The organism is Thiorhodococcus minor (genome assembly GCF_010820565.1).
GTDB classification, from domain to species: Bacteria; Pseudomonadota; Gammaproteobacteria; order Chromatiales; family Chromatiaceae; genus Thiorhodococcus; species Thiorhodococcus minor.
On the sequence record NZ_JAAIJQ010000005.1, the window covers coordinates 1 to 113066 of the forward strand.

Annotated in this window: 105 protein-coding genes and 1 pseudogene (1 of these 106 running past the window's edge); 50 read left to right on the forward strand and 56 right to left on the reverse strand. The window is 65.8% G+C overall.

The features are described 5' to 3' along the window. Positions 1-248 precede the first annotated feature (248 nt). From G3446_RS02490 to G3446_RS02515, 7 genes and pseudogenes are all read left to right on the forward strand, one after another. On the forward strand, positions 249-461 hold the full coding sequence (locus G3446_RS02490) for a hypothetical protein (RefSeq protein ID WP_245232258.1): 213 nt from the start codon (positions 249-251) through the stop codon (positions 459-461). A 49-nt stretch (positions 462-510) separates the two neighbouring features. Next, positions 511-3876: a DEAD/DEAH box helicase gene (locus G3446_RS02495; RefSeq protein ID WP_164450825.1), complete on the forward strand. Its 3366-nt coding sequence runs from the start codon at positions 511-513 to the stop codon at positions 3874-3876. A 23-nt stretch (positions 3877-3899) separates the two neighbouring features. Then, the gene (locus tag G3446_RS02500) at positions 3900-5093 is read left to right on the forward strand and encodes a hypothetical protein (protein WP_164450826.1); all 1194 of its coding nucleotides are present in this window, start codon (positions 3900-3902) and stop codon (positions 5091-5093) included. A 421-nt stretch (positions 5094-5514) separates the two neighbouring features. Then, positions 5515-7716 (forward strand): DNA helicase RecQ, encoded by a 2202-nt coding sequence (gene recQ / locus G3446_RS02505; RefSeq protein ID WP_164450827.1) that lies wholly within the window; start codon positions 5515-5517, stop codon positions 7714-7716. 389 nt (positions 7717-8105) lie between these two features. Continuing rightward, a pseudogene (locus G3446_RS29420) lies at positions 8106-8747 on the forward strand (iron-containing alcohol dehydrogenase); the annotation flags it as partial. A 77-nt stretch (positions 8748-8824) separates the two neighbouring features. Next, positions 8825-9247: a dehydroquinate synthase/iron-containing alcohol dehydrogenase family protein gene (locus G3446_RS29425; RefSeq protein WP_280818766.1), complete on the forward strand. Its 423-nt coding sequence runs from the start codon at positions 8825-8827 to the stop codon at positions 9245-9247. Next, positions 9231-11420 (forward strand): putative bifunctional diguanylate cyclase/phosphodiesterase, encoded by a 2190-nt coding sequence (locus G3446_RS02515; protein ID WP_164450828.1) that lies wholly within the window; start codon positions 9231-9233, stop codon positions 11418-11420. The genes G3446_RS29425 and G3446_RS02515 overlap by 17 nt, the downstream gene beginning before the upstream one ends. A gap of 607 nt (positions 11421-12027) precedes the next feature. Here the strand turns inward: G3446_RS02515 and G3446_RS02520 are convergent. After that, on the reverse strand, positions 12028-12918 hold the full coding sequence (locus tag G3446_RS02520) for a phosphoribulokinase (RefSeq protein ID WP_164450829.1): 891 nt from the start codon (positions 12916-12918) through the stop codon (positions 12028-12030). 218 nt (positions 12919-13136) lie between these two features. Here G3446_RS02520 and G3446_RS02525 point away from each other — a divergent pair, with 218 nt between their 5' ends. Further along, on the forward strand, positions 13137-15182 hold the full coding sequence (locus G3446_RS02525; RefSeq protein WP_164450830.1) for an ATP-binding protein: 2046 nt from the start codon (positions 13137-13139) through the stop codon (positions 15180-15182). A 1-nt stretch (position 15183) separates the two neighbouring features. On the opposite strand, the gene G3446_RS02530 is transcribed toward G3446_RS02525, so the two are convergent. The 7 genes from G3446_RS02530 to metG form a co-directional block, all read right to left on the reverse strand. Continuing rightward, positions 15184-15894, reverse strand: a complete 711-nt coding sequence (locus G3446_RS02530; RefSeq protein WP_164450831.1) for an electron transport complex subunit E — start codon at positions 15892-15894, stop codon at positions 15184-15186. Continuing rightward, positions 15894-16541: an electron transport complex subunit RsxG gene (rsxG, locus tag G3446_RS02535; protein ID WP_164450832.1), complete on the reverse strand. Its 648-nt coding sequence runs from the start codon at positions 16539-16541 to the stop codon at positions 15894-15896. The genes G3446_RS02530 and rsxG overlap by 1 nt, the downstream gene beginning before the upstream one ends. After that, positions 16538-17578: an electron transport complex subunit RsxD gene (rsxD, locus tag G3446_RS02540; RefSeq protein ID WP_164450833.1), complete on the reverse strand. Its 1041-nt coding sequence runs from the start codon at positions 17576-17578 to the stop codon at positions 16538-16540. The genes rsxG and rsxD overlap by 4 nt, the downstream gene beginning before the upstream one ends. Before the next feature lie 262 nt (positions 17579-17840). Beyond that, positions 17841-19427: an electron transport complex subunit RsxC gene (gene rsxC / locus G3446_RS02545; protein WP_164450834.1), complete on the reverse strand. Its 1587-nt coding sequence runs from the start codon at positions 19425-19427 to the stop codon at positions 17841-17843. Between the two features lie 13 nt (positions 19428-19440). Further along, positions 19441-20001, reverse strand: coding sequence for an electron transport complex subunit RsxB (gene rsxB / locus G3446_RS02550; protein ID WP_164450835.1), 561 nt, complete (start codon positions 19999-20001; stop codon positions 19441-19443). A gap of 12 nt (positions 20002-20013) precedes the next feature. Then, the gene (rsxA, locus tag G3446_RS02555; protein ID WP_164450836.1) at positions 20014-20595 is read right to left on the reverse strand and encodes an electron transport complex subunit RsxA; all 582 of its coding nucleotides are present in this window, start codon (positions 20593-20595) and stop codon (positions 20014-20016) included. 187 nt (positions 20596-20782) lie between these two features. Beyond that, positions 20783-22828 (reverse strand): methionine--tRNA ligase, encoded by a 2046-nt coding sequence (metG, locus tag G3446_RS02560; RefSeq protein ID WP_164450837.1) that lies wholly within the window; start codon positions 22826-22828, stop codon positions 20783-20785. A 497-nt stretch (positions 22829-23325) separates the two neighbouring features. On the opposite strand from metG, the gene G3446_RS02565 reads away from it, so the two are divergent. Continuing rightward, positions 23326-25170: an AMP-dependent synthetase/ligase gene (locus G3446_RS02565; RefSeq protein WP_164450838.1), complete on the forward strand. Its 1845-nt coding sequence runs from the start codon at positions 23326-23328 to the stop codon at positions 25168-25170. 88 nt (positions 25171-25258) lie between these two features. Here the strand turns inward: G3446_RS02565 and G3446_RS27920 are convergent, their stop codons facing one another. The 11 genes from G3446_RS27920 to G3446_RS02620 form a co-directional block, all read right to left on the reverse strand. Then, positions 25259-25630: a hypothetical protein gene (locus G3446_RS27920; RefSeq protein WP_245232259.1), complete on the reverse strand. Its 372-nt coding sequence runs from the start codon at positions 25628-25630 to the stop codon at positions 25259-25261. A 580-nt stretch (positions 25631-26210) separates the two neighbouring features. Continuing rightward, on the reverse strand, positions 26211-26597 hold the full coding sequence (locus G3446_RS02575; protein WP_164450839.1) for a type II toxin-antitoxin system VapC family toxin: 387 nt from the start codon (positions 26595-26597) through the stop codon (positions 26211-26213). Continuing rightward, the gene (locus G3446_RS02580) at positions 26594-26830 is read right to left on the reverse strand and encodes a type II toxin-antitoxin system Phd/YefM family antitoxin (RefSeq protein WP_164450923.1); all 237 of its coding nucleotides are present in this window, start codon (positions 26828-26830) and stop codon (positions 26594-26596) included. The genes G3446_RS02575 and G3446_RS02580 overlap by 4 nt, the downstream gene beginning before the upstream one ends. Before the next feature lie 394 nt (positions 26831-27224). After that, on the reverse strand, positions 27225-27479 hold the full coding sequence (locus G3446_RS02585; protein ID WP_164450840.1) for a GlsB/YeaQ/YmgE family stress response membrane protein: 255 nt from the start codon (positions 27477-27479) through the stop codon (positions 27225-27227). Between the two features lie 242 nt (positions 27480-27721). Then, positions 27722-27976 carry an acyl carrier protein gene (locus G3446_RS02590; RefSeq protein ID WP_209262231.1) on the reverse strand — a complete coding sequence of 85 codons (255 nt, stop codon included), beginning with the start codon at positions 27974-27976 and terminating at the stop codon, positions 27722-27724. Beyond that, positions 27973-29106 carry a dihydrolipoamide acetyltransferase family protein gene (locus G3446_RS02595; RefSeq protein ID WP_164450841.1) on the reverse strand — a complete coding sequence of 378 codons (1134 nt, stop codon included), beginning with the start codon at positions 29104-29106 and terminating at the stop codon, positions 27973-27975. Before G3446_RS02595 ends, G3446_RS02590 begins: the two co-directional genes overlap by 4 nt. Further along, complete coding sequence (locus G3446_RS02600; protein WP_209262232.1) at positions 29103-30092, reverse strand: alpha-ketoacid dehydrogenase subunit beta; 990 nt, start codon at positions 30090-30092, stop codon at positions 29103-29105. The genes G3446_RS02595 and G3446_RS02600 overlap by 4 nt, the downstream gene beginning before the upstream one ends. Then, positions 30089-31093 carry a pyruvate dehydrogenase (acetyl-transferring) E1 component subunit alpha gene (pdhA, locus tag G3446_RS02605; protein ID WP_164450842.1) on the reverse strand — a complete coding sequence of 335 codons (1005 nt, stop codon included), beginning with the start codon at positions 31091-31093 and terminating at the stop codon, positions 30089-30091. The genes G3446_RS02600 and pdhA overlap by 4 nt, the downstream gene beginning before the upstream one ends. Continuing rightward, positions 31090-32868 (reverse strand): acetate--CoA ligase, encoded by a 1779-nt coding sequence (gene acsA / locus G3446_RS02610; RefSeq protein ID WP_164450843.1) that lies wholly within the window; start codon positions 32866-32868, stop codon positions 31090-31092. Before acsA ends, pdhA begins: the two co-directional genes overlap by 4 nt. 167 nt (positions 32869-33035) lie before the next feature. Then, positions 33036-33302, reverse strand: coding sequence for a hypothetical protein (locus G3446_RS02615; RefSeq protein ID WP_164450844.1), 267 nt, complete (start codon positions 33300-33302; stop codon positions 33036-33038). A gap of 40 nt (positions 33303-33342) precedes the next feature. After that, positions 33343-33777, reverse strand: a complete 435-nt coding sequence (locus G3446_RS02620) for a host attachment protein (RefSeq protein WP_164450845.1) — start codon at positions 33775-33777, stop codon at positions 33343-33345. 1027 nt (positions 33778-34804) lie between these two features. Here G3446_RS02620 and G3446_RS02625 point away from each other — a divergent pair. The 6 genes from G3446_RS02625 (at position 34805) to G3446_RS02650 (ending at position 44440) form a co-directional block, all read left to right on the forward strand. Beyond that, positions 34805-39505: a PAS domain S-box protein gene (locus G3446_RS02625; RefSeq protein ID WP_164450846.1), complete on the forward strand. Its 4701-nt coding sequence runs from the start codon at positions 34805-34807 to the stop codon at positions 39503-39505. Between the two features lie 16 nt (positions 39506-39521). After that, entirely contained in the window at positions 39522-40559 is a 1038-nt protein-coding gene (locus G3446_RS02630; RefSeq protein ID WP_164450847.1) for a response regulator, read from the forward strand. 109 nt (positions 40560-40668) lie between these two features. Next, complete coding sequence (locus tag G3446_RS02635; protein WP_164450848.1) at positions 40669-42186, forward strand: AbgT family transporter; 1518 nt, start codon at positions 40669-40671, stop codon at positions 42184-42186. Positions 42187-42199: 13 nt separating this feature from the next. Then, positions 42200-43390: a DNA polymerase IV gene (gene dinB / locus G3446_RS02640; protein WP_245232260.1), complete on the forward strand. Its 1191-nt coding sequence runs from the start codon at positions 42200-42202 to the stop codon at positions 43388-43390. Between the two features lie 129 nt (positions 43391-43519). Then, on the forward strand, positions 43520-43921 hold the full coding sequence (locus G3446_RS02645) for a cupin domain-containing protein (protein ID WP_164450849.1): 402 nt from the start codon (positions 43520-43522) through the stop codon (positions 43919-43921). A gap of 93 nt (positions 43922-44014) precedes the next feature. Next, positions 44015-44440 (forward strand): hypothetical protein, encoded by a 426-nt coding sequence (locus G3446_RS02650; RefSeq protein ID WP_245232261.1) that lies wholly within the window; start codon positions 44015-44017, stop codon positions 44438-44440. Positions 44441-44814: 374 nt separating this feature from the next. Here the strand turns inward: G3446_RS02650 and G3446_RS02655 are convergent, their stop codons facing one another. Together G3446_RS02655 and G3446_RS02660 are read right to left on the reverse strand one after the other, a co-directional pair. Further along, the gene (locus G3446_RS02655; protein WP_164450850.1) at positions 44815-46197 is read right to left on the reverse strand and encodes an MBL fold metallo-hydrolase RNA specificity domain-containing protein; all 1383 of its coding nucleotides are present in this window, start codon (positions 46195-46197) and stop codon (positions 44815-44817) included. Next, positions 46194-47177, reverse strand: coding sequence for an LOG family protein (locus tag G3446_RS02660; RefSeq protein WP_164450851.1), 984 nt, complete (start codon positions 47175-47177; stop codon positions 46194-46196). Before G3446_RS02660 ends, G3446_RS02655 begins: the two co-directional genes overlap by 4 nt. A gap of 203 nt (positions 47178-47380) precedes the next feature. On the opposite strand from G3446_RS02660, the gene pgsA reads away from it, so the two are divergent. The 4 genes from pgsA (at position 47381) to gloA (ending at position 50094) form a co-directional block, all read left to right on the forward strand. Next, a complete protein-coding gene (gene pgsA, locus G3446_RS02665) occupies positions 47381-47956 on the forward strand; it encodes a CDP-diacylglycerol--glycerol-3-phosphate 3-phosphatidyltransferase (protein ID WP_164450852.1) in 576 nt (191 codons plus the stop codon). 225 nt (positions 47957-48181) lie between these two features. Continuing rightward, positions 48182-48661 (forward strand): Hsp20 family protein, encoded by a 480-nt coding sequence (locus tag G3446_RS02670; RefSeq protein ID WP_164450853.1) that lies wholly within the window; start codon positions 48182-48184, stop codon positions 48659-48661. 166 nt (positions 48662-48827) lie between these two features. Beyond that, positions 48828-49622: a phosphodiester glycosidase family protein gene (locus G3446_RS02675; protein WP_164450854.1), complete on the forward strand. Its 795-nt coding sequence runs from the start codon at positions 48828-48830 to the stop codon at positions 49620-49622. Positions 49623-49689: 67 nt separating this feature from the next. Then, positions 49690-50094, forward strand: coding sequence for a lactoylglutathione lyase (gene gloA / locus G3446_RS02680; RefSeq protein WP_164450855.1), 405 nt, complete (start codon positions 49690-49692; stop codon positions 50092-50094). 32 nt (positions 50095-50126) lie between these two features. Here gloA and G3446_RS02685 read toward each other — a convergent pair whose 3' ends face one another. Next, positions 50127-50798 carry a MarC family protein gene (locus G3446_RS02685; protein ID WP_164450856.1) on the reverse strand — a complete coding sequence of 224 codons (672 nt, stop codon included), beginning with the start codon at positions 50796-50798 and terminating at the stop codon, positions 50127-50129. A gap of 826 nt (positions 50799-51624) precedes the next feature. Here G3446_RS02685 and G3446_RS02690 point away from each other — a divergent pair. Then, positions 51625-51960: a 4a-hydroxytetrahydrobiopterin dehydratase gene (locus G3446_RS02690; protein WP_164450857.1), complete on the forward strand. Its 336-nt coding sequence runs from the start codon at positions 51625-51627 to the stop codon at positions 51958-51960. A gap of 155 nt (positions 51961-52115) precedes the next feature. Further along, positions 52116-52871: an aminodeoxychorismate lyase gene (locus G3446_RS02695; RefSeq protein WP_164450858.1), complete on the forward strand. Its 756-nt coding sequence runs from the start codon at positions 52116-52118 to the stop codon at positions 52869-52871. Positions 52872-52928: 57 nt separating this feature from the next. On the opposite strand, the gene G3446_RS02700 is transcribed toward G3446_RS02695, so the two are convergent. Further along, positions 52929-53321 (reverse strand): DUF302 domain-containing protein, encoded by a 393-nt coding sequence (locus tag G3446_RS02700; RefSeq protein ID WP_164450859.1) that lies wholly within the window; start codon positions 53319-53321, stop codon positions 52929-52931. Between the two features lie 367 nt (positions 53322-53688). Then, positions 53689-54930 (reverse strand): cytochrome-c peroxidase, encoded by a 1242-nt coding sequence (locus tag G3446_RS02705; RefSeq protein ID WP_164450860.1) that lies wholly within the window; start codon positions 54928-54930, stop codon positions 53689-53691. A gap of 298 nt (positions 54931-55228) precedes the next feature. On the opposite strand from G3446_RS02705, the gene G3446_RS02710 reads away from it, so the two are divergent. From G3446_RS02710 to G3446_RS02740, 7 genes are all read left to right on the forward strand, one after another. Then, entirely contained in the window at positions 55229-55537 is a 309-nt protein-coding gene (locus tag G3446_RS02710) for a PepSY domain-containing protein (protein ID WP_164450861.1), read from the forward strand. Between the two features lie 9 nt (positions 55538-55546). Then, a complete protein-coding gene (locus G3446_RS02715; protein WP_164450862.1) occupies positions 55547-56206 on the forward strand; it encodes a response regulator transcription factor in 660 nt (219 codons plus the stop codon). Continuing rightward, positions 56203-57543 carry an ATP-binding protein gene (locus G3446_RS02720; protein ID WP_164450863.1) on the forward strand — a complete coding sequence of 447 codons (1341 nt, stop codon included), beginning with the start codon at positions 56203-56205 and terminating at the stop codon, positions 57541-57543. The genes G3446_RS02715 and G3446_RS02720 overlap by 4 nt, the downstream gene beginning before the upstream one ends. 87 nt (positions 57544-57630) lie before the next feature. Further along, on the forward strand, positions 57631-58881 hold the full coding sequence (locus G3446_RS02725; protein ID WP_164450864.1) for a TolC family protein: 1251 nt from the start codon (positions 57631-57633) through the stop codon (positions 58879-58881). Between the two features lie 197 nt (positions 58882-59078). Beyond that, positions 59079-60155, forward strand: a complete 1077-nt coding sequence (locus G3446_RS02730; protein ID WP_245232262.1) for an efflux RND transporter periplasmic adaptor subunit — start codon at positions 59079-59081, stop codon at positions 60153-60155. Beyond that, the gene (locus G3446_RS02735; protein WP_164450866.1) at positions 60155-63217 is read left to right on the forward strand and encodes an efflux RND transporter permease subunit; all 3063 of its coding nucleotides are present in this window, start codon (positions 60155-60157) and stop codon (positions 63215-63217) included. Before G3446_RS02730 ends, G3446_RS02735 begins: the two co-directional genes overlap by 1 nt. A 186-nt stretch (positions 63218-63403) precedes the next feature. Then, complete coding sequence (locus G3446_RS02740; protein WP_164450867.1) at positions 63404-63706, forward strand: DUF3240 family protein; 303 nt, start codon at positions 63404-63406, stop codon at positions 63704-63706. An 809-nt stretch (positions 63707-64515) separates the two neighbouring features. Here G3446_RS02740 and G3446_RS02745 read toward each other — a convergent pair. Continuing rightward, positions 64516-66111, reverse strand: coding sequence for a hypothetical protein (locus G3446_RS02745; protein ID WP_164450868.1), 1596 nt, complete (start codon positions 66109-66111; stop codon positions 64516-64518). 864 nt (positions 66112-66975) lie between these two features. Here G3446_RS02745 and G3446_RS02750 point away from each other — a divergent pair. Further along, positions 66976-67851, forward strand: coding sequence for a hypothetical protein (locus G3446_RS02750; protein ID WP_164450869.1), 876 nt, complete (start codon positions 66976-66978; stop codon positions 67849-67851). 503 nt (positions 67852-68354) lie between these two features. On the opposite strand, the gene G3446_RS02755 is transcribed toward G3446_RS02750, so the two are convergent. Continuing rightward, positions 68355-68936 (reverse strand): beta-class carbonic anhydrase, encoded by a 582-nt coding sequence (locus G3446_RS02755; protein WP_164450870.1) that lies wholly within the window; start codon positions 68934-68936, stop codon positions 68355-68357. Between the two features lie 209 nt (positions 68937-69145). Continuing rightward, complete coding sequence (locus G3446_RS02760) at positions 69146-69787, reverse strand: TusE/DsrC/DsvC family sulfur relay protein (protein WP_164450871.1); 642 nt, start codon at positions 69785-69787, stop codon at positions 69146-69148. Positions 69788-69975: 188 nt separating this feature from the next. Here G3446_RS02760 and G3446_RS02765 point away from each other — a divergent pair, with 188 nt between their 5' ends. Continuing rightward, positions 69976-70890 carry a LysR family transcriptional regulator gene (locus tag G3446_RS02765; protein WP_164450872.1) on the forward strand — a complete coding sequence of 305 codons (915 nt, stop codon included), beginning with the start codon at positions 69976-69978 and terminating at the stop codon, positions 70888-70890. Between the two features lie 223 nt (positions 70891-71113). Further along, on the forward strand, positions 71114-72154 hold the full coding sequence (gene moaA / locus G3446_RS02770; RefSeq protein WP_245232263.1) for a GTP 3',8-cyclase MoaA: 1041 nt from the start codon (positions 71114-71116) through the stop codon (positions 72152-72154). A 213-nt stretch (positions 72155-72367) separates the two neighbouring features. On the opposite strand, the gene G3446_RS02775 is transcribed toward moaA, so the two are convergent. Further along, on the reverse strand, positions 72368-72535 hold the full coding sequence (locus tag G3446_RS02775) for a hypothetical protein (protein ID WP_164450873.1): 168 nt from the start codon (positions 72533-72535) through the stop codon (positions 72368-72370). A 783-nt stretch (positions 72536-73318) separates the two neighbouring features. On the opposite strand from G3446_RS02775, the gene G3446_RS02780 reads away from it, so the two are divergent. Beyond that, a complete protein-coding gene (locus G3446_RS02780; protein ID WP_164450874.1) occupies positions 73319-74368 on the forward strand; it encodes a DUF2333 family protein in 1050 nt (349 codons plus the stop codon). Between the two features lie 611 nt (positions 74369-74979). On the opposite strand, the gene lpxD is transcribed toward G3446_RS02780, so the two are convergent. Then, positions 74980-76044: a UDP-3-O-(3-hydroxymyristoyl)glucosamine N-acyltransferase gene (gene lpxD, locus G3446_RS02785; RefSeq protein WP_164450875.1), complete on the reverse strand. Its 1065-nt coding sequence runs from the start codon at positions 76042-76044 to the stop codon at positions 74980-74982. 390 nt (positions 76045-76434) lie between these two features. Here lpxD and G3446_RS02790 point away from each other — a divergent pair, with 390 nt between their 5' ends. Continuing rightward, on the forward strand, positions 76435-77046 hold the full coding sequence (locus G3446_RS02790; protein WP_164450876.1) for an NAD(P)-dependent oxidoreductase: 612 nt from the start codon (positions 76435-76437) through the stop codon (positions 77044-77046). Between the two features lie 30 nt (positions 77047-77076). On the opposite strand, the gene msrA is transcribed toward G3446_RS02790, so the two are convergent. The 5 genes from msrA to G3446_RS02815 all read right to left on the reverse strand — a co-directional run bounded on the left by msrA (position 77077) and on the right by G3446_RS02815 (position 80331). Continuing rightward, positions 77077-77739 carry a peptide-methionine (S)-S-oxide reductase MsrA gene (msrA, locus tag G3446_RS02795; RefSeq protein ID WP_164450877.1) on the reverse strand — a complete coding sequence of 221 codons (663 nt, stop codon included), beginning with the start codon at positions 77737-77739 and terminating at the stop codon, positions 77077-77079. Positions 77740-77820: 81 nt separating this feature from the next. Beyond that, positions 77821-78093, reverse strand: coding sequence for a pentapeptide MXKDX repeat protein (locus tag G3446_RS02800; RefSeq protein WP_164450878.1), 273 nt, complete (start codon positions 78091-78093; stop codon positions 77821-77823). A 90-nt stretch (positions 78094-78183) separates the two neighbouring features. Further along, positions 78184-78954: a molybdopterin-dependent oxidoreductase gene (locus G3446_RS02805; RefSeq protein ID WP_164450879.1), complete on the reverse strand. Its 771-nt coding sequence runs from the start codon at positions 78952-78954 to the stop codon at positions 78184-78186. A gap of 10 nt (positions 78955-78964) precedes the next feature. Further along, positions 78965-79573, reverse strand: a complete 609-nt coding sequence (locus tag G3446_RS02810; protein WP_342450017.1) for a cytochrome b/b6 domain-containing protein — start codon at positions 79571-79573, stop codon at positions 78965-78967. Further along, positions 79570-80331: a DUF1223 domain-containing protein gene (locus tag G3446_RS02815; RefSeq protein ID WP_164450880.1), complete on the reverse strand. Its 762-nt coding sequence runs from the start codon at positions 80329-80331 to the stop codon at positions 79570-79572. Before G3446_RS02815 ends, G3446_RS02810 begins: the two co-directional genes overlap by 4 nt. A 196-nt stretch (positions 80332-80527) precedes the next feature. On the opposite strand from G3446_RS02815, the gene G3446_RS02820 reads away from it, so the two are divergent. The 4 genes from G3446_RS02820 to G3446_RS02835 all read left to right on the forward strand — a co-directional run bounded on the left by G3446_RS02820 (position 80528) and on the right by G3446_RS02835 (position 83517). Beyond that, complete coding sequence (locus tag G3446_RS02820) at positions 80528-81103, forward strand: sigma-70 family RNA polymerase sigma factor (RefSeq protein WP_164450881.1); 576 nt, start codon at positions 80528-80530, stop codon at positions 81101-81103. Next, positions 81100-81741: a DUF1109 domain-containing protein gene (locus G3446_RS02825; RefSeq protein WP_164450882.1), complete on the forward strand. Its 642-nt coding sequence runs from the start codon at positions 81100-81102 to the stop codon at positions 81739-81741. The genes G3446_RS02820 and G3446_RS02825 overlap by 4 nt, the downstream gene beginning before the upstream one ends. 292 nt (positions 81742-82033) lie before the next feature. After that, on the forward strand, positions 82034-82459 hold the full coding sequence (locus tag G3446_RS02830) for a rhodanese-like domain-containing protein (RefSeq protein WP_164450883.1): 426 nt from the start codon (positions 82034-82036) through the stop codon (positions 82457-82459). A gap of 125 nt (positions 82460-82584) precedes the next feature. After that, positions 82585-83517 carry a ZIP family metal transporter gene (locus tag G3446_RS02835; RefSeq protein WP_164450884.1) on the forward strand — a complete coding sequence of 311 codons (933 nt, stop codon included), beginning with the start codon at positions 82585-82587 and terminating at the stop codon, positions 83515-83517. 40 nt (positions 83518-83557) lie between these two features. On the opposite strand, the gene G3446_RS02840 is transcribed toward G3446_RS02835, so the two are convergent. From G3446_RS02840 to G3446_RS02865, 6 genes are all read right to left on the reverse strand, one after another. Beyond that, entirely contained in the window at positions 83558-83989 is a 432-nt protein-coding gene (locus tag G3446_RS02840) for a hypothetical protein (RefSeq protein WP_164450885.1), read from the reverse strand. A 6-nt stretch (positions 83990-83995) separates the two neighbouring features. Continuing rightward, the gene (locus G3446_RS02845; RefSeq protein ID WP_164450886.1) at positions 83996-85414 is read right to left on the reverse strand and encodes a PhoH family protein; all 1419 of its coding nucleotides are present in this window, start codon (positions 85412-85414) and stop codon (positions 83996-83998) included. A 93-nt stretch (positions 85415-85507) separates the two neighbouring features. Continuing rightward, on the reverse strand, positions 85508-85981 hold the full coding sequence (locus tag G3446_RS02850; RefSeq protein WP_164450887.1) for a peroxiredoxin: 474 nt from the start codon (positions 85979-85981) through the stop codon (positions 85508-85510). A gap of 127 nt (positions 85982-86108) precedes the next feature. Continuing rightward, a complete protein-coding gene (locus tag G3446_RS02855) occupies positions 86109-86648 on the reverse strand; it encodes a glycine cleavage system transcriptional repressor (RefSeq protein ID WP_164450888.1) in 540 nt (179 codons plus the stop codon). Positions 86649-86759: 111 nt separating this feature from the next. Beyond that, a complete protein-coding gene (locus tag G3446_RS02860; protein WP_164450889.1) occupies positions 86760-87320 on the reverse strand; it encodes an FmdB family zinc ribbon protein in 561 nt (186 codons plus the stop codon). 97 nt (positions 87321-87417) lie between these two features. Then, positions 87418-88092, reverse strand: coding sequence for a Fe2+-dependent dioxygenase (locus tag G3446_RS02865; RefSeq protein WP_164450890.1), 675 nt, complete (start codon positions 88090-88092; stop codon positions 87418-87420). Positions 88093-88436: 344 nt separating this feature from the next. On the opposite strand from G3446_RS02865, the gene G3446_RS02870 reads away from it, so the two are divergent. Next, positions 88437-89015 carry a hypothetical protein gene (locus tag G3446_RS02870; protein ID WP_164450891.1) on the forward strand — a complete coding sequence of 193 codons (579 nt, stop codon included), beginning with the start codon at positions 88437-88439 and terminating at the stop codon, positions 89013-89015. Positions 89016-89091: 76 nt separating this feature from the next. Here the strand turns inward: G3446_RS02870 and G3446_RS02875 are convergent, their stop codons facing one another. Continuing rightward, positions 89092-89304, reverse strand: a complete 213-nt coding sequence (locus G3446_RS02875; protein WP_164450892.1) for a YgaP family membrane protein — start codon at positions 89302-89304, stop codon at positions 89092-89094. Between the two features lie 207 nt (positions 89305-89511). Here G3446_RS02875 and G3446_RS02880 point away from each other — a divergent pair, with 207 nt between their 5' ends. Next, positions 89512-90024 (forward strand): hypothetical protein, encoded by a 513-nt coding sequence (locus tag G3446_RS02880; protein WP_245232264.1) that lies wholly within the window; start codon positions 89512-89514, stop codon positions 90022-90024. Positions 90025-90117: 93 nt separating this feature from the next. Here G3446_RS02880 and G3446_RS02885 read toward each other — a convergent pair whose 3' ends face one another. After that, on the reverse strand, positions 90118-90603 hold the full coding sequence (locus G3446_RS02885) for a cyclic nucleotide-binding domain-containing protein (RefSeq protein WP_164450893.1): 486 nt from the start codon (positions 90601-90603) through the stop codon (positions 90118-90120). A 213-nt stretch (positions 90604-90816) separates the two neighbouring features. On the opposite strand from G3446_RS02885, the gene rpsF reads away from it, so the two are divergent. The 5 genes from rpsF to dnaB all read left to right on the forward strand — a co-directional run bounded on the left by rpsF (position 90817) and on the right by dnaB (position 94672). Then, a complete protein-coding gene (gene rpsF, locus G3446_RS02890) occupies positions 90817-91212 on the forward strand; it encodes a 30S ribosomal protein S6 (RefSeq protein ID WP_164450894.1) in 396 nt (131 codons plus the stop codon). A 49-nt stretch (positions 91213-91261) separates the two neighbouring features. Next, positions 91262-91486, forward strand: coding sequence for a 30S ribosomal protein S18 (rpsR, locus tag G3446_RS02895; RefSeq protein ID WP_164450895.1), 225 nt, complete (start codon positions 91262-91264; stop codon positions 91484-91486). A 74-nt stretch (positions 91487-91560) separates the two neighbouring features. Beyond that, entirely contained in the window at positions 91561-92472 is a 912-nt protein-coding gene (locus G3446_RS02900; RefSeq protein ID WP_164450896.1) for a hypothetical protein, read from the forward strand. Positions 92473-92517: 45 nt separating this feature from the next. After that, a complete protein-coding gene (gene rplI, locus G3446_RS02905; RefSeq protein ID WP_164450897.1) occupies positions 92518-92967 on the forward strand; it encodes a 50S ribosomal protein L9 in 450 nt (149 codons plus the stop codon). Between the two features lie 298 nt (positions 92968-93265). Continuing rightward, on the forward strand, positions 93266-94672 hold the full coding sequence (dnaB, locus tag G3446_RS02910; RefSeq protein ID WP_164450898.1) for a replicative DNA helicase: 1407 nt from the start codon (positions 93266-93268) through the stop codon (positions 94670-94672). Between the two features lie 3 nt (positions 94673-94675). Here dnaB and G3446_RS02915 read toward each other — a convergent pair whose 3' ends face one another. After that, complete coding sequence (locus G3446_RS02915; RefSeq protein WP_164450899.1) at positions 94676-95830, reverse strand: hypothetical protein; 1155 nt, start codon at positions 95828-95830, stop codon at positions 94676-94678. A 194-nt stretch (positions 95831-96024) separates the two neighbouring features. Further along, positions 96025-96216, reverse strand: a complete 192-nt coding sequence (hemP, locus tag G3446_RS02920; protein WP_164450900.1) for a hemin uptake protein HemP — start codon at positions 96214-96216, stop codon at positions 96025-96027. Between the two features lie 501 nt (positions 96217-96717). On the opposite strand from hemP, the gene G3446_RS02925 reads away from it, so the two are divergent. Genes G3446_RS02925 through G3446_RS02935 form a run of 3 tightly spaced genes read left to right on the forward strand, consistent with a single transcriptional unit; the run spans position 96718 to position 100059 of the window. Continuing rightward, on the forward strand, positions 96718-98190 hold the full coding sequence (locus G3446_RS02925) for a circularly permuted type 2 ATP-grasp protein (protein WP_164450901.1): 1473 nt from the start codon (positions 96718-96720) through the stop codon (positions 98188-98190). Between the two features lie 19 nt (positions 98191-98209). Then, on the forward strand, positions 98210-99172 hold the full coding sequence (locus G3446_RS02930; RefSeq protein ID WP_164450902.1) for an alpha-E domain-containing protein: 963 nt from the start codon (positions 98210-98212) through the stop codon (positions 99170-99172). Continuing rightward, positions 99169-100059: a transglutaminase family protein gene (locus tag G3446_RS02935; protein WP_164450903.1), complete on the forward strand. Its 891-nt coding sequence runs from the start codon at positions 99169-99171 to the stop codon at positions 100057-100059. The genes G3446_RS02930 and G3446_RS02935 overlap by 4 nt, the downstream gene beginning before the upstream one ends. Before the next feature lie 145 nt (positions 100060-100204). Here G3446_RS02935 and nikR read toward each other — a convergent pair whose 3' ends face one another. Both nikR and G3446_RS27430 read right to left on the reverse strand, forming a co-directional pair. Continuing rightward, positions 100205-100627, reverse strand: a complete 423-nt coding sequence (gene nikR, locus G3446_RS02940; protein WP_164450904.1) for a nickel-responsive transcriptional regulator NikR — start codon at positions 100625-100627, stop codon at positions 100205-100207. Between the two features lie 97 nt (positions 100628-100724). After that, positions 100725-100898, reverse strand: a complete 174-nt coding sequence (locus G3446_RS27430; RefSeq protein WP_167757061.1) for a hypothetical protein — start codon at positions 100896-100898, stop codon at positions 100725-100727. 341 nt (positions 100899-101239) lie between these two features. Here G3446_RS27430 and G3446_RS02945 point away from each other — a divergent pair, with 341 nt between their 5' ends. Both G3446_RS02945 and G3446_RS02950 read left to right on the forward strand, forming a co-directional pair. Next, complete coding sequence (locus G3446_RS02945) at positions 101240-102928, forward strand: ATP-binding protein (protein ID WP_164450905.1); 1689 nt, start codon at positions 101240-101242, stop codon at positions 102926-102928. 181 nt (positions 102929-103109) lie between these two features. Then, positions 103110-103601: a hypothetical protein gene (locus G3446_RS02950; protein ID WP_164450906.1), complete on the forward strand. Its 492-nt coding sequence runs from the start codon at positions 103110-103112 to the stop codon at positions 103599-103601. A 25-nt stretch (positions 103602-103626) separates the two neighbouring features. Here G3446_RS02950 and G3446_RS02955 read toward each other — a convergent pair whose 3' ends face one another. The 6 genes from G3446_RS02955 to G3446_RS02980 all read right to left on the reverse strand — a co-directional run bounded on the left by G3446_RS02955 (position 103627) and on the right by G3446_RS02980 (position 108643). Further along, positions 103627-104400 (reverse strand): energy-coupling factor ABC transporter ATP-binding protein, encoded by a 774-nt coding sequence (locus G3446_RS02955; RefSeq protein WP_164450907.1) that lies wholly within the window; start codon positions 104398-104400, stop codon positions 103627-103629. Next, positions 104397-105143 (reverse strand): cobalt ECF transporter T component CbiQ, encoded by a 747-nt coding sequence (gene cbiQ, locus G3446_RS02960; protein ID WP_245232266.1) that lies wholly within the window; start codon positions 105141-105143, stop codon positions 104397-104399. The genes G3446_RS02955 and cbiQ overlap by 4 nt, the downstream gene beginning before the upstream one ends. A gap of 8 nt (positions 105144-105151) precedes the next feature. Beyond that, positions 105152-105826 carry a hypothetical protein gene (locus G3446_RS02965; protein WP_245232267.1) on the reverse strand — a complete coding sequence of 225 codons (675 nt, stop codon included), beginning with the start codon at positions 105824-105826 and terminating at the stop codon, positions 105152-105154. A gap of 120 nt (positions 105827-105946) precedes the next feature. Then, positions 105947-106576, reverse strand: coding sequence for a cobalt transporter CbiM (gene cbiM, locus G3446_RS02970; RefSeq protein ID WP_164450909.1), 630 nt, complete (start codon positions 106574-106576; stop codon positions 105947-105949). Between the two features lie 18 nt (positions 106577-106594). Further along, positions 106595-107377 carry a DUF4198 domain-containing protein gene (locus G3446_RS02975; RefSeq protein ID WP_164450910.1) on the reverse strand — a complete coding sequence of 261 codons (783 nt, stop codon included), beginning with the start codon at positions 107375-107377 and terminating at the stop codon, positions 106595-106597. Positions 107378-108316: 939 nt separating this feature from the next. Next, positions 108317-108643 carry a DUF5320 domain-containing protein gene (locus G3446_RS02980; protein ID WP_164450911.1) on the reverse strand — a complete coding sequence of 109 codons (327 nt, stop codon included), beginning with the start codon at positions 108641-108643 and terminating at the stop codon, positions 108317-108319. 160 nt (positions 108644-108803) lie between these two features. Here G3446_RS02980 and G3446_RS02985 point away from each other — a divergent pair, with 160 nt between their 5' ends. Continuing rightward, positions 108804-109517 carry an SDR family oxidoreductase gene (locus tag G3446_RS02985; protein ID WP_164450912.1) on the forward strand — a complete coding sequence of 238 codons (714 nt, stop codon included), beginning with the start codon at positions 108804-108806 and terminating at the stop codon, positions 109515-109517. 34 nt (positions 109518-109551) lie between these two features. Here the strand turns inward: G3446_RS02985 and G3446_RS02990 are convergent, their stop codons facing one another. From G3446_RS02990 to G3446_RS03005, 4 genes are all read right to left on the reverse strand, one after another. Beyond that, entirely contained in the window at positions 109552-110934 is a 1383-nt protein-coding gene (locus G3446_RS02990; protein WP_164450913.1) for an SPOR domain-containing protein, read from the reverse strand. A gap of 135 nt (positions 110935-111069) precedes the next feature. Continuing rightward, entirely contained in the window at positions 111070-111498 is a 429-nt protein-coding gene (locus tag G3446_RS02995) for an FKBP-type peptidyl-prolyl cis-trans isomerase (RefSeq protein WP_164450914.1), read from the reverse strand. 281 nt (positions 111499-111779) lie between these two features. Continuing rightward, entirely contained in the window at positions 111780-112574 is a 795-nt protein-coding gene (locus G3446_RS03000) for a trypsin-like peptidase domain-containing protein (protein WP_164450915.1), read from the reverse strand. 400 nt (positions 112575-112974) lie between these two features. Then, a protein-coding gene (locus G3446_RS03005; protein WP_164450916.1) for a D-alanyl-D-alanine carboxypeptidase/D-alanyl-D-alanine-endopeptidase crosses the window boundary here: on the reverse strand, positions 112975-113066 show its 3' end. 1123 nt of this gene lie beyond the right edge of the window; only the last 92 of its 1215 coding nucleotides appear in the window; its start codon lies beyond the right edge, outside the window — the gene reads right to left on this strand; it ends in the stop codon at positions 112975-112977.

Here is a 113066-nt window from a genome sequence, read left to right on the forward strand (position 1 = left end):
ACCGCCGGGAAACCAGGCGGCAAACAGAGAACACCAACTTCGGCCTAAACGGCGGCAAGGACCCGGCTTACTCTCCGCGAGAACGGGTAGAGTAGAGAGCAGGCGTCCCGTAGCGGTAGGACCGGCCTATCTGTTGCCGCCTCTTTCGTTTGGCGGTACCTCACTAGCCGAACCATGGTCACGGTAGCCAGCCCTTTCTCATCAAACCGTGCGTACAGTTTTCCGCATCTTATGTGCTGCAGCACGTAATGTACGTGAATCCCGGTGAGTACGGGCGCATCGTGCGCATCAAGCTCGACGAGCAGGATCGGCGCATCTTCGTGCCCACCCCGCACGGCTCTCCGAGCTGGCAGCGCGGCTACAACCGCCGCGGTGCGCTCGAGCGCATCAACAACCGTATCGAGCGCCACTTCGGCTTCGAGCAGCACTTCATCCGCGGCATCGCAAAGATGACCCACTGACATCCGCTTCCCCCGTCGCCCCATCCCTTTATCCTTCAAGATTTTGCCCATGCCCCCTCTCCCCCCCATCTCGCTCCCCCAGCTCACGGACCTGGAAACCATCGAACGAGCGGTCGATCCACGCTCCCTGGAGCGCGGCCGGCGCTATGCCCGCAACGGTCACGTGCTGTCCGTCGATCTCGACCAGGCCGGCCAGACTGCAGCCGGTCGGGTGCTCGGCTCGGCCGGGCGCGTCTACCAATGCGTCGTGCAGGGCGTACCCACGGAGGCTGGCGCGCCCGATCTGGTTGGGCACTGCTCCTGTCCCGTGGGCTACAACTGCAAGCATGTGGCGGCCTTGCTGCTGGTGCTCGCCGAGCGGGATCCTCGACCCGTCCCGCCCGACCAGGGGGCACAGCCCCTGCCGAGGCCGCTCGAGGGCTGGCTCAACCGGGCTCAGCGCCTCACGGGCGAGGTCGCTCGCGAAGACAGCCACTACCGACTCCTCTATCTCATCCGACCCAGTGAGAAGTACGGGCTGCGCACGACCAGCGTCCAGGGCATCAAGGCGCGGGCCCTGAAGGAGGGCGGCTGGGGTAAGCCGTACGCCTTCAACATCCTCGGCGGCTCGCGGGCCGACTTCATCACCCGGGAAGACCACCGCATCATGGCGCTGCTGCAAGCCAGCGAGGAGAGCCGCTACGAGCCCAGGCAGGGTCATCTCGAGGGCGACATGGGCGGGGATGTGATGGAGGCCATCGTGCGCAGCGGCCGCGGGTACTACGTCGACCAGGATGGCCTGGCCCCGGATGGGCCTGCATTGCGCTTCGCGGGTCCCTTGCCGGGCAAGCTGATCTGGCGTCTGCAGGAGGATGCGAAGCTGCGCGTGACCCTGGAGGCGGAGCGCCCCGGCCTCGCGCTGCTGGCACTCAGGCCGCCTTGGTATCTGGACCCGTCGAGCGGCGACTGCGGACCTCTGGAGACCGGCCTGGACGACCGCGAGGCCGCCCTGCTGGCGGCGGCCCCGGCCGTGCCCGCCGAGATGGCCGAGGCTTTCGGGCAGGCCGCGGAGCTGCGCATCCCGGATCTGCGTCTGCCCATCCCCGGGCCGCCGGCGCGCGAGACGGTGCCGAGCGAGCCGCCGACGCCCTGTCTCAATCTGCGCAGCGAGGACCTGGCTCAGTCCGAGGCCGCCCGTCACTGGGGTCTGACTCGCGACCCGCAGTGGGTCCATGCCGCTTTTCTGACCTTCGACTACGGCGGGCTGATGGCGGATCCGCGCGACGGTCAGGCGCGTATTCAACGTGTTGAAGGCGGCAGGCTGCTGGTCGCGGAGCGGGACCGGGCCGCCGAGCGCGCGGCGATTCAGCGCCTCGAGCACCTCGGCTTCACCAAGCCGCTCGAGCCGAGCGAGCAGCCCGGGCTCTGCCTCGAGCTGCCCGACGACGCGGCCTGGATGCATCTGGTGGTGCGCGAGCTTCCGCTCCTGGGGGCCGAGGGCTGGCGGATCCAGATCGACGAGAGCTTCCGCTTCCGTCTGGCCGAGACCGGAGACTGGGAGCTGGACATCGACCCGTCCGAGGGCGGGCGCTGGCTGGACGTCGGGCTCGGCATCGAGGTCGACGGCACCCGCATCGACCTGCTGCCCGTCTTGGTGAGGATGATCCAGGCCCAAGCGGGCCGCTTTTCGGCGCAGAATCTCGCGGCGATGGACGAGGAGGCGGAGCTCCCTCTGCGCTTGGACGACGGACGCCTGCTCATGATGCCCGCGCAGCGGCTGCGGCCCATCCTGGCGACCCTGGTCGAGCTCTATGATCCCGAGCGGCCGCTGTCCGCGAACGGCCGTGTGCGGCTGTCTCATCTACAGAGCGCCCAGCTCGCCGAGCTGGAGGACGCGGACCCAGAGCTGCGCTGGCGCGGCGGTGAGTCGGCGCGTGACTGGGGACGGCGGCTCAAGTCCTTCCAAGGGCTGGCCGAGGTCGCGCCGCCCGAGGTCGCGCCGCCCGAGGCGCTGGAGGCCGAGCTGCGCCCCTATCAGCGCGAGGGCCTGGACTGGCTGCAATTTCTGCGCGAATACGGTCTCGGCGGCGTGCTGGCCGATGACATGGGGCTGGGCAAGACGGTGCAGACGCTCGCCCACCTGCTGGCCGAAAAGGCCGGCGGGCGCGCGGACCGCCCCAGTCTCGTGGTCGCGCCCACCAGTCTCATGTTCAATTGGCGCCGCGAGGCCCAGCGCTTCGCGCCCTCCCTCAAGGTCCTGCTGCTGCATGGCGCCGACAGGCGCAAGCGGTTCGAGGCCGCGGCCGAGCAAGACCTGGTGCTCACCACCTATCCGCTGCTCCCGCGCGATGTCGACGCCCTGGCCAGGCAGGAGTGGCACCTCCTGATCCTGGACGAGGCGCAGGCGATCAAGAACCCGCGCAGCAAGGCCGCCCAGGCGGCGCGCCAGCTCCAGGCGCGGCATCGGCTCTGCCTCACGGGCACGCCGCTCGAGAACCACCTGGGCGAGCTCTGGTCATTGCTCGACTTTCTGATGCCGGACGTCCTCGGCGACGAGCGCCGCTTCCGCCGGCTCTTTCGGACCCCCATCGAGCGTCACGGGGACGTCGAGCGCAGCGAGCAGCTGCGCCGCCGCATCGCGCCCTTCCTGCTGCGCCGGACCAAGGACGCCGTGGCCTCCGACCTGCCGCCCAAGACCGAGATCCTGCGCGAGGTGCCCTTGGCGCAGGATCAGCGCGATCTCTACGAGACGCTGCGTCTGGCGCTGCACGAGAAGGTGCGTGCGGAGGTGAAGCGCAAGGGGCTGTCGCAAAGCGGCATCATCATCCTGGATGCCCTGCTCAAACTGCGTCAGGTCTGTTGCGACCCGCGTCTGGTCAGCCTGGAGAGCGCGCGCGCGGTGAAGGGCTCGGCCAAGCTCGAGCTGCTGCTGGCCTTGCTGCCTGAGCTGCTGGACGAGGGGCGGCGCATCCTGCTCTTCTCGCAGTTCACCAGTATGCTGGATCTCATCCAGGGCGCCTTGATGGAGTTGGGGATGCGTGAGAACCGCGACTTCGTCAAGCTCACCGGCCGCACCCGCAACCGCGCGCTGCCGGTCGATCGTTTCCAGGCCGGCGAGGTCCCGCTCTTCCTCATCAGCCTCAAGGCCGGGGGCAGCGGGCTCAACCTCACCGCGGCGGACACCGTCATCCACTATGACCCCTGGTGGAATCCGGCGGCTGAGCGTCAGGCCACGGACCGTGCCCATCGGATCGGCCAGGACAAGCCGGTGTTCGTCTACAAGCTGCTCACCGAGGGGACGGTCGAGCAGCGCGTCGCCGAGCTCCAGGCGCGCAAGCAGGCCCTGGCCGACGCCATGCTCGCCGGCGGAGGCGCGGCTGCGGGCAGCCTGAGCGCGGACGATCTCGATCTCCTGTTCGCCCCCATCGTCGACTAGCGGCTTTCCAGGACCTGCCAGCCATGACCACCATTCCATCGCACAAGGAGATTCAGGCCCTGGTCGACCGGCTGCTGCTGGAGCAGGGCCGGCTCGACCCCTTCGAGCTGCTGCTCGCCGCCGATCTGCTGGCCTATGAGGACTACGAAGCCTGGCGCACGGGCGCGCGCCCGGATCTCGAGTCCGTCCTGCATGGCAGCCCCGCGGAGATCGCCGAGCTGCTCGAGCAGGCGGCGGACTATGCGCGGCGGCAGAAACTGGAGCCGACGCCGCTCGCGCATGGCGCCTGGGGCGGGGCCAGCACGCGGCTATCGGTCGGCCCCAGCCGCAAACTGGAGAAGGCCTGCGCGGAATCCTGGGCGCCGGCCGCGGAGCGGATGCAGCTGGATCTCTTCCACGACTCGAGCGAGCGCCTGCTCGAGGAGGCCATCCGCCTCGCGCTGGCCGAGCGCAGGCTGGACGCGGCGCGTGCGCAGGTCAGCCAGCTGGCGCGCGAGCACCCACGCCATCCGGACTTGCGAGGCTACCTGCGGCTGATCCAGTGTCTCGACGACAGCGCGGTCGCGAGTCCGGGTATGCGCGCCGCCGACCGGATCGCCGAGCTGGAGGGGATCGAGCCCCTGGCGCGGCAGCTCCTGGGCCATCGCGCCAGAGACCTCCTCGCCGTCCTCTGGGCGGCGCTTGCCGAGCGTCTGGACGACCGGGATTTCGACCCGGCTGACCCTCGTCTGCACCCAAGTCATGCCTGGGCGCGCGCCGGCCGCTGGGAGGCCGTTCGGGCCTCCATCGAGTGCGTCGAGCATTGGGCCGACTGGGCCCTTCTGCTGGAGCGCCACGCCGAGGCCGCATGGCGCCGCCGTGACATCGCCGCTGCGCGTCAGGACTGGCTGCGGCTCTGCTGGGAGTACCCGCCCGAGGCCGAGCGCCTCCTGCGCGGCGCCAATTTTCCCGACCCCTGGCTCGCTCGGCTGTGGCGCGACTTCGAGGACCTGGAAGCGCTGCTCGAGACGGAGGATTTTCCCGCCTGGCTGCTCCTTCAGGAGTCCGTTGGCGCGCCACCGCCTCCACCTGAGCGCGCCCCGGCCGACGAGCGCGGCGACCCCTACCGCCTTCTGCACCTCATGGTCAGCGGCGACGACGACATCGCGCTGCGCCGTCAGCTCGACGAGATTCATCCGGAGCTGCTGCGCCAGTACCTTCGTCGGCGCGCTCGGTGATTGATCCGCAAGAGAGCTGTTGAACCGCAAAGCGCAGGAAGCGCGCAAAGGATTTCAATGCGTTGCGTTGCGTTGCGGGGCTTGCTAAGGCGATTTCTCGAACTCTTCCGACCAGCCTTTCACGCTCAGGAAATGAGTGAAGGGATGAGGGCAGGATGCGCTCCGCCGGTCATTTTTCCCGCCTACGCCCCAGGATCGCCCGCAAGCGGGCTCGTACGGCGCCGTCTTCGTAGGAGCCCGCTTGCGGGCGATTGGTATGAGGATTCTCGGAAATCGCCTTAAGCAGTGGCCTCTCGTTTTCTTGTGTCCCCTGCGCCTTTGGGGAGCCAGAGGTTCGCCCGAGGCTCGCGGATGGGTATCCTTTCAGGGCAAGCCCGCGCCAATGGCTGTCGCGAGCCGCAAATCGCCTGGAAGTCGAGTAATGGACGAAACCCCACTGCAGATTTTGACCCGCGTCTTCGGCTACGACGCCTTCCGGGGTGCTCAGGCCGAGATCATCGATCAGGTGGTCGGCGGCGGAGATGCCCTGGTCCTGATGCCGACCGGTGGCGGCAAGTCGCTGTGCTATCAGATCCCGGCCATGGTGCGGCCGGGCACGGCGGTGATCGTCTCGCCGCTGATCGCGCTCATGCAGGATCAGGTGGACGCGCTCCGGCAGCTCGGCGCGCGCGCGGCCTTCCTGAACTCCTCGCTGACGCCGGACGAGGCCCGGGGGGTGGAGCAGGGGATGCTGGAGGGGCAGCTGGACCTGGTCTATGTCGCGCCCGAACGGCTGCTGACGGACCGCTTTCTGTCCCTGCTGGACCGGATTCAGGTCGCCCTCTTCGCCATCGACGAGGCGCACTGCGTCTCTCAGTGGGGGCATGATTTCCGGCCCGAGTACATCGAGCTCAGCCGCTTGCACGAGCGCTGGCCGCAGGTCCCGCGCATCGCCTTGACGGCGACGGCCGACGCGCCCACCCGCAACGAGATCGTCAAACGGCTACGGCTCGAAGAGGCCAAGCAGTTCGTCTCCAGCTTCGATCGGCCGAACATCCGCTATCGCATCGTCGAGAAGGCCAATCCCCGTCAGCAGCTCCTGAGCTTCCTGCGCCGCGAGCACCCGAAGGATGCAGGCATCGTCTACTGTCTGTCGCGCCGCCGGGTCGAGGAGACGGCATCCTATCTCCAATCCCAGGGCTTCTCGGCCTTGCCTTATCACGCCGGCTTGTCCGCCGACATGCGGCGCGAGCACCAGGCCCGCTTCCTCCGCGAGGAGGGCCTGGTTATGGTCGCGACCATTGCCTTCGGCATGGGGATCGACAAGCCGGACGTGCGCTTCGTGGTCCACTTGGATCTGCCCAAGAGCCTGGAGTCCTACTATCAGGAGACCGGCCGCGCCGGCCGCGACGGTCTGCCCGCGGATGCCTGGATGACCTATGGCCTGGGCGACGTCGTCATGCTCAGGCGCATCATCGACGGCTCCGAGGCCAACGCGCACTTCAAGCGGCTCGAGATGCAGAAGCTCGACGGCATGCTGGGCTACTGCGAGACCACCCAGTGCCGCCGTCAGGTCATGCTCAATTACTTCGGCGAGACCCTGGCCGAGCCCTGCGGCAACTGCGACATCTGCCTGGAGCCCGTGGAGACCTGGGACGGGACGGTCGCGGCGCAGAAGGCGCTCTCCTGCATCTACCGCACTGGCCAGCGCTTCGGCAGCGCCTATCTGACCGACGTGCTGCTGGGCAAGGACCTGGAGCGGATTCGCCGCTTCGGCCACGACAAGCTCAGCACCTATGGCATCGGCAAGGAGCTGTCCGCGGATCAATGGAAATCGGTCTATCGGCAGCTGGTGGCCGCCGGACTGGTCGCGGTGGACATGGAGGGCCATGGCGCGCTGCGGCTGACCGAGCGCAGCCGCCCCATCCTGCGCGGCGAGCAGAGCATCCAGCTCAGGCGCGATCCGGACCGCAAGCAGACGGCCGCCGCGAGCCGCGCTCGCCCCGTCGTGGCCCCCTCCGACCCGGAGGCCGCGGCACTCTGGGAGGCCCTGCGCACCTACAGGCGCGAGCTGGCGCAGGAGCAGAACGTGCCCGCCTATGTCATCTTCACGGATGCGACCCTGCAGGAGCTGGTGGCCTACCGCCCGCGCGACCTGGACGAGCTGAGCCGCATCAGTGGTGTCGGACAGGCCAAGCTGGAGCGGTTCGGGGCGGGTTTTCTCGCCGTGCTCGAGGAGCACGCGGCGGAGCACGGGCGCCCGGGCGACCTGCCAGCCCTGCCGCCGGAGCCCCTTCAGCGCCCGCAGGCGCCGCAGGCTAAGGAGGTCGGTCTCTCCGAAACGGTGCTCGCGACCCTGGACCTCTTCCGGGAGGGGCTGGACCCCGATGCCATCGCGGCCCGACGCGCCCTCAAGCGGACGACCGTCTTCACCCATCTGTCGCGCTGCATCGAGGAGGGCGAGCTCGCCGTCACGGATGTCGTGAGGCTGGACCCGGAGACGCGCCAGCGCATCGAGCAGGCGTTCGAGCAGCTCACGGATACCACGGGCATCGTGCTCAAGCCCGTCTACGACGCCTTCGAAGGCCGCTACGACTACGGCCTCTTGCGCTGCGTCCGTGCTGGCATGGGCAAGTCCGCCTGAGCCGGCTGTCTTTTCCAGGGTGCTGGCGCGACTCGGACTCTATTCCAGCGTCTCTTGCGGGGACGGGTGACGCTGGGACTGTTGGCCGGCAGGTCAACAGGTGTCGGTCTGGAGGCCGACACTCCCAGCACTGACGGCGCCTAAATCGAAACGGGGATCTCAGCTCGGCGTGAAAGGGGAGACGCGCCGCCGTCCTGGAGCCCCGCGTGACTGAGTTTGCAGTCTCGGCCGAGTCTGCCCTCCGCTCGGCGGCCGCATCCGTCTTTTGGCGCGAAAGCTGGTCGACTCGAGCCGTCGATTTTCAGTCGAAGGCGCCCACGCCTGCCCAAGATCCTGGGCCTCCATCAAGGCACTGCGCAGCGAGGCACAAGGCTATGCCGCTCTACGAAATGCGCAAATTCGTCGCGCCGGAGCTCATCTTCGGGGCGGGGTCGCGTCACCGTGCCGGCTACTACGCACTGAACTTGCAGGCCAGGCGACTGCTGATCGTCTCGGATCCTGGGGTCATTCAAGCCGGCTGGCTGGACGACCTGATGCCGACACTCGAGGAAGCAGGGCTCGAGACGCGGGTCTTCAGCGGCGTGACCCCGAACCCGCGCGATCACGAGATCATGGCGGGTGTCGCGCTGTATCGTCACGAGGGATGCGACGTCATCCTCGCCATCGGCGGCGGTAGCGTGATCGACTGCGCCAAGGGCATCGGCGTCGTCGTCGGCAATGGCGGTCAGGTGCTCGACTATGCCGGCGTGGATCGGATCTCGCTGCCCGGTCCACCGCTCATCTGCATCCCCACCACGGCGGGAACCGCCGCCGACATCTCGCAGTTCGCCATCGTCAACGACGTCGGCCGCCGCTGCAAGACGGCTATCGTCAGCAAGACCGTGGTCCCGGATATCGCCCTGGTCGATCCCGAGGTCACCCTGACCATGGATCCCTATCTCACCGCCTGCGCTGGGCTGGACGCGCTCACCCACGCCATCGAGGCCTATGTGTCCACCGCCAGCTCCCCGGTGGTCGACATCCATGCGCTGGCCGCGATCGAGCTGGTCCGCGACAACATCAAGACGGCGGTGGCCGAGCCGGCCGATCTGGCCGCGCGCGAGAACAGATGCTGGCCAGCCTGCAGGCGGGCTTGGCCTTCTCGAACGCCAGCCTCGGCGCCGTGCATGCCATGGCGCATAGCCTGGGCGGCTATCTGGATCTTGCCCATGGCGAGAGCAACGCGCTCCTGCTCGATCATGTCATCCGCTTCGACTTCAGCGTCGCCGAAGCCCGCTACGAGCAGGTGGCGCGCGCCCTGGGCGTGCCGGCGGACCGGGCGCCGACGGCGATCCGGCAAGAGCGCATCCTGGGCGCGCTTCAGGAGCTGCGCGGGGCCTGTGGTATCCAGGCCGGTCTGGCGTCGCGCGGCGTGACTTCAGGTGCGATTGCGGACCTGGCGCCGCCGGTGATCCGTGACGCCTGCATCTTCACCAATCCGCGCCGGGCCAACCTCGACGACATCAAGACCCTTTATGCCGAGGCGCTCTGAGATAGACGAGGACCGGCTCTGGCAAGAGCAGCGCGACCGCATCATCGGTCTCGGCGAGCGCTCCTCTCGCAAGAGCTATTATCCCGAGCTGCGCCGCAGTCTCTCGCGCCTGGAGCGGTTTCGCGCCCTCCTGGATTGCGCGGGCGAGATGATCCTGCTGATCGCCTTGCCGAGCGGCGAGGTGATCGATGCCAATAGCGCCTCCGCCGGTCTGCTGGACCTGCCCCTGGACGCCGTCATCGGGCGTCGGCTCGATGCCTTGGGCTTGAGTCATGCCGAGAGCATCCTGGCCGAGCTGGTCCAGGGCGACGGACTCGGCAGCTCGCCCTCGCTCGAGCAGGAGGTGACGCTGCAGAGGCCTCAAGGGCCGCTGCACATGGATCTCGTCTACCGCGTCGCGAATCTCGACGGCGTGGCCTACGGCATTCTGCTGGGTCGGGACGCGACCAAGCGGGTTGCGGCCGAGGCGAGACTGCGCCTGGCGGCGCGCGTCTTTGCCGACAGTGGCGAAGGCATCATGGTGGCCGACGGGCGCAGCCGCCTCATCGAGGTCAATCAGGCCTTCGAGACCATTACCGGCTACCCGCGCGCTGAGGCCATGGGCAAGCGCCTGAGCGCCTTCGGCAGCGCCAAGCACGAGCCGGGCTTCCGCCGGACGGTCATGAAGGCGCTACGCAGGGACAGCTTCTGGCAGGGTGAGGTCTGGAGCCAGCGCAAGAATCGCGACGTCTATCCGCTCTGGCTGTCGCTGAGCGTGATCCGGGACGACCTGGGGCGGGTGCAGAATCTCGTCGCCATGTTCTCGGACATCACCGAGAGCAAGGCCAACGAGGCGCGCATCCACTACATGGCCCACCATGACTTCCTCACCGGGCTGCCGAACCGCTTTCTGCTCGCGGACCGTTTGACGCAGCTCGTCGCGGCCTCCAGGCGCGGCGGCGGAAAGCTCGCCGTGCTCTTCATCGACCTGGATCGCTTCAAGACGGTCAATGACTCCTTGGGACACAGTGTCGGCGACCGCCTCCTCTGTGTGATCGGGGAGCGTCTGCGCAGCCTGCTGCGCGCCTCGGATACGGTTGCGCGCCAGGGCGGCGACGAGCTCATCGTGCTCCTGTCGCAGATCGACGGCCCGGCCGAGGCCGCGCGCGTCTGCGGCAAGCTGCTCCCCGCGCTGAGCGAGCCCTGCTTGATCGATGGGCTGGAGCTGTCCGTCACGCCCTCCATCGGTATCGCGGTCGGGCCGGAGGACGGCGAAGACAGTGACAGCCTGCTCAAGCACGCCGACCTGGCCATGTATCAGGTCAAGCAGCAGGGGCGCAACGACTTCGCCTTCTTCAGGCCCGAGATGCGCGTGCGTATCGCCAATCTGCTCCAGCTGGAGAAGCATCTCAGACATGCCGTCGACCGTGAGGAGCTGAAGCTCTTCTATCAGCCCCAGGTGAGCCTGGAAACGGACCGGATCGTCGGTGTCGAGGCCTTGGTGCGCTGGCGGCATCCGGAGCGGGGGCTGGTGCTGCCGGGCGAGCTCATCGGGCTCGCCGAGGAGACGCGGCTGATCTTCCCCATCGGCGAGTGGGTGCTGCGTCAGGCCTGCCGCCAGCTTGCGCGATGGCGTCAGGTGCTCGATCCCGGTCTGCGCATGGCGGTCAATCTCTCGGCCGTTCAATTCCAGCAGCCCGGGCTTGCCGAGATGGTGCGCTCGGCCCTGGATGACGCTGGGCTGGAGCCGCAGGCGCTGGAGCTGGAGGTGACCGAGAGCCTGCTGATGGACAATGCCAGCCGCACGGTCGAAACCCTGACCATGCTGAAGGAGATGGGTATCCAGCTGTCGATCGACGACTTCGGGACCGGCTATTCGTCGCTGGTCTACCTCAAGCGCTTTCCTGTGGGGCAGCTCAAGATCGACCGCTCCTTCGTGCGCGACATCCTGGAGGACAGCGGCGACGCGGCCATCTGTACCGCCATCATCGCGCTTGCGAGCTATCTGCGCCTGGAGGTGGTTGCCGAGGGGGTGGAGACGCCGGAGCAGCTCGATTGGCTGAGGCGCTCGGGCTGTGATCGCGTGCAGGGCTATCTGCTCGGGCGGCCGGCTCCCGCCGCTGAGATCGAGGCGATGTTGGCGCGCGACGCAGAGGTGGATCTGGTGTCTGGGAAGGCGCGAGCGGGATCTTGAGTGTCAAGATCGGCATTGGAGCCGCAGAGGCGCAAAGGGTAGCGGCCTGGTCCATGCGTGGCTTGCGCCCAAGGGCGGAGCCCAGGCGGGCATCGCGCGCCGGCGAGTCGACCGATCTCAGAACGCTGGCCGCTGCAAGCTGACAGCTTTCTCCACGGTTGAAGAGGGTCGGAAAGGAGGCTGGTGGAGCCCAGCCTCAGAGGGCAGTCGCATCGAAAGGACTGGGCCGCGCCTTGGCAGGCCCAGCCTTCAACCTAAGAAGAGCAGTTGAAGCGCAAAGAGCACAAAGGGCACAAAGGGCACAAAGAGCACAAAGAAGCACAAAGGATTTCAACGGCCGTGATCGTCAGTTGGATCTGTAGGGTGGACGAGCCAGAGCGAAGTCCACCGAATCCCGTGCCAGCTTTGGTGGACTGCGCTGCGCTTGTCCACCCTTGCGGGATACCGGGCCAATCTAATGATCGACGCCACTTCAACACCTTGTCTGCGAAGCGATGCTCACTCAGAGGGTGAAGCGACGCGGCGACTCAAGTCTCTGTTTTTTTTCGTGTCCTTCGTGCCTTTGCGGTTCCGATTGCCGAATCTAGGTTCAAGGATCCCTTGGGCCTTAGACCTTCCGGGCCTCCATCATGCGCTCGATGATGGGCTGAAGGATGATCTCCATCGCCATTCCCATCTTGCCGCCGGGCACGACCATGCTGTTGCGGCGCGACATGAAGGAGTCGTGGATCATGGAGAGCAGGTAGGGGAAATCGACCTGCAGCTTCTCCGGATCCCGGAAGCGGATGATGACGAAGCTCTCGTCGGGCGTCGGGATGTCACGCGCGATGAAGGGGTTCGAGGTGTCGACCGTGGGCACGCGCTGGAAGTTGATGTCCGTCATCGAGAACTGCGGCGTGATGTAGCGGATATAGTCCGGCATGCGGCGCATGATGGTGTCGACGATGGCCTCGGCCGAGTAGCCGCGCTCGAGGTTGTCGCGGTGGATCTTCTGGATCCACTCCAGGTTGACGATGGGCACCACGCCGACGCCGAGATCGACATGCTGGGCGACGTTGTTCTCTTCCGTGACGACCAAGCCGTGCAGCCCTTCATAGAAGATCAGGTCGGTCTTCTCCGGCAGATCCTCCCAAGGCGTGAATTGCCCCGGATTCAGGTTGGTGCCCAGGCGCGCGTTGTGCTCGGCGGCCTCTTCATTGCTGTGGATGTAGTAGCGCTTCTTGCCCCCGCCGCTCTCGCCATAATCATGGAAGAGCTCTTCGAGCAGATCGAAGCGGTTGGCGTCTGGGCCGAAGTGGCTGAGGCTTTCACCGCGCTCAGCGGCCTTGGCCATCTCTTCCTTCATGGCGACGCGGTCATAGCGGTGAAAGCTGTCGCCCTCGATGACGGCGGCACTGATGTCGTCGCGGAGAAAGATGTGCTCGAAGGCGCGCTTGACGGTCGTGGTTCCCGCCCCGGAGGAGCCGGTGACGGCGACGACTGGGTGTTTCTTTGACATGAGCTTCTCCCCGTTCTCTATCGTTATCTTAAGGACGCCGGATTCTTGACCCGGATACCATTAGTGAGAAATGATCCCCTAATATATCACGAAGATTCAGGTCGATAGCCCGCAAGTTGCTGTACTTCGGGTCCTCGGCATCTCGGCCAGGGAGGGCGTCGGTGGAAGGTTCTGGAGCAGTCAGGTCTCGCCTGTCGTCCGCGCTGCGTCGGCTGCGCATGAGCACGGAGCTGCAATCGGCCGCCGTGCGCATGCTGACCAATGTGCTCGGGGCGCTCTACATCGCTCTCGGCGCCTGGTTCGGCTACTACAGGGTCGACCCTGCCTATTTCCTGACGATCTTTGCGGTCCACTTCGTTCTCAGTGTGGCGCTGCTCGTCAGCGTGATGCGGCGGGCCGACTGGTCGGGGCGCCGCTACTTCGCCCTCTGTCTGGATGTGATCGTCGCCAGCTTGGCGATCTCCATCACCCAAGACGCCATCAGCCCCTTCTACCTGCTCTACATCTTGATCTTCATCTCGGCGGGGACACGCTTCGGCCGCGGCCATTTGGCCTTCGCCGCTGTGGTTGCGGTCGTCGCCTACAACCTGGTTCTGATCCAGCTCGGCGAGTGGCAACGCCACCCCTTCGAGGCCGGGTTCTTTCTCTTGCTCCTCATTCTGCTGCCCTGGTATCAGGCCTCGCTGCTGCGTCAGCTGCAGCAGGCCCGCGCGGACGCCGAGCGCGCCAATCGGGCGAAGAGCGATTTTCTGTCCTTCATGACGCACGAGCTGCGCACGCCGCTCAGCGGGGTCGTCGGCATGGCGAGCCTGCTCGAAGAGACGGCGCTCGACGCCGAGCAGCGCGACTATGTCGCCGCCATCCGCAGCTCAGGCGCGACGCTGGACGCCTTGATCGGCGACGTTCTGGACTTTTCCAAGATCGAGGCCGGCAAGCTGGTCTTGGAGAAGATTCCCTTCGATCCGCAGGAGCTGACGCGCGAGGTCTGCGAGATCCTCATGGCGAGGGCGCGGGAGAAGGGGCTCGACCTGATCTGCCGGGTGGACGCGACCCTTCCCCGCCGCGCTCACGGCGATCCATTGCGTGCTCGGCAGATCCTCTTCAACCTGCTGGGGAATGCGATCAAGTTCACCGACGCGGGCGAGGTCGAGGTGCGGCTCGCCCCGTCCGCGCCCGTGGCGAGCTTAGATCGTCCGCATTTGCTGCTGGAGGTGCGGGACACCGGGATCGGGATTCCGGCGGACAAGCTCGATCGACTCTTCGAGGGCTTTACGCAGGTCGATGCATCCACCACGCGCCGCTTCGGGGGAACTGGGCTTGGACTCGCCATCGTCGGGAGCCTGACGCTGCTGATGGGCGGTGTCGTCGAGGTGGCGAGCGAGCCAGGTCTCGGGAGTCGCTTTCGGGTGCGTTTGCCCTTGCTGGCGCAATCCGCCGACGCGCCGGCGAAGGCATCGGACCGACGACTGGATGGGATCTCCGTCCTCATTGTCGAGCCCAATGCGACGCAGCGCGGTTTCCTGGAAGAAATCCTGGGGGGCGAGGGTGCGGCGTGCGAGCTGGTGGCGGCGATCGATGCGCTCGGCGCCGGGTGCGCCCGGCCCGAGATCATCCTTCTGGGAGGGTGCTCCGTCGCGTCGGATCTGCCCGCGCAAGTGACCTTGGCTCGGGCGCGCTTCGGGGCACCCATTCCCTGCCTCGCGCTCTTCGATGTCGGGAGCAGGCCGGTGGGTGCGGGCGGCCCGCATGTCGCTGTGCTGAGCAGGCCCTTCCTGCCGGACAGCCTGGTGCTCAGTGTCCTGCGCCTCTTGGGGAGGAATGCGCGGAGCCTTGCCGGCCCGGATCATGTGGCGACGCGGCCTCGGTCCGGGGAGGCGGTCGATTCGGATCTGGCCGCGCTGCGGGTGCTGGTGGCCGAGGACAACGAGATCGCTGCCAAGGTGCTGACCAGCTTCCTGACCAGGCTTGGCGTCGAGCACACTCGATTTCGGGATGGCGAGGCGGCCTTGGGCGCGGCCCTGGAAGGCGACTACCAGCTTGCGCTGGTGGATATTCACATGCCGCAGCTCGATGGGGTGGGATTCGCCCAGCGCATGCGCGGCGCTCAGGGCGCCCGGCGGCTGCCAATCGTCGCACTGACCGCGAACGCCTCGGAGGATGAGCGTCAGCGCTGCCTGGCGGCCGGCATGGACGATTTCTTGAGCAAGCCCGTGCGGCCGGCCGAGCTGCACAGGGTGCTCCAGACCTATGCGCGGGTCGAGTGACTCAAGTCGCCGCAGCCTCGGCGTGGGCCGCTGGATCGCTGTGCGCTGGCTTCGCGGCCGTCTTGAGCCGCCTGACGAGCTTATCGATGACGTTCTTGAGCGCGATCATCAGGCCGAGTCCGATGAAGGCACCGGGCGGCAGGATAGCGATGAGCGCGCCCTGATAGTCGTCTCCAAGACTCACCGTGAGCCCCTTGGCGGCCTCGCCGAGCAGTAGGTCCGCTTGGTAGAAGATGGTCCCCTGGGCGACGAATTCGCGCAGCGCGCCCAAGGTGGTCAGCACCAGCGTGGCGCCAAGCCCGACGGCGAGACCGTCCACCAGGGCGCGGTCGACGCGGTTCTTGGAAGCGAAGGCCTCGGCGCGGCCGATAATCATGCAGTTGACCACGATCAGCGAGATGAAGAGGCCGAGGACGAGATACATCTCATAGAAGTAGGCCTGCATGATGAGCTCGACCAGGGTCACGAAGGAGGCGATGACCAGGACGAAGACCGGAATGCGGATCTCGGGCCGGACCAGATGGCGCACGAGCGAGACCGTGCCGTTGGAGCAGGCGATCACGGCCGTGGTGGCCAGTCCCATCCCGAGCCCGTTGGTCGCCGAGGTGGTGGTCGCCAGCAAGGGGCAGAGGCCGAGCAGGGCGACCAGCATCTGATTGTTGCTCCAGATGCCCTCGCCGACGATGCTGGCATAGCTTTGCGGTGCGGACATCAGGTGCGCTCCTTCTCGTCGGCCGGCGCGGCCGGCTTGGCCTTGAAGAGCGCCTCGCCCTGCTGATCGACATAGATCAGGGTGCTCTTTACCGCGTTGACGATGGACCTCGGCGTGATGGTCGCGCCGGTGAACTGGTCGAACTCCCCGCCGTCACGCTTGACGGCCCATTTCTCGGGCGGCGGGTTGCGCAGGGACTTCCCGTTGAACTCCAGGACCCAGTCGGACTTGGTCTCCTCGATCTTGTCGCCCAGTCCAGGCGTTTCGTGGTGCGAGATGACGCGCACGCCGCCGATGGTGCCGTCGTGCAGCACGGAGACCAGGAGCTTGATGGGGCCGGCGTAGCCGTCGGGCACAATCGGCTCGAGCACCACGGCGACCGGATCCTCTCCGTTGCGCGCGCGATAGACCTCGGTGACCTCAGCGCCCAGGTACTCTCTCGCCTTCACCTCAATGCCGTCCTGGAGCGGGTCATTGTCGATGCGCTCGCTCGGGAGGATGGTATCGAGCTTGCGCTTCATCGCCTGGTACTGGTTGTCGGCGATGCGCCCGTCGACGGCCTCGTGCGTGACCGCCACCAAGGAGACGCCGCTCACGGCGAAGGCACCGAGAACGAATCCGGCGAGCAAGATGGATTTGGTCTTCATCCGCGTTCTCCACCATGTCCAAATACGCGTGGCTGGGTGTAGTAGTCGATCGTCGGTGCGGCGATGTTCATCAGCAGCACGGCGAAGGCAATGGCGTCCGGGTAGCCGCCCCAGCTGCGGATCACATAGACGGTCACGCCAATCAGGGCACCGAAGATGACCTGGCCGCGCTTGGTCGTGCAGGCGGTGACCGGGTCTGTGGCAATGAAAAAGGCCCCTAGGATGGCCGCCCCGCTAAAGAGGTGGAAGGCCGGGAAGGGGTGCGTCTGCGGATCGATCAGCCAGAAGACCCCGGCGCTGACCAGCAGGCCCGTCAGCATGGAGACGGGGATGTGCCAGGTGATGACGCGGCGCCACAGCAGATAGACGCCGCCGAGCAGGAACCAGTTCCCGACCCATTCCCAACCGCGGCCGCCGAAGCTGCCCCAGAGCGGGCTCTGGCGGATCTCCTCGATGGTCATGTCGAGATCCAGCTTGCCGCGCATCTCATCCAGCGGCGTGGCCGAGGAGACCGCGTCCCAGTCGAGTCCGGGCGGGAGGGCGCCGGTGAGGATGGCGCGCAGCGATTCCATGAAGGTGAAGCCGTGCTCGGCCAGCATGCTGGGCGCCAGCCAGGTGGTCATGGCGACCGGATAGGAGATCAGCAGGAAGACATAGGCCGCCATCGCCGGATTGAAGGGGTTGTAGCCCATGCCGCCGTAGAGCTGCTTGACGAGGACGATCGCGAACAGGATCCCCAGCAGCGTCAGCCACCAGGGCAGGGTCGGCGGCACCGAGATGGCGAAGAGCACGGCCGTGACGACCGCGCTCAGGTCGCCGACCGCTGGCCAGGGGCGGCGGCCGCGCAGCAGGACCACGGTCGCCTCGGCGAGCACGGCAAAGGTCACGGCGAGGACCACATTGATGAGCACGCCCCAGCCGAAGAACCAGATCATGGCGGCGACGCCCGGCACCAAGGCCAGCAGGACCTGCAGCATGATCTGGTCGACCCGATTGGCACGGGGGACATGGGGCGAGGAGACGATGGTGCTCTTCATGGGCGAATACTGTGAAGGGGCGAATGGGCCTGAATTCGGGATTTGGAACCGCAAGGCGCGAAGGGCGCGAAGAAGGGGCAGGGTGTGCTCGGCGCGGGCGCCTCACTAGGCGGATTGCGTCAACCGAACAGACGCAGCATCGCGATCCTCTGCGCTCTGGGTGCTCTTTGCGGTTGCTCTGTATTTCTTGGTACGCAGTCCTTCGGGCGGCTGCCTGGTCAAGTCGTCCTGCGGATGTGATTTCGGTACGCGCCCGGTCCGCTTAGGGGCCTTCGGTCTGCGCGGCCGCCTTCTTGGCGGCGGCGCGCTGCCGGGCCGCCTCGATGGCGGCCTTCTTCGGATCCGCGCCTTCCCCGTCGCCCGGCTTCTTGGCCTCCAGAGCCGCCTTTTGCTGACGCAGCCGCGCCTGGCGCTCCTTCTCCTGGCGCTCGAGGCGTGCCTGCTTGGCCGCGTGGCGTGCGCGGGCCAGCTCCGATTTCTTGCGCTCCTGCTCGCGTGCCCAGATCTCCGTCTTGGCGTAGCGGTAGTACTGCACCAGGGGGATGTGGCTGGGGCAGACCTGGGCGCAGCAGCCGCATTCGATGCAGTCGAAGAGGTTGTAGTCCTGGATGCGGTCCAAGTCCTTGGAGCGGGCATACCAATACATTTGCTGCGGCAGCAGCTTCGCCGGGCAGGCCTCGGCGCAGCGGCCGCAGCGGATGCAGGCCAGAGACGGCCCTGGGTCTGGGCTCTCCGCGGCCGTCAGGGCCAGCAGGCAGTTGGTCGATTTGGTGACGGGTACGCTGGGCTGCTTGAGCTCGAAGCCCATCATGGGGCCGCCGCAAACCAGCTTGCGTGGGGGCTCTTGGTAGCCGCCGCAGTAGGCGATCAGATCCTCGGTGGTCGTGCCGACCGGGACCTCGAGGTTGCGTGGCTGCTCGATTGCGCGTCCAGTCACCGTGATGACGCGCGAGATCAGGGGCCGACCGACCAGGACGGCGTCCGCCACGGCCGCGGCGGTGCCGACATTCTGACAGACGATGCCGATCTGGGCCGGGATGCCGTTGGTGGGCACCTCCTTGCCGGTCAGAATGTGAATCAGCTGCTTCTCGCCGCCGCTCGGATAGAGCGTGGGGATCGACACGACATGGGTATAGGCCTGCATGTCGGTGTCCGCGAGCGCCTGCTGCATCGCCGCGATGGCCTGGGGCTTGTTGTCCTCGATCCCGATCAGCACCTCGGCCACGCCTAAGAGGTGGTGCATGATGCGCACGCCCTCCAAGATGTGCGGGGCGCGCTCGCGCATGAGGCGATCGTCGCAGGTGATGTAGGGCTCGCATTCGGCCCCGTTGATCACGAGCGTTTGAATGTTGCGCTCGATGGCGGGCGAGAGCTTGACGGCTGAGGGGAAGGCGGCCCCGCCCATGCCGACCACGCCGGCCCAGCGAATGCGCTCGCGGACCTGCTCGGGATCCAGCTGCGGGTAGTCGGGGAGGGGGGGCGGCAGCTCGGCCCAGGTGTCCGCGCCGTCGGGCTCGATGATGGCGCAGACGCCGGACAGGCCCGAGGGGTGGGCGATCGGGCGAGGCTCGATCGCGACGACGGTCCCCGAGCTGGAGGCATGCACGGGCGCGCTGATGAAGCCGCTGGGCGCGGCGATCATCTGCCCCTTCAAGACCCGGTCGCCGGCCTTGATCAAGGGGCGGGCGGGCGCGCCGATATGCTGCTGCAGCGGAATGACCAGGCGCTCGGGCAGGGGTATGGACTCGATGGCGCAGGCGTTGGAGAGCGCCTTCTCATCGGGCACATGAATGCCGCCGTGGAATTTCCACAGACGTCGCTTGTTGGAGAGCAAGTGTGCGATCGGCATGTTCCAGGCCCTGTTACGCCGCTTCGGCCATGGCGTCATTGCCCTTGGGCAGCCTGCTCGGGTAGGGCCAGCGCCAACGTCCGATGTCCTCCGCGATGGGGACCATGCTGATGCACTGGACCGGGCAGGGCGGCAGGCAAAGCTCGCAGCCCGTGCACTCCGCCTCGAGGATGCCGTGAAGCTGCTTGGCCGCGCCGATGATGGCGTCTACCGGACAGCTTTGCAGGCAGAGCGTGCAGCCGATGCAGGCCGTGGGGTCGATCCGCGCCACTGCCGGCTCCTTCTCTTCGGCGTCGAGGCCGACTGGCTCATGCCCGAGCAGGTCGGCGAGGGCCAGCATCGTCGCCTCGCCCCCCGGGGTGCATTTATTGATGTCGTCCTCGCCGCGGGCGACGGCCTCGGCGTAGGGGCGGCAGCCGGGGTGGCCGCATTGCCCGCACTGGGTTTGCGGCAGGAGCTGATCGATCTGGTCGGCGATGGGGTCGCCCTCGACCCTGAAGCGGATGGCCGAGTAGCCCAGCAGGATGCCGAAGAAGGCGGCGAGACCGGCAATGGTGAGGATGGCAGCGAGCATGGCGTGGCGACCTCAGCTCGGGACCAGGCCGGCGAAGCCCATGAAGGCCAGCGACATGAGTCCGGCGGTGATGAGCGCGATCGCACTGCCTTGAAAGGGCTCGGGCACGTCCGCCACGGCGACGCGCTCGCGAATCGCCGCAAAGAGGGCGAGCACCAGGGAGAAGCCGATCGCGGCCCCGAAGCCGTAGAGCGCAGACTCCAGCAAGGTGTGGTGTGCCTGCTGATTGAGCAGGGCGACGCCGAGCACGGCGCAGTTGGTCGTGATCAGGGGCAGGAAGATGCCGAGCAGTTGGTAGAGCATCGGGCTGGTCTTGTGCATGACCGTTTCGGTGAACTGCACTACGGCGGCGATGACCAGGATGAAGGAGATCGTCCGCAGGTAGCCGATATCCAAGGGCTCGAGCACGTACTGATTGACCACCCAGGAGATCACAGACGACAGGGTCATCACAAAGGTGGTTGCCAGCCCCATGCCGGTGGCGGTCTCGAGCTTCTTGGACACGCCCATGAAGGGACAGAGTCCGAGAAACTTGACGAGCACGAAGTTGTTGACCAGCACCGTGCCGACCAGGATGAGGGCGTATTCAGTCATGCGATCGAGGAATCAGAGAGCAGGGACCAAAGTGCCCGCGTCAAAGGCCGCGTGAGCACAAGGCGCGGAAGCATACGATGCGCGGTTGAGGTCTACAACCGAAATACCGTAGGGTTATTCTAGGTATTTCGGTTGCGTTGCCGCAATAGGCGTCGTCGGGTCGACCAGCCAGCGGCTGGGCTGCGCCCTATTTCACCTTCATGCCTGGCTCTGCTCCCGAGTCCGGGCTGAGGATGAAGAGGTCTTTACCGCCAGGCCCGGCGGCCAGCACCATGCCCTCGGACACGCCGAAGCGCATCTTCCTCGGCGCGAGATTGGCGACCATGACCGTCATTCGCCCGACCAGGGCATCGGGCTCGTAGGCCGAGCGAATGCCGGCGAAGACGTTGCGCGTCTCGCCGCCCAGATCCAGCGTCAGCTGCAGCAGCTTATCCGCACCCTCGACGTACTTGGCGTCCCGGATGAGGGCGACGCGCAGATCGGTCTTGGCGAAGGTGTCGAAGTCGACGGTCTCGGCGATCGGGTCGCGCTGCAGGTGCGGGCCGGGCGCCGGCGCGCTCGACGCTGTTGCTGCAGCGGCGCTGAGGTCTTCCTTGGATGCCTCCAGCATCGCCTGGATCTGCTTGGGGTCGATCCGCGTCATCAGCGGCTTGAAGGGCGCGATTTCATGGTCGACCAATGGGGTGGCCAGCGCCTCCCAGCTCAGGGGCTCGACGCGCAGGAAGGTCTCGGCGTCCGCTGCCGTGCCTGGCAGGATCGGCCTGAGGTAGCCGATGAGGACACGGAAGAGGTTGATGCCCATGGAGCAGACGTCCTGCAGCTCCGCATCCTGTCCGGCTTGCTTGGCGATGACCCAGGGCGCCTTCTCGTCGATGTACTGATTGGCGCGATCGGCGAGGGCCATGATCTCCCGCACGGCCCGGCCGAATTCGCGCCGCTCGTAGGCCTCCGCGATGGCGTCGCCGGCCTGGGCGAAGCTGTCCAAGAGCGCGGGCTCCGCGACCGAGGCCGACAGCCGCCCGCCGAAGCGTTTGTTGATGAAGCCGGCGCAGCGGCTGGCGATGTTCACGACCTTGCCGACCAGGTCCGCGTTCACGCGCGCCGTGAAGTCCTCCAGGCTGAGGTCGATGTCGTCCACGCCCGGCCCGAGCTTGGCCGCGAAGTAGTAGCGCAGATACTCCGGGTTGAGGTGATCCAGATAGGTGCGCGCCTTGATGAAGGTGCAGCGCGATTTCGACATCTTCTGCCCGTCCACGGTGAGGAAGCCGTGGGCGAAGATGGCGCTGGGCGTGCGGAAGTCCGCCCCGTGCAGCATCGCCGGGAAGAAGAGGGCGTGGAAGTAGATGATGTCCTTGCCGATGAAGTGGTAGAGCTCCGCCGTGGAGTCCTGGCCCCAGAAGTCGTCGAACGCCAGCCCCTCGGTCCGGTCGCAGAGGTTCTTGAAGCTCGCCATGTAGCCGATGGGCGCATCGAGCCAGACGTAGAAGAACTTGCCGGGATGGTCCGGGATCTCGAAGCCGAAGTAGGGCGCGTCGCGTGAGATGTCCCACTCCTGCAGGCCGGCGTCGAACCACTCGTCGAGCTTGTTGGCGACCTCCTTCTGGAGCCCGCCGCCGCGCGTCCACGCCTTGAGCATCTGCTCGAAGTCGCCGAGGCGGAAGAAGTAGTGGTCCGAATCGCGCTGCTCCGGGACGGCGCCCGAGACCGCCGAGCGGGGATTCTTCAGGTCGGCCGGCGAGTAGCTGGCCCCGCAGGCCTCGCAGTTGTCCCCGTACTGATCCGCGGCGCCGCATTTGGGGCATTCGCCCTTGATGAAGCGGTCTGGCAGGAACATCTGCTCGACCGGATCATAGGCCTGGGTGATCGTCCGCTTCGTGATATGACCCTTGTCACGATTGCGTGTGTAGATCAGCTCCGAGAAGTGGCGGTTCTCGTCCGAATGCGTGGAATGGTAATTGTCGAAGCCGACGCGGAAGGCCGCGAAGTCCGCCTGATGCTCCTCCGCCACGCGCGCGATCAGCTCTTCCGGCGAGATCCCCTCCTGCCTGGCGCGCAGCATGATCGGCGTGCCGTGCGCATCGTCCGCGCACACGTACCAGCAGTTGTGTCCCCGCATCTTCTGAAACCGCGCCCAGATGTCCGTCTGGATGTACTCGACGAGGTGGCCGATGTGGATGGGGCCGTTGGCGTAGGGGAGGGCGCTGGTGACGAGGATGTTGCGAGACTGGCTCATGGTGCTCTTTTGCTGCGATTTGGCCGAAGCCCATTAGTATCTCACGATCGCAAAAGCGCCGGCCAATGCAGGCGCGCTCCCAAGGGCGCAAGGCCCGCCTGATGAGGCGCATCCAAGCCCCTTTGGTGCGAAGCCTCCGGGTAATCGCCTAGTCTCCTCGATGCCTCCCCGAACAGAGCGAATCTTTCAGCATGAGCAGAGCCGGTCTGGACGCCATCTTCCGTCGAATCGGGCCCCGACGCCGATCCCATCGGGCGCACATGGTGGAGGACATCGCCCGCAAGCGGGCTCCTACGAAGGCGCGAGCGAGTAGGAGCCCGCTCGCGGGCGACCCGGCACTCAGCTCGAGCTCACTCAAAGAAGACCGGAGCTGGCCGCCGCATCCAGCCTGACCGATACTCTAGATAGAGACGCAAATCAGATAGAGACGCAGGTCGTCTTGCGGCCTCTCCGCCCGCGAGATGACTCAGCGCCCTGACCTCTTGGGAGGGGCCAAGATGAAGACGCAGCCAGAGCGCAAGCCTGACCTGATCCAGGTCGCGACGGCCGGAACCCTGCCTGGGCTCTTTCGCGAGCGGGTCGCCCGCACCCCGGAACTCACCGCCTACCGACAGCTCGACGAGCCAAGCGGCCAGTGGCGAAGCCTCACCTGGCGCCAGATGGCGGAGCGTGTCGGCCGTTGGCAGCGGGCGCTCGCTGGCCTGGGCTTGGCGCCCGGCGCGCGCGTCGCGGCTCAGCTGCGCAACTGTATCGACTGGGTATGCTACGAGCAGGCGGCCTTAGCGCTTGGGCTGGTCGTGGTTCCGCTCTATCCGAACGACAGCCCTGGAAATGCCGCCTACATCCTGGGCGATTCCGGCAGCCTGGTGCTCTTGGTCGGGACCCTGAATCAGTGGCGGGCCCTGTCGTCCTGGCGATCGACCTTCCCCGAGCTGCGGCAAGTCGTTTGCCTCGAAGACGCCAGCGGCAAAGACGCAGGCTTCGAAGCCCCGCCAGCCTTCGTCTGTGCCGCGGATTGGCTGGACCGAGAGGGTCCTGTGCCTGCCGGCCATGACGCGGATCCGAATGACCTCGCGACCCTGGTCTACACCTCGGGTACGACCGGCCGCCCCAAGGGCGTGATGCTGTCCCACCGCAATATCCTCTGGAATGCCGCGTCGCAGCTCGAGACGGTGCGGACCTACCACGATGACACCCTGCTCTCCTTCCTGCCGCTGTCCCATGCCTTCGAGCGCACCGTCGGCTACTACTTTCCGATGATGGCCGGCAGCAGCGTCGCCTATGCGCGCTCGCTGCAGACCCTGGCCGACGACCTCATGACCATCCGGCCGACGGCCCTGATCTCGGTGCCGCGCGTCTACGAGAAGGCCTATGCGCGCATCCAGGCCAAGCTCGCCCAAGAGGGGCCGATCGCAAGGGCGCTCTTCCGCACGGCCGTCGACATCGGTTGGCGCCGTTTTCTCGCCCAGCAGGGGCGGGGCGATCCCATCGGATTCTCGGACCGGATGCTGTGGCGACTCTTGAGGCCTCTGGTCGCCGACAAGGTCCTCGCCCGGGTGGGCGGACGCCTGCGGATCGCGATCAGCGGTGCCGCGCCGCTCTCCGAGCCAGTCGCACGCTGCTTCGTTGGGCTCGGGCTCACCCTATTGGAGGGCTATGGTCTGACCGAGGCTGCCCCGACCATCGCCGGCAACCGTATCGAGGACAATGTGCCGGGCTCGGCGGGTCTCCCCATCCCAGGCGCCGAGGTGCGCCTCGGGGCCAGCGGCGAGCTGCTGGCGCGCACCCCTGGCGTGATGCTGGGATACTGGGGGCGGCCGGAGGATACCGCGCGGGCCATCGACGCGGACGGCTGGCTGCATACCGGAGATGTCGCCGAGATCAGGCAAGGACGGATCTACATCCGCGGGCGCATCAAGGACATTCTGGTGATGTCGTCCGGGGAGAAGATCGCCGCCGGCGACCTGGAGCAGACCATCTCAGCCGATCCGCTCTTCGAGCAGGCCTTGGTGGTGGGCGAGGGCAAGCCCTTCGTGACCGCGCTCCTGGTGCTGGAGCCTGAGGCGTGGAAGGCCTTTGCGCAGCTGCTGTCACTCGACCCCCGGCAGCCGCGATCGCTCCAGACGCAGGTCGCGAAGCGGGCTGTCATCAGGCGACTTGCGGAGCTGCTGCGCGACTTCCCGGCCCATGCCCAGATCCGCCGGGTCCAGTTGCTGTCGACGCCCTGGACCATCGACGATGGCCTGCTGACGCCGACCATGAAGGTGAAGCGGGAGGAGGTGCTGCGGCGGTACAAGACCGAGATCGACGCGCTCTATGCGGGGCACACCATTGTCTTGTGAGGCAGGGTGCCTTCTGGCTATGGCAGGCTGTACCAGGCGACAGGGCGACAGTGTCAGGTCTTGCCTTTTGCCTCTTCCGGCGACAGTGTCAGGTCTTTGCCTCTTCGGCTGCGCGAACGATCCGGCTGATCCGCGCGTAATGCAGACCAAAATGATCCCCGATGTCTTTCAGGGTGCACCCGCCGCTGGCGTAGGCTGCAATGGCTTGGTCTCGATCGGGGTAGAGGCTGACGTACTCGACCAGCGGCTTGGCGGGTGGGTGACGCGGCGCGAGGGGGGCTTCGCTTAAATCCCGGTCCTTCGGGACTCGCTGGCTGAGCTCGCCAACAAAGGCGTCGGATCCAAGAAAGACCTGCTGCTTCAACTGCCCCCAGGGGCCGGGCTGGCCGATGCCCTTGGCGACGAAGCGCCGATAGCGGTCCAGGGCAGCCGCTTCAGTCGAGCCGAAGGCCGATAACAACCAATCCCGATGCAGCCAATTCGGACAGGCTGCATCACCCCGTCGTCACCGAGTAGCTGCTCCATGGCCAAACCAGGGGTCGGTCGAGCATCCGTACCCGTACAGTGTCGAGGACGATGTAACGTGCCAACGCCTTCAGGTAGGTCTCTTTCTGGACGATGATCGCTGTGCGAGGAACATTCGGCGGTCCCCGTCACCCCGATAGATTTCCTCGCGCGCTTGACCGCGCGAGATGGTGTCGTACAGAGCCCCGGGAATTTCAAGCCTGAGAGGGCGAGCTATTGGCAAAGCTTGGCTCGGAACAGGCAAAAGGCAAGACTTGACACCTGGCGTTTGGGCGTTTGCGCGGGAGCCGGACTGAGGGCCAGTGCGAAAGTGCTGGAGGTACCACCGGACCCTACCGTCGGCGCGTCAGTCCTCGACCCTACCGATGAGGCAGGGCTGGTATCCCGTGCCTATGATTCGGCTGTTGAGGCACCGCCAAACGAAAGGGACGGAAACAGAGAGGCCGGGTCTACGGGTACGGGATGCCTGCTCTCTACTCTACCCCCACGGATGGACATCTGACGGATGATGCGGATCACCACAGCGTCTTGGTGCCGAAGTCCGCGAATGCGGGATCACGCGTCACCAGTGGGAGCCCTTCTAGGGCGCTTTGCGCCGCGAGCATTCGGTCGAAGGGATCGCGATGTGCGCTCTGATAGCTCCCCGCCTTGAGTGCGTGCAGATAGCTGACGGCCAGATGCTCGAAGCCGTCTGCGGTGACCAATTCGGCGAAGCGCGCGACAGCTCCGCCCGCCTCGCCGAGCTTGCCCAGACGATGCTTGGTGGCGATCTCCCAGGCGCTGGCCGCGCTGACCAGCACGCCGTTGGCCTCGTCGCCGATCGCCGCCCGCGCGGCGGCGGATAGGCGTGGGTCATCGGTGACCCACCAGAGAAAGGCGTGCGTGTCGAGCAGAACCCTCATGCGCCCTCTTCCCAGGCCGCCAGCTCCTCGTCGGGAAGCGGCTCGAAGAAGGCGTCGCTCAAGCGACCCGGTAAACGGCCAGGGCGGCGCTGACCGGAGGTCGGCGCCAGCGGCATCAGCCGCGCATAGGGCTTGCCGGCCTTGGCCAGGATGATCTCTTGACCGGCATGGGCCTGCTCCAGCAGGCGGGAGAAATGCGTCTTGGCCTCATGGACATTCACGGTCAGGCTCATCATCACCACTCCAACCTGGTTAAGTCGATGGACTAAGTCTAGGTGGTTGACCCATGGAGGGCAATCGGCGCTGGGGGCCGGTGTCACGTGGGGGCCGGTGGGGGGCCGGTGTCAGGTCTTGCGTTTCGCCTCTGCGACTGTGCGAAGGATACGGCTGATCCGCGCGTCATGCGGGCCGAAATGGTTCCCGATGTCTGTCTCGCTTCCATGCTCCGCGTGGAAGTGTGCTCTGGACGCTCTGCGTCCCGGATTACGAGGCTGGTGCCTTTGGGGGATGGCGCGACGACGCCGAGCGTCGCTGACTGCATGCCCACGCGGAGCGTGGGAATGAGCTGGGAGGCAGGCGCGCGGCGTACTTCTGCTCCGCGCGCCGCCGAGTCGGACCTGGATGCCGTCAAGCGGCTTTTTTGACGAGACCGATCACGAGCAGCAGCAACGCAGCACCCACGGTGGCGGTGATGATGGAGCCGATCAGCCCGGAGGCGGCAATGCCCAGAAATCCGAAGGCGAAGCCACCAATGACGGCGCCGATGATGCCGACGACGATATTGCCGAGCAGGCCGAAGCCGCCGCCGCGCATCAGGAGTCCGGCGAGCCAGCCGGCGACGGCCCCGATGAAGAGAAAGATGGCGAGACTGGTGAGATCCATGGTGAAGTCCTCAGTGTTGTATCAAGCGTCGTCGAGAAGGGGCGCCGCCGCCCCTCGTGAATCGTCGCGATCCGATGCCGCGGTGATCAGCTGTGAGCGCTGGTCCACTGGTCCACTCGCTTCTCCGCCTCCTCCTTGGCGATCCCGCACTGCTCCTGAATCTCTCCAACCCTGCCGAGGTGGTGGCATGCTCGGATATGCTCGGCGAGGGGAATGGCGCCTCGCCGACGAACCTGAATCGCTCATCCACGCCCCAAATAGTCCGCGGCCTTCCCGATGGTGCTCAGCTTCGGGTAGTCCAGCTCTGGGATGTCGATGCCGAAGCGGTTGTGGAGCGCGGTGATCCAGTTCAGGAAGTCCATCGAGTCGAGGTCGAATTCGTCGCGCAGGTCGGCGTCTTCGGGGATGTCTTCTCCCGCCAGGTCCGGGGCGACATTCGTCAGCTCCTCCAGCACAGCGGCTGCAACCGCTTCCCGAGTCATCTCTTGAATGCTCATAGTGTCTCTGGCTCCTGCAGGCGCGCGGCCAGCTTGGCGAGAAAGAGGCCGCCGCGGTGGCCGTCACTGTGTCTGTGATCGGCGGCGAGGGTTGCGGTGACCAGGGTGCGGGGCGTGATCTCGCCCTCGACGACCCGGGGCCGGAGCTCAGGCGTGCCGAAGCCGACGATGGCGACCTGCGGCGGGTAGATGACGCCATAGAGTCGGTCGACGCCGCGCTCGCCGAGGCTGGAGACGGTCACCGTCGGGTCGGACAGCTCGGAGGCGCGCAGCCCGCCGCGGCGCACCCGTGCGACCAGGTCGCGCAGCTTGTCCATCAGCGGCCCGAGCTCCAACTGGTCCGCATCGTGGATGGCGGGCGCCACCAGTCCGCCGCCGCGGATGGCCGTGGCGCTGCCGACGTGGATCGCCTTGGATGGCTCGAATTGGCCGTCGCGGTCGAAGCCGTTCAGCTCGGGGAATTTGCGCAGTGTCAGGGCGACCGCCTTGATGAAGAGCGCAGCCATGAGGATGCGCCGATCCGGCGGCAGCTCGGCGTTGTGCGCGCCGAGCCACTGGGTCGCCCTGGTCAGATCGATGTCATGGCTGAGGTAGTAGTGCGGGATCTCGCGCTTGGAACGGCTCATCGCGGCCGCGATGGCCTGGCGCATGGCGGCCATGCCGAGACCTGTTCCCTTGGAGTCTGGCGGCAGGGGCGCCTTCGGGGCCTGAGCTTGGACAGCCCGCTGCACGTCCTCCAACCTGATCGCGCCCTCGGGTCCGCTGCCCCGCAGCCTCTCTAGGCCGATCCCCCGCGCTTCAGCCAGACGCCGGGCCGCCGGTGAGGCGCGTCGTCGTCCCGAGGGTGCAGGGGGCTCGACCGGCGGGGACGGCGCCTGCTCGATCCCGTCGCCGATGCCTTCCAGCTCGGCCATGGCCGCGCCGACCGGCACCGTCTCGCCGACCTCGATCAGCGGCTTGCCCATCACGGCGTCGTGGAAGACCTCGATCTCGATGGCGCCCTTTTGGGTCTCGACCACGGCGATGACATCGTCCTTCGCCAGCCGCTCCCCGGGCTGCTTGCACCATTCGATCAGGGTGGCGGACTCCATGTCGGAGCCCAGCGAGGGCATGCGGTAGAGGTCGCTCATCGGTTGAGCACCGCCTTGGCCGCGTCGACGATGGCTGACACCTGCGGCAGTGCGGCGTCCTCGAGGTGCTTGGGATAGGGGATGGGTACCTCGGCGGTGCAGAGGCGGCCGACCGGGGCATCCAGATCCCAGAACGCCTGCTCCATGATGCGGGCGCTGACCTCGGCGGCGAGGCTGCCCGAGCGCCATTCCTCGGAAATGATGACAGCGCGATGGGTCTTGGCGACCGAGGTCATGAGGGTCGCATCGTCGAGCGGGCGCAGGCAGCGCAGATCGATCACCTCGGCCGAGATGTCCTCCGCCGCCAACTGCCCGGCGGCCTCCAGCGTCTTGAACAGACAGCCGCCATAGGTGACCAGGCTGAGGTCTGTCCCCTCAAGGCGCACCGCGGCGCCCTCAATGGGCACAGGTCCGGCATCGGCGGCGAGCTGGCCCGTGCGGTTATAGAGCATGACGTGCTCGAAGATGACGACCGGGTCCGGATCCTCCAGCGCGGTCCAGAGCATGCCACGCGCGTCCTCCAGGGTCGCCGGGGCCAGGACCTTGATGCCGGGGATGTGCGCGTACCAGCCCTCCAGGCTGTGCGAGTGCTGGGCGGCGAGCTGCTTGCCCGCGCCGCAGGCCATGCGGATCACCAGCGGGATATTGAACTGGCCACCCGACATATGCCGCAGGGTCGCGGCGTTGTTGACGATCTGGTCCAGCGCCAGGAGGCTGAAGTTGACCGTCATGATCTCCACGATGGGCCGCATCCCGCCCATGGCGGCGCCGATGCCGGCCCCGGTGAAGCCGCACTCGGACAGCGGGGTGTCGCGGATGCGCTCCGGGCCGAATTCGTCATAGAGCCCCTTGCTCACGGCGTAGCAGCCGCCGTAGCGGCCGACGTCCTCGCCCATGAGGAAGACGCGCGCGTCGCGCTTGAGGGCATCGCGGATGCCCTCGCGGAGGGCCTCGCGGTAGCTGGTCTGGATCATCTCGGCGCTCATGCCGGCTGCTCCGTATGGACGTCGCGGAGCAGGTCCTCGACCGGCTCCCAGGTGCCCGATTCGGCGAAGGCGACGGCCGCCGCCAGCTCGTCCTCGACCTCGGATTCGATGCGCTCGGCCTCGGCCGCGTCCAGCATGTGCGTCTCTTCCAGCCAGTGGCGGAAGCGCAGCAGCGGCCCCTTCCGCTTCCAGGCCTCCACCTCCGCCTTGTCGCGGTAGAGCTGGGCGTCGAACATGGAATGGGCGCGGAAGCGGTAGGTGCGGCACTCCAGGAACTGAGGCCCCTCGCCGGCGCGGATGGCAGCGACCGCCTGCCGCGTCGTGGCCTCGATGGCGATGACGTCCATGCCGTCGAGCGAGACGGCTGGCACCTTGTAGGAGGCGGCCTTGTGGAAGATCTCGGTCTCGGACTCGGAGCGCTCCAAGGCCGTGCCCATGGCGTAGAGGTTGTTCTCGCAGATGAAGAGCACCGGCAGGCGCCAGAGCGCGGCCAGGTTCAGGCTCTCGTGGAAGGCGCCCTCGGCGACCGCGCCCTCGCCGAAGAAGCAGCTGGTCACGCGCGCGCGGCCTTGCATCTTGTCGGCGAGCGCCAGCCCTACCGCCAACGGCAGACCGCCGCCGACGATGGCATTGCCGCCGTAGAGGCGTGTCGCGGCATCGAAGACGTGCATGGAGCCGCCGCGCCCACGGCTGACGCCCTCCTGCTTGCCGTACATCTCGGCCATGAGGGTCTTCATGTCGATGCCGCGGGCCAGCGCGTGCCCATGCTCGCGGTAGGTCGCGACCACCGCATCCTCAGGCGCGAGACACTGCATGACGCCCACGGCGATGGCCTCCTCGCCGACATAGAGGTGCAGGAAGCCGCGGATTTTCTCCTGGGTGTAGAGCTCGGCGCAGCGCTCCTCGAAGCGGCGGATGCGCAGCATCTCGCGCAGCAGGTGAAGGGCATGGTCCCGGTTCAGGTGGAGCTTGCCGCCGGCAGAGGTGTGGGTATCGCTCATCGCTCGTCACTCTCCAGGGTCGAGATGTCGCCCTCGGGCAGCCCCAGCTCGCGCGCCCTTAGCAGGCGGCGCATGATCTTGCCGCTGCGCGTCTTCGGCAGGTTGGCGCGGAAGTCGATCTCGCGCGGCGCCACGGCTGGACCCAGACGCTTGCGGGCATGGCCGAGCAGCGATCTGCGCAGGGCCTCGTCCGGGGTGAAGCCGGGCTTCAGGGCGACCAGCGCCTTGACGATCTCGCCGGCGGTGGGCTCGGGGATGCCGATGGCGGCGGCCTCGGCGACCGCCTCGTGCTCCATCAAGGCGCTCTCGACCTCGAAGGGGCCGATCAGGTGGCCGGCGGACTTGATCATGTCGTCGGCGCGGCCCAGGAACCAGAAATAACCGTCGGCGTCGCGCTCGGCCAGGTCGCCGCTCAGGTACCAGCCGTCGACGAAGCACTTCCGGTAGCGCTCGGGCTCGTTCAGATAGCCGCGGAACATCGAGGGCCAGCCCGGACGCAGGGCGAGCTGGCCGGGGATGTTGGGGGACTCGATGGGGCTGACCGTTTCGGTCTTTGGGTCGACCTGGACAACGGCCGCTTCGATGCCGGGCAGGGGGCGGCCCATGGAGCCCGGCTTGATGGGCTGACTGCGGTAGTTGGCGATCATGATGCCGCCCGTCTCCGTCTGCCACCAGTTGTCGTGGAAGGGCAGGCCGATGACGTCCTGTCCCCAGACCACGCCCTCGGGATTGAGCGGCTCGCCGACGCTCGCCAAGAATCTCAGGTGCGAGAGGTCGTAGTCCGCGAAGATGCCGCGTTCCTCGGCGCTTGCGAGCTTCATCAGCATGCGGATGGCGGTCGGGGCTGTGTACCAGACATTGACCTGCTGATCCTGCAGGATGCCGAGCCAACGCTCTGGATCCAGCTCGGCCTCGTCGACGATCATGGTCGCGCCGATCACGAGGGGCGCGATCATCCCGTAGCTGGTGCCGGTCACCCAGCCGGGGTCGGCGGTGCACCAGTAGATGTCGTCCGGATGCAGGTCGAGCGCGTAGTGGCCGGTCAGCCGGTGGACGACGACGGCCTCGTGGACATGGATGGCGCCCTTGGGCAGACCTGTGGTGCCGCTGGTGAAGTGCAGCAGCGCCATCTCCTCGGGCTGGGTCTCGACCAGGCCGCCGCTGTCGCGACAATCGGCCAATGCCTCGGCGAAGGAGAGGGTGCCTTCGGGGAGATCGCTGGCGTTGGCGTCGGTCAGCAGGACATGCGTGAGCCCCGGCAGCCGATCGCGCCAAGGCGCGACTTTGCGGCGGTAGTAGGACACCGTCGTCACCAGCACCCGGGCGTCGCCGATCGTCATGCGCGCCTTGATCGGCTCGGGTCCGAAGGCCGAGAATAGCGGCGAGAAGACCCGCCCCGCCTTGAGCGTTCCCAGCGCGGCGACATAGAGCTCGGGGACGCGCCCGAGCAGGCTGAAGACCCGCTCGCCAGGGGCGACGCCGAGGCGCTCCAGCAGATGGGCGAAGTTGCTGGTCAGGGCGGCCAGCTCGCGATAGCGGATGTCCCGCTGGGTCAGGTCCTTGCCGAGCCAGCGGATGGCGACCTTATCGGCGAGGCCGTCGTCCAGGTGGCGGTCGACCGCCTCGAAGGCGATGTTCAGCCCGCCGCCCGGCAGCCCCGTCAAGGCGGCGCGTGCACGCTGCCAGGAGAAGCCCGCGTCGGCCGTTTCGTAGTCGTCGAGATTCGGTGCCGGCCAGTCTGGCCGTGCCGTCTTGTGGACCGTCTGCCAGGTCATTCTTGCCCCCCGCCATCGGGCCATCGATGTGCTTGTCCTCTAGAATTTAGGCTAGGTCACGCGGCCCGGGGTGTCTATGGAGTCAGGCGCGCCCCGACTGCTCCATAACAATGGGCTGCCAATCTCATCCGGAATCGACGAAGAGAGACAAGGCAGGGGGAGGCAGGTCAATGCGTCGGACGGTCGCGTCGCCCGGCGAGAGAGGGCAAGCAGTCGCTCAGCCAGGACAGGCGCGGATCGCCCTGCTCGGGGCCGCAGATCTGAGCTGCGCGCTTCAGGCTGAGCGCAAAGTCCGTGTGGCCCGCCGAGTCCAGCTCGAGCTGGTGACGCAAGTTGCCCTCTCGGTCGAGGCTCTCAGGATCGATCTCGGGCCCGAAGCCGGTCAGAGCATCCATGGCCAGCCGCCGCAGCTCTTCTTCGCTCAGGCTGGTCATGGTGATGCCTTCCTCGGAAGCGGCTATCGGATCCTGCTGCCTAGAGCAGAGGCGCCACTTGCGCGCGTACCCTTAGCGCGTCTTCGCGCGTAAGGTCCTTGGTCAGCGCGGCCTCGACGCTCCGGCCGAGCGCGCCGCTCATCTGTTTGCGGAGCAGGCCGAGAAAGTGTGGCGGGGCCACGAGACACAGCCGGTCGAAGCGCTGTTTCTGCAGATCGGTCTCCAGCGTACCCATGACGCGCTTGGCGAAGCGCACCGCCAGCTGCTCCTTCGGACCCGTCGCCGTGCGCATCGGATGGCGGTTCGAGCCAATCTTGTCGAATGCGCGTCCTGGCTTGTCGCTGATGAGGTCTCTGCCGTGGAGTCGCTCATCCGGGTTGACCAGGTCGCGGATCTCCTTCACGGGGCCATGCTTGCGGGACATCTCGAGCACGCGGGCACGTGCCGCATTGGCCACCAAGATCCTCGTCTTCATAAGGCACCACCTGCGATTTCAGTGAATCGCTTTATGGGACGGCTTGCGTCTGACATATCTTCGGGCGTCGATCATCGACTGGCCCGACCTTCGGCTGTGGGTGGACAAGCGCAGCTCAGTCCACCAGCGCCGGCGCGGGATTCGGTGGACTGCGCTCTCGCGGTCCACCCTACAGGCCCCACTGACGATCAAGGCCTTTCTTCGACGTCGGCGAATTGCCGTTTCTGACGAACGTCTTGTCTCCATTGAAATTATAGGTTCGTGGTAGGGGAGCTGCTGTGATCCTCTGGAGGTGCGCGACTCAGGGTTTGGGTAGCCGTTCATGCGGCATTGGTCTTGCCGGACATGCACTTGCGCTGAGTCGTTTGCGTGGCGAGCCGCCTCATCGCCGCTTATCGGTAAAATTGGCGCCGGAGCCAGGAGCCGAGCTAGGGTCTATTGTCGGTGTTTGTTGGCGGTGGTGACTGGGAGTGGATGACTGCAAGGACTGTCGGCGCCGAGTCCGTCCGGGTCGTCGTCTACACTGCTTCGAGGGAATCCGGCTTCACAGGGAGCGAGGGATGGATTCCGCTTGGCGCGACCCTGAGCGCCGCTCTGGCGGACTGACCCTTGGAAGCTGGGGCCTCGCTCATCGATTGGCCCGGACTCCCCTTGTGAGACGGGCAAGGGCAGCGCAGTCCACCAACGCCGGCGCGGGATTCGGTGGACTTCGCTCTCGAGACTGTGAAGAAATTCTGCGTAGGTTGGGCTGAGGTACGAAGCCCAACATGGCGGCTAGCCTAACGCTTCGATTGTTGGGCCTCCTGCGTCGGCCCAACCTACACCAATCTGCGATCTTCGCGGTGCGCTTGGATTACTCTCACAGTCTCTCTTGCTCGTCCACCCTGCCGGTCCAGCTGACGATCAAGGCCGAATCGGGCGCCTCCGGAGCCATAGCGACTGGAGCCATAGCGACTGGAGCCATAGCGATCGGAGCTATTCAGTAGCGCGCTGACGCTCGTTCTTCGCGGAGGATCTTTTCGCAGATATGAAGCCCAATGAACAGCTGGCGGCGGCCTTGATGCCGCTTCGCGGCGGGCGCCTGCTCGTCCCATTGCTGGCTGTGCTGCTGCTCGTGCCGCTGAGCTTCTTCAGTCTCCCGCTCTTCCATCTGCTAGCGGAGCTGATTCCGATCGTTATCGCGACCAGCGCCTTCACCATCGCCTGGAATACGCATCCGTTCTCGCGGGACAACTTCCTGCTGTTTCTCGCCACCGGCCTCTTTTGTCTGGGGCTGCTCGAGCTGGTTCACGCGCTGGTCTACAAGGGGATGTATCTCTACCCGGGGGCGGGCGGTGCAAATCTGCCCACGCAGTTTCGGCTCGGCGCCCGCTATCTCCAAGCCCTGCTTTTTCTCGTCGCCCCGCTGACGCTGGGCCTCCCCATCAGGCGATTGCCGCTGCTGCTGGCAATGAGCACCTGCGGCCTATTGGTGTTTCTGTGGATCCTGAGCGGTCGCTTTCCCGACGCCTTCGTCGAAGGGCAGGGTCTGACGCCCTTCAAGATCTATAGCGAGTACGTCATCGTGGCGCTGCTCGGCCTCGCCCTGCTGCATCTCCATGTGCGCCGCGCGGAGCTGAGGCCGGACGTGGCCGGGCCGATTCAAGTCGCCATCGCCCTGACCATGATGTCGGAGCTGGCCTTCACCTCCTCCCTGAGCGTCTACGACCACTCCGAGGTTATCGGCCTTCTACTCAAGGTTCTCGCCTTTTGGCTCATGTACGGCGCCCTGGTGGAATCTGCGATTCGCACCAATGCTGAGAGCGAGGAGCGCTTCCGCTCGGCCTTCGATCAGCAGTTCCAATTCATGGCCATCCTCACGCCCGAGGGGCGCGTCATCGATATCAACGACCTGGTGCTGCGGGTTCAGGGGTGCGCGCGCGAGGACTATGTCGGTCGCTACTTTTGGGACTCGCCAGCCTGGCGAGACTTACCTGAGTGGCGGCGGATCTGGCCGCAGCGCCTCGCCGAGGCGGCCGAGACCGAAGGCACCCTGCGAACCCAAGACGTCTACCAGATGCGCGATGGCCAGGTGCGCATGGCGGACGCGACGACCACGGCAATCCGCGACGCGAAAGGTGCCGTGCGCTGGTACGTGATCCAGGCCACGGACACCACGGAGCGACGTCACGCCGAGGCGGCGCTGCGTGAGAGCGAGGAGCGTCTGAGGCTCTTCATCGACCACGCCCCCGCCGCGCTTGCCATGTTCGACCGCGAGATGCGCTACGTGGCCGTCAGCCATCGCTGGCGCGAGGACTTCGGTCTCGGCGACCAGGATCTCATCGGCCGTTCTCACTACGAGATCTTCCCTGAGATCCCCAAGCGGTGGCGGGAGGCACATCGGCGCGGCTTGGCGGGCGAGACCCTGCGTGCAGAGGAGGACTGGTTCGAGCGGGTCGACGGCCGCATGCAATGGCAGCGCTGGGAGGTCCGCCCATGGTATGCGGCGGACGGAGAGGTCGGGGGTATCGTCACCTTCGCCGAGGAGATCACCGCCCGCAAAGAGGCCGAGATCGCGCTGCGCGAGAGCCAGCGGCGGTTCCAGGACATCGTGGACGCCTCCGCGGACTGGGTTTGGGAAGTCGATGCCCATGGCCGCTACACCTATGTGTCCGAGGGGGTGCATGACGTCCTCGGCTACACCCCAGAGGAAGTGCTAGGTCGCACGCCCTTCGATCTGATGCCTCCGAAAGAGGCCGAGCGGGTGGCGGCTCGCTTTGGCACCATCATCGCCCTGCGCAAGCCCTTCAGGGACCTCGAGAACATCAATCGGCACAAGGACGGTCGTCTCATCCACATCCATACCACGGGCATGCCCATGTTTGGCTTCGATGGCCAGTTATTGGGCTATCGGGGCCTGGACCGAGACGTGACGGAGAAGCGTTTGGCGGAGATCGCCCTGCAGGAAAGCCGAGAGCAGCTTCGCACGCTCGTGAGCAGCATTCCCGATCTGGTGTGGATGAAGGATCTTCAGGGCGCTTACCTGACTTGCAATGCACGCTTCGAGGCCTTCTTCGGCGCGACTGAGTCGGAGATCGTCGGTAAGACGGATGATGACTTCGTCGACCGCGATCAAGCCGATCTCTTCCGGGCCAATGACTTGGCGGCCATCGCGGCGGGCGGCCCTCACGTCGACGAGCGGGAGATCACCTTCAAGCGCGATGGCCACAAGGAGCTGGTGGAGATCATCAAGACGCCTGTGTACGACGCAGCCGGGACGGTCATCGGCGTGCTCGGCATCGGGCGCGACATGACGCGGGCCAGACAGGCCGAGACGGAGCTGGAGCGCTACCGTCATCACCTCGAAGAAGTGGTCGCTGAGCGCACCGCGGCGCTCAGGAAGGCCCGTGCCGAGGCCGAGCGTCTGGCGCAGGCGAAGGGCGAGTTCCTGGCCAATACGAGCCATGAGATCCGTACCCCGATGAACGCCGTGCTGGGCCTGGCCTATCTCCTGGAGCGCCAGCCGCTTCCGGCGCAGGCGCAGGATCTGGCGCGCAAGATCACGCGGTCCAGTCGCAGCTTGCTCGGCATCATCAATGACGTCCTGGATTTCTCCAAGATCGAGTCCGGGCGCCTGGACATCGAGCGCGTCCCTTTTCGGCTCGGTGAGGTGCTCGACAATCTAGCCACCATCATGCGCACCAGCGCGGCGGGCAAGTCGCTCGACCTGGCGATTCGACCGCCCGAGGGTCTGGAGGCGGTCTTGCTGGGAGATCCCCTCAGACTCAGTCAGATCCTCATCAACCTCACGAGCAACGCCATCAAGTTCACGCCCGCGGGCATGGTCGAGGTGCGGGTCGACCAGACGCGCCAGACGTCCTCCCAGGTGCAGCTGCGTTTCACGGTCCGCGACACTGGGGTCGGTATCGATCCGCGGACCCAGGCCCGCTTGTTCGAGCCATTCACCCAAGCGGACGCCTCCACGACACGCCGCTACGGCGGGTCGGGCCTGGGTCTGGTCATCTCCCGGCGGCTGGCGGAGCTGATGGGAGGACGCTTGGGGCTGGAGAGCAGCCCCGGCAAGGGCAGCACCTTCTGGGTCGAGCTGACCTTCGACCTCGCGAAGCCCATGACCGCCGAGCTGCTCCAAGCACCCAAGATGAGCGTCTTGATCGCGGACGACAATCTCGTGGCTCGGGAGGCCGCGGTCGCCACGGTAGAGGCCCTGGGCTGGTCGGCCTGGCCGGTCGCGTCTGGTGACGAGGCCTTGCACACCGTGCTGCGGGAAGATGCCTTGCAAGGGGGCAACGCCGTTGTGCTGCTCGATTGGCAGATGGCCGAGCTGGACGGGCTCGAGACCGCAAGGCTGATTCGAGACGCCCTACCTGTATCCTCGGTGCCTCTGATCTTTCTCTTCACCGCGCATCCGCTCGAAGAGGTCGAAAAACTGGGCAGCGTCGCGGCGCTCGATGGGATATTGGCCAAGCCGCTGGCACCTTCGCCGCTCTATGATGCCGTGGTGGCCGCATGCAGAGGTCGGCTGGAGGAGCCGGCGGCGGATCGATCCGCCGCCGACGCGCGCCATCTCAGCGGCATCCGACTCTTGGTCGTCGATGACAGCGAGATCAATCGCGAAGTGGCCGAGCTCATCTTTGCCGGGGAGGGCGCCGAGGTCCATCTGGCGAAGGACGGACGCGAGGCGGTCGATTGGCTCGTCAGCCATCCGCATGGCGCGGACGTCGTCCTCATGGACGTGCATATGCCGGTCATGGACGGCCATGCGGCAGCCCGCCTGATCCGGGAGCTTCCCGGGATCGCCCGGATTCCCATCGTGGCCTTGACCGCGGACGCCGTGGGCGAGCAAGAGGAGATCGCCTTGGCCTCGGGGATGGACGCCTTCCTCGCCAAGCCCTTCGATGTGCCTGAGGCGGTCGCCTCGATCCAAGGGCTCGCTGCGCCACAAGGCGGTGCTCGCGGCGATGGCCCCGAGGATGCTGGCAAAGAGACCGAAACGGAGACCGCAAACGAGGGGCCTCGCCCCGAGGCGGTGTCGGAGGCGGCGCTGGCAAGGGCATCGGCGTTCGAGACGACGGCGGGCGCTGCGGCGAGCAGTTCCGCGGTGGGTCGCCCGGCCGAGGGCAAGCTGCCGGGGCTGGCGATCGAGCAGGGATTGGCGATCTGGCGAGATTTCGACGCCTATCGGCGCTCGCTACGCCGTTTCGTCGAGCTCAATGGCGATGTCGGGCGCGCGATCGCCGCGGCCGAGCCCGCGGCCGCGCAACAGCTGGCGCACAAGCTCAAGGGCACTGCGGGCAATCTCGGGCTCGATGAAGTTTCCAGCCGCGCCGCCGACTTGGACCGAGCCCTTCGCTCGGGCGCTCGCGAGCATTCGGAGGTCGAGCGGCTGGTGGCCGCACTTCAGGCCGCGCTCGCGACCGCCTTCGACTCCGTTGCCCGTTTCGCGCCGGCAGTCGATACGTCGCTGTCCGCGTCCGCACAAGCCGCGCCAAGACCTGTCTCGACTGCCCAGACGGCCGAGCAGGCTGCACCCCTGCTGCGGCGGGCGCTCCTCGCCTTCGAGGCGTTCGATCCCGTTGCGGCCATCGCGCCTTTGGAGGACCTGACCAGCTACCTTTCGGCAGAGGAGGTTGCATCGGCGCTTCAAGCGGCCGAGGATTTCGATTCATCCGCCGGAGCCGCGGCCGTGCATGCGCTAGCGGCCGAGCTCCAAGTCGAGCTACAGGATTGACGCTGAAGGGGCCGCCATGTCCTCAGATCCCTTGCTCATCGTTGACGACGACCCGCAGAACCTGGCGCTGATGCGCCAGATCCTCGCCGCGCATCACCGTCTCGTCTTCGCCCGCAGCGGCACGGAGGCGCTCGCCGCAGCCACCAAGTGCTGGCCCGCGCTCATCCTGCTGGATATTCAGATGCCGGACATGGATGGCTATGCGGTTTGCCGCGCCTTGAAGGCCGACCCGCAAACGGCGGCGATCCCGGTGATCTTCGTCACCGCGCTCTCCGAGGTCGGTGACGAGGCCGCGGGCTTCGCGGCCGGGGCCGTCGACTACATCGTCAAGCCGCTGTCGGCGCCGATCGTGCAGGCGCGGGTCGAGACACATCTGTCGCTCGTCCAAACCTCCCGGCTTGAGCAGAGCTACCGCGATGCGCTCGCCATGCTCGGCACGGCCGGCCACTTCAACGACACGGATACCGGCATGCACATCTGGAGAATGGGCGCCTACGCGCGCGAGGTGGCCCGCTCGATCGGGTGGAATCCCGCGGCTTGCGACGAGCTCTATTACGCCGCGCCGATGCACGACATGGGAAAGATCGGGATCCCCGGAGAGATCCTGCGCAAGCCGGGCAAGCTCGACGCCCGAGAGTGGACGGTCATGAAGGAGCATGCCCGGATCGGGCACGGGATCCTTTCCAAGAGCGATGCCCCAGTGTTCAAACTGGCCGCCGAGATCGCCCTGCACCATCACGAGAAATGGGATGGCAGCGGCTATCCGGATGGTCTCCTGGGCACGGCGATCCCGGAATGCGCGCGTATCGTCGCCATCGCCGACGTCTTCGATGCCCTCACCATGAAGCGTCCCTACAAGGAGGCTTGGTCGGTGGAGCGCGCGCTCGCGACCATGCGCGAGAGCAGCGGCAGCCATTTCGAGCCGCGCCTGCTCGAGTGCTTCTGCGAGATCCTGCCGCAGATCCTGATCGTCAAGGCGGATTGGGATGAGCGTGAGGCCGCGGGAGACAGCTCCGACGGGTCTGTGCTCGCGCAGCTCGCATCGACGATCTAGCCAGCCTTGGGAAGACTCAGGCCAGCCGCTTGAAGAGCCGTTGACGAGAGGGGCTAGATGGATATCGCAATGCTGACGGGCCTTTGCCGAAGGTCCTTGGGGCGGCCTCATGACTGAGCGCTCGGGCTGGCTCGACCGACTGGAAGCGGCGGGCAACCGTTTCCCGGATCCTGCGACGCTCTTTCTTGCCGGCACGGGCGCGCTGATGCTGATCTCCCAGCTCGCCGTCTGGCTGGGCTGGCAGGTCGAGCGCCTGGTGCAGCGCGACGGGCAGCCGGTCGTCGAGACCATCACGCCGGTGAGCCTGCTCGACAGTGACGGGATCTGGTGGCTGCTGTCGACCCTGGTCGACAACTTCGTCGGCTTCCCGCCGCTGGGCCTGGTGCTGGTCGGTCTGCTCGGCATCGGCGTGGCCGAGCGCTCGGGCCTGCTGCCGGTCGTCTTGCGGCGCTTGCTGGAGGCCTCGCCGGCCAAGCTCCTGGTCCCCGCGACCGTGCTCGTCGGCGTGCTCTCCTCGCTGGCGCTGGATGCCGGCTATGTGGTGCTGCCGCCGCTCGCCGCGGCACTCTTCCTGGCGGCCGGCCGCTCGCCGCTTGCGGGGATTGCGGCGGTGACGGCCGGCGTAACCTGCGGCTTTTCGGCCAATCTCTTTATCACAGGTCTGGACCCATTGCTCGCAGGCCTTTCCACGGCGGGTGCGGCGCTCATGGATCCCGGCTATCGCGTTGCCATCAGCGCCAACTGGCTCTTCATGGCGGTCTCCACGCTGGTGCTGACCGCCGTGGGCACGGCGGTGACCCTCTGGCTGGTCGAGCCCCGGCTGGCGCGGCCGCGGCCTGGCTTCGAGTCCTTGCCGGCCGCGGCGGAGCATGGCGCCGAAGACCGGGGGCTGCGCTTCGCCGGGCTGACCCTGCTGGCCCTGGGTATGGTCGTGCTGCTGGCGGTCCTGGTGCCGGGTGCGCCGCTGGCCGGGCTGGGCGAGCACTTCCCGCGCTGGATGGAGGCGCTGGTTCCGCTGCTGCTGGTGGTGTTCCTGAGCCTTGGCCTCGCCTACGGGATGGGTGCCGGCACCATCCGCAACGACCGCGACTCGGTCGCCATGATGGGCGAGACGATGCGCACCATGGGACCCTACATCGTGCTGGCCTTCTTTGCGGCCCAGTTCATCGCCTGCTTCAGCCATTCCCGCCTCGGGGAGATGCTCGCGATCGCGGGGGGCGGCTGGCTGGCGTCCCTGGCGCTGCCGGCGACAGGCCTGGTGCTGGCCTTCATCGCGCTGGTGATGGTCGCCAACCTCATCATGGGCTCGGCCTCGGCCAAGTACGCCTTCTTCGCGCCCGTCTTCGTGCCCATGTTCATGCAGGCGGGCATCAGCCCGGAGCTGACCCAGGCCGCCTATCGGGTCGGCGACTCCGTCACCAACGGCATTACCCCCTTCAATCCCTACCTGGTCATCATCTTGGCCTTCATCCAGCGTTATCGGCCGGACGCTGGCATTGGGACGCTGGTCGCGCTCATGCTGCCCTATACGCTCGTCTTCGCCCCGGTGTGGGCCCTGCTGCTCGGCGTCTGGGTGATGGCCGGCTGGCCGCTCGGGCCGGGCGGCCCGCTTTCCTACGCACCCTGACCGGTCTCGGGTCATGTCCGCGCGTCTCGTCATGCATGTGGACCTCGACGCCTTCTACGCGGCCGTCGAGCAGCGCGACCGTCCGGAGTGGCGCGGTCTGCCGCTCGTCGTCGGCGCCGAGCCGGGCAAGCGCGGGGTGGTGGCCACCTGCTCCTACGAGGCACGCGCCTTCGGCGTGCATTCGGCCATGCCCATGGCCGAGGCGGTCCGTCGGCTGCCGCCCGAGACGGTCTACGTCCGCCCGGCCATGGAGCACTATATGCGCGTCTCCCGGCAGATCCTGACGGTGCTCGATGGCATCTCGCCCGTGGTCGAGAAGGTGTCCATCGACGAGGCCTTCGTCGACATCTCCGGGCTGGAGCGGCTCATGGGGCCGCCGGAGGTCATCGGACGGACGGTGAAGGCGCGTATTCGGGAGGCCGTCGGTCTCAGGGCTTCGGTGGGGATCGGCCCCAATCGGCTGATCGCGAAGCTGGCCTCGGATGCCCAAAAGCCGGATGGACTCACCGTGGTTGCCGCCGATCAGGTCGGGTCGTTCCTAGACCCCATGCCGCTCGGCGTGCTGCGCGGGGTCGGGGCGAAGACTGCGCCCAAGCTGGCGCGGCTGGGGCTGCAGACCGTCGGAGACGTGCGTCGGTTGCCGCTGGAGGAGCTTCGGCGTCACCTGGGGGCTCGCGCGGGCACCCAGGTCCATCTGCAGGCGCGCGGGATCGCCGATGACCATGTCGACCCCAGGCGGACGCGCAAGTCGATCTCCAAGGAGACGACCTTTGCCGCAGACGTCACCCATGGCTGGGTGCTCGAGGACAGCCTGCGCTGGGCGGCTCAGGAGGTTGGCTATTGGGCGCGGCACGAGGGGCGAAAGGGGCGGGTCGTGACCCTGAAGATCCGATTTCGTCCCTTCGAGACGCACACCAGGTCACAGACGCTGAAGGCGCCGACGGCAAGCGACGTCGAGATCTTCGACGCCGCTTGGACGCTCTTCCGCTTCGAGCCCTGGGCTGGCAGGCCAGTACGTCTCATCGGCCTGGGGATCAGCGGCTGGGACGGGGCCGATGCCGGGCGACAGCTGGACCTCTTCGAGACCGCTGCGCCTGAGCCGCCGCGGGAGCGCGAGCGCCTGGACACGACGCTGGATGCCATTCGCGACAAGTTTGGCGCGGGCAGGATTCAGCGCGGGCTGCCGCGTCGCTCCCCAAGCTGACCGGCGAGGTGGCGGGTGCGCGTCGAGGTTCTTTGTGAAAATGTTTCTCAGTTGCATGCGGTGCGGGTGCTTGGTATTGTCGAAGCAAGCCTGATGGTCTTCAACTGACTGTTTTTCTGGGGTTTGTACATGCAAGAAGCGGATTGGAAGGTCTTTCAGCTCGACGAGCTGCTCGCCAAGGTCGAGCGCGATGGCGTCTCCTTCAAGGAGCTCCTGCACACGCCATCGCTCTCTTGCTCCATCTATCATCTCCCCGTCGGCTCCAAGGACATGGCGGGCGCCCATGAAGAGGACGAGCTCTATCTGGTGGTGGAGGGCCGCGGGCGCTTGCGCATCGGTGAGACGGAGCATCCCGTCGCCCAGGGCACGCTGATGTACGTCCATGCCGCATGCGACCATGCCTTCTTCGACATCGAAGAAGACCTGACGGTGCTGGCCTTCTTCGGTGCGCCCGTGCTCGAGCTTGGGCAGCGTCGCCGGCGCGCGCGCCATGGGGCCGGGTCGGGGGCTTTGGAGACCTCGGAGCATTGAGACGGCTCGTCGCCTCAGGCTGGGGTGCGGCCAACCGCATCGGGCGGCTCTTGCTAGGCTGGGCGCCAGCCCAAGAGGCAGAGGCCTGTCTGAGTGGACGCACTCGGCCTTCAGAATCTCATCCACCGCGTCACCCTGGACCCTGTTCGCGTCCAGATCGACCTCGCAGAGCTGTCTCCCCGCATGAGCACAGAAGATCCCAACAAAGACGACCTCATCCGCCTGCTGGTGAATAGCTGGGTGGCGCTGCGTGCCGGTACGCTCGATCCGGAGCAGCGGTCGGTACTGGACCGTGAGCGCCCGACATGGGAGTGCGAGGCCGCGACCCTGATTGCCGAGGGCATCCTGGGCTATGTCACCGTCGAGATGGTCGAGCCGGATCTCGCCTACAACAGGGACGAGGACGCCGACGCCCCGCTCGACCCGGAGGAGCTGGCAGCCCGGCTTGGCGCGCACATGCTGGACTTCGTCGATTATCGCGACGATCTCGCGCGCGTCAGTGGCGCAAAGCCACATTGACGCTGAAACCTAAGGGGAGCAGTTGAGCCGCAAAGGACACAAAGCGCGCAAAGGATCTCAACACCTTGTCTGCGAAGCCATGCTCACCCAGAGGGTGAAGCGATGCAGCAATGCAAGCCTCTGTCTTTATTCGTGTCCTTCGGGCCTTTGCGGTTCCAATTGCCGAATCTAGGCTCACCCATCGGGTGAGCTCGGGCGGGCACGCAGTGTCGGCCAAATGATTGATCGGCAAAAGCTGGTCGCTGGAGGCAGGACGCTGGCAGCTCTTTTTAGGTCATACGCTCTCCTCTGTGCAGGCGTCGATCTACCGCCGCGCTCTTTCGAGAGACCCGCCAGGGCCTAGCAAGCGAGCCTCCTCGACTCGGAGCCGTGGCTCATAGCGCCAGGCGCTGACCCTGCCTCGGCATCACCACCTCCGTCCCTTCCAATCGCTCGGCGAAGGCGCGCATGGCCTTCTCCTCGCCGTGCACCAGGATGGTCCGCTCGGGCTTGATCGCCTGCTGCCATGCCAAGAGCTCGTCACGGTCGGCATGGGCCGAGAACCCGTTGATCGTCTGCAGATGGGCCTGAACGGGGATGTCGTCGCCGAAGAGGCGCACGCGCTCGGCGCCGTCGATGAGGATGCGCGCCAGGGTGCCGGGTGCCGCGAAGCCGACGAAGATGATGGCCGAGTCGCGCCGCCAGAGGTTGTGGCGCAGGTGGTGGCGGACGCGCCCGCCCGTGCACATGCCGGAGCCGGCCATGATGACGGCGCCGCCGGCGAGCTGATTGAGTGCCATGGACTCGCTGCTCTCGCGCGTGAAGCGCAGGCTGGGCAGCGCGAAGGGATCTGTGCCCTGGTCGAAGAGGGCGCGGGCCTCGGCGTCATAGCACTCGGGGTGGCGGCGGAAGATCTCGGTCGCCGAGATGGCCATGGGCGAGTCGAGAAAGACCGGCAGGCGCTTCGGCAATAGGCCTTGCTCGGTGCCTTCGCGCAGGTAGTAGAGCACCTCCTGCGCGCGCTCCAGGGCGAAGGTGGGGATGATGGCGTTGCCGCCGCGCGCCAGGGCCGCGTTGATGGCGTCGTAGAGCTCCTGAATCGAGGGCTCGAGGGCCTTGTGGAGCCTGTCTCCATAGGTTGTCTCCATCACCAGGGTCTCGGCATGCGGCGGTGTGTGCGGGTCGCGCAGGATGGGGCGGTCCTTGTTGCCGAGGTCGCCGGAGAAGACGATCGCCTTGGACTTGCCGCTATCCCGGTATTCCAGCCGGATGCTGGCAGAGCCCAGGATATGGCCGGCGTCGTAGAAGGTTGCGCTGACGCCGTCGGCGAGCTGGATGGGCTCGCCGTAGTGCGCCTTGCGCCCGAAGAGATCCATGGCGTTGAGGGCGTCGAGCGTGTTGTAGAGCGGCTCTGGCGCGGGCCGTCCGCGGCGGTAGGCCCTGCGCGCGTGGCGTTTGGCCTCTTCTTCCTGCAGATGGGCGGAGTCGAGCAGGACGACCCGGGCGAGCTCATGCGTTGCGGCGGTCGCGATGATCTCGCCGCTGAATCCGCGCTGGGCTAGGAGTGGGATGCGTCCGCAATGGTCGAGGTGCGCGTGGGTCAGGAGGAGGATGTCGATCTGGCGTGGATCGAAGCCGAAGTCCGCCGCGTTGTCCTCGTCGATCTCGCGGCCACCCTGGAAGAGGCCGCAGTCGACCAAGATGCGCAAGCCGCCGGCCTCCACGAGATGGCAGGATCCGGTCACGTTGCGGTCTGCGCCATGAAAAGAGATCTTCATCGGGCTTCCCCCTGGGTCCAAGGTGTCTCCTCACTCTCGAAGAGCTTGCCGCCGTTGCTGTGGTGCCAGGTCTTGATGTCGGACCAGGCCTCGGCGGCGGTCTCCGCATACCAGAACAGTTGGGCATCCTCGGGGTCGATGCTGCCGACTTCCATCAGATAGTCGGCGTCGAAGACATTGCGCCAGTAGGCCTCGCCGATCAGCACCACGGGCATGGGCGGGACCTTGCGGGTCTGCATCAGCGTCAGCGCCCCGAACAGCTCGTCGAGCGTGCCGAAGCCGCCGGGCAGGGCGACGATGGCGGCGGCGCGCTTCATGAAGTGCAGCTTGCGCAGCGCGAAGTAGTGGAACTGGAAACAGAGGCCGGGCGTGACATAGGGGTTGGGATACTGCTCGCGGGGCAGGGTGATATTGAGGCCGGCCGTCTGGGCGCCGACCTCGTAGGCCCCGCGATTGGCGGCCTCCATACCGCCTGGGCCGCCGCCGGTCATCACGATGAGGCTGGAATCTTTCGGTCCGCCGCCGGCCATGCCGACCAGCCGGCCGAGCTCGCGGCCGACGTCGTAATACCTGGCCAGCTCCATGCGCCGCTCGGCCAGTCTGAGCTGACGGGCCAGTGCGGGGTCGTCGGGCGCCTGCGCGGCGGCATGTCTCGCGTTGGCCAGCTCGCGCCGCGCGGTCTCGGGCTCGCGCAGCCGCGTGCTGCCGAAGACGACGATGCTGTGGCGAGCCTGGTGCTCCACCAAGCCTTGCTCTGCCTTGAGGTAATCGAGCTGGAGGCGCACGCCGCGCGTTGCTTCCCTGTGGAGGAAGTCGACGTCGTGATCCGGCTCCCGATAGGCCGGGTGCCCCGTGATGGCCGCAATGCGGGCGGCGGCATCGACCTCTTCCTCGGTCGGCTTGGGATGCTCCCACGGCAGCGGCTGCTGGCGCTGCGTTGGATGCGCGGGCTTCGGTGGGGTGCCGCGATGGTCTGTCATGGGTGAGTGTCGCTCTCGCTGCCGGTTGGCGTCTGTCCATTCCGCCCTCGATGGAGCAGGGGCGGACCCCTACCGCAACTCTAGCTGGGCTTGGCCGCTGCCGCTTGCCCGACCCGGGGTGTCAATGTGTCGGTATCATGGCGAGCCTGGTTTTGCGCCGCCCCAGGTGCTGGGGTACTTCCTTCTTGATGGAGGCTCCCGCGATGACCGCGCTGCCCAATCTCCTGACCGCCTCGCGACTCTTCCTTATTCTGCCCATCATGGCGCTGCTCGCCCTGGGCGGCACCACCTCGGCCTGGTGGGCCCTTGGCTTGTTCTTGGCGGCCTCAGTGACGGATTTCTTCGATGGCTGGCTGGCCCGCCGGCTCGACTGTGCCACCACTCTGGGCGTCTTCCTCGATCCCCTGGCGGACAAGGTCTTCGCCAATGTCCTGCTGGTCTATCTGGCCTGCGAGCGTCCCGACTGGGTGCCGCTCTGGATCGTTCTGGTGCTGCTGGCGCGCGAGTTTGCGGTGCAGGGCTTTCGCAGCCTGGCGCCCTGCGTCGGGGTGGTGATCAGCACCGGGCAGCTCAACAAGCTCAAGCTGGTCTTTCAGCTCATCGCCGCCGGAACGGCCATCGGCGGACTGGCCTGGCCGGCGGCCGAGCCGCTTCTCAAGCCCGCGACTTGGCTGGCCCTGGGGCTGGCCTTGGTGGCAGGTGTCTGGTCCATGATCACAGTGTTTCGGGATAACGCCGATCTTTGGCAGCGGTCGCCGATCGCGATGGAGGAGCGCTGAGCCGCCTGACTGGGTGTGGGCAAAGTGCCTTCTGACCCGTCGCCTCGCAGGCTTGACTCGCTTTCTGTGGCCCTTCTGAAAAATTCCGTTAGCACTCCCCTTGACAGAGTGCTAATCGGCCGCTACTTTACATAACGCAAGCGGTCGCCCGCCTGGGGGCCGTAACGCTGGCGGTTCGAATGAACGCCAATCCTTTGTTCATATTGCTCATTTGGAGGATATGTCATGACAACTCTCGACTTCTCACCGCTGTTCCGCTCCATGATCGGCTTCGATCGGTTGGCCAATTCACTGGAGAACGCTTATCGGAGCGAGCCGGGCGGCTATCCGCCCTACAATGTCGAGCTGCAGGACGAGAATCGCTACCGCATCACCATCGCCGTCGCGGGCTTCACCGAAGACGAGCTGGATATCGAGGCGAAGGAGAGCCTGCTGACCGTCTCCGGACAGCGCCGCAGCGCCGAGGCAGAGGGTAACTTCCTGTATCGCGGTATCGCCAATCGCAGCTTCGAGCGTAAGTTCCAGCTGGCAGACTATGTGAAGGTGGTCGAGGCCAAGCTGGAGAATGGGCTGCTTCACGTCGACCTGGTGCGCGAAGTGCCTGAAGCCATGAAGCCGCGCCGCATCGAGATCCGCGGTGCTGGCCAGGGCCAGGCGATCGAGCACGAGACCGCGAAGGCCGAGCAGGCGAAGGAAGCCGCCTAAGGCCGAGCGCGTCGCGAAGTTGATGCGTCTTCAGCCTGAGGGCGCTTGAAGCAGAGTCGGCCGGGCGCAAGCCCGGCCTTTTGCCGTTGAGGCCCGGCCGAGTCCCCCTGCCGGATCCGCTGAGGACTCGCTATTCCCCCGCCTAAATCCATGTCCGTCCCTTGATATGGCGCTTTCCCGAAGTCTGTTACTGCCCGCCCTGCTGCTCTGGGCCTCCGGTGCTCTGGCCGACGTCTGGCAACCTGTACGGCAGTCGACTCCGGACGGGGATGGACGCGAGCTCTTCTATGCCAAGCGCACCGCCGTCAGGCAGTCGGACGGCAAGTCGTTGACCGCCCATCTCGCCGTTTTCGCCTCGCCAGCCTACCGCCTCAAGGTGATCGATCTCGGCGGTGGCGAGAGCCCCAAGTACGCCTCGCTCGATGAGGCCTTTCGCGCCGAAGGCTGTGTTGCCGGTGCCAACGGCGGCTTCTTCCATCCGGATTGGCAGCCGCTGGGGCTGGTGGTGTCGGACGCGGAGCGCACCAACGGATTCGCGCGGGCAAAGCTGCTCAGTGGTGTGGTCTATAGCGATGGCAGCGGCACTCATTTGATGCGGCGAGGACAGTTTCGGGACCACGCCGGCATCAACGCCCTGCTGCAGACCGGACCCTATCTGGTCGAGACCGGGCGCAGCGTGCGCGGCCTTTCGACCGCGAGGCCGAGTCGCAGAACCTTCATCGCAACGGACTGGCGCGGACACTGGGCGCTGGGCGCGACGACCAGCTCAGTGACCTTGGCCGAGCTTGCCGATGTACTGGCCTCCGAGGGTGCCCTGACGGGCTGGCGCGTCAATCGCGCCATCAATCTCGATGGCGGATCCTCGACTGGGTTTTTCTTTGCGGGCGGGAGCGAAGGGGCGTCTGTCGTGTTGAGCCCTTGGAAGCGCGTCCGCAATCTCTTGGGGGTCGTCGCGCGGTAAAGCCGACAAAGCGTCCCAACCTGTTGACGCCAAGCCTCGACATCACTTCCACGATGAGGACGAGCTGATGAGAATCCTCCACACCATGCTGCGCACGGGCAATCTGCAGCGCTCCATCGACTTCTACACCCAGGTTCTGGGGATGACGCTGCTTCGCCAGAAGGACTACCCCGAGGGCGAGTTCACCCTGGCGTTTTTGGGCTATGGCGACGAGTCCGAGCATACGGTGATCGAGCTGACCTACAACTGGGGCGTCGACCGCTACGACCTCGGCAGCGGCTACGGGCATATCGCCATCGAGGTCGACGACGTCTATCAGGCGACCGACCGCATTCGGGCTCAGGGCGGCAAGATCTTGCGTGACGCCGGACCCATGAATGCCGGCTCGACCATCATCGCCTTCGTCGAAGATCCCGACGGCTATCCCATCGAGCTGATCGGCGCCGGCCAGATGGGCGTGCGGCAGGGCTAGCGATGCGGTCTGGCCAGGCGATCTCGCCAGGGTCAGGGCAGCAGCGCCTTGGCCGCCCCGGCCAGTCCGTCCAAGAGCATCTGTACGCCGATGACGGCGAGAATCAGGCCCATGATCCGTGTGACGACATTGAGGCCGCTCTGACCGAGAAAACCGACCAGGCGCTCACCGAAGAGGAAGAAGAGCAGGGTGATCGCGCAGAGCAGACCGAAGGCGATGATGGTGACGATCAGCTCCCCCAGGGTGCCGGCAGATGCGAAATTCATCGCCGTCGCGATGGTGCCCGGGCCGGCCAAAATAGGAATGGCCAGCGGCGAGATGGCGATGCTGAGCTGCGCCTCCAAGCTGTCGGCGCGATCTGAATCAGTGGGGTGGTGCACGCTCGACGGGCTGCCGTGAAGCATTTGGTAGCCGATGAGGGCGACCAGCACGCCGCCCGTGACGCGAAACGCCGGCAGCGTGATGCCGAAGAGACCGAAGATCAGCTTCCCAAGCAGCACGAAGGCGACGACGAGGATGAAGGCGGCGAGGATGGCCTTGAAGGCGACGCGTCTGCGCACGGCGTTCGAGTCGCTGGCGGTCAGTCCCAGAAAGACGGCGGTGTTGGCGATCGGGTTCATGATGGCGAAGAAGCCCATGAAGACCGAGAGCGCATGGCCCATGGACGGCTTGAGATCGGCGAGGCTGAAGTGGAGTGCATCCATTGTTGCGTGACCCTGAGCTGAGGCGTGCCTCGGGGCATGATGCCATGCATCAGGGTGGCGCGCCGCGCGCCACCCTGATGCGGACCTTGGGCGAATTCCTAGGATCCTCGTCCCAGTCGCCTGCAAGCGCGTCGCCCGCAAGCGGGCTCCTACGAAGACGGCGCCGTAGGAGCCTGCTTGCGGGCGATCCTGGGGCGTAGGCGGAAAAAATGACCGGCGGAGAGCATCCTGCCCTCATGCCGTCACGCATTTCCTGAGCGCGAAAGGCTGGTAGGAAGATTTCGAGCTGGCTATCCAGTCAGTCTGGCACCAATGAAGTTGCTGGCGACCGCTTTTCCTGCGCAACCATAGCGGTTGCTCCAGTGGCTGCATGTCGCCCGCTGTGGCCATGCTTGCCGCTGTTTTTTTCAGATGTAGCGCGGCAAAGAAGGATGCTTCCTCTCCACCCCGAGCCGACCGAGTTGCTCAGTCGGCTCTCCATCGACACCCCAATGGGTGCCTTCCTCGGCGCGAACTCGATCCGTCTCCTAGAGCGCATCGGGCGTTATGGCTCGATCTCCCGCGCGTCCGAGGCGGTGTCCATGTCATCAGAGACAGCCTGGGACACCATCGACGCCATGCACACCATGTCCGATCGGCCGCTGCCATGGGGATTTCGGGGGGGATGTTGTCCGAACGGGCTTCGCAGGTCTGGAATAGCGGCAGGCTGGACCCAATGCAGTCGACATGGAGGGTCGGTTGTCCCCAGGGCAGAGCTCGGATTGCCGGCCTCGGTGAGAGCCTTCTGCTCTCGCCAGTATTCAATGTCTTCTAAGGAGATGTCGTAATGAGCCAGCTAAACCAGGAGAAGTGCGAGGCCTGCCGTGCGGATGCCCCCAAGGTGACGGACGATGAGCTGAAGACCCTGATCCGGGATATCCCGGACTGGGCGATCGAGGTGCGAGACGGTGTCATGCAGCTGGAGAAGCGCTTCGAGTTTCCGGACTTCGTCCAGGCGCTGGCCTTCACCAATCAGGTCGGCGAGATCGCCGAGGCCGAGGGGCATCACCCCAAGCTGGTCACTGAATGGGGTAGCGTCATCGTCACCTGGTGGTCGCACAAGATTCGCGGGCTGCACCGCAACGACTTCATCATGGCGGCCAAGACGGACCGGCTGCTCTAGGTGCGGTGAGCGACGCAACTGCGTCCAACCGGCTTGCCGTACTTCGGCGTCGTGCTCCCGCCGCCCGGCCGTTTTTCCTCGCTGCCACCGGACCTGCGCATGCTGTGCAGCCTGAGAATCGCGATGCCGCGGGGAAGGATTCAGAGTGAAGCAAGGTGAAGCAGCTTTCCTTCAGCTTCTTTCGTTACCGCGCCAGCTACGCGCCGGCGGCCTTTGTGGTCATGGGATTCCAAAGACTGCTCAAGGGCCGCAGCCTGAGGACGAGGACGGTGCAGCTGATGGGCTGCGGCGGCAGGGATGGCTTCTCGATCTTGCCGGATCTCAAGACCTATGTCCTGGTGTCTCTCCTGAGCGAGCCGGCCGAAATCGAGGCCGTTCGGGCCACAACCCTTTATCGGGTGGTCAGTAAGCCTGCGGTCGAGAGGCTCCACTTCAGGCTTTCGCCCCTGAGCGGGCACGGGGCCTGGAACGGCAGGCAAGTGCTCGACTACAGCGGCGCGCGTCAGGATCCGCATCGCCCCTTCGCCGTCCTGACGCGCGCACGCGTCGATCCGGCGCGGGCCAAGGACTTCTGGCGCGCCGTGCCGCGAGTGCGGCGCTTTCTGAGGGCGCATCCGGGCTGTGCCTACGCACAGGGCTTTGGCGAGCACCCGTTGCTGTCCTTGGCGACCTTTAGTGTGTGGGAAGACCTCAATGCGATGCGGAGCTTCGCTTACGGCGACTCGCCGCACCATCGAACCGCCAAAGCCGCGGTGCATGATGGTTGGCTGTCCGAATCACTCTTCGCCCGTCTGGCCCTATTGGACGTCGGCGGCGATGTCGATCGATATCCCATGCTTGCGCGCTTGGCCCCGCGACAAGAGATGCCCGACGAAGGCCGCGACGGAGTCTCTATGCATGGCGGCGACTGAGGGGGTTGCCAGGCAGAGCCGGCCGAGCAACGGTCGGCATCCCCCAAGCCAGGCGCCTCAGTCCTTGGCTAGCGCGTCCCGGACCCGCTCCAGGCGCTGGCGCACTTCGCTGGCGAGCTGCTCGATTCCAGGCTTTTCGACCAGTTGCAGCACGGCCTGCGGGTCCATGAAGGCAACGGTCATCTTGCCGCCCGCGTCTTCGCGGACGACGACGTTGCAGGGTAGCAGTAGACCGATGTCCGGATCCGTCTCCAAGGCCTGGCTCGCGAGCGGCGGGTTGCATGCCCCGAGAATCCGGTAAGGCTTGCGCTCCACGCCCAGCTTAGCCTTGAGCGTCGCCTGAACGTCGATGTCTGACAGCACGCCAAAACCCTCGCCTTTGAGCGCCTCGGTGACGCGCTCTACCGCCTGGTCGAAACTGCCCTCGATCTGAATGGAAAAGCCATACATCGTCGGGATCTCCTCAAGATTGCGTTTTCATTGCATTGGCATTGGACGGCGAAAGCCGAGGCCGCATGGCGGTGTCGATCTGTTCGCTCGCTCTGCTCAGAGCAGGCTCGCCTCCGCCATGCTCGGTGACTTGCGGGTCAGGCGTGTCAATCCAAAGACCTTCCGCGGAAGCCTCTCCGTGGCTTCGAGGGCTGAGCTCCCGATGCGGGGACTCCTTCCCCTTTCCCCAGTGCCTAGGCAGCGAGGGGATCCAACGGCAAAGGCGTGGCCATGCGTCTGATGGGCATCGCTTGCCGTCAGGCGGATCGGAGTAGGCGCGTGATCGTCGGCCCTCGCCGACTGCCAGGGGTGAGCACGTCTACCGCAATCAAGGCGCTGCGCTGCGGATCACAGTCTCGGGCGGGACCCAGCCGTCACTGAGCGTACGCATGAAGGCAAGGATCGCCGCCTCTTCTTCTTGCGTCAGCCCCAGATCGCCCAGCTCTTCGGTATTGACATTGGCTTCGACCTCAGGCGCAGGCCAACAGTTGCTCCCCGGCTCAGGGTCGGTCAGGGTCTCGCACTGGGGCTTCACATCACGTGTGTTATAGAAATGGACGACTTCCTCGAGGCTCTTGTGGGCGCCGTTGTGCATGTAGGACTTGACGAAGTCCGGCGAGGGGCGGAGGTCGACATTGCGTAGACTCGGCACCTTGTGCTTCCCCAAATTCTCGGCTGCCAGGTGGGCGAAGCGCGGCACCTGATCGAGGAAGCCGCCCAGTCCAGGATCTCGCCAAGCGTCTCCCTGGGGGTTGCGGCTGGCCTGCCCGTACCAGGGATTGGCCGGATTGCGTCCGACGCCGAGGTTGTCGTAGGTGAAATCCGTGAACACTGGCGGCTCACCCTGCGCTCCAGGGGTGTGCGGGTGACAAGCGGCGCAGTTGCCCTTGTCCTCGCGCGCGAACAGCTCGAGCCCAAGTGCTTCTTGCTCCGAGAGGGGATAGCGCTCGGGGTCCTTCAGGTAGTAGTCGTACTTGGCGCTAAAGGCATTCATCTCGGCGGAGCGCTCGAAGGCGGCGATCGCCCGAGCGATCGCGTTGAAGCCAGCGACCGGATCCGCGCAAACCAGCTCGCCGAAATAGGCACGGAGCTGCGGCCCCACCTCGCCCTCGCAGACCCGGCGGGCCACCTCGGCCGCATCCGGAAGATTGTGCTCGACCGGATTCAGGAGGGGACCCTGCGCCTGTTCCGCGACGACATCACCGAGCATCCAGCCGGTCGCCCGGCCGTCCCAGAAGGCGCCGCCAACGAAGTGCTCCTCCTGCTCGTCGAAATACAGGGGCGGGCTGAAGCTCGCATAGGCCGCCATCGGTGGCCTGCGGTTGCCGAAGCGTCCTTCGACGGCGCCTTGGTGCACGGCGCCGGATGCATTCAGCGCGCTATCCGGCCCGCTCCACCCGGCCGCCGGGGCATGGCAGCTGGCGCAGGATTGACCGGCCGGCTCGGAGAGCGTGCCGTCGAAAAAGAGTCGTTTGCCGATGGTTGCAAGCGCATCGTCGGTGGCGCCCTGGAGGCTGGCGGAGTAAAGCGATGCGATCGAGAGGCCGACTAGCAGCGTTTTTCTGTTCATCTTGAATTCAGCTTCGTCATCTAGGTTACATCGACGACTGGTGACGCGCTCAGCGCACCGGTCGGATCGAGAGCAGGCTTGGCAATCCCCGTGCTCCTGCATCGGAAGCAGACCTTGGCCACGCGTTTCGTCGCGCATGAGCCCTCTGCCCGAGATGGCGCTATCCTCTTCGCGACCATCGTCTTGTGCGAGATGGTCGAGCCCTGCCCGCCTCGAGCCCCTTTGGCATGTCGGAGAGGCGCTCGACCAGCGTTTCCCGCACGTCCCTGATCCTCGGCGACAGCGAACAAGTGAGATCATGCCGCAAGCCCTGCTCATCGCGACGCTCGGAATCCTGGCGCTATTCACGACGGCGCGGCTGGATGCCGATGTGCGCGTCGATCACGACGACGTCAAGCGCCTGCGTGAGTCGGGCAAGATCTTGCCCATGACCCAAGTGCTGGAGGTGGCCACCCGCATTCAGCCGGGGCACCTCGTCGAGGCCGAGCTCGAGCCTAATCATCATGGCTACCGCTATGAGATCAAGATCTTGGATGCGGCCGGACACCTCCATGAGCTCGAGATCGATGCCTCGACCGGTATTTTGATCGATAAAGAGGAAAGGTGAGACACGCCGATGCGCCTGCTCCTCGTTGAAGACGACACCGAACAGATTGCCGCGCTGCTGCCTGCCCTCAAGTCCGCCGGCTTGGCGGTCGATCAGGCGCAAGACGGGTGCGTCGCCGAGTCGCTCGGCACAACCGAGCCCTATGACGTCATCGTGCTGGATCTCGGCCTTCCCGGCCGGTCCGGGCTCGAGGTGCTGCGCAACTGGCGCACGCGCGGCGTCACCACGCCTGTGCTGGTGCTCACCGCGCGCGATGCCTGGCACGAGCGGGTCGACGGGCTCAAGGCGGGCGCCGACGACTACCTCGGCAAGCCCTTCTATGTCGAGGAGCTGATGGCGCGCATCCAGGCGCTGGCGCGCCGCGCCGCAGGTAACCCGAGCCCGGTGATCGAGGCAGGGGGGCTGCGTCTCGACGAAGGGCTGCAGCAGGTCATTCTGTCCGACGGCAGCGCGCGCGAGCTCACCGGCACCGAGTTCCGGCTGCTGCGCCATCTGATGCGCAATCCCGGGCGTCTGCTCTCCAAGACGCAGCTCATGGAGCACGTCTACGACCTGGACGCGGAGCGCGGCAGTAATCTCATCGAGGTCTATATCCGGCGTCTGCGCGAGAAGATCGGCCGTGAGCGCATCCTCACGCAGCGCGGCCAGGGCTATCTCTTCCCCAAATGAAGTCGCTCGAGGGACGGCTGCATCTGGGGCTCGGGATCAGCCTGGTGCTGCTCATCGGCGCCGCCTGGTGGCTGGGGCATCAGGCCCTGCACCACACGGCGGATGCCTTCGTGATCTCGCGGCTGGAGCATGACGCCGAGGGACTCGTCGGCGCGCTCTCGGTCGCACCGGACGGCAGCCCGGCGATGGGTGCGGGGCGGATGACGCCCGTCTACGATCAGCCCTACTCCGGTCATTACTTCGTGATTTCGGTCGCCGCAGGCGGGCGCATCCGCTCGCGCTCGCTGTGGGACGAAGATCTCGCGCCACCACGGCTCGCGGCTGGCGAGACGACCACCTGGCGCGTGCCCGGGCCTGCGGGTCAACGGCTGCTTGCCTGGGCGGGAGGCTACCGCATCGACGACCGTGACCTGGTGGTCGCCGTCGCCGAGGACGTCTCCCCGCTGAGCGGCGAGCTTCGGGGCTTCGAGCGCCTGTTCGCCATCATGGCCGTGGCCGGGCTCGCGCTCATTCTCTTGGTCCAGCGTCTGGTCGTTCACCGCACCTTCATGTGCCTAGAGCCCGTCTACCGCGACATCGAGCGGCTCGAGCATGGCAAGACCGTCTTTCTCAGTGAAGAGGGTCCGACCGAGATCCTGCCCCTGGTCCGCAAGCTCAACCGGCTGCTGCTGCGTTTCGATCAGCGTCTGGAGCGCTCGCGCACGGCCACGGGCAATCTCGCCCATGCGATCAAGGGGCCGCTCAGCCTGCTGCGACAGCAGCTACGAGATCCGGCGCTCGACATCTCCCCTGGTCATCGCGAGACGCTGCTCGAGCAGATCGAGCGTCTGCGCCGACTGGCCGAGCGTCAGCTCAAGCGTGCCCGGCTCGCCGGCGCGGGCGGTGCCGGCGTCAGTTTCGATGCCGCCGAGGAGCTGCCGACCTTGGCTCGTCTCTTGACCCAGATCCACGCCTCTAAGTCGATCGACATCCAGCTGGACGACCGCACCCAGGGGCCACTCGACCTGGATCGGGAGGACATGCTGGAGCTGCTCGGAAATCTGCTCGACAACGCCTGCAAGTGGGCCGTGGCCATGGTCTATTGCGGACTCTGCGTCGACAGGGGACGTCTGATCCTGCGTATCGAGGACGACGGCCCAGGCTGCTCCGAGGAGGCGATCGCCGACATCACGGGACGCGGCATGCGGCTCGACGAGGAGGTGAGCGGCCATGGGCTGGGGCTCTCCATCGTCAAGGAGATTGTCGACGGCTACCAGGGCCGGATCGGCTTCGCGCGCTCGGCCAGACTCGGTGGGCTCAGGGCCGAGATCGCGCTGCCGCTCGAGGAAGGCGTCTGAGCCCTGAGCAGGCGCTGCGCGAGCGACGAGCCCGACTGATTCGGTCGGATTCAGTTTCGTTTCAGTTTGGGGCTTTAGCATGGCCCCATGGACAGCAAAAGCCCTCCTCATCCAACGCCTTCGCGGCGCTGGCTCAAACCCGCACTGCCCCTGGCGCTCCTGGTGCTCGCCACTGGCGGTGCACAAGCCGGCAGTCTTGGCAGCGCCATCTCCTCGGCGCTCGAGCAGGCCGCCCAACAGCCGCGTGTCGACGCCATCCGCTCCGAGCGTGACGCGGTCCGCCGGCAGGCAGGGAGCCTGGTCGCCGAGGACCCGGCGCTGCGCGTCAATTACCTCAGCGACCGCGTCGATCGCGACCAGGGCGCCTACGAATGGGAGGCCATGGTCGATCTTCCGCTCTGGATGCCGGGTCAGCGCGATTCCCGTCAGGGTGTCGCTACCGCGCTCGGTGGCCAGGCCGACGCCTTGGCGCGTCTGCTGCGCTGGGAGATGGCCGGGCGCGTGCGCGCGGCCCTCTGGGACACCGCGCTCGCCCAAGGCCGTCTGACCCAGGCCGCGCAGGCGCTCGCCAGCGCCCGCGCGCTGGAGGCGACCGTGACCAAACGCGTCAAGGCCGGCGAGCTGGCGCGGGTCGATCTGCTGGTGGCGCGTCAGGACGCGCTCGACCGCGAGGCCGAGCTGCAAGCGGCCAGGGCCGAGCATGCGCGCACGCTCGCCATCTACCGTCAGATCACCGGCCAGGCGGCGCTGCCGGATCAGCGCTTCGAAGCCGCGCCCGAGCCGGACGCAGCGACCGGGCTACCGCCCGACCACCCGCTGTTGGCGGACGCCGACAGCGCGCTGGCCCTCGCCAGGGCCGAGCGCAAGCGCGCCCAGAGCGAGCGGCGCGCCAGCCCGGTGGTCAGCCTCGGCGGCATCCGCACGCGCGACGCGCGCGGTCTAGACGCCCAGCATGCCGTGCAGATGGAGATCAGCTTGCCCTTCGGGCTCGCTAGCCAATCCGCCCCCGAGATCGCGGCCGCCGAGCGGGCCTACACCGAGCGCATGACCGACTTCCAGCGCGCGCGACGCCAGGCCGAGCAGCGGCTCGCCGAGGCGCAGGTGACGCGCACGGGTGCCGCCGAGGCGCTGACCGTCGCCGAGCGCCGCCACCGCCTCGCGCACGAGGCCCTGGACCTGGTCCGCCGTGCCTTCGATCTCGGCGAGGCCGACCTGACCGCTCTGCTGCGGGCCGAGGAGCGCGCGCGCCAGGCGAGCATGGACCTGGAGCTGCGCCGTCTCGAGCAGGGCCGGGCGCTGGCCGAGCTCAATCAAGCCTTAGGAGTCGTCCCCGAATGAATCGAGTAAGCGTCGTTGAACCGCAAAGAGCACAAAGAGCGCAAAGGATTTCAAGCGATTGTCCGCGAAGGGGTGCTCCATCGCAGCTCTGCTGGGGGCTCGCAAATCAAGCATTTGCCTTTCTTCGCGGCCTTTGCGCCTTTGCGGTTCCAATTCCCGAGCTCGGAGTCATCCGCCGCACGCTCGGCGCCTTTGTCTTGCTGCTGCCGCTGACCGCTCCGGCCGCCGATCTGGTCGCGCTCGACGCCGAGCAGCAGCGGGCCTTCGACATCGACCTCATCGGGCCACTCGCTGCCGACGCCAGGCTCTCACGCCGCTATCCGGCCGAGGTCGCCGTCCCCAATCGCCAGCTGAGGGTCGTCGCCGCACCCCAGGGCGGGGTCTTGGAAACCCTTAAGGTCGCCGAAGGCGAGCAGGTCACGGCAGGGCAAATCATCGCCGAGCTGCGCAGCCCCGACCTGGTCGACATCCAGAGCCAGTACGTCGAGGGACTGATCCGGCTGGAGCTGGCCGAGAGCCAGCTGGCGCGCGACCGCAAGCTCCAGCGCGAGGGGGTCATCGCCGAGCGCCGGCTGCTCGAGAGCCAGGCCAAGCAGCGCGAGCTGGCGACCCTGGTCGAGCAGCGCCGCCAACTGCTGGAGCTGGCGGGACTGGCCGAGGCGGACATCGCCAACCTGACGCGCACCCGTCGGCTGTCGAGCACCCTGCCGATCCATGCGCCCATCGCCGGGGTGGTGCTCGAGCAGATGGTCAGCACCGGGCAATCGATGGCCGCCGCCGACCCCCTCTACCGGATCGCCGAGCTGGATCCGCTGTGGCTGGAGATCCATGTCCCGGTCGGTCAGCTCGATGGCCTTTCGATCGGCAATCACGTCTTCCTGACCCGCCAGGGCACGGCCGGCAAGATCATCACCATCGGGCGCATGGTCCACGGCCGAGATCAGGGCGTGCTGGTACGCGCCGAGATCCGCGAGGGCAGCGAGCAGCTGCGTCCGGGCCAATTCGTCGAGGTCCAGCTGATGGCCGCGCTCGGCACGCGCAGCTCCGACGGCGAGGCCGTCCAAGGCTGGCGTCTGCCGTCGAGCGCGCTGGTGCGCGACGGCGATGCCACCTATGTCTTCATCGCCCGCGAAGGCGGCTTCGCGGTCGCGCCGGTGACGCTGCTCGGCGAGGAGGAGCAGAGCGTCGTGGTGCGTGGCCCGCTCGCGGCCGACGACCAGGTCGCCATCAGCGGCGTGGTCGCGCTCAAGGCGGCCTGGCTGGGAGGCGAATGATGCTGGGACGCCTGATCCAATTCGCGCTCACCCAGCGGCTGCTGATGCTGCTGACGGTCGGGCTGCTGATCGGCGGCGGCTGGAAGGCCTTCCAGCAGACCCCGATCGACGCCTTCCCCGACGTTTCGACCACCCAGGTCAAGGTCATCGTCAAGGCGCCCGGCATGACGCCGGAGGAGGTGGCCTCGCGCATCACCAGCCTGATCGAGGTCGAGATGCTCGGCATCCCGGATCAGACCATGCTGCGCTCCGTCGCCAAGTATGCGCTGACCGATATCACGGTGGACTTCGCCGAGGGCACCGACATCTATTGGGCGCGCCAGCAGGTCGCGGAGCGCCTGAGCGCCATCTGGGGCGACTTGCCCGAGGGGGTCGAGGGCGGCGTCGCACCCTTGACCACGCCGCTCGGCGAGATGTTCATGTTCACCATCGAGGGCGGCGGCCTGAGCCTGGCCGAGCGGCGCGACCTGCTCGACTGGATCATCCGTCCGGCGTTGCGCGCGGTGCCCGGCGTGGCCGAGGTCAACGCCCTCGGCGGCTATGTGACCACCTTCGAGGTGGTGCCGGACAACGCCCGCATGGCCGCGCACGGCATCCAGCTCGACGACCTGCGCGCGGCGATCGCGGCGAACAACCGCAACGACGGCGCGGGCCGGCTGGACGACGGCGAGGAGTCGCTGCTGGTGCGCAGCGAGGGCGCGGTCCAGACGCTCGACGACCTGGCCGCCATCGTCATCGGCGGCGACGGCCGCCAGCCGGTGCGCGTCGCCGACGTCGCCGAGGTGCGCCGCTCCGCGCTCACCCGCTATGGCGCCGTGACCCAGGATGGCAAAGGCGAGGCGGTCCAAGGGCTGGTGCTGGGTCTGCGCGGCGCCAACGCGCGCACCCTGGTCGAGGGCGTGCAGGCCAAGCTCGACGAGCTGGCCCCGAGCCTGCCGGAGGCTGTGCGCATCAACGTCTTCTACGACCGCGGCGTGCTGGTCGACAAGGCCGTGCACACCGTCTCCAAGGCGCTGATCGAGGCCACCGTGCTGGTGCTCGTGCTGCTGGTGCTCTTTCTCGGCGATCTCCGCGCGGCCCTGACCGTGGCCCTGATCCTCCCGCTGGCGGCGCTGGCGACCTTCATTCTGATGCGTCAGTTCGGGCTCTCGGCCAATCTGATGTCGCTCGGCGGTCTGGCGATCGCCATCGGCATGCTGGTCGACGCCGCCGTGGTGGTGGTCGAGAACGTGGTCACCCAGCTCGCGCGCGGCGGCGGGGGCGGAAGGCTGCCGCGCCTGCACCTCATCTACCGGGCCGCGCGCGAGGTCGCCGTCCCGGTGTCCTCGGGCATTCTGATCATCATCATCGTCTTCCTGCCGCTGCTGACGCTGCAGGGGCTCGAGGGCAAGCTGTTCGTGCCGGTGGCGCTGACCATCGTCTTCGCCCTAGCCGCCTCGCTGCTGCTGTCGCTGACCGTGATCCCGGTGCTCGCGTCCTTTCTGCTCGGCGCGGTCAAGCACAGCGACCCCTGGCTGCCGCGCCTGCTGACCCGGCTCTACATGCCGGTGCTCGACTGGGCGCTGCGCCGTCAGGCCTGGGTGATCGCCGCGGCGGCCGGCCTGCTGGTGCTGGCCGGCGTGCTCTACACCCAGATCGGCAAGACCTTCATGCCGACCATGGACGAGGGCGATCTCATCGTCCAGCTCGAGAAGCTGCCCTCGATCAACCTGGCCGAGTCGATCGCCATCGACCAGCGCATCCAGCGCGCCATCATGGCGGACGTGCCGGAGGTGACCGGCGTCATCGCCCGCACCGGCTCCGACGAGCTGGGACTGGACCCCATGGGGCTCAACCAGACCGACAGCTTCCTGGTGCTCAAGCCGCGCGAGGACTGGCGCTTCGAGACCAAGGATGCGCTGATCGATGCCATCCGCCAGGTGCTCGAGCGCTTCCCCGGGGTCGACTACGCCTTCACCCAGCCGATCGAGATGCGCGTCTCGGAGATGCTGACCGGCGTGCGCGGCGACCTGGCGGTCAAGATCTTCGGCGGCGATCAGGACCGGCTCAACCGCGTCGCCGAGTCGCTGGTCGGCGTGCTGGAGGGCATCGCCGGCTCTCAGGACGTCTACACGCCGCGCAACGAGGGCGCCCAGTACACCAATCTGGTCGTCGACCGGCTCGAGGCCGGCCGGCTCGGCATCGACGCCGACGCCCTCGCGGCGGCACTGCGCGCCCAGGTCGAGGGGCTGCGCGTCGGCACCATCTATCTGGACAGCAAGCGGCGCCCGCTCATCATCCGCGGACCCGAGGAGCAGCGCCGCTCGCCGTCGCGCTTCGCCGGCCTGCAGGTCGCCCTGCCCGACGGGCGCGCCGCGCCGCTCGCCAACCTGGTGCGCATGGAGCGGATCGAGGGCCCGGTGGCGCTCAACCGCGAGCTGGGCAACCAGATGGCGGTGGTCATCGCCAACGTCGACGGACGCGACCTGGTCGGCTTCGTCGAGGAGGCCCGGCAGGCGGTGCGGGAGCAGCTGGATCTGCCGACCGGCTACTGGCTGGAGTGGGGCGGACAGTTCGAGAACCAGCAGCGCGCCGCCGCACGGCTCGCCCTGGTGGTGCCGATCGCGCTGGGGCTCATCTTCCTGGTGCTCTTCTCGACCTTCGGCTCGGTGCGCCAGGCGGTCTTGGTGCTCTCCAACGTCCCCTTCGCGCTCGTCGGCGGCGTCTTCGGTCTGGCCCTGACCGGCGAGTATCTCTCGGTACCCGCATCCGTGGGCTTCATCGCCCTGCTCGGCATCGCGGTGCTCAACGGCGTGGTCATGGTGACCTACTTCAATCAGCTGCGCGTGCTCGGGCGGCCGATCCAGGAGGTCGTGGTCGAGGGCGCCAGGCGCCGCCTGCGTCCGGTCCTCATGACCGCCAACATCGCCGCCTTCGGCCTGGTGCCCCTGCTGTTCGCCACAGGCCCAGGCTCCGAGATCCAGCGCCCCCTGGCCATCGTCGTGATCGGCGGCCTCATGTCCGCGACGGCCCTGACCCTGATCCTGCTGCCGATCCTCTATCGGCGGTTCGGCGAGGGCTGAGGCAGTCGTCACCCCGGAGGCTGGACGAGCGAGAGCGAAGTCCGCCGAATCCCGCAGCGGCATTGGTGGACTGCGCTGCGCTGGTCCACCCTACGACTGACACCTGACACCTGACACCTGACACCTGACACCTGACACCTGACACCTGACACCTGACACCTGACACCTGACACCCGAAGACTGACCATGCCCAACCAACTCCTCCAGCTCATCGTCCCTCCGGCCGCCGAGGACGTCGTCGCCGAGTGGCTGCTCGAGCGGGACGACGTGCCCGGTTTTACCAGCGCGCCGGTCTCCGGACACGGCTCCTCGGAGCGCTCCATGACGCTCGCCGAGCAGGTCGCGGGACGCTCGCGGCGGGTGATGTTCGTCATCCATCTGCCCACGCCGGTTGCGGCCTCGGTGCTCGCGGACCTGCGCGCGGACTTTCCCGGAAGCGGCATTCACTACTGGGTCGTGCCTGTGCTGGAGCATGGCCGGCTCGAGTGAAGAGGCCCAGGAGATAGGCTCGGTGAGTCGAGACCCCGGAAACTGCTCACGAAACCACGTCAGCGCGGGACCACAGAAGAGTGCCTCTGGCCGATATCGGTTCCGAATCGCGCGAGCGAAAGCACGAAACGCAAACAACCACTCGGAGGTAAACATCATGCAAGGCACAGTGAGAATCCTGCTTGCCGCAATGACCCTACTCTTGCCGCTTCATCACGGCCAGGCTCTTGCCGGAGCTGAGGGGGTCGAGGTGGAGCGGGTCTCCTCCAAGCGCGCCAAGGTTCGCTTCGTTCACACCGAGGTCCGCGATGGCGAGCTGCGCGTGCGCGGAAGCGTCTCTCGGCGGATCCCCATGCGAGGCGCGATTCCTGGGCATGTGCGCATTACGCTGCGAGATCCAACCGGCCGCGTGCTCAATGAGACTGACGCCAGTTTGATGCGACCGAGCCGACAGTCACAATCTGCTCGTTTCTATGCGCGTTTTCCCGCAGCTGCGCCTCCGGGATCCGTGCTGACGATCGCTCACCAGCCGGACCAATGAGACGGGATGAGCGTCGACAGCGAGGCATCCCTGGGCCAGGCCAGTGCGCTGTCAGGCCTTGACCGTCAGTTGGACCTGTAGGGTGGACGAGCAAGAGCGAAGTCCACCGAATCCCGCTCCGGCGTTGGTGGACTGCGCTGCGCTCGTCCTGCCTACAGCGGGAGGCCGGTCCGACCTCCCTATGGAGATCGGATCGGACGCTGTGAGCGTCGATCGACGGAGACAGGCGGGATCCGAAGTCCCCGTCGGGGGTCGTTAGCGATGCCCCTTACCCTCCAACGGTGACGGTGGTCGCCGCGGTGGCCATGACATCCGAGCGCGACGCCGTCGCGTCGTACATGCGTTGGAAATCCGCGACCTCGGGCAGACCGACGTCCTGAAGCAGGTCGAGGAGGAAGGCGAACTGGATCGGCTGGTAGACCAGCTCGACGCTGACTTGGTAGCTGCCTGGCTCGACTCCCGACACCTGATAGGTGATCAGGTCCTCCCCGCGATTGAAGTTGCCATCGCTGGCGGCATTGCCGAACACGCCGATGTCGGACGCGACGACTGCCTTATCGAATCCGGCCGGCGTCAGGCGATTGTCTTTCAGGTATTGGGAGCCGCGCAGCAGTGTATAGGTCACCTCGTCATCGGTGTTGCCCATGATCGACTCGTAGACCTGCACCTGATCTTCGGATGTGATCAGGTCGTAATGGGGCTCGAAGGTTGCGATGTTCGTGTCCGCATCGACACCGACCACCGAGCCATCGGCGTTGACGCGACCCGACTCGAAGACGATCTGGCCCTGGGCATCGCGCACCGTGACATGCAGGATGGCCCGCCGTGACGGATAGCTCGTGGGTACCTTGTGGCCCGAGAGGTTGCGCAGCCTTAGATCGATGCTGAGGGTCTCGTTCAGCAGGCTCGTCGAGACCACGTCGATCGCGGCAGCGCTTTCGAGCATGGCGCGCGACCGCGCGACACTGGTGGGGATGGTCGTCGACAGCACGCCCAGCTCGGCTGCGTTTTCGTCAATCAGGTTCAGGATGACCGCATTGGCACCGACCAGGTGATGCTGCGAGAAGTTGTTGCGGCGGGGCAGGTTGCGCGGGCGGTTCGCGATCTTCACGCCGTTTGTCTTGGGCATGTGGCAGTCCTGACAGCTCTGGGCGGTCGCCCCCGCGGCGTAGTCGCTATTCTCCCACTCCGTATAGACCATCTGCTCCGGGAACTCGGTCGGCTGAACAACGCCTTGCGCGTCCACGAAGGGCGTGTACAGATTGTGACAGGTCGAGCAGACCGCGGAGTCGGAAATATGCGTGCTGGCTACCGGCGTGTAGCCACTGTTGCGCAGCATCGGATTGATGCGGGGGCTTTGGTACTGCCCGTAGGCGTCCTTGAACGGGTTGATGGAGTAGTGGCCGGAGAACCCATCCAGTGTCCCGAGCGTCGGGTCATCTTGGATCTGGTGACACAGGGTGCAGCTGACCCCGTCCATCGTGGGATCGTGATAGGGATTCGTCGGGTCCAACAATCCGCCGGGCTCGAGCGCGAGGATGGCGGCCCTGTCGTACTCGGCCTCGTAGTTGCCCATCGGACCGTGGCACAGGGTGCATTTCTTGTTGATCACATCGGCCAGATGTGGATTGCGAGCCAGCTCGGTCGCAACCTTTGCTTTCCAGAACGGGTCGCGGGAGGCGTTGGCCATGAGTGTCCCGCTCCAGTCCCGCTCGATCGAGACATCCTTGCCTTGACTGTCGGTCAAGCCGTTGTGGCAGAAGGCGCAGTTCGCCGAGCCCGAAAAGTGGGTGGTCAGGAACCCCGGGTCGGCGCTCCAAGCGGCGGCGCTCAGCGATCCCAGCAGACAGGATGTCAATAGCATGCGATATCGGCTCAGCATAAGGATGTCTCCGCTTCTCGTGTGATCGTCTGGCCGATAGCGATCTCACAAACAGGCCTGAGACTGACATCTGTCTGTATCAATACGCTGTAAGACCAACGGTTTCGGCAGGTTATCGGCTATCAGTGATTGCCGAAATAATTATAGAGCTTGCTTTGGATGCGCTTGCGGCGTCCTCGGGCCCAAGGCGCCGCGGTTTGACGTGGATCACGCCGGATGATTTGAAGGTCGGCAGTGATGGCTGCCGGATGTCCTTAAACTCGACCCCGTGGCATCTGGTCATGGACAACCTCAACATCCATTGCTCCGAGGCGGTTGTGCGCCTCATCGCCGAGGCCATCGGTTTCGGGGGCGACCTCGGCGTGAAGGCGCGTGTTACGCCCCGACGTGTTTGCGGACATCCGTCCCGACCTCTGTGAGGCGGCTAGCCTAACGCTTTGATTGTTGGGCCTCCTGCGTCGGCCCAACCTACAGCAATCTGCGATCTTCGCGGTGCGCTTGGATTACTCTCACAGTCTCAAGAGCGAAGTCCACCGAATCCCGCTCCGGCGTTGGTGGACTGTGCTGCGCTCGTCCAGCCTACAGCGGGAGGCCGGGCCAATCGATGATCGGCGCCCGCTCTCATCGCCGTCTCCGCGGGGCCCTGACTGCTTTAGCTCATCGATCGGCTCCCACAAGTCAGGGTCCTTTTGGGCCAAGCTCAGAAGCCTGGAGTGCTCGACACAGAGGCTGTTGGTGCCTATATGATGGCCGCAAAATCCTCAGCGCCATGAGCGTTCACCGTGCTGGGGGTAGCGATAAATTGCGGCTTCACTGATGAGCCCCTGCCAGGAGCCTGCTCTCTCGATGATCAATCAACGACCGTTCAGGATCTTCCCGGCGGCGGCTTTGGCCACCGGGCTTCTCATGGCGCCCTTGCATGCCGACGCCGAGACCGAGGATGCGGATCCCGGGGACCCGCCGATCGAAGACCTCTTCAAGTCCGAGCTGGTGTTTCCCCAAGAGCGGGGCGAGCTCCAGATCGCCAGCTTCCCAAGCTATCGCGAAGGTCCCGAGGGAAGCGTGGTGTCGGTCCCCATCGGTATCGAATACGGGATCACCGATGCCTTTCAGCTCGAGGTCGAGTGGGACGCCTATGTCGACGCTGACGGCGATTCCGCCGAGGAATCCGGCTCCGGCCAAGGCAACTTCCAGCTCGGACTCATGTACGCCATGATCGACATCGCGGGCAGTGGCTTTCATGTCGCGGCCGGCGCTGAGTACGAGATCGCCAGTGGCGACCAGGTGTTCCTGGAGAATGGGAACCGCGCAGACTCCCAGGAGCTTTACCTGATATTCGCCAAGGATTTGGCCGAGGCGTCGACAAGCCTCGTCTTCGTCCAGGTCGGTGTCGAGCTGCAGCCGGACCGTCGCGAGGCGGCAACGCTGGTTGGCGCGCTCCATGACGACCCCGAGATCATGGGGTCCGAGGACGATGACGACGGTGCCCTGGATCCGAATGTCTGGTTCCTGAACCTTGGCGGATACACGCCGTTGGGAGAGGCCATCCTGTCTCTGGAGCTCAACCTCTCGGAGGAGGAAGAGGAGCGCTTCGTCACTCCAGGTATCAGTTATCAACCTGGCGGCGGTCTCGAGCTTGGTCTCGGAGTCGCGCTCGGGCTGACCGAAGAGGCCGATGATTACCAGGTGATCGCCAAGCTGCTCTGGGAATTCGAAGACTGATGACTCTGCTCTCTGTGCGGTGGCGTCGATCCCATGATGTCAGGGCCGCGCCGCGTCTCTTTCGCTCCACAAGGGGGGAGGTCTCTCGATGCGACTGCCGTTTTCTCGGGCTCTGACGTTGCTCGGAATCTCCTGTGCCGTACTCGCGACCGCGAGCGCAAGCACTCAATACAGCGTCTTCTGCGCTAACGATCGGATCGAGATCGATTCACGGTCGTTCGAGCAAATGAAGGTGGCTCGGGGGAGCGGTCTCTGCTTGCTGGGGAGCTTCGGCTATCTCTCCGACGCGCAGAGCTTCGCCAAGAAGAACTTCGGCGGTGCAGGCGCATCTTGCAGCTGCCGCTAGCCCGAGATCCGCTCGGGGGCATCCGACGACGGGAAGATGCGGGGGAGGTGGCTGAAACGTCGGCGATGGTTGCCGGGGAAGCGATGGCCGCTCTTGCATTGGTCATCTCTGATCGCAGGCCGCGAGTCCACTGCCTCCCCGAGCGCTAGGGTATCGGTCAGCCTGGCCGTCCGGCTGTGGTCGCCTCCGGAACCTCGATCAATCGTCCCGTTTTGCAGTCGTAGATGTAGCCATAGACGGGAATGTCGCCTGGAACGAGCGGGTGGGCCTTGATGCGCTTGACGTCCTCCACCACGCTGGCTGCGTTGTCGCTGATGGTCAGCCAGTTGATGTAGCGTCCCTCAGGTGAGCCTGGTCCCTCGTCCGTGTTGTGCCAGCCGCTGCCGTCGATGGTGGCTGTTGCGAGGCTGTCCTTGAGCAGGCCGGCCATGATGTCGTTGGTGAAGGTCTCCATTCCGCAGTCCGTGTGATGCACGACGAACCACTCGCGGGTGCCGAGGAGCTTGTGTGAGATGACGAGCGACCGAATGGCGTCGTCGCTCGCGCGTCCACCGGCGTTGCGGATGACGTGTGCGTCGCCCTCCGCCAGCCCGGCGTATTTCGCTGGATCCAGGCGTGCGTCCATGCAGGTCAATATGGCGAAGTGTCGGGCCGGGGGCATCGGTAGCTGGCCCTTGTCCCCGAAGTCCGCCGCGTAGCGCTCATTCGCGGCTCGCACCGCTTTGAGGGTCTCACTCATGTCATCCTCCTCTTCGATCTTATGCTCTTCGTGATTGGCGCAGGTCGACTGAGAGGCTGAATACCTGACCCGCGCACTAGAGATTACCCGGTCGTCGAGGATTTGTCTGCAGGTGGAGTGACCCAGCCAGGGGGCGCCCAGCTCAGGCCAATCCATTGATTACAATGAGTCGGCCGCTGGAGACCGGGAGCCGACGGCTCTCTTCGGAATCAATGCTCTCCCTTGGTGCGCAGCAGCCCCGCAAGCCGGTTGCCCTGCTTCTGCGGCCCACCCCGTGGGAAGATCTGGTGGAGGTAGCGGTTGCTGCCGCGCTCGCGCCCCCAGACCTTCCGGAAGTGGGCGATCATGTCGCGCACTGTCGCCTGCATGCCGGCCCGTGCGAAGCGCTCGCGCAGGAAGCGGATGACTTCCCAGTGCTCGGCCGTCAGGTCCAGGCCTTCCGCCCTGGCGAGGGCGCGTGCGAAGTCCTCGGACCAGTCGGAGGGGTCGACCAGATAGCCCTCGCTGTCGGTCGAGATGGATCGCCCGCCGACCTGAACGGCGCGTGTCGTCATGCTCGGGTAGGCATTGCTCCCGCTCGGGAAGGCCCCCGGCTGACCCAGCGAATCCTGCCCAGATTGCGTGATCGACCACAGCTCGACCGCGATCTCGCCGGCCAAGCGACCCTCATAGCGCTCCACGCCAGAGACCAGGATCTTGCCGCTGCTCGGCGGCAGGTCGAAACTTGCGAGACCTGTGCGATCCGTGCGCACGGGGCTCGTCTCGATGCCGTCCGTGTCGAAGCGAAGGGCGACGGGGGTGCGCTTGAGCGGCTCGCGCGTCACCTTCATGGATACTCTTACTGCGATCATCTCTTTGCCTCCGCTGGGGTCGACGGATACCGGGCCGCTGTCGGGCGGCCGAATCGGCGACCGATCAGTGGTAAAACCTCAGGTTCGCTGTCAAGCATAACGTCGGCCGCAACCCTGGAAAAACGAAACTTATCCGCTATTGATATCGGTAATTCCGATAGTTTGGCGGTGAGCCTGGGCTGACGAGTGTGGACATCGAGCAGGTCAAGACTTTTCTGGCCGTTGCCGCTAACGGCAGCTTTCTCGAGGCGGCCAGCCGCGTGCACGTCACCCAGTCGACGGTGAGCGCCCGCATTCGAAACCTGGAGCAAGCGCTCGGCGCGCGTCTCTTCTCGCGCAATCGCTCGGGGGCAAGGCTGACGCCCGCCGGCGAGCGTTTCTTGCGCCATGCCAAGACCCTGGTGCTGACCTTCGAGCAGGCGCGTCACGATGTGGGCTTGCCCAGCCGCTACCGCGGCAGCTTGACGATTGGTGCGCGGATTGCCCTGTGGGATGACCTGCTGCCGCGCTGGGCTGGGCGCATGCGCAAGGTGGCACCGGATATCTCGCTCAATACCGAGATCGGTTTCGAAGACGATCTGATGCGGCGTGTGATTGCGGGAACGATCGACCTGGCGCTGATGTACAGCCCTCAGCAAGGGGCGGGTCTCGAAGTCGAGTATCTGTTCGACGAGACCCTTGTGCTGGTCGGCAGCGAGCCGGATCGGGAGCTGCCTGACGAGGGCTATGTCTATGTCGACTGGGGCCCCACCTTCTACACACAGCATCGCAAGGTCTTCCCGGGCCTCGAGCGGCCTGCCCAGACGGCCAATATCGGCTGGCTTGGGCTGCAGCTGATTCTCGCGAACGGCGGCAGCTGTTTCGTCCCCGAGCGGGTGGCTGCCTCCTATCTGCGGGGCGGCTGTCTGTTCCGCGTCCGCGGCGTTCAGACGTTGCGGCTGCCAGCCTATGTCGTCTACTCGACCGAGATCGATTCGGCTGTGCTCGATAAGGCCTTGGGAGAGCTGCGCGCGCTGATCGGTGAAGGTGCGGGTACCGGGCTCGGGCCTCGTCGCTCGCGCGAAGACGTGGGCTCGGGCGGGGACGCGGAGCGCTTCGGGTGAAGTCCTCGTCCGCGACGCTTGGACGGGACGCTTTGTAACAGCGGATGAATCGAGCTAGAGTCTGACCGGGATGCTTGGATTCTCGCCTGTTGCAGATGGGGTGCCGTCTCCGATCCGCCGCGCGATTCCCGCGTCATGAGCGCTGCCCGCCGTTTTCTCGTCCCTCGTTTCACCCTGGCGCGGACGATTGCCGTCCGGGCCTGTTTCTTGTTGAGGAGCCAGAATGAGCCAGTCGGCGCCCTTGCGCACAATGCCAGCGGATTCGACAGAGGCGGGTCGGGGGCTCGTGGATCGTTTCGGTCGGCGCATCACCTATGCGCGTCTGTCCGTCACGGATCGCTGCGACCTGCGCTGCGTCTACTGTATGTCCGAGCAAATGACCTTCCTGCCGCGCAGTCAGCTCCTGACGCTGGAAGAGATGGCGCGGCTCGGGCGCTGTTTCAGCGAGCTTGGGGTCAGCAAGCTGCGTGTGACCGGAGGCGAGCCCCTTGTGCGTCCAAACGTCCTTTGGCTGTTCGAGCGGCTCGGCGAGCTTGCGGGGATTCGCGATCTGACGCTCACCACCAACGGGACGCTGCTTGGACGCTATGCGAAGTCACTCAAGGACGCTGGTGTCACGCGCGTCAACATCAGCCTCGACACCCTCAGCCCCGACCGCTTCCGCCGCATCACCCGCGTCGGGCGCATCGAGCGGACGCTCGCGGGGATCGACGCGGCGCTGCGCGTTGGCTTCCGTCGCATCAAGCTGAATGCCGTGGTGCTGAAGAATCGGAACCACGACGAGGTCGTGGAGCTGGTCCGTTTCGCGATCGCGCGCGGGGTCGACATCAGCTTCATCGAGGAGATGCCGCTAGGGGTGATTGGCGAGCACGATCGGGCGGAGGCCTACTACTCGAGCGACGCCATTCGTCGCGACCTCGCCGAGCATTTCGATCTGGTGCCGAGCATCGATCGCACCGGCGGTCCCTCGCATTACTACAACATCGCCGGAGAAGAGACCCGGGTTGGCTTCATCTCGCCCCATGGCCACAACTTCTGCGGCGACTGCAATCGGGTGCGTGTCACGGCCCAAGGGCGACTCCTGCTCTGTCTTGGGCAAGAGCATTCAGCAGACCTGCGTCGCGTCCTGCGCGCTCATCCGACGGATGACGAGCGGGCTCGGCAGGCGATTCTCGCCGCCATGGCCCTCAAGCCTCGGGGGCATGAATTCGATCTGGGCGCGGAGCCTGTGGTCTTCCGGTACATGAATTCCACTGGGGGGTGAGCCTGCACTCGGTCGATTCGGCCGGGCGGCCACCAGGCGGTAGAGCGACATGCTCGCGGTGCACGTCGAGCGCTCTCGGAGCTTGCAAGCGCAGCCCGCTGCCGTCGACCGCCAAGAGGCGGTCTCTGGCTTGCGGCGCAATGGTGGGGGTATTTGCTGGCCGAACGGACTGCGAACCGCGCTCCCGCAAGAAAAGACGCGGGTGCGGGGCGTCTACAAGGTCATTGCGACGGCGCTCAGGGTGACGACGGCACCGAGCGAGATGTAGCCGAGCGCGGAAGCGACCTTGCGGGCGACGGTGCGGCGTGCTGCGGCGATACGATTGTGCTCACGCAAACGGTTGCGGATGACGGTGATCTGATCAATCTGACTCGGGTCCATGGAAGGCCTCCTGCTGGACGATTTCGAAGCATATCCCAGACTGCAGCTCTTCAACTCTTCGTCGACTGCCGCTATCCATGCCTTCTTGAAAGGGAGCTCCGGCTCCGATTCAACGAGCCTGGTCTGCTCTTCCCCTTCAGAGAGAAGCGCCGCGCACCTTCACGGAGTGGCTACGCGCAGCGAGATCCTGACTTCAAATTCAGTGGAAATACTCAGATAGAAAGTATCGTTCGGATTTTGGCGACTGGCAAGAAAGTGTGAGCAATATCACGCTTCTGCGGGTCATTGCTCGGACTAAAGAAGGGCCGAGTGGTCTGGGCGCCTGATAGCGAAAGAACACGATAAGTGTATATTTGCGTCCCTCCCAGACGATTCCGGATCCGCCCGCGGCCGGGCTTCTCCCGCGCGCACTGAGTCGTTCCCATCTCTTCAGGGTCATACAAGCGGCTGGCCAGCAGGCGCGCGTCGCGGGCACTGGATGCCGTCGCGGGCTTCACCCGGCGGGTGAGCCAGCAGGCACCCCCGATCTTGAAAGCGACCAAGGCGTTGCACGAAGCGAGAAGCGGTCAATTGCCGGATCTAGGCTCAGGAGCGGGCGCTGCCGGGAGATCGCTCGCAAGGCCGTCGGAGAACGCCGTAAGCCATGCGCTCCACGTGGTAATTGCTGGATCTCAATTCTTATTGGATTAGAAGTTAATAATGTAGTGAACCGTTAAATTTCCGTTAAGCGTCGTGCCGGGTCCCGATCGAGGACCCGTGCGCCCGAGAGGAGCTGTACATCAGATGACTGAGCGCCGAGCCGCCCCGAATCCACCCTCTTTTCCGCCACCTGAGGCGCCCAGCTCGGCCGCCACCTGGCTGAAACGCGCCCTGGTCGCCATTGCCTCGATAGCCGGACTCTACCTGCTGGTGGTGCTTGCGCTTGCCTACTATTGGTGCCACCAGCCGGCCACCTTCGAGATCGCCGAGGTCTTGCCTGAGGGGGCCGTGCAGGCGGATGGCGCCCCGGCGCCCGGCAGCGCGCTGGTCACGGCGGTGGTCGGGATCGGCGAGACCCTGCTCGATAAGCCAGGCGGCTTCCTGCACAACGACGTCGTGCCGCCCGGCGCCTTTCTGGACAACTGCCCGAGCTGGGAGTGCGGCGCCCTGATGGCCGTCAAGGATTCCGTGCGCTCGCTGCGCAACGATTTCAGCCGCTCGCAGAGCCAGTCGTTCGAGGACGACGACGTCAAGCGTGCCGACCTTCAGTTCGCGATCGATCCGAAATCCTGGCTCTTCCCCGCGGCCGAGGACGAGTACAGGCAGGGTATCGATGCCCTCAAGCGCTATCGCGAGAAGCTCATGGCGAGCCCTCAGAGCGGCAACCTCTTCCACGCGCGCGCCGACAACCTGGCGGACTACCTCAACGTCATCGAGAAGCGGCTCGGCCATCAGGGGAGTCGGCTGAGCTCCAGTGTCGCGGATCCCGTGCTCACCCAGGCGCTCGCGCCCAAGCAGGCCGAGGGGGAGGTTGGGACGGAAGCGCCAAAGACGCCCTGGGACGAGGTCGATGACGTCTTCTACTGTACGCGCGGCTACAGCTGGGCCTTGCTGCACATCATGCAGGCGATTCAGCTCGACTTCAGGGATACGATCGAGGCCAAGAACGCCGAAGCCCTCCTGAGCCAGATCATTCGAGACCTCCAGGGCGCCACCCGCGCCATGTCGAGCCCGATCATTCTCAATGGCGACGGCTACGGGGTGCTCGCCAACCATTCGCTCACCATCGCTTCCTACGTCTCACGGGTGAACGCGTCCGTGCTGGACCTGAAGATTCTGTTGAAAGACGGCTAAGGCGATTTCTGGCCTTGGTCACCAGTCGGGCCGGTAGGGTGGACGAGCGAGAGAGACTGTGAAGACATTCTGCGTAGGTTGGGCTGAGGTACGAAGCCCAACATGGCGGCTAGCCTAACGCTTTCATTGTTGGCCCCCCTGCGTCGGCCCAACCTACACCAATCTGCGATCTTCGCGGTGCGCTTGGATGACGCTCACAGTCTCGAGAGCGAAGTCCACCGAATCCCGCGCAGGGATTGGTGGACTGCGCTGCGCTTGTCCACCCTGCGGGAGACAACTGGCCGAAACGATGATCGACGCCCGATTTCTCGCAATCTTCCGACCAGCCTTTCACACTCAGAAAATGCGTGACGGGATGAGGGCAGGATGCGCTCCGCCGGTCATTTTTCCCGCCTACGCCCCAGGATCGCCCGCAAGCGACTGGTAGGAGGATTCGAGGCATTCGCCGAAATCCCTAGCGTTCGGAGGATCGCGCTGGCTTGGACGCGCTGCCGCGGGGCGACCCCAGCGCAGACCGCAGGGCGGGTGGAGCCAGGGGCCGAGTCCCTGGCTCCTTCCCGTCTTCCGCGCGATGCGCCGACGTTGCCTGCAATCCTGGCCCCGCGTGCGGCTCAGCCGCCCTTCTCGGGGTCGCCGCTTCCTTCGAGCTGAGCCAGCCTGGACTCCAAGGTCGCGATGAGCTGCTGCTGGCGCTTCACCTGCTTGAGGAGTGTCGGCAGCCGGCCGAGCGCGGCCTGCTCGCGCAGATTGCGGCCGACCGCGCGCGCAGGCGTCCCGTTGACGGCAGCGCCGGGCGCGACATCGTTCGTGACACCGGCTTGGCCGCCGACGCGCGCGCCGTCGCCAATCCTGAGGTGATCCGAGATCGCGGCTTGTCCGGCGATGATGCAGCCGGTGCCGATCCGCGTGCTCCCGGCGATGCCGCTTTGGGCGACCATGATGACGTGCTCGCCGAGGCGGACGTTGTGGGCGATCTGCACCAGATTGTCGATCTTCGACCCGCGGCCCACCGTCGTGGCTCCGAGCGTCGCGCGGTCCACGCAGACATTGCTGCCAAGCTCGCAATCGTCCTCGATCACGACCCTGCCCAGCTGCGGCACCTTGCGATGCCCGCTGCCATCCCATTGATAGCCGAAGCCGTCGCCGCCGATGCGGGCGCCGGAGTGGATGATGCAGCGGTCGCCAATCCGGGTGTCGCGCTGCACGGTCACATTGGCGTGGATCACGCAGTGCCGACCGACCTCGACGCACGGCCCCAGATAGACGCCCGGCCCGATGACGCTGCCATCGCCCAGGCTTACACCTGCGGCCAGCACGGCCCCTGGCGCGATCGTGACCTGGCTGCCCAGCGCCGCAGTCGGGTCGATGCTCGCATCTGGGTGGATGCCGCTGTAGTCGGGTGGCGGGAGGAAGCGCTCCGCGATGGTGAAAAACGCCTCGCGCGGCTTGGGCACGCGGATGACGTTCCGAGGTATCGGCTCGGGAAAATCCAGTGGGGCGAGCACGACCGCTGCGGCGGACGCGGCGATGGCGCCGTGCTGATCAAGGGCTTCGACGAAGCAGAGATCTCCCGGTGCCGCCGCGGCCAAGGTCGCGACGCCGGTAAGGTCGGGCAAGGGCGGCGTCGGGGGCGGGAGGTCGAGTTGGCGGCAGAGGTCGGCGCAGGACAAGATCATGGCGTGCTTCCTGTTGCTGGGTGGTGACGCGAGCGCATCCCCAGCGGCCGCGAGAGGTCGGGACTATAGCCGAGTGCCAAGCGGCCTGGCCACCCGCCGACCGCGTCCATGGTTGAGCTCCGCTCGGCCCCACTCAACCTTCTGATGCGATGGCAGCTTCGCCAGTGCTGGCGCTCTCCATGTCGAGGCGGCCCTGAGACCCAATGACCCAAAAAGAGCAGTTGAACCGCAAAGGGCACAAAGCGCGCAAAGGATTTCAACATCCTGTCTGCGAAGCCATGCTCACCCAGAGGGTGAAGCGACGCGGCAATGCAAGCCTCTGTTTTTCTAAGTGTCCTTCGCGCTTTTGCGGTTCTAATTGCCAAATCTAGGAATGAGGAATCGATCGGCATGCATATCGCACTCTTCGGCGCGACGGGCGGGACCGGGCGCCAAGTCCTGGCCCAAGGCATCGCCCAAGGCCACAGCATCTCCGCGCTCGTCCGGGATCCGGCCAAACTGCCCGACCGAGCCGGACTGACCAAGGTTCAGGGCGACGTCCTCGACCCGGAGCCTGTGGCCCAATGCGTTGCGGGCGCGGACGCCGTGATCTGCGTTCTCGGCTCCCACGGTCGCCAAGCGCCCGTCGAGGCAGGCGGGACGGAGCGGATCCTGGAGGCTATGCGCGCCTCGGGCGTCCGACGCCTCATCGTCGTGACCTCACTCGGCGTGGGTGACAGCCGTCCGCAGCTCTCCTGGCCCGTCCGTCTGATGATGGATCTCACGCTCGGGGCGATCATGCGGGCGAAGGAAGCCCAGGAGGCCTTGGTGAAAGCGAGCGGCTTGGACTGGACCATTGTGCGTCCCGGCGGCCTGACCGATGGTCCCAAGACGGGTGGCTACGGGTTCGGCGTGGACAGCGCCATCAAGCCGGGGCGTGTCTCGCGCGCGGATGTCGCCGACTTCGTGCTGCGACAGCTCGCTGATGACGGCTTTCTGCATCAAGCCCCGGCGGTCGTGTAGACGCGCCAGGCGCAGGCGGGGCGGCTGGGCTTACTTCGCCCGATACAGCTCCGGCAGCCGCCGCTCCAGCTCGGTCAGCTTGGGCTGGTCGTGGATGACGATGTAGGGCTGTGTCGGGTGGCGCGGCAGGTAGTCCTGGTGGTAGGCCTCGGCGTCGTAGAAGCCCTCGAGCGGGGTCACTTGCGTGACGATGGGGCCGGAGTAGATGCCGCTGGCGTCGAGCTGGGCGATATAGGCCTCGGCGATGCGCTTCTGCTCCTCGCTGTCGTAGAAGATGGCGGAGCGGTACTGGGTGCCGACGTCCGGGCCCTGGCGGTTGAGCTGGGTCGGGTCATGGGCGACCTCGAAAAAGACCTTGAGCAGCTGGCCATAGGTGACCTGGGACGGGTCGTAGGTGATGCGCACGGACTCGGCGTGGTCGGTGCGCCCGGAGCTGACGCGCCTATAGGTCGCGCTGTCCGCATCGCCGCCGGCATAGCCGGAGACCACGTCTTCGACGCCGCGCACGTGCTCGAAGACGGCCTCGACGCCCCAGAAGCAGCCGCCGCCCAGGACGGCGGTCTGGGTGCCTGGCTTGGGGGGCTCGTCGACCTTGGGGTCGGGTAGCCCTTCCGCGTGGGCGCTCCAGGTCGTCGTCAGAAAGGCGGTTGCGGCGATTGTCTTGAGGCTCAGGCCCAGCAGACGGCGTCTCATGGCTTCACTCCTCGATGGCTTTCATTGCGGGTGTTCGGATGTCGGCGCGGCCCGCTCGGGCGGGCCGTCGCCGGCGGCTCGCTACTTCATCATGCCGTCTTTGGCCATGCTGCCGCCCTTCTCCATGGCGTCCTGCTTCATCGCGTCCTTCGCCATCTCGCCCTCCTGCATGGCGTCCTTGGTCATGGCGTCCGTGCTCATGGCGTCTTTCGCCATCTCCCCCTTCGCCATGCTGTCCTTGGCCATGGCGTCTGTGGACATGGCGTCCTTGCCCATGTGGCTGTCGGCCGAGACGGCTGCGCCGCCGAAGGCCAGGACGAGCGAGAGCAGTGCGGTGCTGGTGGTTTTGATCATGGTGATCTCCAGAAGTTTGCGTGCGCGTTGTGGGTTTATTGCCTGAGCTGCGTGGCCCGAGGGCCTGTGCGTCGGGGCGCCGAGCTGGGCTCAGCTGCCGCCGAACCAGTTGTACCCCTGGTCTTCCCAGTAGCCGCCGGGGTAGGTGTTGGTGACGAAGATGGCCTGGACGTGCTTGGGGTTCTTGTAGCCGAGCTTGGTTGGAATGCGGACCTTCATGGGGAAGCCGTAGCGCGCCGGCAGGGTCTCGCCGTCGTAGGTCAGGGTGAGCTGGGTCTGCGGGTGCAGGGCCGTGGGCATGTCGATGCTGGTGTAGTAGTCGTCGGCGCACTTGAAGCCGACGTACTTGGCGTCGAGGTCCGCACCGATGCGCTTCAGAAAGACATGGAAGGGCACGCCGCCCCACTTGCCGATGGCGCTCCAGCCCTCCACGCAGATGTGGCGCGTCACCTGGTCGGCCTGGGGCAGGGCGCCTAGCTCGGTCAGGCTCCAGGGGTGGCGGTCCGCCACCAGGCCGGTGACTTCCAGGCGGAAGCCGTCCGCGTCGACCTGGGGGACGCGATCTAGACCGTAGAAGGCGTTGAAGGGGAAGGGCCGGGTCATCTCGGATTCGTCATAGGTCGGCGCGAGGCGCTTGGGGTCGAACAGCCAGGCCTGGACCTTGTCGTTGAAGCGGTCGATGCGGCGCAGCGCGCCCTCGACGCCCGCCGAGTCGCCGAGGTCGCAGCCGGTCAGTAGCGACAGACCGCCGAGTGTGAGGGAGCCCTTGAGGAAGCGGCGTCGCGCCGGGGAGTCGATCCGGGCGAGCGCCTCCCTGAGGATGATGTCCCGATCGGCGGTCTGGTGGGTGGGCTTACGCATGGGAGGCTCCTCAGCGGCCGCGGATGATGGCAATCAGGGTGCGCGGCACCATGGCGACCATGACCAGATGGATGGCGACGAAGCCGACTAGGCCGGCCATGGCGAAGAAGTGGATGTAGCGGGCCGTCTCGTAGCCGCCGAGCAGCTCGCGCAGCAGGGGGAACTGGACGGACTTCCAGAGCACCAGGCCGGACAGGACCAGCAGCAGGATGTCCAGCATTACGAAGAGATAGGCCGCGCGCTGCACGGCGTTGTAGTGCTGCGGGTCGGCGTGCGACAGGCGTCCGCGCAGCGCCGCCTTGAGGTCGGCCAGGACGGTGCGTGGCGAGAGCGGCAGGAAGCGCCGCCACAGCCGCTTGCTCGCGACGTTCAGCGCCAGGTAGAGGATGCCGTTGGCGACCAGCAGCCACATGGCCGCGAAGTGCCATTGCAGGGCCCCGGCCAGCCAGCCGCCGAGGGTGATGTCGTTGGCGAAGCGGAAGTCGAAGAGCGGCGAGGCGTTGTAGATGCGCCAGCCGCTCATGACCATGATGACCACGGCCAGGGCATTGACCCAATGGGTGATCCGCAGCCAGAGCGGGTGGATCAGTGGGCGTTCCGACGGGACAGCTGTGGTCACGAGCCGACCTCCTGATGGGTGAGACAGCGATCCGCGCCGACGGCCTGTAGCACCTGGCCACTGCGCGGATCTTGGACAAAGGCGCCGACCGCCAAGGCATCGGGGCGCCAGCTCGGCGCTAGCGCCAGGGTGCGCTTCAGGGTCAGCTGACCGGTCTTGAGCGGGAAGGGACCCAGCCAAGCGCGCACCACATGATGGTGACGCAGGCGGCGGCCGCGGTTCTCGCCTGCCGAGATATCTGAGCTGAGACCGCTTTCCGCAACCGCGATAACGAGCAGGACATCCTCGAGGGGGCTGGCCGCGCGGGCGTCGAGGGCGAGCCGTCCGTCCTCCGACAGGGCCGCCCGCAGCCGAAGACTGGCGCGGGCCGGTTGGGCGTTGATCCGCTCGACCTGGCTCGCGAGCGATCCGGGCCGGGTCGCGGCCCCGTTGATGAAGAACTGCGGCGTATAGACCGTTCGAGCGCCGCCCAGTCCGACCAGCCAGGATTGACGCTTCGCGAAGCCTTCCTGCGCAAAGGGATCTCGCCAGCCCAGGTCGTCCCAGTAGCCGACGTGCAAGGCCAAAGGCACCAGGCTCTGGTCCGGGCGCAGTCTGCTGAGACGCGCGTCCGCCGGCGGGCAGCTCGAGCAGCCTTCTGAGGTGTAGAGCTCGATCAGGGCCGTGGTGCCTGGCCCGCTCTCGACCTCGCAGGCCGCCTTGCCCGCGAGCGGCAGGCTCACGAGTAGGGCCGTGAGCAGGGCGAGGGCAGGGTGCATCGGCTTCACCTCGATGTATCGTTGGGGCATCGTATGTGCCGTTCGGGCCTCGGCGGCTCGGATCGGACGCGGATCCGTCGTGCCGTCCTCGCAGAGCAGTTCGAGGCGAGGTGGTGATCGGTTACACGAGCAGGCAAAATCCCGGTTCAGCCGGGTCCTGAAGGACTCCTGTAACCAAAGGCGGCGCTGGAGCGAAATGACACACGAAGGCCGAGCAGACCACGTCGAGATCGAGCTGCGGGAATCCTTCCTGCGGGGGCGTGATGGCGACAGCGCGGCCTATCAAGGGCTCTTGGAGGTGCTGACCGCGCATCTGCGCGCCTACTTCAAGCGGCGTCTGACAGCCATGCCTGACGAGGTGGAGGATCTGGTGCAGGAGACCCTGCTCGCCATCCACAACAAGCGCCATACCTACCAGGCCAGCCAGCCCTTCACGGCCTGGGTCTATGCGATCGGCAAGTACAAGCTGATCGACCTCTTTCGCCGGCGCGCCGTCAGGGAGCAGCGGACGGACTCCATCGACCTGCTCGCGGAAGGCGCGGCCGAGCTGTTCTCCACTGCCGACTCCGACGCCGCCGAGGCCCGGCGCGATCTGCACAAGCTGTTGGCCCAGCTGCCGGACCGCCAGCGCCTGCCGATCGTCCACACCAAGCTCGAGGGGCTGTCGGTGGCGGAGGCGGCGAGAGCGACGGGGATGTCGGAGTCGGCCGTCAAGGTGGGCGTGCACCGTGGACTCAAGGCCCTGGCGGCACTGATACGAGGTGAGACATGAAGACCGACGATCTAGTCATCCTCTTGGCGAACGATGTGGAGCCGGTCGAGCGCCATGCCGTCGGGCGTCGCTATGTCATAGCCATCGGGCTAGGCGCCGCTGCTGCTGCCGCGCTCCTGGTCGGCCTGCTCGGCGTGCGCCCGGATCTCGCAGAGGCTGCGCGACTGCCGATGTTCTGGGTGAAGCTCGCCTTCGTCGCCAGCCTCGCCGGAGCCAGCCTGGCGGTCACGCTGCGTCTGGGCCGGCCGGGCGTGCGGCTGCACTGGGCGCCGACCGCCTTGGCTCTGCCGGTGCTGGCGATGTGGGGGCTGGGGGGTGTCGAGCTGGCGGAAGCGAGCTCGGTCGAGCGTGCGGCGCTCGTCTTCGGTACAAGCTGGAAGTCCTGCCCTGGGCTCATCGCCACACTGTCCATTCCCGTCTTCATCGCCGCCCTCTGGGCCATGCGCGGCCTGGCGCCGACCCATCTCCCGCTTGCCGGGGCCGCCTCCGGGCTCCTGGCCGGTGCGGTTGGCGCGCTGGTCTACTGCCTGCACTGCTCGGAGCTGGGCGCACCCTTCCTCGGGATCTGGTATCTGATTGGGATGCTGATTCCGGCGGGCGTTGGCGGGCTCCTTGGGACGCGCCTGCTAAGGTGGTAGCACTCTCCACTGGCTGAGCCTTGGAGTGGGGCTGGGCCGATCCTCGCGTCGCCTGCCTAGCGCTCGGCTCAGACTCCGTCTCCTTTGATCCTTGACGTTTCTCATTGTCCGGCACCGCAAGGCGCGGGCAAGCTCTCGCGCCCCATTCGATCCTGTGCAAGCCAGCTGCCTCCTCTGTGAATCGCCGGCCGATCGCGGCGCGCGGCGCGGTCTCTTGCGCAATGTGGATGGATTGCATGAATTGAGCACGGACGAGTATCCGCGCATCTACTGTTAAGGACAGGAAAGCACGATGTACAACGTCTTCAATCCCGCCAGTCCAGTCGGTTTGATGGATTTCGTGGCAGCGGCAAAATCCCGTATCCGAGAGGTAACGCCAGATGAGCTGCAGGAGATGCGCTCCGCCGATTCGGATCTGATGATCCTGGACGTGCGCGAGTCCTCGGAGCATGAGCAGGGGCATATCGAGAATGCCTTTCTGATCCCCCGCGGCATCCTCGAGGCCGCGGCCGATCCGACCTATCCCAAGTGCGTGCCTGAGCTGGCTTCCAGTCATTCGCGCTCCATCGTCGCCTACTGTGCCTCAGGTGGTCGCTCGGCCATGGCGGCGGCCGTCCTGCAAATGATGGGCTTCGAAAAGGTCTACAGCCTGGCCGGGGGCTTCGCCGGCTGGGAGCAGGCGCAAATGCCGGTGAGGCGCGAAGCGCGCTACGTTTGATCCAAGCGGCTCGAGGGTGCGCAAGCTGGCAGCAGGCTTCGCCCTCCGGGCCGGCGTGCTCCGGAGCGCCTAGGGGTTGCGTTATCGTTGAGACATTGTCCTGACAGCAGTTGAGCTTCGTGCCCATGGAATTCGTCGACCGCCTCATCGCTCCTGCCCAACGTGCCGCATGGCAGGACCACGCCCGCAAGCACCCGTTGACGACCGCTGGGCTCTTCGTTGCCCTGGTTGCCATGCTGGTCATGCTCGCATCCAGTGTGTGGCAGGTGGTCGCTGGCGAAGCCTCTGTCGCGCTGCGGCTGGCGATGGGGGGCGGCCTGGTGGCGGCGCTTGCAACGGCGCTCGGTGCCCTGCCGGCGTTCGCGCTCAACGGGATCAATCAGCGTCTGGAGGACAGCATGCTCGGCTTGGCGGCCGGCATGATGTTGGCGGCGAGCTCCTTCTCGCTGATCATCCCGGGGCTCGAGGCGGGTGAGGCGCTGACCGGAACGACCGCACTCGCGGCCTTGGTCGTGGTGGCCGGCATGGCGTTGGGCGTCCTCTTGATGCTGGGGCTGGATCAGTTCACGCCGCATGCCCACATGCAGACCGGCCCTTGTGGCGCCGGCAATGAGCGCATCAGTCGACTTTGGCTCTTCGTCTTCGCGATCGCGCTGCACAATCTGCCCGAGGGGATGGCGATCGGCGTCGCCTTTTCGCAGGCCGATATGAGCGTCGGCGTGCCCTTGACCACGGCGATTGCCCTCCAAGACATGCCCGAAGGCCTCGCCGTTGCTATGGCGCTGCGTGCTATTGGTATCAGACCCCTTGGCGCGGTCGCCCTGGCCGCAGCGACGGGGCTGATGGAGCCGCTCGGGGCCCTGCTCGGCGTCGGGCTGAGCGCCGGGCTGGCACTCGCTTATCCCGCTGGTCTGGGGCTAGCCGCCGGGGCCATGATCTTCGTCGTCTCCCACGAGGTCATCCCGGAGACGCATCGCAACGGCCACCAGACGCCGGCGACGCTGGGGTTGATGGCCGGCTTCGCCTTGATGATGGTGCTGGATACGACGCTGGGGTGATGCCGCTCGGTCGTCCCAGCTCTTGGCGACTCGCTGGCGGCTAGGCGATCTTTGGCGGATGCGCTTCCTGCAATGGGAAGGCGGATACGGGGTCGAGAAGGTGGAGATGGACCCGTTCGTCCCCGTCTGGCAGGGCGCGCTCGAAGGCCGCTTCGATCCTCTGCATCTCGTCTGCCGCGCGTCCATCCATGAGGAGGACGAGACGAAGCCGGTTCATTCCACCTGCGTCGCGCTCGGAAATGCCCACCTGGATCCAATCGCTCAGCTTGGCGACCGCCAGGCTGCAGCTGTCGACCGAAGCCATGTAGATCAGCAAGCGTCCGCCAATGGCGATGCGCCGCTCGATCCCCGCCGCCTGGGACAGCTCCGAGGGTGAGTCGTCGACTCGCTCGAAGACCTCGGCTGGGCAGGTGCATCCCAGGCTGTCGCGAACGAACCGCTCGAGCTCGGGAGTGGCCGGCTGGATGCCCATCCGAGCCTAGAGCTCCTGGGAGGCGAAATCGGCCAGGCGCGAGCGCTCGCCGCGCATCAGCGTGATGTGTCCGCTGTGCGGCCAGTTCTTGAAGCGATCCACGACATAGGTCAGACCTGAGGTCGTCTCGGTCAGATAGGGTGTGTCGATCTGGCTGATGTTGCCGAGACAGACGAACTTGGTCCCTGGCCCAGAGCGGGTGATGAGCGTTTTCATCTGCTTGGCGGTGAGGTTCTGCGCCTCGTCCAGGATGATGTACTTGTTGAGGAAGGTCCGCCCGCGCATGAAGTTCAGCGAGGAGATGCGGATACGGCTGCGCACCAGATCGTTGGTGGCAGCCCGGCCCCAGTCGCCGCCTTCCGGCTGGGTCAGGACCTCCAGGTTGTCCATGAGCGCGCCCATCCATGGGGTCATCTTCTCTTCTTCCGTTCCGGGCAGGAAGCCGATGTCCTCGCCCACGGGCACAGTGACCCTGGTCATGATGATCTCGCGGTAGAGATTGCGGTCTAGAACCTGCGCCAAGCCGGCCGCAAGGGCGAGCAGGGTCTTTCCGGTGCCCGCGGAGCCGAGCAGCGTGACGAAGTCCAGCTCGGGATTCATCAGCATGTTGAGCGCGAAGTTCTGCTCGCGGTTGCGCGCGTTGATGCCCCAGACATTGCGGCGCGTGTGGCGATAGTCGTCGATCAGCTCGATGACCGCCTCGGCCTCAGAGCGCTTGTCGCGTACCATGGCCTCGAAGGCGCCATCGTCGCCCAGGGCGATGCACTGAGCCGGATACCAGTCAGCGATGTCCGGTCCGGCGACGCGGTAGAAGGTTCGGCCCTCTTCCTTCCAGGCATCGACGGTCTTCTCATGGTGCTCCCAGAAGTCCTCGGGCAGCTCCTCGAGTCCGGTGTAGAGCAGCGCCGCATCATCCAGGACTTGGTCGTTGGAGTAGTCCTCGGCGGGAATCCCCAGCACGGCCGCCTTGATGCGCAGATTGATGTCCTTGGAGACGATGATGACCTGGCGGTCCTTGTGCGTCTCGCGCAGCGCCTGTGCGGTGCCCAGGATGTTGTTGTCGGCGATGGTGCCTGGGAGGGATTCCGGCAGCTTGAGTGTCAGCAGCTCGGTTTGGAAGAAGAGGCGCCCGGTCGCCGGCGCGATGATGCCGCCGCCATTGGTCGAAGCCGGTCCGATCGGCAGCCCGGCATCGATCTCGTCCTTGTCCGCGTTGCTCATGAGCTGGTCGAGGAAGCGGCTGACCTGGCGGACATTGCGGGCCACTTCGGACATGCCCTTCTTCGCGCGGTCGAGCTCCTCGAGGACCACCATGGGCAGGAAGACGTCGTGCTCCTGGAAGCGGAAGAGGGCGCTGGGGTCGTGCATGAGCACGTTGGTATCCAGGACGAAGAGGCAGGGCTTGTCGTTTTCGCGCTTGATCATTGGGCTTTTGAGCGGACACCTTGGCGGGCGGGGTGAATGGACCAGGGCCGGGCGGCTGGCTCCAGGCCGGCCGCATCTGGCGGTGGACAGGAGCTAGCTGGCGCCGAGCGCTTGAGCGGCTGCCAAGACTTCCTCGACGTGGCCCTTGACCTTGACGCCGCGCCACTCCTTGCGCAAAACGCCGTCCGCGTCGATGAGGAAGGTGCTGCGCTCCACGCCTAGGCTCTCCTTGCCATACATCTTCTTGAGCTTGATGACGTCGAAGGCCTTGCAGAGCACCTCTTCCTTGTCCGAGAGCAGATCGAAGGGGAAGGACTGCTTGGCCTTGAAGTTCTCCTGTGCCTTGATGCCGTCGCGCGAGGCGCCGAGGATGACGGTGCCTGCCGCGGTGAAGGCATCCATGGCATCGCGGAAGTCCTGACCCTCCTGGGTGCAGCCCGGGGTGCTGGCCTTGGGGTAGAAGTAGAGCACGAGGGCCTTGCCGCGATAGTCCGAGAGCTTGACGGTCTTGTCGCCGGTGGCGGGGAGCTCGATGTCTGGAAGGGTCTCGCCGGTCTTCAGTGTCATGGTCATGGTCTCCGATCGCGTCGACGGTGGGGCGGCGATTCAGGGCTCGCCGAATCGCTGTCCAATGTGGGGATGACCAGGGCTTGTACAAAAAAGACCGGCATGCCTGCCCGGCTCCGCGGATCGCTCAGCTCTTCAGGGGCTCCAGGACGGCATCCAGGTTCAGGCCGTCGCAGTAGTCCATGAACTCTTCGCGCAAGGCCGCGATATGCAGGTCGGCCGGGATGCCGATCGTCATGTGCACCGAGAACATCGGGGTGCCGGTATGGGCCGCGGCATAGGTGCTGGTGGCCATGTCCTCGATGTTGATGTTGCGCTCGGCGAAGAACCCGGCGAGGTTGTTGACGATGCCAGGGTGGTCCATCGAGACCACGTCGATGGCGTAGGGCAGGAGGTTGCCCTGAGAGGTCCGTTGGCCGGTGCGCTTGGAGATGATGGTCATGCCGAGCTGGCGCTCGAGCTCGGGGAGCACGTTCTCGATCTTGGCCAGGGTGTTCCACTTGCCCTCGACGAGCAGCATCGCGGCGAACTCTCCTCCCAGGACGGTCATGCGACTGTCCTCGATGTTGCAATCGTGCTCCAGCACGGCCTTGGAGAGCTGATTGACGATGCCCGGATGATCTTCACCCAGCGCGGAGATCACGAGATAGGTCTTCTGCCTGGTCATGTCCTTGCCGATGGTCGGAGGTATAAGGGTCTGAGTCTGTTGGCCACCGAGTGTAGCACGGAGATACCCGCGGCCATATTGGGCCGGTGCCGGCCTAGGTGGCGGGGCGCTTCAGTCTTGGCGAGTCCCCTGAGCGGGCTCCGGCGCCTGCAGTGGATACCAGGTTTCATCGCGTTTCGGCGGCAGCAGGTCGCGGCGCATCTGCTTCAGCGCCTCGATGGTCTGCTTGCCCCCGCCGGCCGAGAAGGGATCTTCCTGCTCGAGCGCGTCGCCGAGCTCGGCATCGATCTGGTCGGGGTCCTCGCCCGCCTCCATGCGGCGAATGGCCTCCGACATGGCGTCCCCCATCTTGAGGCCGCTGGCTTGGAAGAGCTTGCGCATGGCCAATGCGGCCTGCTTGGGGTCTTCGTCGTCGAGGTGCTCGAGCTCGCCCGCCATGGAGGCCATGGCGCTCATCAGCTTTTCCTCGTCCATGCCGGGTGGCAGGTCGTCGTCGCCCGCTGCGTCGTCGCCGTCCGCCCGGCCGGAGCTGATCGCGAAGAGGCTCGCCTGGCGATCCAGCTCGGGTCTGCCGCAGCTTGGGCACATGGGGCGGGTTTGGGTGTCGACGCGGCGCGAGAAGAAGTTGTAGATGGTGTGGCAGTCGGGGCAGTAGAACTCGTAGACAGGCATCTTGCGGACCTCCAGTCGGTGATGCGCGAATTCTATCCAGGGACGCGCGCGACGGGGAGCCGTGGCGTCGCGCAGCGCGGGCGCAAAGCGCCAGGGCTCACAGCTCGCCCCACATCCTCAGCAGGTTGGCGTAGGAGCGGTCGACCTGGCCCGTGGTCTCGGCGCCTGGAGACTCCCTCAGCAGCTGCTCGCGTGCCAGCCCGAGCTCGTAGAGCAGCTCGCGGCGCGCGGCGTCGCGGACGTAGCTCTGGATCCAGGCAAGCGCGACCAGGCGCTCGCCCGAACGAACCTCGGCGACCTGATGCAGGCTGGACGACGGGTAGACGACCGCGTGTCCGGCGGGCAGCTTGACGCTTCTGTCCCCAAAGCTCGTGCGAATGACCAGATCGCCGCCGTCGTAGGTATCCGGGGCGTTGAGGAAGACCGTCATGGAGACATCCGTGCGGAAGCGCGGGCCGCCCGCGCCCATGATGGGGTCGTCGACATGATCGCCATAGGCCATGCCGGGCGTATAGCGGGCGAAGATGGGGTCGGACACCCGGTGCGGGAGCACGCCGAGTCGGAAGGTGTCGTTGTGCCCGAGGCTTGCCATGAGGATGCGGATCAGCCGCTGCATGCGCTCGGCGTCCGGTCGGAGCTCTTCGTTGTGCTTGACGCGGGCGGCCGCGAAGCCGGCCGTGGCCTTGCCGTCGACGAAAGGCGCCTCGGCGAGGGTTTGGCGAATCTTCTCGAGCTGGGCGGCATTCAGGAGGTCTGGAATGGTGAGCAGCATGGCGTGTGTCTCTCGCGTTAGGCGATTGCCGGAATTTCGTCTACCAGCTGGTGCCGGATCGGGGCTCGCCTTCAAGGAGCGTCGGCAGGAGCATCGCTGGGCTATCTGGCTGGTGGGGCGACACAGAAGGCGGGCGTCAAGACAAGCCAGATGGTATGAGAACTGACAGAAATCGCCTTGGGCGGGGATGACATCGGGCGCGGCGGTCGCTCTCCGCTTTATCCAGGAGTCGCTGCAGAGACGCGGTCCGCGAGCTGGATCCAGCCTGGAGTGTCTTGCCGTACCATAGGAGAATCGGAATCTACTGATAGATGTCAAGACAGCACAGGATTTGGAGGCACCACATGATCCTCAACGCGATCATCGACGAACAAGTCTACGAGCTCAATGTGCCGGACGCGCTGGTCGCCCGGGCGGGCGAGTACTTCGATCAGCTCGACCGGGACATGGATGCCGGCTGGCAGATGAGTCGCGAGTGGGTCGATGCGCCGGATCGCATGCAGCGCTGCCAGATCGTCGCGGACAAGCTGCTGACCGCGCTCGAGACCGAGAACGAAAAGCTCGGGCTGCTCATGGCCGGGTACATCCTGGCGCGCCTGCCTGGTGTCGAATCGGTCGAGCTGGATACCCAGGGCGAAATTCAGAACAACGGCTTCACCATCGCCGAGTCTCGCCCGAGTCCTGCGCCGGCGGCTGGAGATGGCGCCAGGGGCATGGGTAAGCTCGAGGCCATGGAGCAGGCCGGGCAGGACGTGAGCCAGGTCTTCCGGGTCGGACGCGGATACCGCTTCTCGGTCTTGGATCCGGCCACGGGTGCTTGGCAGGATTCGCCGACGCTCGCGAGCGAGCAAGAGGCGTCGCGCTTGCGCCAGCAGGCCTTCAAGGCCCGCTACGAGGAGCTGATCGGGAAAGACGCGAGCTGAGGCCGAGGCCGGCAGATCGCTGGTGCGCGCACCCTGCTCTGGGCCACAGGGGCGCACTGCGCCCCTGTGGGGTGAATCAGCTGTCGGCGTCTTTGTTGGTGTTGATCTTGAGTGGGAAGTACGCGGGGCAGACGCCCAGTACGGCCGTTGCGAGGACGATGAGGCCGACGACTGTCAGCACGACTTTCATGGTGACGGATGACACCATGAGGCCGGCGAGGATGAGCACGCCTGCGGCGGCCAAGCGGATGTTCTTGTCCATCGGGCCGACATTCTTTGCCAGGGCCATGGCTTTCGCTCCTGTGGTTGAGAAACTGAGAATTCCGGGCGCGGGAGGCTCGTCGCGCGCCTCGGAGGCCGGCGGCGAGGTCTCGTAGAGACCCCTGCCGTCAATCGCCCGCGCATTATAACTGGCGCCAGCCGTCACGGTGATTGCGATATGTTGTCGGCCGCCCGCGCCGCGCTTGCGGTCGGCGCAGACTCAATGGGAGCAGAGATGATTTCGAGCAAGGTTTGGCCGAAGACGACGTCCGCGCTGGCGACGGCCTGCGGCATGGCTTGGATCCTGGCAGGCTGCTCTGGCACCGCCGAGGATGTCCGCATCAGGCTGTGCAAGGATCTGGTGATAGCCCAGCTACCAGGAGCTGCCAGGCCCGCGTGGGCCGAGGCGGATGTCGAAATGCGGCGCTCGGAAGAGCTGGTCGTGCTTCTGAGCTTCGATGCGCGGGGCGCTGGAGGGAAGGCCGAGCCGATGCGGGCGACCTGTCACTATCGGCATGACGCCGTCGACGATACGGCGCTCACCCTCGCCAATCCCGCGGCAGCCTATTCCACCTCGCCATACCGCATGACCCTGAATGGCGAGTCGATCGGCAACCCGCGTCTCGCCCGAGCGATCAAGCAGGCGATGACCAAGCAGGGGCGTGAGCTGCTCGAGAAGGCGCAGAAGGGAATCGATGACGCGGCGCGCGCGATCGAGGGCTCGTTCGGGGGCGGGGAAGGGCGTTGAGGCAAGGGCGCGCGCTCGCCCCTGTGAAGCAGCAGAGGCGGCATGGCGCGCGCCTGCTGCTCGGCGGGCGGGACTAGGCGCCGGGGCGGCCCTTCAATAGAGCGCGTGGGACCGGCTGACGTACTTGGTCAGCTCGACGTGCTGTGCGTTCATCCGCCTCAGGATGTCTTGTCCCACCTCCACGATGTTCTGCATGACGCGATAGACCAGCCAGGGGTGATCGGGCAGTAGCTGCTCGAATGCGTCGCGCTGGAAGCTACAGACCTGGGTACGTCCGAGCGACCTCAGGGTCGCGGTATGCGGCTGGCCGCTGATGAAGCCCATCTCGCCGGCGAGATCTCCCGTCCTCAGCACGTGAATGGTGGTGTAGTCGCCCTTGCCGAGATCGCGAGTGACGGCGATGGCGCCTTCGGTGATGACGTGAAGACTGTTGTCGACGTTGCCTTCGTGGATGAGCGCCTCCTGGTCCGCGAGGCGTTGGCAGCAGGCGATGCCCGCCAGTGCCCGCACCTCCTCGTCGCTCAGGCTGGAAGTCAGGCTAGAGCGGCGCAGCGAGTCGAAGTCTTGCTCGAGGCCCATGCAAAGTTCCTCCTAATATTCGAACTTGGTGATGTGCCTATTGAGTTTGATCCAGAGGCGTTCCCAGGGCAAGCGCGGCTGGCGTCCTCGGCTCGATTTAGGGTTTTGCATTGCGGCAGCCTCTTCGTCATAATGGCCGATTGCCCCGGTTGCTTGGGGTACTCCTTGCCTCACCGTTACCTGCGGGAGGCTGTCAATCCGAAAGGAGCAGCAATGCGACACTACGAAGTAGTTTTTCTGGTGCATCCGAGCCAGAGTGAGCAGGTTCCCGGGATGGTCGAGCGCTATCAGGGCAATCTCGAGAAGCGCGGCGGCGTCATCCATCGTATCGAGGACTGGGGCCGTCGTCCGTTGGCCTATCCCATCAATAAGGTGCACAAGGCGCACTATGTGCTCATGAACGTCGAGTGCGATCGCGAGGCGATCGACGAGCTCGAGAGCGCCTTTCGCTTCAATGACGCCGTCATGCGCAACCTCATCATCCATCGTAAGGATGCGGTCACCGAGGCTTCGCCATTGGCGAAGAGCGGCGATGAGCGCGAGCGCTCCGAAGGTGGGGATGGCGACTCGGGCGACGGTGGCGATTCCAACGCCAAGAACGACGACTGACGCAGCGCCCATCGGGCCATAACCTGAAGCTCTAGCCACGGAGAGAACCATGTCCCGCTTTTTTCGCCGCAAGCGTTACTGCCGCTTCACCGCAGAAGGCATCACCGAGATCGATTACAAGGATCTCAACCTGCTGAAGGCCTACATCAGCGACTCGGGCAAGATCGTGCCAAGCCGCATCACTGGGACCTCGGCGAAGTATCAGCGCCAGCTCGCGCAGGCCGTCAAGCGCGCCCGCTATCTGGCGCTCCTGCCCTACACCGACGGTCACTGAGGTACGGCTGCCGCCGCGCTGGTCCGGGCTCGAATGCGTCGAGCGGATTCAGCTCTCGGCCGCGCGCCGCCGACATGAGGTCGATTGCCAGCTTCATCATGCGGGGCTACTCGCAGGCGACACTGGTCGTGACTGCGAGTGCCATGCTGTCGCTCCTGCTTCCGCTCCTCGGGCTCATCAGCTCGGGGGCGGTCGGGCTGGTGACCTTGCGCAATGGCCCCCGCGAAGGGGCCGTGCTGGTCGCGCTCGCCACGGTGGCGACGGCCATCATCTCGACGCTCGCTCTCGGCTCGCCCTTGGCTGCCGTCGGCGTCCTGGCGGTCCTGTGGATTCCGATCTGGGGGCTGGCGGCCATCCTGCGCGCCACGCGGGCCCTGGGGCTCACGGTAAGGCTCGCTGGTCTAGGCGGCTTGGTGATCGTGGTGGTCGTGAACCTGCTGGCTGGGGACCCCGAGGTCTACTGGCAGCAGCTCATGGAGCCCTTGCGCGAGTCCCTCGTCAAGGACGGCCTGATCGAGTCCGACGCAAGCCTCGCCGTGTTCGCCGGGTTCGCGAAGTGGATGACCGGGGCCTTTGCTGCGGCGCTGGTGCTGCAGTACCTATTGAGTCTGTTCATCGCCCGTTGGTGGCAGGCGCAGCTCTACAACCCAGGCGGCTTCGGCCAAGAATTCCGCGGCCTGTCCGTTGGCCGAGCGGCGGCCGTGCTCTTCCTGGTGCTGCTGGTCTGGGCTGTCCTCGCGCAGGGCGCGGGGGTGGCGGCCGACTTCATTCCGGTGCTTGGCGTGCTGCTCCTGCTGCAGGGGCTTGCCTTTGCCCATTGGCTCGCCAATCACCGCGGCTTGCAGCAGGGCTGGCTCGTCGGACTCTATGTGCTCTTGGTCTTCTTCATGCCCCAGGTGAGCTTGCTGCTGGCCAGTGTTGGCTTGGTCGATGTCTGGGTGGACATCCGCGGCCGCGTCGCTCAGCGCGATCGGAGCGGGCGCTGAGCGCTTGTGGCGGCAACCAGATAAACTCTTGAGAGGAATGCGAAAGTGGAAGTAATCCTGCTGAAAAACGTGACCAACCTGGGAGTGCTCGGGGATAAGGTCAAGGTCCGCGCCGGCTACGGCCGCAACTATCTGCTGCCTGGCGGTTACGCGGTCGCCGCGACGGCGGAGAACGTCAAGGCCTTCGAAGAGCGTCGCGCGGAGCTTGAGAAGGCCGCGGCCGAGCTGCTCGCGGCGGCCGAGGATCGTCGCGCCAAGCTCGAGGGCGTCAGCCTGACGATCGCGCGCAAGGCGGGTGACGAGGGACGGCTGTTCGGCTCGGTCGGCACTGGCGACATCGCTGAGGTCGCGGTCGATGCCGGCTATGAGCTGGACAAGTCCGAGGTGCGTCTGCCGCAGGGGCCGTTCCGGGCCGTCGGCGAGTATGAAGTGACCCTTCATCTGCACCCAGAGGTGGATGTCCAGATCAAGGTGGACGTGGTCCCCGGCGACTGAGATCCCTCCGAGCCCCGGTGCTCGCCGGGGCTCCTGGTCCGCCCGGACCTTCCGTGCTCGCGATGTCCGTTCTTGCCCTCCGCGGCACGCACTGTCGACGTGTCGCGCGCGTTGTCGGCACCTCGCATCCAGATCTTCTTGCGCGTCCCTCGCCCTGGTCGCAGAATCTCCGTTCGCGATCTTCTTGAATGCTTCCCGCGTCGAGGGCTCGAGCCTGTCTCGCTGCTCGACGAGCCTGCAGTCGCCGCCGCCTTCGATGTCCGGCGGATACGCCCGCCATCGCACTGCCCGAGGACTCATGTTCGATTCAGCCCCCAATGAGATGATGCCGCTCGGCCCCGAGGGTGCGGTAGACGAGCTGCGCGTGCCGCCGCACAACATCAATGCCGAGCAGTCGCTGCTCGGCGGTCTCATGCTCGACAACAGTGCTTGGGATCGCATCGCCGACAAGGTGAGTGAGGGCGATCTCTATCGCCGCGAGCATCGGCTGATCTTCGGCGCCATCGCCAGGCTGGCCGAGGAGGATCAGCCCTTCGACGTCGTCACCCTGGCAGAGATGCTCGAGCGCACCGAGCGTCTGGAGGACGCTGGCGGCCTGTCGTACTTGGGTATGCTGGCGAACGAGACGCCGAGCGCGGCGAACATCAAGGCCTATGCGCGCATCGTGCGCCACAACTCGGTGCTGCGCCAGATGATCTCCGCCGGCACCGCCATCGCGGACAGTGGCTACAACCCGCAAGGCAGGGACGCGGCAGAGCTTCTCGACGAGGCCGAGCGACGCGTCTTTGCGATCGCGGAGCAGGAGGCGCGCGGCGGCGGTGGCTTCCAGCCCATCAAGACGCTGCTGGGGATGGCGGTCGAGCGGATCGACATGCTCTATCAGCGCGACGAGCCTATCACCGGGCTGGGGAGCGGCTTCTCGGATTTCGACATGATGACCTCCGGGCTGCAGCCGTCAGACCTCATCATCGTCGCCGGCCGGCCGTCCATGGGTAAGACCACCTTCGCCATGAACATCGCCGAGAACGTGGCCATCCAGTCCAAGCGTCCGGTCGCGGTCTTCAGTATGGAGATGCCGGGCGACTCGCTCGCGATGCGCATGATGTCGTCGCTGGGCCGTATCGATCAGCATCGCGTGAGAACCGGCAAGCTCGAGGACGATGAGTGGCCACGCTTGACCTCGGCGGTCAACATCCTTGCCGGTGCCGCGATGTTCATCGACGACACGCCCGCGCTTTCGCCGACTGAGGTGCGCGCGCGCGCGCGGCGCCTCAAGCGCGAGCAGGGCGATCTCGGTCTCGTCGTCCTCGACTATCTGCAGCTGATGCAGGCGCCGGGCGCGGGCGAGAATCGCGCAACAGAGATCTCCGCCATCTCCAGATCGCTCAAGGGGCTGGCGAAAGAGCTGAACGTGCCCGTGATCGCCCTGTCGCAGCTGAACCGAAGTCTGGAGCAGCGTCCGAACAAACGCCCGGTGATGTCGGACCTGCGTGAGTCGGGCGCAATCGAGCAGGACGCCGACCTCATCGTCTTCATCTATCGGGACGAGGTCTACAACGAGGACAGCAACGACAAAGGCCTTGCCGAGATCATCATCGGCAAGCAGCGCAACGGCCCCATCGGCACCGTCAGGCTGACCTTCCTCGGCAAGTACACCAAGTTCGAGAATTACATCGGCAACTACTATGGCGAGGGCGGCGGCTGATCCCTAGGGGCTCGGGCTCGTCTGGGGTCGAGACGCGAAGGGCCGCAGGAGCCTTTGTCCGAGGGAGTGCCTCAGCCCTCGAGGCGAGGGCGGGCGCTTCGGGAGCTCGAAGGAATCCTGCAGGCGCCCGGCGACCGAGAGCAGGACCTCTGCAAGCGCTCTTTCGTCGAGGTGGGGCCTGGGGCGCAGCAGCGTCCGCGCGCCCCGGCGCGGCATAGCCTTGTCTTCGGCGAAGAGCTGGGCGCGGCCGAGATAGTCCCGGGCGATTCTTGCATTGGCGCGCTCGAAGCGCTGGCGGATTCGCGCCCGGTCGAGCCGCGTCAGCACGGTGGAGAGTGGTGGCGCCTGACGCATCTCCGGAATTCCGCTCGCATCCTTCAGGATCCTCAGCCGGATCTGATGCGCGCGGTGATAGTCCTCGGGGCGTCCGCGCCGCACGGCTTCGTCCCAGGTGGGCAGTGCCTGGTTGAGCCAATGCAGCAGCGCTGCCTCGGCGACGTTGAGCGATGTGTTGAGCGGCTTTTCCCTCCTGTATCCGGAGGCATCCCGGATGCCTAGAGCGTCCAAGAAGTCCTCCAAGACATCGCCGTGGGTCAGGTACGTGGGATCGTAGAGGCGCACGCGAATGGTTTCGCGGCCGAAGATCTCGGCCCAAGGCGCCAGCTTCCCGAGGAAGTCGTAGTAGCTGTTTCGCGGCGAGATCTCCCGCGGGCGAAACCAGGCGCGGCGTCCGCACTTGAGATGTGTCGAGAAGGCGGCGACGCCCATGTCTTCCTGTCGCCTCAGGTAGACCAGCACCTCCACCGGATGCAGACACAAGAGCTGTGCGAGCTGGGAGATTCCGGCCGACGACAAGCGCGATGACAGGTGCTCCGAGCTGAGCACGAGTATTTCCGGTTTGGCGGCGAGGGCGTCTTCCAGGGCAGCCATGACCTCGACGACCTCGGGCCTGGCCTCTGGGTCGACGAAGTCGCAGCCGTTCGGCGGCAGTAGCGCGGCCGTCAGAGCTGCGTGCGCCTCATCTTGGCGGAGCGCGGGGTGCGCGGGGTACAGGATGCCGTGCTGCTGCCAGAGACGCTGACGGTTGGTGCTGCAGAACCTTTGGATGCTGGTCGTGCCGGTCTTCTCGAGACCGATGTGAAGGACGATGCGGGTCATAGGAGCTACCGTGGTCGGGCTTGCGGCGTGGTCGGGGCGCCGCGGTCTTGAGGCTCCTTATGTTAGCGTGTTGGCGCCTGAGCGGGAGGGCATGAGGGACCCAAGTGTGGGGCTGTGCCGACAGCGCGCGGTGTCCGGGCGCTGATGCTTGGTGATCCAGCGCCCGGCTCGCTCAGGCTCGAGGTCGGCCTCGCCTATTTGGTCAGGATCAGTTTGTTGTTGCGGGTCATGCGCAGGTAGTAGTGGCTGCCCATGTGCTCGATCATCAGCAGGTTGTGCCCAGCCATGAGCGCTTTGCTGTCGATCCGCTTGGGCGCAGCGGTCTCGGGGCGATCCTTGCGTGCGCCTTGCTGGCGGCCATGTAGAGGGCGCTGGGTCGAAATCATCGGCTTTCTCCGTGTTTGGCGCTGACAGCTGTCGGTTTTTAAGCGAATAATAATGATTCGCATTAAATCTATCTCGCATGTCTGCCGGCTGTCAATCCTGCGTCGGTGCGATGCGTCCATGAGGGCTCCATGAGGGCTCCGTGGGGGCGGTACCCTTGCGCGGACGCTATCCTTAGGAGGTCTGCGTAACGGCCCCTGGGGCTGGTAGCGGGTTTGTCGCTTTGCCGGGGCTGTGCACCCTAGGCGCGGGTGTCCAGGTCGTCGCGTCCGTCGTGCTCGGGTCGGGCGTTCCCGGCTCGGGTGTCTCCTTCGCCTGGCCCAAGATGGGGCATCGCCGGCGGCGGTGCACTTCTATTGTGCGGGTCCTGGAGGGGAGCCTGAGGAGCCCTGCAAGAAAAGTTCGCAAAACAGTCGCCTATCAGGGCCGTGCCGAGCTGGCTGGCGGTGTGGATCTTGCTTGAAAGGGCTTAAGATGGGCCGTGCTGCAGGAGCCGTTTTGCCATGTTCAGACAGTTTCAAGCCAATGGCGGCGGACAGTTGTTGGACCATTCCGAGGGTCCCGCCATGGCCTTTCATGAGTTCTATCGAGACGACTTCCGCCCCCGCGACCACTACCTCGCCATGTGGGAGCATATCCAGGGGATCGGTCAGCAGGGCTTGGCCCGCAAGGCCAGGGACGCGCAGCTGGCGCTGCACAACGAGGGTGTGACCTTCACGCTCTATTCGGGCAAGGACAAAGGGATCGAGCGGGTCTGGCCCCTCGATATTCTCCCCCGCATCATCCCGGCCCGGGAGTGGCAGCCGATCGAGGCCGGGCTCAAGCAGCGGGTTTGTGCCCTGAATCTCTTCCTCAAGGATCTCTATCACGGGCAGCAGATCCTGAAGGATGGTGTGGTTCCGCCCGAGCTCATCTATCGCGGCAAGGATCTGTGCAGAGAGATCATGGATGTCGATCCGCCGGGAGACATCTATCTCCACATCAGTGGCGTCGATCTCATTCGTGACGAGGACGGCCGCTATCTCGTTCTGGAAGACAACCTGCGCACGCCATCGGGTGTCTCCTATATGATCGAGAATCGCGTCATCCAGCGCCGCCTTCTGCCCGAGCTCTTCTCCAATTATCGTGTCCGGCGCGTCGAGCACTATCCGGAGCATTTGCTGCAGGCGCTTCGGTATCTGTCGCCGCGCGGTCCCGACGCGGCGGTGGTGGTCGTGCTGACGCCCGGCCTATTCAATGCCGCCTACTTCGAGCACAGTTTTCTCGCCAGGGAGATGGGGGTCGAGCTGGCCGAGGGACGGGACCTGGTGTGCAAGAACGACAAGGTCTATCTCAAGACGACGCTCGGGCTGCGGCAGGTCGACGTGATCTACAGGCGCATCGACGACGAGTACCTGGATCCCCTGGTGTTCAGGGCGGATTCGGTGCTCGGGGCCGCGGGCCTCATCAACGCCTGGCGGGCGGGCAATGTCGCGCTGGTCAATGCGCCCGGGACGGGGATCGCGGACGACAAGGCCGTCTACGCCTACGTGCCGGACATCATCCGCTATTATCTCGGCGAGACCCCCATTCTGCCGAGCGTGCCGACCTATCAGATGACGGATCATCAGGACCGCACCTATGTCCTCGACAACATGGAGAAGATGGTCATCAAGGCGGTTGCCGAGTCCGGTGGCTACGGCATGCTCATGGGGCCGGACTCCACGGCGGCGCAGCGCGATCAGTTCGCGAAGAAGATCGTCGCGGCGCCGCGCCACTACATCGCGCAGCCGGTCGTACAGATCTCACGGCACCTCTGCTATCTGGATGCCGAGCTGGAATCGCGCCATCTCGACCTACGTCCCTTCTGTATCTACGGCCGCGACATCGAGGTGGTCCCCGGGGGGCTTACGCGCGTCGCCATGAGGCGCGGCTCGCTGGTGGTCAATTCCTCTCAGGGGGGCGGCAGCAAGGACACCTGGGTGCTGGCGGACTGATGTCGATGCGTAACGCCGAATGTTGAGCCGTATCGCCGAGTCGCTCTACTGGATGGCGCGTCATCTGGAGCGCGCCGACAATACCGCGCGTGCCCTGGATATCAATGTCGTCCACATGCTCGAGTCGGATGAGGGGCTGACCGAAGACGCGCAGTGGCGGCCTCTGCTCACCATCTTCGGGGCCGATGCGGGTTTCGAGGCACGCTATCCCGACCGTCGCGCGACCGTCCAGCGCGTGATTCATTTCCTGACGCAGGACCCGGCCAACCCCGGCTGCATCCATAACTCCCTGAGGCTGGCACGCGAGAACGCCCGCGCTGCGCGTGATCGCATCTCCACCGCCATGTGGGAGAGCCTCAACGGGTTTTGGCTGGCCGCGGACGATCATCTTCAGGCCAAGCTGCCGCCATGGCGCGCCGCCGAGCTCTACAGCTTCATCCATCGCGAGGTCGCGACCTTCCTCGGTCTGACCCAGACGACAATGATGCGCGGCGAGGCGCATAGCTTCGTGCGCTTGGGGAGCCTGCAAGAGCGGGCCGACATGACCGCGCGGATCTTGGACGTGCGCTACCATCTGCTGCTCCCGGATCTGAGCCTCGTCGGCTCGCCACTCGATTACTACCAATGGGGCGCCCTACTCAAATCGCTTTCTGGCTTCGAGTCTTACCGCCGCTGCCATCAGAATGGTATCCGCCCCATCGACGTGGTTGAGTTTGTGATACTCAACCCGGATTTCCCTCGTTCCATCACCTACTGTGTCAATGCGCTCGAGCACGCCCTGACGCGGATCGGCTACTCGCCCGATGGCGTGGCAGCGGCTGCGATAGCGGCACTGCGTGATCAGATCCTCGAGATGGAGCCCGGCCGCATCATCGAGTCCGGGCTGCATCAATATCTCGAGGGGCTGCTCATGTGCTTGGCCGGGCTCGGAGACGCCCTGAGCACCGACTATTTCGAAGCCTACCCGGGGGACGCGTCTTGAGGTACCACATCCAGCGCGCTTGCCGCATGAGATTCAGCGTTCCGGCGCGCGAGCACCACGTCCAGATCCGTCTGGCCCCCTCGCATGACCAGGACCAATCGGTGATTCGGGTCCTGCTCGATGTGGCTCCCAAGACGCATGCCGCCAGGGCCTACGACGGTTTCGGAAACCTCGCGCATCACTTCGCCATCCTCGCTGCTCACGAGGAGCTCAGCTTCGAGATCGAGGCAGAGGTCGAGACGCGTCACGCCAATCCTTTCGATTTCGACCTGGTCCCGAGCGCGCATGAGCTGGATTGGATCGCCGAGCGTCTGCGTCAATCCCCTAGGCTCTGGGACCTGGTGCTGCATCGCAGCGCTATGACGCCCGAGCTGCCCCAGGAGATCGCGGGTCAGACGGTCCCCGTCTTACGGGAAGGTCGGCAGCTGATCGATCAGGTGCAGGATCTGATGCGCTGGATGCGCGGCCTCATCGCCTACCGGCCAGCCGAGGCGGAGCCGGCCCTCGCCCTAGTCTCGGCGCTGGAGGGCGGGGCTGGGAGCGCAGGCGATCTGGCGCATCTGCTCATCGCCGTCGCGCGCCAATGGCAGGTCCCGGCCCGTTTCGTTTCCGGCTATCTGGATGCCGCCTATTTCGACCCGGATAGCAGCGCGGATCTGGATGCGCTTCCCCAGCGCCAGCACCATTGGGCCGAGGTGCTGATTCCGGGCTCCGGCTGGACCGGCTTCGATCCGGCCTTGGGTCTGCTCGCCGACGCGACCTATGTGCGTGTGGCCGTTGGCCGGGACGCCCAAGATACTGCGGCGATCAAGCAGAGCTGCCGTGGCGACGGGATCGCGCCTGAGGTCGATGACAGGCTCAGCGTCTCCCGCTTGAGCCTGTCCTAGGGCGGCGATTGCCAAAGGGCGATCCGATCCAGCACAAGCGCCCGCGCTGAGCCTGGCTGACGTCTCATCTGCGCGGGGCCGGTAGCCAGTCGGCGAGATTTCTTGGAAACGTGCAGGCGCGCAAGCGTCCAAGGGCCGGCGGCGGCTAATTCTCTACCTTAGACGCACGCGTCAGCTTCGCGAAGCGCACGCCTCTGAGACCGCCGATCTCGAGACTGAGCCGCTCGATCTCGGCCGGCATCCCGCGAATGATGATGGTCTCCAGGCAATTGTGGTGATCCATATGCACGTGCGTCGTTGCGACGACACGGACATATTGCCTGTGCTGGATCTCCAGGATCTGTTGTGTCAGCTCGCGCTGATGGTGGTCGTAGACGATCGTCAGGACGCCGGCGACCTCCGTCTCCCCGCGCTCCCATAGGTCTTCGACGAGGCGCTCGCGGATCAGATCGCGAACCAGCTCCGAGCGTGACGCATAGCCCTTGTTGACGACGCGCGCGTCGAGCTCATCCAAGAGCGGCTTGGGTAGGGAGACACTGAACCTGATGGTTTCGTCGGAGCTCGGCATGTGGGCGGGAGTTAGAAGCCTGGGGGCTCAGATGCTTGTACAAAAAATGCCTCGACGCAACAGCGACGAGGCATTTCAGAACAGCTGGGGACGCCGATCAATGCGACCAGGCATTGATCTTGGTGTGCTCGTCCTGCTGGACCGCCTGGACTTCGACGATCGGCTCCTTGGCTGCTTCAGCGGCGAGTCGGTCTTCTTCCGACATCACCATGGTCGTTTGAACGCCACCGACCAGAACGGCGACTGCTGCGAGGATTCCAAGTGCACCCATGTTACTTCTCCAATCAGGTGTGTTGACTCTATGGTTCGTTATTATATAAGCATATTCTAATTTATCAACCCCTGATTTGTGATCGCTGTCGCCTTTTGGGGACTGTGGCCGAGAGGCTGCGATCTTGGCGATGGGGCGGCTCGCTCGCAAGTCTCGTCAGCGTGCGTGGCGCTTTGCCGAAATCCGTCCGAAACCTTGATATCGGGCTCAGTTTGGCATGACTCAGTCGGCTTCGCATCGATCAAAGGCCTCCCGTCTGTGATCCCTGTCCTGCCTCCATGGTCTACTTTGAGTGACAATCAGACCGGATGAGCCATCAATCACATGGAGCCCAGATCGTCATGACAACAGCGCCCGAGTCCACCCTGGTTGGCCGTATTGTCGACATCACTGGCGGCTGCCTCGTTGCCACCTTGTTTCCGGGCGAGGAGGGCTACGCCCCTTCGCGAGCGCTCGGGGACGAGAGTCTGCCGATCGGGCAGCTCGGCAGCCTGGTCGAGATCAGGGATCGCGCGGGGCATGTGCTGGCCGAGGTCTCTCGCATCGTCGAGGACGCCCGGGTCACGCGCACGACCAAGGACACCGGCTCGGGCGGGCCGCGCGCCCTGACCACGCGTGAGCGGCGGCTGGAGCTGACGCCCCTGGGCGAGATCAATTCGGATGGGCGTCTGGAGCCTGGCGTCGCCCGTTACCCGGTGATCGGCGCGGCGGTTCACCTCATCGCGAGCAATCGGCTCGCCGCGCTCATTTCCCGCAAGACAGAGGGCGCACTCGAGCTCGGGCGTCTCTCCGTGCGGCCGTCGCTGAAGGCCTCGCTGGACCCCTCTGCCTTGTTCGGGCGGCATCTGGCCATCTTGGGGCAGACCGGCGCGGGTAAGTCCTGGACGCTCTCCAGTCTCATGCAGAGCGTGGTCAAGGGCATGCCCCGCTCGCACATCATCATGCTCGATCTCCACGGCGAGTACGGCTGGAAGAAGAAAGACGGCACCATGGAGGGCATTTTCCCCCCTGGCACAGCGAGATACATCGACGCTCGCGAGCTCGAGATCCCCTATTGGCTGCTGACCTATTCGGAGCTGGTCGATCTCTTCGTCGACCGCACGGATGCCAATGCGACCGTCCAGATCGCCTTCCTGCGCGAATCACTCTACAGCCTGCGTAAGCAGTCCAATCAGCACATGGGGATGAACCGGCTCTCGGTGGATTCGCCTGTCTACTTTCCGATCGACGAGCTCTACAACAAGTTCAAGAAGGCCAACGAAGAAAAGCTCGAGTTCGGCAAGGTCAAGGGTCCGCTGCACGGTGCCTTCGACGACTTCCTGGTGCGCTTCCAGTCGCTCTACAACGACGGCAGGTACGATTTCTTCATGCGGCCGCGCAAGCACAACAGCTCGGCGACCCTCGAGCATCTGTTGCGCAATTTCGTCGGCCTGGGCGAGCAGAAGAGCCAGGTGACGGTGGTCGACCTCAGCCCGGTGCCAGTCGATTTGCGCCCCGTGGTGTCGGCCCAGATCGGGCGGCTGGCCTATGAGTTCAACTACTGGAATCCGCGCCGGCACGAGTTTCCATTGCTGCTGGTCTGCGAGGAGGCGCATCAGTACATCCCGAGCGATGCGGATACCCGTTTCGTCGGGACGCGACGCGCCATGGAGCGCATCGCCAAGGAGGGACGTAAGTACGGCGTCACCCTTTGTATCGTGAGCCAGCGTCCGACCGAGCTGTCGCAGACCGTGCTTTCGCAGTGCGGCAACTATCTCTGCTTGCGCATCTCCAATGCCGACGACCAAGAATATGTGCGGCGGCTGCTGCCGGAGGGGGCCAAGAACCTCGCCGACATGCTGGCGTCCTTGCGACGGGGCGAGGTGCTTGCGGTCGGCGATGCCTCGCTGCTCCCGGCGCGCATCTTGGTCCATCCGCCCGAGCCGGCGCCGGCCAGCAATGACGCACCTCTCTCGAAGAGCTGGCGCGAGGGTCCGGACGATCTCGATGTGGCCGACATCATCAATCGGTGGTGGAGCCAGGTGCGCTGAGCCCCGGGTGCGCTGAGATAGCGAGCGGTGGAAGCGGCCAAGCCCTGGGATTCCAGCCCTCGGGGGCGGGGGAGTCTGCTGGCGCGCTCCGCGCCGTGCTGGCCAGCCTGCATGCCCGCCCCTATGCTTGAGCCACCTCTCGGGGCGTTGGCATCGCTAACGCGCGGACCTTGCTTAGGCTATGGAAGACAAGACGGCATCATCGCCGAATCCTTCGCCGCTTCTCTGGATGATCCTGGCCATCCTGGCTTGCGGAGTGCTTGCGACGCTGGCCTACAAGCTGTGGCCCTTGCTGTACCCGGAGGTGACGGAAGTCGCCGCATTGGACACAGGCTGCGACTTGCGCCTCTCCCCCTGCGAGGTCGGCTTTCGCGACGGCGGTCGCGTGCTGCTGGACATCCGTCCAGCGGGGATTCCGCCGGCGACCCCCCTGCAGCTCCATGTTTTGGTGCGGGGCATCGAAGCCGAGTCCGTCGAGGTCGACTTCGCCGGCGTCGATATGTACATGGGCTTCAATCGGGTCGCTCTCGTAGAGGAGCGGCCTGGCCACTACCAGGGCTCAGGCATGATTCCGGTCTGTGTCCGAGACCGCATGACCTGGGAGGCGCGCGTCTTGCTGCAGACGCCACGCGGACTTCTGGCGGCACCCTTCAGATTCGACACGGTTCGCTGATGGCCCGGCCGGCCTGCGCCGCAGGCTAGTCGAGCTCCTGGTCTTCGTGCGGCAGCTCGGACGGTGGGTGGGAGTGGTCCTTGGCCGTCCCAAGCGCATGCAGGTGAGCATGGGTGTGATAGTGGGTGTGCCCATGCCGGTGCAGCCTGGCCTCGACAAGTCGGCCATCGCCGAGCTTCAGGGCGCGCGTCGATAGCCGCTCGAGAAAGCGCCGGTCATGCGAGACCATGATCATGGCCTGAGGCAGCGCGGCAAGATGCTCGACGAGCAGCTGCTCGGTCGTTTCATCCAGGCCATTCGTCGGCTCGTCGAGCAGCAGTACGTCCGGATGCATCGCGAGCACGGTCGCCAGCGCGACCATGCGTTTTTCCCCCGCCGAAAGCCGATGGGTGACCCGTTCGGCGAAGCCGGACAGGCCGAGCTGCGCTAGGGTGCTGAGCGCGTCCTGGCGTGCCTCGGTCGCCGACCGTCCGAGATTCATCGGGCCGAAGGCGACATCCTCGAGCACGGTCGGGCAGAAGAGCTGGTCGTCCGAGTCTTGAAAGACCAAGCCCACCCTTGCCCTGACCTGATGGAAGTCCTGCTCGCTGCGACACGCTGCGCCGAAGGCGAGGATTCGTCCCGACGTCGGACGTTTCAGGCCGACGATGAGATGCAGCAGTGTCGTCTTGCCCGCGCCGTTCGGTCCGATCAGGGCGACCCGATCTCCGGCATTGAGTGCAAAGCTGACGCCATCGAGGACGGGGCGCTCCGGATAGTCGAAGGCGATCTGACGCAGCTCGATCAATGGGGCGCTCATCGCGACATCCGGTCTAATAGGATAAGGCCGCTCAGCAGGACGGCGCAGCCGAATGCCGCGATCGTATCCCGGGTCTCCCAGCGTGTCGAATCCAAGAGATAGAGGCGTCCATCGAAGCCGCGACAGCGCATCGCCGCAAGGATGCGCTGGGCGCGCTCGAGGCTGCGCACCAGCAGCATCCCGACGAGCCAGCCGTAGCTGCGCCAGGTGTGCCAGTCGCTGCGGGGCATGAAGGCACGCGCGCGCATCGCCTGGCGAAGCCTGCCGAGCTCGGCCTGCATTAGGTGAATCTGGCGAACGGTCATCAGGAAGAGATGAGCCAGCTTTTCCGGCACCCCGAGTCGAGCGAGCGCATGCCCGAGGGCGACCGCCTCCAGGGTTCCGACGAGCGCCAGGAGACTGAGCACCACGGCGTTGGACTTGAGCAGGATGAGGGCGGCGAGCTGGATGCCTTCGGCGCTGGCCGTCAGCGGTCCGACGTGCAGGATGGCGGCGCCTGGCGTCGTGAACGGCAGGGTGACGAGCAAGACGAGGATAAAGCCCTCCAGTGCCAGCAGGCGCCGACCGAGCGAGCCCGGCCGAATGCCCGCCGCGCGGGTGAGTGATGCGGCCAAGAGCAGGGCCGTGATCGCGGCGGAGGGCGTCGTCAGGCCGACCGTGGTCAGGGCGAAGGCGAGCGCGCAGAGAATCCGCAGGCGCGGGTCTCGCTCGCTGATCCACCCCGAGCCTCCGGGAGACAGCATGAGGGGCGTCATGGCGTGTCGCGCGGCGCGCGGCGGCTCTTCCACCACAGGGCCAAGCCCATGATGCCGATGATGTAGCCGATGCCGCCGAGGATATCGGTCAGGCGTGCCCTGTCCTGGGCGGCCGCGAGCTGCTCGCGCAGCGGACGAATCTGACGGGCGACTGCCAGCTCGATGGCTGCGGGGAGCTGCGGGCTCGGCGCCGCGTGACCTGTCTGCTGTGCTGCCGCAGAGGCTGCGCCGACGGCTTCCTGAGAGGGCTGCCGCCCCTCTAGGCCGGGGGAGACGCGGCCCTGTCCGCGCGTCGTCTCGTCATCAGCCTGTGTCGGGAAGGCGGGTGCCAGCTCGGCGGCGGAGATTCGCCAAGTCGCCTGGTGTCCGTCGGGCGCCTTGGCGACGACCAGATGATCGCCCGGCTCGGTCGCGAAATAGGTGAAGCGACCGTTCGCATCCGGCTGAAGCTCGGCGAGGGTGCGCCCGCCGCCGTCCTGGATCAAGATGCTCGCCCCACCTGCCTTGCCGCCGCCGGCGAAGTAGGCGCCGCCCTGGATCTGATCGCCGACTGCCGAGGCGAAGACCTTGAGCTTGTGTGCCGAGGCTGGCGCCGACCCCATGAGGCCGGCCACGATCAGGGTGGCGTAGACGACAGCTGCGCGGACAATGGCCTTGCGTGCATTGATCATCTGTTGGCTGCCTCGTCAGTGAATCGGCGGGGGGTGCTGGCGACCCATGCGTCCTCGGTGCCCAGGCCGCTCTTCGAGGATAGGCCCAGATCGCCTTGATCTTCCGAGACCGCGGGCATCTCAGGGGGCCGCACGTCCTTGTGTCTCGCCTGCGAGGGTCTCCGGGGCGACTCGGCTCAGGAAGGCAACGACCGTGGCGGTGATCAGGCCCTCGGCGATGGCGAGTGGCAGATAGACGGCGATCAGGATTTTCGCGGCTGGCACATAGGCCTCACCACTGAGGCCGAGGCTGATCGCAACCATGGTGCCGGTGAGCAAGACGCCGAGGACGCCCGCCATGAGACCTGTCCGGAAGGCCTGGCTCGGTGTCGAGCGAGGACTGAGCCTGGGGCCGAGGAGGAGCGCGCACAGGAGGGCGGGGAGGGCGAGGTTCAGGGTGTTGACGCCGAGCACGACCAGTCCGCCGAATCCGAAGAAGACGGCTTGGAGGATGAGCGCGACGAGCAGGGCTGGTACGGCCGTCCACCCAAGCAGGAGCCCCATGAGGCCGTTCAGCAGGAGGTGCGCGGAGCTTGGGCCGAGAGGGACGTTGATCAGGGAGGCGACGAAGAAGGTCGCAGAAAGCACAGCTGCTTGCGGCAGCCGGTCATAGTCCAGGCGGCGCAGCGCTGTGCCGACCAGACCGAGACCGACCGTGGCGCCCGCGATCAACACCGGGGCCGATAGGACGCCGTCGGGAATATGGGCCAAGTCCGTCGCTCCGCGGCGCTAGCGCATGTCTCTGACGTGCACCCACATCAAGGCGCCGGCCTCCACTGGGACTGGCTCACCCGCCGGGCTCTCCATGGGCGCGTCGCCTTCCAGCAGGGCCGCGAAGCCCCACCAGCCCGAGTGTGGCATGGCGTAGCTGAAGACGCCGTTCGCATCGGCTTTGACGACCTGGGTGATGTAGGGATCCGAGGGCGGCGTGATGCTGCCGTCGTTGCGCCATTCGACCTCGACTTCCGCGAAGGCGACTGGCTCGCCGTTCTGCTTGACGATGCCGCGGAAGAGATTTCCGCTCCAGAGGCCATAGGGGCGGGTCAAGGGGAGAATCTCGACCGGCAGTCCGAGCTCTCGGTCCCAGCCCTGCTCGGCGCCGAAGGCATCGACGACCACCTTGGTGTAGTGGACGATCATGACGCCTTCGGCGGGCTCCCAGTAGGGTGCTGGCTCGACATAGAAGATGTAGTCGCCCGGCTGCCTGACCTGGTACTCGGCGTGAAATGCCTCTTTGCCGTCGATGGCTTCGGATTCGAGCTGGTCGATCAAATCCTCCTCCCCATCTGGGCCGACGACAGCGAAACGTTTCGGCATGCCCATGGGCATGACCGGACCGCGCTCCATGGGATGGGTGAATTTCAGGGCGAGCGCGATCCTGCTCCCGGTCTCGCCCGTCAGGATGTCCGTGGAGGGGATGAGCTCCTGGAAGTGAGCCTGGGCGCCGAGCGCTGTCATCAGCAGGATGCCGAGCAGGGCTTGGTGTGGCCGAGTGCTTATTCCTTGTCCCATGTCGTCGTCCCTCGCTGTTCCGGTAGAGTGTGACGAGATTTTCATTGGTAACACTTCGGGTGTCAACCCGGTGGGCGGGGGCGGGAGATGGGCGCAACGAGGCGTCTTAGGTGATTTCCTGAAATGATCCTACCCAGAACAGCGCCTCCAGTCGGATGGGCAAAGCCCCTGGCACGCCGGCGCGCATGGGGAAGACGTTTGTGGGGCGTGCCCACCCAGGTCGCTCAGGCGCCTGGACGATGGGCAGGCTGCGCTTTGCCCATCCTCGGGGAATCGGTTTCCCAGAAATCACCTTAGACGATTGCTCGAAATTGCCGCACCAACAGCCCATGGCACTCGGGAAGCCCATGATGCTCCGCAAACGCCTGGGGGGATGAGAGGCTGTCTGGAAATCATGGTCGAGACATTTGTAGGGGCGAATTCATTCGCCCCTGGTCCGGCGGTTGGGCGAATGAATTCGCCCCTACACGTTTTTCCAGACAGCTTCTGAGCCTGGTGTCCCTGATGGCGCATCGATCCCGCGTCTCCCGGAGGCATCGCCCGCAAGCGGGCTCCTACCGAGAAGAGCGCGTCGGAGCCCGCTTGCGGGCGATTGGTATGAGGATTCTCGGAAATCGCCTGAGGGCTCTTGGTCCTGAAGAGCAGTCAGTCGTCGTTGTGGCGCAGGCCGCGTGTCTGCGGCGGATGGCAGGTTGCCTGCTCCGTCGCGCGGGACTCCCCACGGGGGAGAATGGCTCCGCTGGGGCGCTGGCGCGGACGGGATTCGGACGTGCTGGCGGTGGAGTCGCGGGCGTCGATCATCGATTGGCCCGGCCTTTCGCTGTAGTGTGGACAAGCGCAGCGCAGTCCACCTGGGGCGGCGCGGGATTCGGTGGACTTCGTTCTCGCTCGTGCACCCTACCGGTCCAACTGACGGTCAAGGCCGAGTCGCGGTTGCGGTCAATCCTGTGGAGGCTCGGCCTCCAGCCGCTCACGCAAGGCCTCGATCTCTTCGCGGAGCGCCTTGAGCTGCTGGACCTGCTCTTGGAGATAGGCGACCTCTTCCTTCATTCGCATGGTGCTCTGAGCCTTCTCTCGATGGTCGCGCAGCTTGCTGAGGGCGTCTTTCAGCTCCTGATAATCTTGCTGATGCTTCGAGAAGGATTGCGGAATCTTTGTCGGACCGCTCTTGAAGGTGGTGCTTCCGGAGGAGCCGTACACGCGATTCAGGATGGCGTCCAAGTCGCTGTCGAAGCCTTTCGGGTGGTCTTGAAACTGCTTCGCCATAGTCGTCCGTCTAGTGATGTGATGTAGAGTACCGCGGGTGTGGGCAGTCCCTGACCTGGGGCGCCCCATGGCAGCGAGTATATCTCGCGGCTTTCGAGGCGTATTGCGATGTCATCCCCATAATCCTCTCGTCCTCTCTTGACTCAAGGAGCCTTCAGCCATGCCGACCAGTCCGATCGCCGTTGTGACCGGTGCCTACCGTGGCCTCGGTCTCGAGACCTGTCGCCAGCTTGCAGAGAAGGGCTACAGCGTCGTGCTGACGGCGCGCCGAGGGCCAGAAGGCCGGAGCGCGGTCGAAGCGCTCGAGGCGCAGGGCCTGGAAGTGGAGTTTCAGCCGTTGGACGTCCTGAGCGAGGATTCGATGCGTCACCTCGCTGCAGTCATCGCGCAGAGGCAGGGGCGGCTGGATGTGCTGGTCAACAACGCAGGCATCTTTCCGGGTCCGTCGCCGGGCTCGCCTGGTGCGAGCGTCTTCGACGCGAGCCTCGAGGTGATTCGCCAAGGCTTCGAGACCAACACGCTCGCGGCGCTGCGACTCTGTCAGTTGATGATTCCCTTGATGAAGGGGCGCGGTCGGGTAGTGAACGTCTCGTCGGGGATGGGGCAGCTCAGTGAGATGAATGGCTGCTGTCCGGGGTACCGTCTATCCAAGACGGCACTGAATGCGGTCACGCGAATCTTTGCGGACGAGCTGAAGGGGACGGGCATCAAGGTCAATTCGGTCTGCCCGGGGTGGGTGAGGACCGATATGGGAGGCGATGCGGCTCCACTGGGGGTGAGCGAGGGGGTCCGTGGCATCCTGTGGGCTGCGACCTTGCCGGACGATGGACCGAGCGGAGGCTTCTTCAGGCATGGCGAGCCGATTCCCTGGTAGCTGGCTTGCCGGAGGCCAGCGGATCCTCGTCGGCTCAATCCGAGGGCGGGCGGACTAGAGTGACCTCGTCTTCCGGATCGAGCTGGCGAATCCAGATCTGGAGCTTGGCCAGGTCTGGCGGCAGTGTACCTGCGGCTTCTTCTGCAGCCTCCTGACTGGCGTGGAGACTATGGATCAGGACGTACCAAGGACGGCCACGGTAGATCGTGGTCTGATAGTAGAGGGTGCTGGGTAGCTCGTGCTCGGCGATGAAGCGCTCCATCTCATCGAGCGAATAGAAGCCCAGCAGCTGAAGGGTGACGTTCTGGTCGCCGAGCTGGATGCGCCCAGCCGATGGCTGCGCGGCATCTTGCGTGCGTGGCTCGGTCGCTTCCAGCGCCTGGGGCTGGTCGGCGGGCGCCTCCTCGGTCGTTATCGCCTCCGCAGGCTGCTCTTGAGGCTCCGCCGCTTCGGCGGTCTCCTTCTCGGCCGTGTCGCCAGAGGCTTCGTCGAGCCTTGGCTGCGGAGCTTGCGCCGCAGGCGGCCCCTCTGGGTCCTGGGCTTCATCGTCGTCGGCCGCCGCCGGCTCCGATGTCGAAGGCGCGGGCGTCGACGGCTTCGATGTCTCAACGTCCGACATCTCAATCTCTGCTTGCAGCTGCGCCGTTTCGGCTGGCTCGGCTGGCTCGCGCGCGGGCATGTCGTCGTCGGGCGCTCGTTCAGGCCCTGCCGAGTCGGTTGCCGACTGTGCGCCGGGCTCCGCCGCTGGTGCGCCCGGCGCCTTCGCGGCAATGGGCTCGGCGGGCGCTGCGCTCGACGCCGGAGCGGCGGCTGGGGCGGCGGGCTCCGCCTCTTCGCTCAGCCGCTCGAGCGAGGTCGTGATCTCCTCGACGGCCTCGGACAGCTGCGTCAGCCGCTCGCTGGCGACCGGGTCTGTTTCGGTCACCGGCTCAGTCATTTCCAGCTGATCGACGGCCTTGCCGATCTCGCTCACCTGGGCGGCAAGAGACTGACGCATGCCGCCGACCTGGTAGTAGACGAAGGTCAGGGCGCCGCCGACCAAGAGAAGAAAGACCAGCAAGATGACGGTGATGAGTGAGGATTGTCGCCTGAGCCGCTCGTCCACCTCGTCCCGTTGCGCCTGCAAGGTGCGCTGGAGACGGGTTGCTGCCTGACGCCGATCGTCGTCGACATCTCCGATGCGTGAAACGAGCGACACCTCGACGTCCTGAAAGGCCATCTTCTGCCCTCTCAACGCCTCAGAGAGTCGCGTGACCTCTGACGCCAGGGCCTCTAGCCGTGCCTCGACATCAGTGCTCGCATCTGGACCCGCTGGGCGCACTCCCGCCGTGCTCGCCGGGGTCTCGGGAGCCGAGCCATGCCTTTGAGACTGGGCTTGGCTGGGCTTTTCTTGGGGATCCTTTTCTTTATCGCTCATGGTTTCCACGGGCCGTACTGTCCAAGGCTGGCTTCTCTGGCTCTCATCACCGGAGATCGCCGAATCCGCATCGATCTGGGGCTTCGACGATCTCCGGCGCCGGTCCGCGTCCGAATCTCGCTCGATTCCCTGCCGCTAGCGGATGTCGACGAGCTCCAGTGCGAAGGTCAGACTGCGGCCAGCGAGTGGGTGGTTTCCGTCGATGGTCACCTGCTCGGCGTCGAATGCCTTGACGGTAAAGGAGATCGGCAGGCCATCGGGGCTTTCGGCGCTCAGGATCATCCCCTCGCGCAGCTCGATGTCGCCAGGGATGGCCGAGCGCGGGACCTGCTGCGTCATTTCTTCATTATAAGCGCCGTAGGCTTGGTCTGGCGCGATTGTAACCGTCTTGGTCTCCCCGAGGGCCATCCCCTTAACGGCGCCTTCGAACCCTGGAATGATGCCGCCATCGCCGATCGTGAACTCGATCGGCTCGCCACCCTTGGTCGAATCGAAGACGCTGCCGTCTTCCAGCGTCCCCGTGTAGTGGATCTTGACGGTATCCCCGAGCTTGGCTTCAGACATTGCTGAGGCTCCTGTGGTTGAGTGCATTTCACCCGCCGGCCGCGACGATCGAGCCAGCCGAGTGAGGAACGACCGAAGGCTAGAGATTCGAGACGGGATGACGAGCGCTGGGAGTGTGATGGCACTCTAGAACAGCGGCCAGGCGAGTGCAAACCCGGCCGCGCGGCCAGGAAAGCCCGCTGGCTGGCCGGATTTCGCCGCTCGCGAGGCTGGCGAGGCGACGGTCGGGGAAGCGGTCGTGCGCTCATCTCGCGGCCTTCGGCGGCTGCGGGTCCGCGCGCTCAGCGTGTGCCCGTGACCTTGCGCAGCGCGGCTCGGGCGCGGTTGCTCGGCATGGCGAAGCCGATGCCGACGTTGCCCCCGGTCGGGCCGATCAGGGCGGTGTTGATGCCGATTACCTCGCCGGCCAGGTTGATCAAGGGTCCGCCGGAGTTTCCAGGGTTGATCGAGGCGTCGGTCTGGATGAGCTTGCCGAGATGATTGCCGGCGACGCCGCTGCGGCCGACCGCGCTGACGATCCCCATGGTCACCGTTTGACCGAGCCCGAAGGGATTGCCGATCGCGATGACGAAATCACCGACCTCGAGACGGTCCGAGTCGCCGAGCCTCAAGGGCCTCACCTTCACGGGCGGTATCTTGAGGATGGCGACGTCCGTCGCCGGGTCGGCGCCGATACGCCGTGCGCGAAAGGTGCGTCTGTCCTTGAGCGTGACGATGATCTTGGTCGCGTCCTTCAGCAGGTGATTGTTGGTCATGACGTAGCCGTTCTTCGCATCGACGATCACGCCTGACCCCATGCTCCTGCGGCGCTCGCTCGGGTCGATCTCCGGGGCCTCGACGCCGATACGGTCCAGGAAGCGCCGAAACTCGGGATCTTGCAAGAAGGGATGGTCCTCGTCTCGGATGCGCGACTCGACCGAGATGTTGACGACGGAGGGGGTGACCCTGCGCATCAGGGACGCCAGGGAGGGATAACCCCGGGCATCCTGGCCAAAGAGCGTTCCGACCGAGCCCGTCGAGTCCTCGGCAATGGGCGCGACCGAGGAGGGCGTGGTGCAGGCAGTGAGCCCGAGCATGGCCGCGACAAGGATGATTTGGCCCGCTGAGCGAAGTCTTCTTGGGAGCCTTGACAAGATCCAAGGCGGCGGAGTGGGCATGAGAGCTCCTGGTGGTTGAACCTAGATCCGGCGGTTGGACGGCCTCCAGGGTGCGCCCAGCGTGGTGTCTGGCAAGGCGCAACGAGGCGTCGTAGTGGTTCTACGACAACGCGTTGCAACGCAGCCAGACGCCGCGCGGGGCGTGCACTGGAGGCCGTAGCGACCTTGACCCTGCGGGTGAGCAGCAGCAAAGCCAGGATCTCGATCATGATCCATGTGTTGCATGGAGTGCCAAGCGGTCAACTGCCGGATCTAGGTTGAAGGCCTGGGCTCGGCGCTGGTCGGCGTCAGACCGATCCGACAGGGCGCTGGCCCAGTCTCAGCGTGTCAGGCTGCTGGCGACGCGTCGCCTCAGGTTGTGATCGACCGGCTGATTGATCAGCAAGGCGAAGGGCGCCCAGCTCCCGCTGC

Coding starts and splice junctions, on each gene's coding strand:
- G3446_RS02880 (WP_245232264.1), top strand. CDS start 89,512: ATGATTTCGAGCAAGGTTTGGCCGAAGACGACGTCCGCGCTGGCGACG.
- acsA (WP_164450843.1), bottom strand. CDS start 32,868: ATGACCTGGCAGACGGTCCACAAGACGGCACGGCCAGACTGGCCGGCA.
- G3446_RS02885 (WP_164450893.1), bottom strand. CDS start 90,603: ATGGGCCTCGAGCAAGACTTCGACTCGCTGCGCCGCTCTAGCCTGACT.
- G3446_RS02580 (WP_164450923.1), bottom strand. CDS start 26,830: ATGAGCCTGACCGTGAATGTCCATGAGGCCAAGACGCATTTCTCCCGC.
- G3446_RS02845 (WP_164450886.1), bottom strand. CDS start 85,414: ATGATCAAGCGCGAAAACGACAAGCCCTGCCTCTTCGTCCTGGATACC.
- G3446_RS02600 (WP_209262232.1), bottom strand. CDS start 30,092: ATGAGCGCCGAGATGATCCAGACCAGCTACCGCGAGGCCCTCCGCGAG.
- nikR (WP_164450904.1), bottom strand. CDS start 100,627: ATGCCGAGCTCCGACGAAACCATCAGGTTCAGTGTCTCCCTACCCAAG.
- hemP (WP_164450900.1), bottom strand. CDS start 96,216: ATGATTTCGACCCAGCGCCCTCTACATGGCCGCCAGCAAGGCGCACGC.
- G3446_RS02840 (WP_164450885.1), bottom strand. CDS start 83,989: ATGGGCATCCAGCCGGCCACTCCCGAGCTCGAGCGGTTCGTTCGCGAC.
- G3446_RS02860 (WP_164450889.1), bottom strand. CDS start 87,320: ATGCCTGTCTACGAGTTCTACTGCCCCGACTGCCACACCATCTACAAC.
- moaA (WP_245232263.1), top strand. CDS start 71,114: ATGAGCCAGTCGGCGCCCTTGCGCACAATGCCAGCGGATTCGACAGAG.
- cbiQ (WP_245232266.1), bottom strand. CDS start 105,143: ATGCTGTCTCCCGGAGGCTCGGGGTGGATCAGCGAGCGAGACCCGCGC.
- G3446_RS02750 (WP_164450869.1), top strand. CDS start 66,976: ATGATCAATCAACGACCGTTCAGGATCTTCCCGGCGGCGGCTTTGGCC.
- G3446_RS02800 (WP_164450878.1), bottom strand. CDS start 78,093: ATGATCAAAACCACCAGCACCGCACTGCTCTCGCTCGTCCTGGCCTTC.
- G3446_RS02575 (WP_164450839.1), bottom strand. CDS start 26,597: ATGAGGGTTCTGCTCGACACGCACGCCTTTCTCTGGTGGGTCACCGAT.
- G3446_RS02705 (WP_164450860.1), bottom strand. CDS start 54,930: ATGAACAGAAAAACGCTGCTAGTCGGCCTCTCGATCGCATCGCTTTAC.
- G3446_RS02685 (WP_164450856.1), bottom strand. CDS start 50,798: ATGGATGCACTCCACTTCAGCCTCGCCGATCTCAAGCCGTCCATGGGC.
- G3446_RS02515 (WP_164450828.1), top strand. CDS start 9,231: ATGCCGAGGCGCTCTGAGATAGACGAGGACCGGCTCTGGCAAGAGCAG.
- pdhA (WP_164450842.1), bottom strand. CDS start 31,093: ATGAGCGATACCCACACCTCTGCCGGCGGCAAGCTCCACCTGAACCGG.
- G3446_RS02760 (WP_164450871.1), bottom strand. CDS start 69,787: ATGATCGCAGTAAGAGTATCCATGAAGGTGACGCGCGAGCCGCTCAAG.
- G3446_RS02930 (WP_164450902.1), top strand. CDS start 98,210: ATGTTGAGCCGTATCGCCGAGTCGCTCTACTGGATGGCGCGTCATCTG.
- G3446_RS02870 (WP_164450891.1), top strand. CDS start 88,437: ATGATCCTCAACGCGATCATCGACGAACAAGTCTACGAGCTCAATGTG.
- G3446_RS02995 (WP_164450914.1), bottom strand. CDS start 111,498: ATGTCTGAAGCCAAGCTCGGGGATACCGTCAAGATCCACTACACGGGG.
- G3446_RS02915 (WP_164450899.1), bottom strand. CDS start 95,830: ATGACCCGCATCGTCCTTCACATCGGTCTCGAGAAGACCGGCACGACC.
- G3446_RS02530 (WP_164450831.1), bottom strand. CDS start 15,894: ATGTCCGCACCGCAAAGCTATGCCAGCATCGTCGGCGAGGGCATCTGG.
- G3446_RS02710 (WP_164450861.1), top strand. CDS start 55,229: ATGCCGCAAGCCCTGCTCATCGCGACGCTCGGAATCCTGGCGCTATTC.
- G3446_RS02980 (WP_164450911.1), bottom strand. CDS start 108,643: ATGGCGAAGCAGTTTCAAGACCACCCGAAAGGCTTCGACAGCGACTTG.
- rsxG (WP_164450832.1), bottom strand. CDS start 16,541: ATGAAGACCAAATCCATCTTGCTCGCCGGATTCGTTCTCGGTGCCTTC.
- G3446_RS02715 (WP_164450862.1), top strand. CDS start 55,547: ATGCGCCTGCTCCTCGTTGAAGACGACACCGAACAGATTGCCGCGCTG.
- G3446_RS27430 (WP_167757061.1), bottom strand. CDS start 100,898: ATGGGTGCACTTGGAATCCTCGCAGCAGTCGCCGTTCTGGTCGGTGGC.
- rpsF (WP_164450894.1), top strand. CDS start 90,817: ATGCGACACTACGAAGTAGTTTTTCTGGTGCATCCGAGCCAGAGTGAG.
- G3446_RS02855 (WP_164450888.1), bottom strand. CDS start 86,648: ATGACCAGGCAGAAGACCTATCTCGTGATCTCCGCGCTGGGTGAAGAT.
- G3446_RS02805 (WP_164450879.1), bottom strand. CDS start 78,954: ATGCGTAAGCCCACCCACCAGACCGCCGATCGGGACATCATCCTCAGG.
- G3446_RS02585 (WP_164450840.1), bottom strand. CDS start 27,479: ATGGATCTCACCAGTCTCGCCATCTTTCTCTTCATCGGGGCCGTCGCC.
- G3446_RS02720 (WP_164450863.1), top strand. CDS start 56,203: ATGAAGTCGCTCGAGGGACGGCTGCATCTGGGGCTCGGGATCAGCCTG.
- G3446_RS02850 (WP_164450887.1), bottom strand. CDS start 85,981: ATGACACTGAAGACCGGCGAGACCCTTCCAGACATCGAGCTCCCCGCC.
- G3446_RS02660 (WP_164450851.1), bottom strand. CDS start 47,177: ATGACAGACCATCGCGGCACCCCACCGAAGCCCGCGCATCCAACGCAG.
- G3446_RS02565 (WP_164450838.1), top strand. CDS start 23,326: ATGAAGACGCAGCCAGAGCGCAAGCCTGACCTGATCCAGGTCGCGACG.
- G3446_RS02525 (WP_164450830.1), top strand. CDS start 13,137: ATGAGCACGGAGCTGCAATCGGCCGCCGTGCGCATGCTGACCAATGTG.
- G3446_RS02725 (WP_164450864.1), top strand. CDS start 57,631: ATGGACAGCAAAAGCCCTCCTCATCCAACGCCTTCGCGGCGCTGGCTC.
- rsxC (WP_164450834.1), bottom strand. CDS start 19,427: ATGCCGATCGCACACTTGCTCTCCAACAAGCGACGTCTGTGGAAATTC.
- G3446_RS02490 (WP_245232258.1), top strand. CDS start 249: ATGTACGTGAATCCCGGTGAGTACGGGCGCATCGTGCGCATCAAGCTC.
- G3446_RS02945 (WP_164450905.1), top strand. CDS start 101,240: ATGACAACAGCGCCCGAGTCCACCCTGGTTGGCCGTATTGTCGACATC.
- msrA (WP_164450877.1), bottom strand. CDS start 77,739: ATGAGACGCCGTCTGCTGGGCCTGAGCCTCAAGACAATCGCCGCAACC.
- G3446_RS02690 (WP_164450857.1), top strand. CDS start 51,625: ATGAGCCAGCTAAACCAGGAGAAGTGCGAGGCCTGCCGTGCGGATGCC.
- G3446_RS02500 (WP_164450826.1), top strand. CDS start 3,900: ATGACCACCATTCCATCGCACAAGGAGATTCAGGCCCTGGTCGACCGG.
- G3446_RS02950 (WP_164450906.1), top strand. CDS start 103,110: ATGGAAGACAAGACGGCATCATCGCCGAATCCTTCGCCGCTTCTCTGG.
- G3446_RS02740 (WP_164450867.1), top strand. CDS start 63,404: ATGCCCAACCAACTCCTCCAGCTCATCGTCCCTCCGGCCGCCGAGGAC.
- gloA (WP_164450855.1), top strand. CDS start 49,690: ATGAGAATCCTCCACACCATGCTGCGCACGGGCAATCTGCAGCGCTCC.
- dnaB (WP_164450898.1), top strand. CDS start 93,266: ATGTTCGATTCAGCCCCCAATGAGATGATGCCGCTCGGCCCCGAGGGT.
- rsxB (WP_164450835.1), bottom strand. CDS start 20,001: ATGCTCGCTGCCATCCTCACCATTGCCGGTCTCGCCGCCTTCTTCGGC.
- recQ (WP_164450827.1), top strand. CDS start 5,515: ATGGACGAAACCCCACTGCAGATTTTGACCCGCGTCTTCGGCTACGAC.
- rsxA (WP_164450836.1), bottom strand. CDS start 20,595: ATGACTGAATACGCCCTCATCCTGGTCGGCACGGTGCTGGTCAACAAC.
- G3446_RS02875 (WP_164450892.1), bottom strand. CDS start 89,304: ATGGCCCTGGCAAAGAATGTCGGCCCGATGGACAAGAACATCCGCTTG.
- G3446_RS02775 (WP_164450873.1), bottom strand. CDS start 72,535: ATGGACCCGAGTCAGATTGATCAGATCACCGTCATCCGCAACCGTTTG.
- G3446_RS02635 (WP_164450848.1), top strand. CDS start 40,669: ATGACTGAGCGCTCGGGCTGGCTCGACCGACTGGAAGCGGCGGGCAAC.
- G3446_RS02615 (WP_164450844.1), bottom strand. CDS start 33,302: ATGACCAGCCTGAGCGAAGAAGAGCTGCGGCGGCTGGCCATGGATGCT.
- G3446_RS02620 (WP_164450845.1), bottom strand. CDS start 33,777: ATGAAGACGAGGATCTTGGTGGCCAATGCGGCACGTGCCCGCGTGCTC.
- G3446_RS02495 (WP_164450825.1), top strand. CDS start 511: ATGCCCCCTCTCCCCCCCATCTCGCTCCCCCAGCTCACGGACCTGGAA.
- G3446_RS02835 (WP_164450884.1), top strand. CDS start 82,585: ATGGAATTCGTCGACCGCCTCATCGCTCCTGCCCAACGTGCCGCATGG.
- G3446_RS02825 (WP_164450882.1), top strand. CDS start 81,100: ATGAAGACCGACGATCTAGTCATCCTCTTGGCGAACGATGTGGAGCCG.
- G3446_RS02675 (WP_164450854.1), top strand. CDS start 48,828: ATGGCGCTTTCCCGAAGTCTGTTACTGCCCGCCCTGCTGCTCTGGGCC.
- G3446_RS02900 (WP_164450896.1), top strand. CDS start 91,561: ATGAGGTCGATTGCCAGCTTCATCATGCGGGGCTACTCGCAGGCGACA.
- G3446_RS02700 (WP_164450859.1), bottom strand. CDS start 53,321: ATGTATGGCTTTTCCATTCAGATCGAGGGCAGTTTCGACCAGGCGGTA.
- G3446_RS02595 (WP_164450841.1), bottom strand. CDS start 29,106: ATGAGCGACCTCTACCGCATGCCCTCGCTGGGCTCCGACATGGAGTCC.
- G3446_RS02590 (WP_209262231.1), bottom strand. CDS start 27,976: ATGAGCATTCAAGAGATGACTCGGGAAGCGGTTGCAGCCGCTGTGCTG.
- G3446_RS02830 (WP_164450883.1), top strand. CDS start 82,034: ATGTACAACGTCTTCAATCCCGCCAGTCCAGTCGGTTTGATGGATTTC.
- dinB (WP_245232260.1), top strand. CDS start 42,200: ATGTCCGCGCGTCTCGTCATGCATGTGGACCTCGACGCCTTCTACGCG.
- G3446_RS02815 (WP_164450880.1), bottom strand. CDS start 80,331: ATGCACCCTGCCCTCGCCCTGCTCACGGCCCTACTCGTGAGCCTGCCG.
- G3446_RS02520 (WP_164450829.1), bottom strand. CDS start 12,918: ATGTCAAAGAAACACCCAGTCGTCGCCGTCACCGGCTCCTCCGGGGCG.
- G3446_RS02965 (WP_245232267.1), bottom strand. CDS start 105,826: ATGATCAATGCACGCAAGGCCATTGTCCGCGCAGCTGTCGTCTACGCC.
- G3446_RS02670 (WP_164450853.1), top strand. CDS start 48,182: ATGACAACTCTCGACTTCTCACCGCTGTTCCGCTCCATGATCGGCTTC.
- G3446_RS02820 (WP_164450881.1), top strand. CDS start 80,528: ATGACACACGAAGGCCGAGCAGACCACGTCGAGATCGAGCTGCGGGAA.
- G3446_RS02755 (WP_164450870.1), bottom strand. CDS start 68,936: ATGAGTGAGACCCTCAAAGCGGTGCGAGCCGCGAATGAGCGCTACGCG.
- rsxD (WP_164450833.1), bottom strand. CDS start 17,578: ATGAAGAGCACCATCGTCTCCTCGCCCCATGTCCCCCGTGCCAATCGG.
- lpxD (WP_164450875.1), bottom strand. CDS start 76,044: ATGATCTTGTCCTGCGCCGACCTCTGCCGCCAACTCGACCTCCCGCCC.
- G3446_RS02745 (WP_164450868.1), bottom strand. CDS start 66,111: ATGCTATTGACATCCTGTCTGCTGGGATCGCTGAGCGCCGCCGCTTGG.
- pgsA (WP_164450852.1), top strand. CDS start 47,381: ATGACCGCGCTGCCCAATCTCCTGACCGCCTCGCGACTCTTCCTTATT.
- G3446_RS02735 (WP_164450866.1), top strand. CDS start 60,155: ATGCTGGGACGCCTGATCCAATTCGCGCTCACCCAGCGGCTGCTGATG.
- G3446_RS02645 (WP_164450849.1), top strand. CDS start 43,520: ATGCAAGAAGCGGATTGGAAGGTCTTTCAGCTCGACGAGCTGCTCGCC.
- G3446_RS02865 (WP_164450890.1), bottom strand. CDS start 88,092: ATGCTGCTCACCATTCCAGACCTCCTGAATGCCGCCCAGCTCGAGAAG.
- G3446_RS02955 (WP_164450907.1), bottom strand. CDS start 104,400: ATGAGCGCCCCATTGATCGAGCTGCGTCAGATCGCCTTCGACTATCCG.
- rpsR (WP_164450895.1), top strand. CDS start 91,262: ATGTCCCGCTTTTTTCGCCGCAAGCGTTACTGCCGCTTCACCGCAGAA.
- G3446_RS02630 (WP_164450847.1), top strand. CDS start 39,522: ATGTCCTCAGATCCCTTGCTCATCGTTGACGACGACCCGCAGAACCTG.
- G3446_RS02625 (WP_164450846.1), top strand. CDS start 34,805: ATGAAGCCCAATGAACAGCTGGCGGCGGCCTTGATGCCGCTTCGCGGC.
- G3446_RS03000 (WP_164450915.1), bottom strand. CDS start 112,574: ATGCTCGGGCTCACTGCCTGCACCACGCCCTCCTCGGTCGCGCCCATT.
- G3446_RS02790 (WP_164450876.1), top strand. CDS start 76,435: ATGCATATCGCACTCTTCGGCGCGACGGGCGGGACCGGGCGCCAAGTC.
- G3446_RS02975 (WP_164450910.1), bottom strand. CDS start 107,377: ATGGGACAAGGAATAAGCACTCGGCCACACCAAGCCCTGCTCGGCATC.
- G3446_RS02780 (WP_164450874.1), top strand. CDS start 73,319: ATGACTGAGCGCCGAGCCGCCCCGAATCCACCCTCTTTTCCGCCACCT.
- G3446_RS29425 (WP_280818766.1), top strand. CDS start 8,825: ATGCTGGCCAGCCTGCAGGCGGGCTTGGCCTTCTCGAACGCCAGCCTC.
- G3446_RS02990 (WP_164450913.1), bottom strand. CDS start 110,934: ATGAGCGATAAAGAAAAGGATCCCCAAGAAAAGCCCAGCCAAGCCCAG.
- G3446_RS02925 (WP_164450901.1), top strand. CDS start 96,718: ATGTTCAGACAGTTTCAAGCCAATGGCGGCGGACAGTTGTTGGACCAT.
- G3446_RS02655 (WP_164450850.1), bottom strand. CDS start 46,197: ATGAAGATCTCTTTTCATGGCGCAGACCGCAACGTGACCGGATCCTGC.
- G3446_RS02985 (WP_164450912.1), top strand. CDS start 108,804: ATGCCGACCAGTCCGATCGCCGTTGTGACCGGTGCCTACCGTGGCCTC.
- metG (WP_164450837.1), bottom strand. CDS start 22,828: ATGAGCCAGTCTCGCAACATCCTCGTCACCAGCGCCCTCCCCTACGCC.